Here is a 114813-nt window from a genome sequence, read left to right as displayed (position 1 = left end):
CAACGCTCCGCTTCATCTGCCGCTCGGCCCGATCGCGCATTCGATCGCTGAGCGAAAGCTGGCTTCCTTCCGCCGCGATATCGATGCCTGGCGCGGCATCACGATCGCGACCGATTTCGACCAGCCCTGAGCGCTGGCCGCAAGCTCTGTTCGAATGTCAACCTCGATTGGAAAGTGATCATGATCGCAACTTTGAAGGGGTTTACCCAGCAGCTGATGCCGGTGAATGGCATCAAGATCAACGCCGTCACCGGGGGCTCAGGCCCGCCGATCCTTCTGCTTCACGGCTGGCCGGAAACGTGGTGGGAATGGCACCATGTGATGCCGCTGCTGGCCGAGCATTTCAGCGTCGTGGCCATGGATCTGCGCGGCGCGGGCTTTTCCGACTGCCCGCTTGACGGCTATGACAAGGCGACGATGGCGCGCGACGCACACGAGGTCATGGTTGCACTTGGGCATGAACACTACGCCGTGTGCGGCCATGACATTGGCGGAATGGTGGCGTTGCCGCTGGCCGCCATCTATCGGGAGGCTGTTACCCACCTGGCCGTCCTCGACGTTCCGCTTCCAGGCTGGACGCAATGGGAGGCGACGACTGCAAGGATCTGGCACTTCGGCTTTCATATGAACCGGGATCTACCCGAACGCCTGATCCATGGCCGTGAATATGACTATGTTTCGAGCTTCATGGCGGAGCGGTTCTACGATCACAGCACCTTCGATCCGGCGGACATCGAGATCTACGCGAAAGCGATGGCCCTTCCTGGCCGCACGCGCGGCGGCATGGAATGGTATCGCACTCTCGCCGCCGACCATGCGGCTGCGCTCGAGTACAAAAGGCAACCACTCGAGATACCGGTGTTAGGTCTCGGCGGGGAGCAGCGCTTCGGTGCGCATATGGTCCCGATGCTCAAGGAGTTCGCCAGCAATGTGACGGGCGGCTCGATTGCGCGGTGCAGCCACTATGTCGCGGACGAGCGGCCGGATGAAGTGGCGGCCGCTCTGCTCGATTTCCTCAAGACCAGTTGAAACTCTGCGACCACCCCGTCGTGGGCCGGATCGCGACATTGCGGGCGAGTTGCGCCCGATCGCGTTCGATCGATCAAATAAGAAAGGAAAACTGTCATGACCGCACCTGTCATTCGCGGAGTCAATCATATCGGCATCACGGTGCCTGACATCGAAGCAGCAAAATCGTTCCTGGTGGAAGCTTTCGGCGGCCAGGTGATCTATCAGTCATTCGGACCGCAGGATCCGCCGCGGCAGGGACCCGAATTCGAGCGGGCCACTGGCGCTTCCCCTGGAACGGTCGTGCGTGCGCAGGCGATGGTCAAGATCGGAAACGGACCGGACATCGAACTCTTCGAAATGCACGGTCCCGAACAAGCCCAGCCGGTTCGAGCGAGCGACTTCGGCATTACACACTTCGGTGTCTACACCGACGACATCGACGGATCGGTTGAGCGCTTTGAAAAGGCTGGAGGCACGCCCCTTACTGCGCCACGCGCTATTCCCTACGCAACCGAAAAGGGTCCTGGAAACAAGGTCTGCTACTGCCGCATGCCATGGGGCACGACTGTGGAATTCATCACCACGCCCGACCGCATGGCCTATCATGGCCAGACGGATCTGCGCAGGTGGCAGGACGATGACTGAGGCGGGCGAAAAGGCAGTCTTGAAGTCGCGGCGATGCTGACGTTGTCGGACGGTTCGACCAGTCCGCAGCCGCGACGGCTGTCGTGCCAGATCGAATGGGCCGCCGTCACCCATCCGAGTGAGCGTGACTTTCGTCAGGGCGTGTCTCATGTCGCGATGCGAGCAGCGATGTTCGTACGACGTTAGGTGCGCGTGCGCCATCGAGAGTACCGGGGCGGGCAACGAGAACGATGATGCCCGCCGCGTCATGTCTGAGTTGACGAGCCTGCATGCACGAATGCCCCCGGCCGCACGCAGCAGGCGAATGAAATGCTATCTAAGAGCGATGAGATTCGCTGCTATATTCCTTTTCATGTTTGCGCACGTGCCTGCCGCGCTTGGCGGGCAATCCGGCGGGCATGGCCCGGACGGGTCTGTCGATGTCATTGGCAAACGATTTACCAGGCAAGGCAAAGCTTCTCCGCAAGTCCGGATCGACAGAAACAGCTGTCGGGCATTCGACGGCTGTGCATGCCGATGCCGTCCTGGGGTGGATGTCTCTTGCGGTGGATCCCAGCAAAAATCGACAGGCAGAGCAATAACCCCTCGTTGACAGATTTGTCATGATCGCGTTAAGGGTGCGATATAATATGAGTTATAGAATCAAGTTTTGACACGCTCTTAGTCAAATACGAAACGAACGCTGGGTGAAACAATGAAATTCCATCTGCTGCCCCCGCATAAGTTGATTCCCACCGAGGAGACAGATGCAGGCAGGGTCGATGAAGTTCATGGCCTTATCTCCACGATCGGCCGCTGGACAGTGCCGATCATGGTGGAGAAGGACGCGCTCTTCGTGATGGACGGCCATCACCGTCTGGAAGTGGCGTTCCGGCTTGGGCTGGCCGCCGTGCCAACCTTTCTCCTCGACTACCGGAGCGTACGCGTCGAAGCCTGGCGGGCCGGTGAGACGATCACGCCAGCCGATATTTATGACATGGCCTGCAGCCGGCAAAAATTTCCGATCAAGACCACACGCCACATTTTCCTGGATGATCTGCCAGCGTGCGACGTGAAGCTCGAGGATCTTCGACAGTGGTATGAGCCCCTCGACAATTCGGAGAGGCTTGCCGGATGACGTCCCACATCGACCCGATCACGTGGCCCGAGCTGTCTCCAATTCTCTCTCCTCTTGCTGCCGACATTCTGACCTCGAGCGCGTCCCTGCACAAATGGACCGAAGAATACGGGTCTCCGCTTCACCTCGTGCTTCCGTCGGAACTCAACGCAAACGTCGAAGGCCTGCGCCGCGTTTTCGATGAACGGGGCGTCGGACACGCGATCTACTATGGTGCGAAAGTCAATAAATCCTCGGGCCTGATGCGGGCCGCACTCGAAGCAGGCGCAGGTATCGATGTGTCGAGCGTTTACGAGCTTCGTGATGCCGTAAAGCTCGGAGCTTGGGGCAGTGGCATTGTGGCGACCGGCCCTGCGAAAACCGCGCAATTTCATGACGAACTCGTGCGCATCGGGGCTCTCATCTGCGTGGATAGTCCGGAGGAACTGACCGACGTATCGAAGCGCCTGCCAACCGATGGGGTCGAGCAGCCCGTCCTTTTGCGACTGCAGCCGAAAGGCCACGAGAAAAGCCGTTTTGGCATGGCTGGCGAGACGGTGCGAGCCTGCCTGTCGCGCATCGCCGCCGATGATCGTTTCCGCTTCGACGGCATACATTTCCATCTCAGCGGATATCGCTGGCAAGATCGTGCGGTAGCGTTTGAAGAGGCTGCCAAGCTGATGGAGGAAGCACGCGCAATCGGGCTTTCTCCCAAAATGATCGATATCGGCGGCGGATTGCCGATCCAATATGTGTCTGAGGTGGCATGGGAAGAGCATCTGCTGCGCCAGCGCGCCGATGATTACCGTACGGGGAAGGTTCCGGCTTCCTTTTATCCCTATGGCGGTCCGCAATCTGCGGCGGCGTGGCTTTCCTGCTTCCTGGATGCGCAACTGTCGTCGGGCCTGACGATCGAGGACTATCTCAAGCAGCGCGAACTGACGCTCGCGATGGAGCCGGGGCGGTCCCTTGTCGACCAGGCGGCAATTTCAGCTTTCCGTATTACACGCGTGAAGGATCTCGGCGGTGGAGATGGTGTCATCTTCGTCGAAGGCAGCAGTTTCAGTGCCTGCGAGACCTGGTTTGCGTCTGAATTCATGGTGGATCCGGTCCTGCTGCGTCAGAACGACCGGGCTCGGGCGGATGAGCCATTCCGGGGCTACATAGCGGGACATAGCTGCCTCGATGAAGACGTCCTGAGCAACCGCTGGCTCGGCTTTTCCCAGATTCCGGAGGCCGGAGACCTTCTCGTCTGGGCCAATACCGGCGGCTATCAGATGGATCTCCTCGAAAACGAGTTTCATCGCCACCCGATGCCCAAGCGGTTGTGCGTAACAAAGAGCGCAGCCGGTCAACTGTCGATCTATCCCGATAACTAGGAGAGGACACCATGCTTCCTACGAATGTGACGCAATTGATCGGGCGCACCCCGGTCATGTCAATCGAGATACCGAGCCGAGATACCATCCTCGTGTTGAAGATAGAAAAGAACAATCCCGGCGGTTCCATGAAGGATCGTATGGCGCGCAGCATGGTCGTGGCCGCCTTACAGGACGGCCGGCTTGCTCCGGGAGGAACAATCGTCGAATCCTCCTCGGGAAATACCGGTATCGGCCTGGCGCTGGCGGCGGTCGAGTTCGGGTTGAATTTCATTGCCGTCGTGGACCATCATGCCGCGCCTGATAAAATCCGCATGATGCGGGCGATCGGCGCCGAAATCCGTTATGTCGAAGGGGACTTCAGGGAAGATGAAGTCGCCGTCGTCGCCCGGCAGAGACTGGCAGCGCAGCTCGGCGCGCAATTGCCAGGCGCCATGTTCATGAACCAGTCCGACAATCCTGCCAATCCTGAGGGTTATGCCGAGTATGTTGATGAACTGATGGAGCAGCTTCCCGACGGCATCGATGCATTTGTGGGATGCGTCGGCACCGGCGGGTCGATGACGGGAATTTCGCAGCGGCTGAAGCAGCGCTTGCCCACGATCCGCACGATCGCGGTGGAACCCGCGGGCTCCATCGTGTTCGGACAACCCGGACATCCTTATTATCAGTCCGGAACGGGCACGCCGGCCGGCGACGAAGTCGGCAAGGTCCTCGACTACAGCTGCATTGACGAGGGCGTACAGGTTACCGATCAGCAGGCATTCGAAACGGCCCGTTATATCGCACGCCGTAAGGCACTGCTGGTCGGAGGGTCGACAGGCGGGGCGATCTACAAGGCTCTCGAATTCATCGCTTCCGGCAAGTTGCGGGGGACCGTCGTGACGACCGTAGCCGACGGAGGGGAGAAATATCTCGGTTCGGTCTTCGACGACGAATGGATGGCAAAACGCGGCCTGTTCGACCCGTCGATTGCCGCTGAGCTCGATGCGTGGCTTTCCGGGCAGGCACGCGCGGCATGAAGGTCACGATATGCGGGGCCGGGCGAACCGGCCATCTGAATGCCGTCCTGTTCAAACAGCGCGACGGCGTGGACGTATCCGTTCTGACGTCGTCGGCCGAGCTTGCCGACAAATGGTCGGGCGGAGAACAGGTCTGGCGGGTGAATTTGCCCGAGGGCGGTGCTCTGAAGGGACGGATCGACCATGTTGGCACCGATCCGCGGACGGCACTCGCCGATGCGGATCTGGTCGTCGTGACGCAGCCTGCGCAGGCGCGTCCGGCGCTCCTGCAGCAGATCGCGCCCCATCTGCCTGACAGTAAGCGGGTCTTCGTCGGAGCCATTCCGGGATTTTGCGGGTTCGACTGGCTGGCCGAGACTGCGTTCGGCGAACGCGAGAATATCGTGATCTGGGGGATGAAGGACGTTCCCCATACCGCCTATAATCTCGTTGCGGGCAGCGAAGTGCGCATGGGTGGCGCAAAGGCGCAGCTATATGCGGCGCTTCATCGTCGCGAGGCGGCGGACGCGAAGGAAGAGTTGTCGGATCTGCTCGCCCGGCTCTATGAAGCGCCGGTCGGCATCCTCGACGACTATCTCGAGATCACGCTGACCCCAGGCAATGCATTGATGCATCCGGCTGTCCTTTACGGGCTTGTCGGTCCTGGCGCTCCATGGGAGGCGCTTCCCTTCGAAGAGCCGATCTGCTGGTGGAGCGATTGCCCGCGCACCGGCGCAGAAATGCTGGAAGCGTGCGATGCCGAAAATCAGGCGCTCAAACATGCCGCCGAAAGGCGGCTCAAGGTTGACCTGGGAAGCATAAAGCCGCTTCGTCAGGAGCTGATCGAGGCCTATGGCGACCAGATCGGCGATGACAGCACAATGTATTCCCTGCTGAGAACCAACAGCGCCTACGCAGGAATCCGCGCGCCGCTCGTTGCCAATCCGGATGGACCGGGCCTGGTGATCGATCGGGAAAGTCGCGCCTTTCATGAAGACATTGCCTTCGGTCAGGCGCTCCTCCTGGAAATAGCCAAGCGGCTGGATGTGCCGGTGCCCGCGATCGAAACGACCTACCATTGGGCGCGCGCCTATCACGGCAATCTGCCGCAACCTCCTCTGAATTTTGTTCCCGTGACGTGGGCGGAGGCAATCGGATGAATGAAACTATCGTCCCGTCCTATGCGAGAGATGCGATCGACCCGCAATTCCGCCAACAGGCAAGACATAATGCCCTGGCACGGCTGGTGCGATGCCTGCTCGCCGAGCGCATCCTCAATCCCGACGCCTTGCTTTGGTCCGAAGACGGCAAACAGGCATGGCTTCCGCTATGGTCTGCGAGAAAAGTTCTCCATTTCGAAGACCTGCGGCGGCTGCCGGCGAATACGATGCTGACCCGTGGTGCCATCGAAATCATCGATGACAGCGGCAGGCGACGGCGGCTGGAAGAACCAGCCGACCTGATTGCCGAAGTCTCATCGGACTGGTCGGTCGCACCTGCCGCGGACGGGATTGCGCGCCTGCTCGCCGACATCGACAACAGCATCGAGAACGATGCGCTGATCCGTCGTCACCGGCAGGACTGGATTGGCTCGCTCAGCCGGGAAATAGCGGCCGGTGGCGACACTGGTCTCATTGCCTACCTGCGCCATACGCGTCCCGTGCATCAGGCCGCCATGATGCTCGACCAGTGGGGATCCCTGGAGGGACATCCCTTTTACCCGACCTGGAAATCGAAGCCCGGCCTTTCGGCGCAGGAGGTCGAGGCGCTGTCGCCGGAGTTCGGCGCGCGCGTCAATCTGCGTATCGCCGCCCTGCGGCAGGATTGGGCCTATGTAGAGACGATGCCCCATGTCGACAGCTATAACGGCTGGTTCCGCCACAATTTCCCGGAGCCATGGGATGCCTGGGTCAAGGCGTTAACGGAACGGGGGCAAACGCCTGAGGACTGGCTGCCCCTGCCGATCCATGCCTGGCACCTCGATCACTTTGTCCGCCGGGAATTTGCTGACGAGATCGCTTCCGGCGTGCTTGTGATCGATGGACCGGAGATTGTCACAATCCCCTCCATGTCCTTTCGCACGATGCTGCCGGACCTGGAAGAAGCAAGGCCGTTTGTCAAACTGCCGGTTGCGATCTGGATGACGAGCGAGATGCGGACCCTGCAGGCGAAGTCCATTCACATGGGTCCGAGGCTCAGCACCTTGATGTCCGACATTCTCGCTGCCGATGAAGCCATTGGAGGCGAACTGGAGTTCTTCCGCGAGGAGCTGGGGGCTATCCTCCACCATCCCGAAACGGGCGACGAACATCCGGGCCGTTTCCTCTCCGTCGTCTATCGCGAGGCCGAGGGCATCGCGCGAAAAGACGATCTGATGCCCGTCACCGTGGCCGCGCTACTTGCCGCAAGTCCCGTCGATGGCCGGCCGCTAATCTGCGAACTGATCGCACGCATGGGCGATGATGGTCGAGCGGCCGCTGAGTTCTTCCGCATCTATGCCGGGGTCGTTCTCAGGCCGACGATCGCCATGTACCTGTCGTATGGCATCGCCTTCGAAGCTCACCAGCAGAATAGTACCGTCCTCTTCGATCCATCCGGACGCCCGCGGCGCCTGCTCATTCGCGACTTCGGCGATGGCCGCAGTTTCGCCCCGCTGTTCGAGGCGCGGGGATATTCGCTGAAGCCGTTCAGCCGACCCGGCATCCTGCCGACTACCTTCAACGATGACATCTCCCTTGTTCGCTCGTTCGTTATCGATGCCTGCTTCGTCTGCCATCTTCATGAAGTGGCGCTTTGCCTGGACGAACATTTCGGGCTCAGCGAAGCATGGGCGATCCTGAGGCAGAAGACGGAAGAAGCGTTTGACCGGGTACGACCCCGCATGCTGTCGGAAGAATTCTGGCTGGAAGAGCGGGACGCGTTTCTCGATCGCCCCTGGCCGACCCGTTCCGTCTTGCGCATGCATCTCGAGCGATATCGCGACTATCGTCTGGAGCATCAACTGCCGAACCCGCTCACGAAGACGCCATGACGGGGACTTTTGCGGTTATACGAGGCTTCGGGCCGGTCTTTGCTATTCTCTTCGGCCTGCAGTTCATCTCCATGGGAGCCATGGAGATGAGCGGTCCGTTCTGGCCACTGCGCATCGAGGAACTATCATCGTCAGGGGGAATCTTCGCGCTGGCTGGAATCGGCGTCTATGTGTGCCCGATGATCGGCGTCTCTCTGACAAGCGCGCTATGGGGAAGGATGGGTGATCGGTACGGCAACCGCCTGATGATGGTCAGAGCGCTTGTCGGGCTTGCGATCACCCAGATCCTCGTTTCCTTCGCCCAGGACGTCTGGCTGATCCTGTTCCTGCGGTTTCTGCAGGGATGTTGCGCCGGCTATATCGCGCCGGCCCAGGCCTATGGCATCCAGATTACCGGCGGCCGCAATCGCGGCGTGCTTTTGACCTGGCTTCAGGTGGCGACCAATGTGGGGTCGCTGGGTGGCGCCTTTCTCGGCGGTCTCATCCTCGACGTATCCTCCTTCACGACGATCAACCTGACGGCCGGTCTCATCTGCGGTATCTGTGCCGCCGCCGCCTATGTGATCTTGCCGCGACCCGTGGCAGAGGCGAGCAGAGCCGATCGAGCCCAAGCCCGCCAGAATCAAGCATTCACGGGGCAAGCTACCGCACCCGTCCGGGGCCTTATGGCGCTGACGGGAATGATGCTCGCCAGCCGAATGGTTTTGCAGGTGCCCTTTGCGCTGTACATGGCTGAGGTCTTTCAAGCCCCTCACTGGGTCACGGGTTTCAGCTACGGCCTTCTGGCGCTCGGGTTTGTCGTGGCGGCGCCGCTTTGGGCGCAATTTTTCAACGACCGTCCGGCAAGCTTCATCCTTGGCTGGATAGTCCTGATTGCCGGCGGATGCGCATTGCTGACCGGTCTAGCCGGCCTCACGCGCTCGGTTGAATATTTTGCCCTGATCTATCTGTTCTGGGGCGGACTGCTCGGCGGAACGACCCCCGTCCTCGTGGCCCTCATGTCTGCAGCCACGGCCGATGGACGTCAGGGTTCGGTATTGGGCGCTGCCCAGTCCTGGCAGCAGATCGCATCCGTGGCGGGGATAGCCGTCGGAACGGGCACTGCCCAGATATTCGGGCTTACAAGCGTTTACCCTCTCGTGTCGCTGCTTTATGCGGCATCCCTCCTTACTGCCCTCGGCCTGTGGCTGTCGGCACGCTCGCGCTCACCTGTTGGAGATACCCTGTGACCTGCCTTCGCCTCTACGCGTTTGCGATAATCCTGTTATTGACGCCGCTTACGGCTCTTTCTGCCCGCGCCGAAAATGGCGCGGCCGCGCAAACGACCGTGACTGTCAAGGATATCGCCGGGCGGGACGTGCAGGTTAAGGTGCCCGTCTCCCGGATGCTGCTCGGGGAGGGCAGGCAACTCTATCTGATCGCATCGCTTGACCGAGAGAATCCGCTGGAGCGCATCGTCGCGTGGCGCAACGATCTGATCGAAGCCGATCCCGCGACCTACAACCAGTATCTCGAAAAATTCCCCGAGCTTGCGAAATTGCCGACCTTCAAGGGAAATGAAGGAAGCCTGATCGATATCGAATCGGCGATCGTGAAGAAGCCCGACGTGGTTCTTCTCAACCTCGAAGCCAAACAGGCCAATGAAGACGCTCAATATATCGGGAAACTTGCATCGCTCGACATACCGGTCCTGTACATCGATTTCAGGCACTATCCGCTTCAGAATACCGATCCGACTATCCGGCTGCTCGGCAAGATCATGGGACGCGAGGCGCAGGCAGAAGAGGTGATCGCATTCCGCAGGGAGGCGATGGCTCGGGTCGAGGATGTGCTTGCCAGGGCGAAGCCGGAGCGCCCGAAGGTTTTCATCGAGCGCATCGGCGGATATACGGAAGACTGCTGCCTGTCATTCGGCGCGGAGAATTTCGGCAAATATGTCGATCTGGCCGGCGGACACAATATCGGCAGTGACTTTCTGCCCTCGACATTCGGGCAGCTGAGCCCCGAGCAGGTGGTCGTCTCCAATCCCGATCATGTGATTGTCACCAGCGCCGACTGGCAGGCTTACGTGCCCGGTGGCCGCTGGATTCCTGTCGGCCCGAATGCAGATCTGAATGCCTCGAGGAAGAAGCTGGAATGGTTCACGATGCGGGATGCTTATGCCGGGACGACGGCACAGACAAAACGCAATTTCCACGCCATCTGGCATCAATTCTACAACAGCCCCTATGAATTCATCGCCGTCCAATGGATCGCAAAATGGCTCCATCCCGATCTCTTCGCCGATCTAGACCCGGATAAGACGTTCGCCGAATATCATAGGCGCTTTCTGCCGATCGTCTATCAGCCCGGCTATGCCGTCAGCCTCGATACTCAAGCACAGTGACCGAAACCATGACAACCGTCAGCCACATCAATGCGGTCGGCCGCTATCGCCTCGCGAGCCTCAGAAAATATGTCGTGCTTTGTCTGCTGCTTGCCGCAGCGATCCTCGTGCTTCTCGCCGATATTGCCACCGGTCCGGCCTGGTATGGACTGGATGATATGCTGAAGACCGTACTTATGCCCGCGGATGCGCAGCCCCAGATGCGCGTCGTCATCTGGTCCATCCGGATGCCGTCAGCCCTCATGGCTGTGGTCGTCGGAATGGCGCTTGCAACCGCCGGTGTCCAGATGCAGACGGTGCTCAATAATCCGCTCGCAAGCCCGTTCACGCTTGGCATTTCATCGGCAGCAAGCTTCGGCGCGGCGCTCGCTCTTGCTTTCGGCCTGTCCTTCATACCGGTCGCTGGCGACTATATCGTTGCCGTCAACGCCTTCATCATGGCGCTCGGATCCGCCCTCGTCATCCATTCCGTGGGATTGCGGCGGGGAAGCTCGGTCCAGACGATCGTGCTGCTTGGTATCGCGCTGGTGTTCAGTTTCAATACCGCATTGGCGATCGTCCAGTATTTTGCAAATGACCAGGCGGTCGCCGCTATCGTCTTCTGGACGATGGGCAGCCTGACCAAGGCAACCTGGCCAAAGCTCGCCGTAACGGTCGCCGTCCTGGTTCTCACCATTCCCATCTTTGTTTATCGGCGCTGGCAATTGACGGCTCTTCGTCTTGGAGAGGCGCGAGCGGCATCCTTCGGAATCCCGGTTCGTCGCCTTCGGCTGGAAACGCTCGTTCTGATATCGCTTCTGTCGGCCATGCCGGTGGCTTTCGTCGGAACGATCGGCTTTGTCGGACTTGTTGCGCCACATATTGCGCGGATGCTCGTCGGCGAGGATCAGCGGCATTTGCTGCCTGCCAGCGCCATGATCGGAGCCCTGATCATGTCATCAAGTTCCACAGCCGCGAAAATTCTCGTGCCGGGCGCGGTCTTGCCGATCGGGGTCATTACCGCCGTCATCGGCCTGCCGGTCTTCTTTTATCTTATCCTGAAGGGAGGCCGCGAAACGTGGTAGTCCTCAGCACTGAAGCGCTCGGAGCGGTCTACGGCGCGCGAACCGTCCTCAGCGACGTATCGTTGCCTCCATGCCATGGAGGAGAAATCATCGCGCTGATCGGATCTAATGCAGCAGGCAAATCAACACTTCTGCGCCGTATAGCCGGCATCCTTCCGGGTGCTGGAGAATGTCGCCTGACAGGTGTTGTCGATCGCGAAACAGCGATCGCCTACATGCCGCAGGATCAGGTGAGCGGAGCGGCGCTGACCGTCTTCGAAGCCGTGCTGTTGGCACGCAAGCAGACGAGTGGCTGGAAGCTTGCCGATGCAGATCTCCATGAGGTCGAGCAGGCACTCGCTGCCCTGCAAATCGCCGATCTTGGGTCCGAATATGTTTCGGAACTGAGCGGCGGTCAGCGCCAGCTCGTAGCACTTGCACAATGCGTCATCCGCGCTCCGACCGTCCTGCTTCTCGACGAGCCGACGAGTGCCCTTGACCTCCATCGTCAGTTCGATGTCATGAGGCATGTCAGGTCGCTTGCAAAGGAAAAGGGCCTGCTCGTCATCATCGCGGTCCATGACCTGAACCTGGCGATGAAGTTCGCCGACAAGATCGCCATCCTTGCGCATGGAACGCTGCATGCATTCGGCTCCGTTGCCCAAGTGCTGACGCCCGCGAATCTCGAGACGGCATTTCGGGTGAAAAGCCGTCTCGAGAGATGTTCTCAAGGCAAGCTTCACCTGATCGTAGATGATGCAGTGTGAAGCCTGCCTTGGCTGCTGTCGGCCGCCTCAGAAGTCCGTGGTCATCGATACCTTGAAGGTGCGTGGCGCACCCTGGGCGATCGTGCTGAAGCTTGCGACACCGGACCAGTAGTCCTTATCGAACACGTTTTCGACGGAGGCCCGGAATGTGACGGGCCTCGTTTCGATTTCCGTCTTGTAGCGCGCGCCGAGGTCAAGCCGCGTCCAGGAAGGGATCTTCAGCGTGTTCGTCGTGTTGATATATTGTTCGCCGGTTTGAATGACATTGGCCGTCAGCGTCAGGCCTTCCAGGAAAGACGCGTCCCATTCGGCTCCGATATTGGCCTGGATCTTGGGTACGCCGACCGGGCGCTTGTCACGGGTCGAAGCGCTCGACGTATTCGTCAGTTCGCCATCCATCAGCACCAGACCGCCAAGCAAGCGCAGATCATCCGTCACCTCGCCAAAGACGTTGAATTCAACGCCGCGGTTGCGCTGTTCCCCACCAGCGGTGAAGACCTGGCCGCCGCCGCCTGGTTCCAACTGGCCGAAGGGCTTCTCGATCTGGAATGCGCTTACGGTCATGGCGATCTGTCCGAAGTCGATCTTGGTGCCGATCTCGTATTGGGTCGTCTTGTATGGAGCGAGCGTTTCGCCCGCATTGATGGCCGTGGTGGGAGCCGTATCGCCTATGCTCAGGCCCTGAGCGTAATTGGCATAGAAGGAAACCTTTTCCCAGGGGCGGACAACAAGGCCAACGAGCGGCGTGACGGCGTCTTCATCCGAGGACGACGACACGGCACCTGTTGCTGCATTGAAATTCTTCGAGTCGATCTGCTGGAAGCGGCCACCAAGCGTGAGCTGTACACGCTCGTCCAGCATCGACAACGTATCCGAAAGGCCGATGCCGGACAGTCTGGCCTCCGAAACCTTCGGCACGGAACGTGGATCGGCTACGAATTGTTCTATGCGACGCACAGGGTCGTACATATTGCTCAGCTGAGCAGTGCCTGAAACGATCGCACGATTAAGGCTCTGGTGGAGATAGCTCGCTTGCAGGGTCATCGTGTGGGAGATCGGCCCTGTGTCGAACTTGGTGCGAATACCCGTTTCTGCCGTCAGTCTGTCGACGTCGAAAATCGCATTCTGTGGCGTGATGCTGACGTCGCCCGCCGAGTTCAGGATGGTGGGCAGGCCAAAAAGGCGATGCACGTGAGAATTGCCGCCGCCTAAAGCGCCAAACCAGGTGATATCGTCGGTCAGGTCATATTCGACCCTGCCCAGGACCGAGCGGTCCGCACTCTTCGACCACTCCCACGGTTCCTGGACATTGAGCGATCCGTCGGGTGCGTCGGGCACGACCAGTCCTGTCGTTTGAAGGAAGGGACGCTGAGGTGCGTCGAGAGTTTCGCGCTGTCCGATCACGTCGAGCGTGGCTCGGAGATTTTCCCCCTGATAATCGAGAGCCAAGGCTCCGATGTAAAAGTCCCGTGTCTGATCATCGATCGGCGTGTCACCCCCATGGACGCTGCCGTTCAAACGAATACCGAATTGCCGTTCATCGCCGAACCGGCGCGACACGTCGACATGGGTACCGCCCTGAAAATCGGAAGCGTAGTCTGTCGTCAGCCGCGTCAAATCCTTATCGAGCGCTCGCTTCGGAACGATATTGATCGTGCCGCCGACAGCGCTGTTGGGAGAAATGCCGTACAGGAAAGCTGTCGGACCCTTCAGCACCTCGACCCGCTCGGCATAGTCGGTGAAAACACGGTAGGTGGGAGCGATACCGTAAATCCCGTCAAATGCGATTTCGCCGGCGTTGCCTTCGCCGACCGGAAAGCCCCGGATGTAGAACGAATCCAACAGGCCGCCAGAGGAGTGCGTGTTTCTGACAGACGGATCGTTGTCCATTAACTCGCCCACGGTCTGGGCACCCTTGTCTTCGATTAACTCGGATGTATAGCCAGTCACGTTAAAGGGGGTTTCCATGAAATCCCGGTTTCCCAGCGCCCCCAATCGTGCCCCCTTCGCGACCTGACCGCCTGCATACTCTTCCGGCAGAGTTCCGATCGTGGACGTGGCGTTTTTTGTCCCGGTAATCACTATTGGCGCCAATTGCGTGGCATCCTGCCCATATGCGGCACCGCTTGCCACAGCGCTCATAGCGACTGTGCAGCCTAACATAAACTTCATGTAAAAATCCCCTAATCAGTCGGCGCCTGATCCCACGAACTGCGGCCATCGGCACAACTACCGCTAAGTAACATGATAAAAAATGTCAAGATTTATAAAGCCACATATGTGTGCTTGAACGGGCGTTCCCTTGATGATCGATGCGTCTACATCTGTCTCCTGGAATCGGACACAGTTTCGCGAAAACGAGCCGCAAAGCATCGCGCTCCGCGCACGAACGGCGTGCCGTCACCGAGATCGACGCCAAGCAGAGCAAAGGGGCCGTGGCAAACGGTGGTCACGAGCTTTCCGGTCGTCCAGGCCCGCACGATCGCCTGCTGGACCTCCGCATTGCGCTGGATGTCGACCGTAGGTCCGAGGCCGCCGGGCACTAGAATGGCATCGTAGTCGCCGGCATCCACCTCGGAGAGTTTGCGGCTACGATTGAACCGGCGAAAGGCCTTGCTCTCGAAGAACGCCTTCTTGGCAGGGTCGTTATCGTCAAACGCGCCGTAGGGGCCATCGGTCGGCGGGCGAGGCGAGTTCAATCGCGAAGCCGGCGTCATCCAGCACGTCGAAAGGATGGGCGATCTCTGCAAAGAAGAAGCCGGTCTTGCGACTTTGGGGATCGATTAGCTGCGTTGGTAACGATGAACAGGACATGCTGGGTCATGATCATCTCCCAAACATGTGGCTCGACTTTATTGTCGCGATCCATGCTGTCAGAATGTGACGACCGCCCGACCGACGATCTTATTGTCCCGCATGAGATCGATATATTCGTTGATATCGTTGAAGGAGATCATCTTGATCGTGTGCTGGATCTTGCCCTCTGCCGCGAGTGCCATGACCTCGATGAGATCAGCATTGTTTCCCCAGAAAGAGCCGTGAAAAGTCTGCTCCCCGTGGACGCGTGGGAACAACGGAATGTTGATCCGGTCGCCGATGAAGCCGACATCGACATAATGCCCGCCGATCGCGAGACGTGAGAAGGCGAGCTGCATCATTTCCGTAGCACCCGCGCAGTCGATGATCGCGTCGAACTTGTCCTGGCCGGTCGCCTTCTTAAGCTCCTTTCCCACATCGTCGGAGGACTTGCCTTCGAGCGCGATGATGTGGTCGGCGCCATATTTCTTCGCGACCTGGAGTTTCTCCTCGTTCCTCGCGACGGCGACGACAGGGCCGCCTGCGCCCAGCAGCTTGGCATATTGGACGGCATAAGCGCCAAGGCCACCGATGCCGAATACGCCGATCACCCGGTCGGGTCCGAGCCCGCCGGCATCGCGGATCTTCTTAAGCCCGCGGTACGGAGTTAGCCCGGCGTCCGTCAGTGGTGCAAGCTGCTCGAACTTGAGATGCTTGGCGACCTTGATCGCATAACGCGCCGGTACGGGGATATACTCGGCAAAGCCGCCATAAGGACCAAAGCCTGGCCAGCGGACATTCGGGCAGATGTGCGTGTTGCCGACTTGGCAATGCTTGCAGACGCCATCGCCCCAGCCGGGGGACACAACCACATGGTCGCCTTCCTCAAGCCCTGCGGCCTTGGCCACGACGCCGCCGATCTTATCGACCGTGCCGGTAATCTCATGGCCAGGAATAACGGGGGGCGGAATATCGCCATAGCCCTGAAAAAAGCCATCGATCAGCAGCACGTCCGAACGGCACATGCCGCAGGCGGCGACCTTCACGAGAATCTCGTCGGGCTGAATGTCCGGAACCTTGATGTCCCCGAGGACGAGGGGCCTCTTGTATTCTAGAATGCGCGCAGCTTTCATCACTGGTCCTTCACGATGTTGGATTCGTAGTGATCGCAGCGACCGCCGCTTCGGCGACCGCGATGTCCTGCTCGATCGAACCGGCGCTGGTCCCGACGGCACCGACGATCTGGTCGTCGATCGTGACGGGCAAACCGCCGCCGAAAATCACGACATGACCGCCATTGCTCTGCTCTATCCCGAACAGCGGCCCTCCGGGCTGTGCCAGTTCAGCGAGAAATTCAGTCGTCTTGTTGAACATTCGTGCCGTCTTCGCCTTACCGATGGCAAGATCGATGCTCCCTTCGAGCGCGCCGTCCTGACGCGCGAATGCGATCAGCGCGCCACCTGCATCGACCACGGCGATGTTGTAGGGAATGCCAAGGTTGGCCGCCTTTGCCTCACCCGCCTCAAGCATCTGCTTGGCGTCCGATAATGTCAGTGTGCTGAGCGTGCGGGGCATGCCCTATGTTCCTCGATTAATCCGGATCCAGGCACAAACAATCATGGCCAACAATGACCACCGGAAGCTCAAACCTGCTGAATAAAGTCGGACCTGCGCAAACCCCGCGGGATTTCCTTCACCTGATCGGCCCGCCACCTTGATATCATCGCGGCACCGACATGGTCGGTTAAAAAAGGTGAATTTGCTGGTATAAGGCTATTAGGCTCGGAATAGCCCGAAATTCATTCGGCGGCCTGTCGTCGTCAGAGCGCGCATCTGCGACGCATTGCGCCCTCGCAATTGCCGCCGCGAAGGGGGGATAGTGGAAGGGGCTGATGCGATCGATGCCACGACCTATTGCTTCGGCAACTGCCGTTTCACGCCCGCTCGGCAATCGCTGCTTTGCGGCGATATTCCGATCCGCCTCGGATCGCGCGCCATGGATTTGCTTCACGCGCTTGTGCGCCGGCCAGGCCAGGTCGTCAACAAGAACGAACTCCTTAACGCGGCGTGGCCCAACCTGTTCGTCGAGGAAAGCAACCTCAAGGTCAACATTGCTGCTCTGCGCCGCGCGCTGCAGGCCAACGGCATTGATGTTCCCTGCATAGCGACCGTCCCGGGGCGGGGGTATCGCTTCATTGCGCCACTGACGGTGCTGGGTCCACGGGAGGCAACGCTTCCCGCGTCGATCAAGGAGATTGACGGGGCGCTTCCGCCGTCAAAGCCGCTGGTCGGACGCGCCGATGCGCTGGCGGGAATTGTCGAGGCGCTGCGCCAAACCCGGCTGCTGACGATCGTCGGCCCTGCCGGCGTCGGCAAGACCAGCATCGCTATCGCAGCCGCAAGAAACATCGGTGACACCGAGGCGCAAGCCGTGTGCTTCGTTGACCTGGCTGCGATCGAGAATGGACAGCTTGTCGTCCTGGCCATCAGCCGCGCGCTCGGCATCGAAAGCCAGCCGATCGATGCGCTGGAAGGTCTCGTTGACGCGTTGCGCGACCAGAACCAGCTTCTGGTCCTCGATAATTGCGAGCACGTCTTAGCGACCGTAGCCGGCATAACCGATCATCTGAACCACGCATTGCACAGGCTGAATATCATCGCGACAAGCCGCGAGCCATTACGATGCAGGTTCGAGACGGTCCATCGGCTTCCCCCTCTGCAGTGTCCGCCCGAGGACGCGTTTCTGGATGCCGGGTCGGCAATGGCCTTTTCGGCGATCGAATTGCTGGTTCGGCGTGCAGAGGCGCATGGCTATCGACTGAAGGACGCGGATGTCCCGGCGCTCGCGAGTTTGAGCCGGCGTCTCGACGGTATTGCGCTGGCGATCGAACTGGCGGCTCCGCAACTCAAGGAAAGCGGTCCCGCAGGGCTGCTGCAAATGCTTGAGCGTGACTTCGAAGCGTTGGCATCACGCGGAAATGGCATGTCCCGACACAAGACGCTGACGGCGACGCTCAGCTGGAGTTACCGGCTGCTTTCGGAGAGCGAGGCGCGGCTACTCCGTCATCTTTCGCTTTTTGGCGGCACCTTTGCGCTCGATGATGCCATCGACGCCTTCGGATATCTGGCGGATGAGCAGGATGTCACCGCGTGGCTGGAAGCCCTCGCGGCCAAATCCATGGTGTCGGTCAACTACACGGGGAGGCGTCGCCGATACCGGTTGCTCGACAGTACACGAGCTTTCGCCAACGAACGGCTGATTGCGCAGGGCGAGCAACAGGTCGCGATGATCGCATATGGCCGCTTCATTCTCGCGTTGTTCGAAAGAGCAGAAAAAGAATGGACGTGGCGGCCGCGCGAAGACTGGATGGCGCTCTATGGCGGCTGGAGCGCGGACCTCCGTCGCATGATCGATTGGGCTTATCGCTCGGAAGGACAGGCCGAACTTGGGGTGCGGCTAACCGTTGCCGCTTTGCCGTTCTGGGTAGAATTCTCGACGATGGTGGAAAGCGGGTCACGGGTCGAAAGCGCGCTGTCCGTGCTGGACGACCTGCCCGGTGATCACCTTCTGCTCCGCATGAAGCTGGTCGCGGCCTATGGTTGGAATCTTTGTTATCGCTATCCTTTCGGTGATGAACTCGAGGTAACTTGGACGAGGGGTTTCAAGCTCGCTTTGGAAGCCGGAAGCGTGGAACACTGTCTTCGAACCAAGATGGGCCTGGCAATGGTGCAGACCGCCATGGGCTTTCATCAAAGGGCGTTTGAGACGATTGCCGATCTCCGCCGCTTCATGGCGTCCGTAGGCGATTATTCCGCGGCTCCCAATGCCGATCGGGAGTTGTTTACGTGCGAATTCTATCAAGGGAACATCAGATCCGGGCATGCGGGTCTCGAGCGTCTGGCTCGTGAGCATGCGACTTTCGGCAATGGCGGTCAGACCTCGAGATTCCAGATCGACAGGTTCGTCAATTTCCGAAATCATCTTTCGTTGTCCACTTGGGTGGTCGGCCAGCATCGGCGTGCACTTGAGATTGCGGAGGAAGCATTGAACGCCGCGCTGACTTTGAACCACGACTTGTCTTGCGCGCATTCGCTTGCAGTCGCGGCCACGCCAATAGCCTTGCTGTGCGGGCGAATTGATTTAGCGCAGGAACGAGCATCGCTGCTGGCCGAGCGCCTGAAGTCCCGCCAGATCGACACCTGGCCGCCATTCGCCCGCTTTCATCAGGCGGCGATTGATGCCGCACGCGGAGACGCGGAGGCGGTTCAACGGTTGAGGGATGCAATAGCCGCCATTCGCGAGTGCAATTTTCTCATCCATTTACCCCTACGGTACGTGATGCTCGCTCACGCGGCGCTTTCGCACGATCAAGTCACGGTTGCTCGCCAGAGTATCGATGAGGGCGTGAACTACAGTCGGCAGCGCGGAGACCGATGGTGCGACGCCGAATTACTGCACCTTCAGGGTCTGGTATGCTGGCGGGATGGAGATGCAAACGGCGCGATGCGGCACCTTCGAGATGCGATAGACCTGGGTCGTGAGAGTGGCGCAATCGGATTTGCTCTGCGCGCGGCAACGAGCCGCGTCAAGCTTGCGAAGGAGATCGGCGATCCTGTATTGGCCCTGGCGGAGCTGAAGGACATCTGCGACCGCTGCGACAGCAGCGGCAGCGCGGATATTGCCGCCGCGCATGATGCGCTCGCGTCAACTCATGCTCAAACGACATGAACAATCCGACCACCGGAGACCTTCAACTTTCTGCCGCGGACGCCACCGAAACCGTCGAAACCGGCCGCACGATCAAGAGCAAAGCTGGCACCACGGAGATAATCCCGACCTCAATGATTGCAAATTGGAGTGCGTTGCCCGCGCCAGACATCGTCACAGAATGAAGTTGCTGCGGTTATAGAGATGCACGAATCCCATTTTTGCCAGGTTGGCGTTCGAAATGTTGGCCTTTTCAGGCGAGGGGACCTCGGTTTCGACCACGAAAGTCGACACGCCACGGACCGTGCCTTCTTGTAAGCGAGCGTGAATCAAGGCTTTCTGCGCACCCCGGTTTCGAAAGCTCGGAACCGTCGTTCCCCCGCCGAGCCAGGCAAAAGATCCTGAAACAAACATTGTTCCAGTTCCAACGGGTGTTTCTCCGTCCAACGCGAAGAAGCACGACCATCCGTCTCTTCCAACGATTGCGGCCCATAGCGCGGTGAGGCTTTCGGGAAAACCAAACCCGGCGCACATCATAGCGCCGAATGCCTCGGCTTCATCGCGCAAAACTTTGCGTGTTTTTACAGGTCCTGCCGGTGGAAGAGACATAGCGTGTGCGTTTCGCCCCAGTTTTGCCCACCCAGGACCATGCGGGACCAATCCTTTCGACTGGATCCAATGTCTCAACTCGTCGGACGCAGTGTCGATGTTGACCTGCAAAAATCGATTCCCCTCCTTTTTGCGCATCCAAGTGTATGCTTCGTCGAGGTTTTCCGGCGCCGTGAGACCGAGGATGCGATTGAGGCCGAGGGCAGGCGCGCGTGGAAGTGAGATCGTGCATCCGCCATTGATGGAAACGCACTCGAATCGTTCCTCATCCGGCAATCGCCCATGGGAGGCCTGATGCAGATCAATGAACGCCTTGGCCTCAATGGCATCTTCCATCGTAGGGCAGGGGTGATCAGAAGAACAAGGATTCAAGAGAGTGCTCCTAAGCCAGAAACCTCGCTGGGGCGGGATAAGGGGATCATTCGCTTCAGGACGGGAAATAGCAGCTGCAATTTTCTGCACATGGGTCTCAATCGTCAAATGGCAAGTGTTGAGCAATTGCACCCTATGCCATCGGCAGGTCTCTCTTATATCTGATTTGAAAGAGCCATAAATCTCGTTGCGACCCGCATTGCGCGAGTTTGCGACGATCTCTCCGTACGGCTTGCAAATAGGCTAGTGCGGTGTAAAGTCTAGCTTTTTACGGGTATGTGAGGTCGTAGTGACGAATGACGGCAGTGCTTTGCCGAAGCAAAGCGCCTATCAGTTCGGCGATTTCCGGTTGCTGCCCGAGGCCCAAGCCCTCCTGCACAAGGGGAAGCCTGTCCCCCTCGGCGGGCGAGGTTTCGATATACTGACGCTGCTCGTAGCGCGGGCTGGCGAGGTGGTCAGCAAAGCCGATCTGTTCGCGCATGTTTGGCCTGACTACTTTGTTCACGACCATAACTTGAAGGTCAATGTCGGCAATCTCCGACGTTCGCTGGCTGAACTCGATCCTGTCACGGAGTACATCACAACCATCACAGGGCGGGGATACAAGTTCGTCGCCGCCTTGGAAATCGACCGCCCGGCGCCAGCACGGCAAGTCGTTTCAAGCACAAGTCACCATATCGCTGCTCCTCGAGCGCGGCAGCTTCTCGGCCGCGAAGACGCGATCCGACAAATCTCCGAGAAGCTCGATCAACCGGGTTATGTCACCATTGTTGGGCCGGGCGGAGCCGGAAAAACGTCTCTTGCGGTCGCGGTTGCTCAGCAATCCGGTGGGGCAGGCGAGGCCGTTGCCTTTGCGGACCTCTCTACACTCAGCGATCCGCGATTTGTGGTGCCGGCGATCGCGTCCGCTTTCGGTGTCTCCCTCGGATTTGACGATCCTATTGCAGGCGTGATCGAAGTCCTTCGCAGTAACAAGTTAATTCTAGTTGTAGACAATTGTGAGCACGTCATTGCGATGGCGGCAACAGTTGTCGAGCGGATATCAGCGGAACTTCCTGCTGCCCGTATCATTGCAACCAGCCGCGAGCCACTACGGACGCGGCACGAGCAGATCCATTTCCTCACCGGACTCGCTTATCCGGACCAGACGACGGCGCTTTCCACCGGCGACGCGCTGCAGTTTCCCGCGATCCAGCTGTTCATTTCAAAGGCGTGCGGTTCAGGCAACCTCGAGCCTTCCGACGATTATGTCCGAAGCGTCGTTTCGATCTGCACACGCCTGGACGGGTTGGCACTAGCCATCGAACTGGCCGCCGGCACCGCCAGTGCCCTTGCACCCTCGGCGCTCGATGACCTCTTCAAGGATGGCTTCGATACCATGAATCGGGGAGCGAGGGATGCACCCTTGCGCCACCAATCTCTGGAGGCGACCCTCGACTGGAGCTATCGGCTTCTTCCTGACCGCGAGGCTGTATTGCTCGGTCTGCTTTCGGTGTTTTCAGGTCGGTTTAGCACTGAGGACGTGGAGGCCATGTATTCTGCCGGCGCGCTCGAGCCTATGACCGGGCGGGATGCACTGTCACAGCTTGTGGCCAAATCGCTTGTTTCGGCGGAGTATGATGGTTCCACTATGTACTATAGGCTTGCCGAAAGCACTGGCACCTATGCCGCGCGGCGTCTGTTAGGTTCACCCCACACGGGGAAGGCAAGACGCCAATTCGCCGTTCGAACAAGGGACAAGCTGCAGATTGCCGAACGGGAATGGTCATCGCAGACGTCTCGTGAATGGCTCGGGAAGTATCGGAGGCAGATCGATGACGTGCGTTCTGCGATCGGCTGGGCGTTCGATCCTGCAGGCGACGCCGCATTGGGTGCCGAACTGGTGGTCGCTGCATTGCCGCTTTGGCAAGAGCTTTCCGCTTTCAGAGAGATGCTGGAGGCCATCGATCTTGCAAGCTCGAACAGCACTGCCCTGGTAGGGCTTGCATCGTCGGGGCGAACAAAGCTGTCGACCGCACGGGCCTGGGCCATGACACTTGCGCGCCATATGCACCCGCAAACCGACGACGCTTGGCGCGAGAGCATTTTTCATGCGAACGGGTCGCGCGATGCCGAGTTTCAGGTACGCGCGGTCTGCGGACAGGCCGTCTTTCTGGCCTATTCTGGCCGGCCGCGTACGGCGCTACGCAGCATGAACGATTTTGCAGCGGCAAAGGGTTTGGACTGGGCGACCGCGCCTGACGGGAAGCGACTGTTGGCGCATATCCAGATCTACGCAGGTGAACTGGATTCGGCATCAGCCCATCTGGAGGCGCTGATGAATGATTGGGGACACGTGAAAGAAGGTTATGGGCTATCCAGGTTCCAGGTCGACTTGCCGGCCGGCATACGCCTATCTCTGGCGCTCGTGTCCTGGTTACGGGGTGATTCTGATCGCGCCTCCGATCTAGCCAGTCTGGCGATCGAACGTGCTGTCGATCTTGACCACATGATTTCCCTTGGCAATGCGATCTCTCTGGCGGGGTTGCCGATTGCTTTCGTGGACGGCAATCTCGAAACCGCTTCGCAGCTTCAGCTGCAGCTGGCCGACGTCAGCCGCCGTGAGAGCGTCGGCATTTACGAGGGGACAGCCACGTTTTTCGCCGGCGCCATCCAGTCGGCTCGGGGTGACAAAGCAGGTTTCACCTTGATGCAGGACAGCATTACTGGATTGCTGCGGGGAAGCTGGCGTGCTCGCGTCCCATTCTACCGCAGCCTGTTGGCGGAGGCCTATATAGCCGCCGGCGAGATGCAACTTGCCGAAAACAGCCTGCGCGCCGTACTTGGCGAAATCGGGATACGTGAGGAACGATGGTGGCATCCTGATCTCTGGCGCGTTGCGGGAATGATTGAAGCCGGAAACGCCCGCCCACACCATGCAACGCGCTATTTCCAGAAGTCCTTGGATAGTGCCGTTGCCATGGGGGCAGGCGCCGCGACCAGACGCACCCGCCTTGCCATGGCCGCAATGGATGTGCGCTGATCTTGGCGCCTCAATCTTTTGTGCGCACGTCAACGCGCTCGCGAAGCGACGCATTTTCCTGCTCGAGCTGGGTAACCTTGTCGATCAGATGTTGTGAGGCCGCGAGAAATTCGGCTTCCGTATATCGTGGCTCGATGTGCTGCGGACAATTCCAGTCGAACGCCTCAAGCTTGAGCTTGAAAATTCGTTCGGCCTTGGCTCGGTAATCACCGTCGGTGATGCTCGCCGTGAACACTGGATCCGCGTCGAGCGCCAGCTTTTCGGTGCGGGCATAAATCTTCAGGCGCGTGCGGGCGGGATAGTCCATCAGGAACAGGCATGTCCGGTCATTTTCCGCGAGATTACCGGTGCTGATATACTGGCGATTGCCACGGTAATCGAGGAAGGCAAGCGTGCGGTCGTCAAGCACTTTGAGAAAGCCTTTAGGCCCGCCGCGGTGCTGGACATAGGGCCAGCCCGTCTCGGAAACCGTGGCCATGTAGAAGCTGTCGCGCTGTGCGATGAATGCGGTTTCCCTTACGGAAAATCGGTCGAATTCGCGGTGTCCCGTGAAGTCGGACCACAGACGATCCGCTCCCATTTCCGCCTGCGCCCTGCGAACTGAAGGAGTGATTGCGATATCCATAAAACCATACGTCATATCAGTGAATCCTCATCGTGTTGTCGGCTCGAAGGGCGTCGGAAGCATACGGTGCTAGATTGCCCCTCTCGCGGCCTGCTGCGCACGTGCAAAGCTTTCGGCCACAGCAGCATAGTTGGGAGCGACGAGTCCATAGAGCTTGCCGAGTTCGGCAGCTTCCGGTCGCGCCCAGGTCCGGTGAAGCTCGGATACCAATGCGTTGGTCGATGTCGGCTTGACACCGCCTTGAACGAAACGGCCAAGGGAAATACGCGATGCCATTTCGCTCGGATCACCCGACGCATCGAGCACCGCATAGACGTCATAGCCAGCGGCGCGCGCGTCGAGCGCCGGGAACATCACGCAGACGCTGGTCCAGACGCCTGCCATGATGAGAGTGTTTCGGCCGGCCGCGCGGACCGTTGCGACGAAATCGTCATTGTCCCATGCGTTCACTTCCCCCTTGCGTGGCACATAGACCGCATGCGGAGCCAGTTCGTGAATTTCGGGTATCAGCGGACCATTGATGCCCGCAGGTTCCGACGCCGTGGTGATGACAGGGATGCTCAGGAGCGTGGCGAGCCTAGAGATCACCTCTACATTCCGGCGCAGGTCGGAGACGCATATGTCCTTGACTGTCTGAAAAAGTCCCAATTGCTGATCGAGCAGCAGGATCAGGGTGTCGGAGGGATCGATCAGGGCCGCGCCGCCACCCGTCGGAAGCACGCTTGGCTTGGATTTGCTATTATACATGATCATTATCCTTCTTTGGGATTGAGCTGCTGGGTCAGGTTTCGGGCGCGATCTCGCGATGCTGATAAAAATCCCGGAAGAGCGGATCATCGTTGAGCGCCTGGAAGCGGCTGACTAATACGGCAGAAACTGCGCCGACGACGTGACGGCGGATGCCGCGGGGGCCGGTGGCCCCGCGCTATGAATTAGCTAGGGATCAGTTGCAAACCTTGCGGTCCAGGAAGTCGCGGATGAGTGGCGCCATCACGTCGAGTTTGTCCTCAAGAGCGAAATGGCCGCTGTCGAGTATGTGCATCTCGGCGTTCGGAAGATCGCGAAGATAGGGATGCGCGCCGGACTCGGGGAAGATCTTGTCGTTCTTGCCCCACACGATCAGCGTCGGCGGCTGATGATCGCGGAAGAAGGCCTGGAACTGGGGATAAAGCGGTACGTTGCTGCCGTAATCGCCCAGGAGATCGAGTTGGATATCCTTGTTGCCAGGTCGATCGAGCAGGGCCTGATCGATGACCCAGTTGTCGGGGCTGATATGTGCCACATCGCCCATACCGTCGGTATACTGGAACTTTGTCGTTTCGAGCGTAACCAGGCCGGCGAGTGCTTCCCGACGTTCCGGCGTCTTTTCGGCCCAGTAGGCCTTGATCGGGTCCCAGAATGCGGCGAGGCCTTCGGTATAGGCATTGCCGTTCTGCACGATCAGGGTTTCGACCCGCTCCGGATGTTTCAGCGCCAGGCGGTATCCGATCGGTGCGCCGTAATCCATGACGTACATGCTGTATCGATCGGCTCCGACCTTTTCGGTCAGCTTGTCGACGATGTTGGTCAGGTTCGCGAATGTGTAGGAAAACTTGGTGTGATCGGGTGCGTCACTCTGGCCATAACCGGGATAGTCCGGTGCGATCACGTGGTAGCGGTCCGCGAGCAGTGGAATGAGATTGCGGAACATATGTGACGAGGTGGGAAATCCGTGCAGGAGAAGGAGGACCGGTGCGTCCTTCGGGCCGGCTTCACGGTAGAAGACCTTCACACCGTCGATGATCGTGTTTTTGTACTGAATGAGGGGAACAGCCTTTGCGGCGATGACAGCGTTGTTCGGCACGCAGCGCGCTTCGGCAGCTACGGGAGAGATGGCCATAAGAAGTGCGACAGTAATGAGAAGATGTTTTTTCATGATGCTTTCCCTCTTCAAGAATGAGGGCCGATCCACATCAGCGCCTCTGGAAAAGGACTAGCATTGCCGGTCGTCGGACCTGGGATAAAAAAAGGTAAAAAGTTGGACGGTGCGCCATGGCTGACCCGTGTCAAAGCGCTGGAAGCGATTGCTCGTCTATCCTTCGTCTTGAGGGCGGATTGCGTGCATCGAGGCCGGTGACCGATGGTTTGAGGAGGAGATCCCGGAAGGGTTTCTGCCGATCGCGGTTTTTGCGCATCGTCCGAGATCGCCTTGCGTTTTGTTCAGCCCCCGCACGGACGATGAGTTCGTTACACTCTCTGAGGATGAGAACGAGGCCTTACCATCGAAGGAAAACCACCATGGCTGAATTCGCGTTGAACCCGGCCGCGTTCGGATCCTCACGCGGGGAGGGCGCGATTGGACCGATCGGTTTCCGATGATCGGCAAGAAGGCTGCGAACGTCGGCAGATCGCCATTTCGTTGCTGCCCGCTCGTAGGCTTCATCAATCTCGGAGCTTATATTAGACGCCGAGTTGTCTGTTGGGAACATTTGGGGAGCTTCGGAGTAATTTATTCAAGCGAGACATCTTTTAATCCGGACAAACGCTGAAACAGAACGATTCTGCCCAGCGCGGAATTGGAACCATTGAAAACTGTCCCTCAATTTGACGGAGAGTGCCGTGGCAAAGACTGCAAGAATTCCTGACGTCGTTCCCCATGATGATCATGTCCTCACGGCAAAAGAAGCGCTTGAGATTTCATTTCTCAAACTGGAGCAGGAGGTAGAAGTCCGCCTCGTCGCCGCGGCTCTACGTGCGGGATGGTCGGCAGACGAGGCGTTGGATGCCATCGATCAGCTGCGGGCCGAAGAAAGCGGACATTGAAACCGACGAATGAGGGAAGCGGACGAACGAGGCGCGGCCGTCGCGATCGACGTTTAAATCACGTCACCGTGTGACGAAAAATGGGAGCTATTATCGCCGCGCACCATTCTCGTTCTGCTCGGTGCAGCGAATGTGTCCGGCGCGCTTGGATATTTCTCGCGTATGGAAATCTCGGTTCGAAGGGGAGCTTCCCCATACGGAAGCTCCCTTCCAGTGTCTAATCGCGATGCTCGGGCATTGCCTTCAGCTGGTCCTTGGTCCAGGAAGTCACGCCATGGATCTCGCCGCTTTCGTCGCGCATGAAATCGAGATCGGTCCCTCGAACGGACACCGGCTTTGCACCGATACCAAGGAAACCGCCAACGTCGATCACGACGCTGCTGCCGACGCCGGCACCATGCACGTGGTCAACCGTACCAACCTTGTGGTCATCGGCATCATAGATCGATGCGCCTTCCAGATTGGCTTGTGTGAGTTCTTCTTCGGTCAGTCGTATGTGGTTGCTATGATCCATGACCTACTCCTCCATTGATTTCGGGCGTAATGTCGAGCGATGTGATTGGCGTTTGCGTTCCTGTGTGTCGGTGGACTTGGATTAATCGCCACCGGGCTTGGCCTTTCCTCTTTCGCTCATCACAAGAACGAACGGCCATGCGAAAGCTTTGTTCCGGGCCGCAATTTCGGGGGATCAATCCCCCACGCGCTGAAGGGCTACAATGAGCAGGTCGTCAGACAATATATCCGTAATCAGGAAAAGGCCGACAAAGCTTCCGACTTTGCCGACCTCTTCAATCGGAGCTACTAAGCGCTAGCAATACCGCTTCTAGCGGTTCAAGCGCAGCGTTTCAAATCTCCACCTCTGGTGGAGGTCATGACTAGGTTCAGCGGCGTGGTAAGGCCTGTTCAGCCTGCCCGTCGCATCTGATGGCCTATTCTATGTAGTTCGCTTGCAGAGCTATTGGTGCGGAAGCCTCGGATAAGATCCAGCAGGTCGCCAGTATCGTTGGCGAGAACTTCTGCCGAAGCGGTGGTTTCTTCCGCCATGGCGGCGTTCTGCTGGGTGGCGGTGTCGAGCTGGTTGAGCGCAGAGGAAATCGAGCGCAGGGTCGAATCCTGCTCCTGAGCGCTGTGCGCGATTTTCGAGACGATATCGTCGGCAGCGGTGATCTGGCTGGAAATCCGCTTTAGTGCCTCGCCGGTCTTACCGACCATTTGCACGCCCTGTTCAACCTGGCCGGTGGAGCGGGCGATCTGCTCCTTAATTTCCTTGGCGGCGGCGGCAGAGCGTTGAGCAAGTTCGCGCACCTCCTGGGCGACGACCGCAAAGCCCTTGCCGCTGTCGCCGGCGCGCGCCGCTTCCACGCCCGCATTGAGGGCCAGCAGGTTGGTCTGGAAGGCGATCTCGTCGATGACGCCAATGATCTTGGTGATCTCGGTGGCCGATTGCTCGATACCGCTCATGGCGGCGATCGCCTGCTCGACAATACCGTCACTCTGGCGCGCTTCCTGACTGACGGATGCGACGCGGCTTGCAGCTTCCCTGGCACCTTCCGCCGTCTGGCGAACCGCCACCGTCAGCTCATCGAGAGCTGCCGAGGTCTCCTCCAGATTGGCGGCCTGACGCTCGGTGCGTTGCGCAAGCTCGTTGGAAGCGCGACGGATCTCTTCCTTGGAAACACTGATGTCGGCGCCTTTCAGGTTGACGCGGCTCATGGCCTGTTCGAGGCGGGAAAGGGCGTCGTTGAAGTTGTGGCGCAGGCCCTCGTACTTTGGACCCAGATCGGCGCAGCGAACCGTGAGGTCGCCGACAGAGAGCTGCTCGAGCGAGGCGCCGATGGTGGCGACCACATGCGCTTGCTCTTCGGCTTCCTTGCGCTGAGCATCGAGATTGCGCTGGCGCTCGGCGTCCAGTTCGCGCTGCTGCTCTTCCTGCCGTGCCAGCATGGTATGGCGCTCGCGCACTTTCTCCTGCAGGGCCTTGGTCGCACGCGCCATCTTGCCCACTTCATTGCCCATGTCGGTGTGGGGAATGTCGAGGGTGACGTCTTCATCGGCCACGGCATTCAGCGCATCGTGGATGGCATTGAGCGGACGCGAAATACCTCGGATGATGAAATAGGCTGCGGCAATCGCCAGCAGGAACGCAAGTGCGGAGCCACCGACTATCTTGATGGTCGAATTGCGAATATCTTCTTTCAGATCGTCCGTATAAAGCCCGGTAATGATGACGATCTGCCAAGGTTCGAAGACTTTGGCATAACTTGCTTTGGAGTAGCTGCGGTCATTCGGGTCCTTGCCCGGCTTCGGCCCGATGAACTCGACATAGCCGCCGCCGGCCCGGCCCAGCCGAACGAGTTCGTCACGATAGGCAAAGCCGTTGGCGTCCTTCACGCCTTTGTTGCTTTGGCCGACACTCGGCGAGGTCGGATGAAAGACCAGCACGACATTGTAGTCGTATCCGTAGAAATATCCGTCCGGTTCGAAGGTCATCTTGTTGAGCTGGCCATAAGCCTGCTTCTTGGCTTCATCAAGCGACAATTGGCCTTTCTCGACCCGGCTTTGATAGTCCTTCAATACGGAGATAGCCGTTTCCACTTGCGTGCGCAGCATTTCATAGCGCTCATGGTAGATGGCCGTCGTTGAGGACCGAATCTGGAGAAATGTCAGGCCTGCGAAAGTCGTTATCATGGCTCCAACCAGCAAAAACAGCTGGAGCGAGATTTTCATGTTCTTCATCGATACCCACCGCGCTGAGTTGCTGTCGTGTCCGTCGCGAAGACTGGCGTCACATCGGCAACAATTCCTGCGCTTCCTGCGCATCACCGAACGCTACATGCATCCCAGATGCTAAGATTAGATTCTAAATTTAAACAAAAAAATAACTTGCTGAGATGAACTCACGGTAGAAAAAACGGGGTTTTCGTTTTTGAACGGTTGATGGGTAGATTGAGCCGGCCGGCTGAACGGCGGCGGATTTCGTGGCAAAGGCACGTCCGAATTTCTCAACCCATGACCGGATCGTCTGATGCGAAACGATGATCCCGCGTGCCGCCATCATGCCCTCAACCATCCGCAGGCTCAGAGGGAATCGGAAAGAGAGCCAGACGGCGTGGACGATAATTTCGGCGGGAAAGCAGTGGCTACGATAGAGCAGAGTACGGTTCGTTATGACCCGTCAGCGCATATCGATGTCCGAGTTTCGTTAAGTTGATGTGGTGGATGGCGCCCTCCGACGGCATCAAGAGAGGAGCCACCCACCATGGACGATATTACGACAATCGGGCTTGATATCGAGTGTTAAATCCGGCTTGTATCGGCTCCAACGAAAATTTCCAATTTGCGTGCTTCCGAAGAGGCGGCGATGGCTATGGTGAGAGGACCATCCACCCGCTCGGAAGGGATTGCGATGCGATCGATATATATGCCCATGACGTCATCTGCATCGAGCCCAGGAAAGATAAGGACACCGCCTGGGTCAACCGGCGAAATCGTCATACGAACGTGACCCGGCGCGATCGATAGGCCGGAAAGTCGAAGGGGGAGGCTGGTCTCGAGAAAAAGCTTGCCGTTTATCGAGAGCAATAGGCGGCCGTCTGCAATCCGAACGCTCATCGGTCCCGCCGGAGAGACGATCGTGCCCAAGTTTGCATCTCGCTGTCGGTTGCTGATCGTCCAACCATCCCAAGGGTCGACATCGACGACATCGGACATCGCCATGAGCGGCAACAGGCCTGCCCAGATATAGAAGGGATCGGTATCCCCCTGATCCATCGCCTCGCCGGTCCGCGAATTGTAATTCTCGGCCGCGATCCGCTTCCCTTCCCAGGACTTGAGGAAAAGTTCCTGTGATTGTGCTCTTAGCCTCTGCGCTTGCGGTTCAAGGCCGTAGCGCTTCAGGCCAAGCCAGACGAGATAGTTGACATTCGGCCAGATGCGGCCGCGCCAATAGACATTTTCTGCGTAAGCCGGATCGTTGCGGGTGGCGTTCGGAAGACCGAACTCACCGGCAAAGAGGCTGTTGTCCTGAAGATGAACCATCAGGTGGCGGGCCTGTTCGTCGCTCGCGGCACCACAGAGCAGCGGATAGAAGCTGGTGGGCGAGAGCGACTTGACGAAGGCGCCGGATCGCTGGCGGTTGGCGAAGATCCTGCGCTTGTCGTCCCAGAGTTCTTCACTGATCCGCTGGCGCAGCCCGGCGGCGATAGCCTCGAACTCTTCGACTTCGACAGTCTTGCCGAGAAAGGCGGCGAGCTTGGCGAGCATTTCGGCATCGAGTGCGACGACGCAGTTCAGGCCGAGATCAAAGGTTGAGAGGGAGCGCGTATTCGGGTCGTAGACCGCTTCGTCATGGGTGGCCGAATTGTCCATGCCGGTTTCGTTGCGGGCTCCGAAGGCGGTGCCCTTGTAGAGCGACTCACCGACATCGGATGTGCCGCAGGAAATCATGCCGCGGCGATCCGGATCACGGTTATCCCACCACCAACGATGAGCGCGGGCGACGACGTCGTAGCTCGCCTCGACGATCGAGCGCTCGCCGCTGCGTTGATAGAGATCCCAGAGAACGAGCGAGCCCAGCGGCGGCTGCGTGCGGTCGACCCATGCGTCATTCGATGTGACGATGCAGGCGACGTTGCCCTGCGGCGTCACGCCGGCAAAGGCGGCCGCGAGGTTTTCGCGGGCGATGTCCATGTCGAACAGGCCGGAGAGAAGCGCGGCATAGGTCTGGTCATTGTACCAGACGGCGAACTTGCCGAGGTTCCAGATGCGGGTGACGGCGGTGTAGGGCCGGTTGTTGGTCTCGTCCCAGATCGTGTTCCAGCCGACGATATCGCGAACCGCAGCGAGGAAGGTGTCTGTCTGATCGGCCACGGGCGCTGCCTTCCTGGCAAGGGCCGCCCGTGCCTTCTCGATGGCAAGATCGGCGCGGTCGGCGACGGCCGCCGCATAGCTGCCGTCGCGCATCATTTCGAGGTTGAAACGCAGTCCGATGACGGGCGCCGCATTGCTGCGGCTGGCGAGATAGAAATAGCCGTTCGCCTCGAAATCCTGCCTTAGATCGGCAATGCTGTCATGGCCGGTCACCTGCACCGGACTTTCGGCGCTGACGACGGCCACGAAGCGCTGGCCGATCTTGATGAGGGCGGCGCCCGCTGCCTCGTCGTAGGTGACCGTGGCACCGTCGGCGGAGATCGCCAGCGTCACCCAGAAGCGGAGCCCCCACTCAGCGGAGGCCTGTGCCCTCCAGCCGCCGGTAACCACGAAGGGATCAGGCTTGCTCCAGTGAAAGGAGAGGGTGGTGCCGGTATGCTCGGTCTCAAGCGAGACTTCCGAACCATCGAGCTCGTGCCGCCCGAGGCGAACCGTGTCGTGACGGGGCTCGATCGCGGAGGTCGTCCGGCTACGGCTTGAATAGAGCACCGGCGTCAGGCGCACGCCGAGCGGCAGGAAGACCATCTCGGCCGGCCGGTCGCTCCAGGTATTCCAGGCGCGATTGAGGGGAATGGTCGTGTGCTGAGGCATGTCTTACAGTCCTGAAAAGAAAAGGATGGGAGGCGCGCCGAGCCCTGCGGGATCGTCCTTGCCGCCCTTGAACGGCGTACTGGCATAATAGGCATTTGCCGCCGTGGAGGAGACCGAAATTTCCAGACGATGATCGCCCGGCTCAAGTAGCCCCAGATCGAAGCGGTAGGGGCGCCAGCCGCGTCTTCCCGCCGGGCGGCCATCGATGCTGACGCTGGCGGCGGTATGGACGATGGGCAGCTGCAGCTGGTAGCGCCCGGCATCGCCTGTGGTAATCGTCCGCGCATAGATTGCCGTGCCTGACACTGCGTCAAACCCCTGCGCATCCCAGCCGCGATCGACGCGGATATCGATCGGTTCGGAGTTTCCCTCGAAGCGCAGCCTCCACTGCTCGACAAGGGCAACGCCGACCCACTCCGTGCGATTGGGTGCCGAGGGTGAGAGTGCTAGCTTGCTTGCGGGCTCCTGGCTCGGGACAAGCCGCAAGCAGAGTAGTTCATGGGGTTCAAGGCTGATCGACAGATCAGATGATGTGCCGTGACGTGTTTCCGTGGCGGTGGCGCAATCCCATGATGCGATGTCAAAGCACGTATTCAGCGCGAAGTCTTCCGTTGTGGGCTCGGCGCTGTCGTTGAACAGCGCCAGTCGCCAGCCCGCCGCATCCTCGCCGATCCAGCGCCAGAACGTCGGCGCGGGATCCGTCAGCAAGATCGGTCCTCGCCGGGCGAAGGCCGACAGGAGCGCCTCGACGTCCTCGCTGGTGGGCAGTTGGGCGAGGCTCCTCGACGAAGGATTGTCGATTGAACATTCGCCGTCAAGCGGCACGAAATGGTCGCTGCCACCGGATGACCAAACGATACCTCCCGCAACGGTGAAACGTTCGAGAACGTGGATGGCTTTCAGGCCGCCGATCGTCGTGACGGCAGGCAAGATGACGGCATCGAAGGTCTGGCCGCTGATCGTGATCAGCGAACCGTCGATCGCGGCCTTACCAATAGCTTCCTCGGAAACGAAGAGGAAATCGATGCGCTTTTCCAGAAGCGCTCTGCACCAGGCGCCGACATGATCCGCATGCTCATGTCTTGGACCTTCCGCCAGCGCAGTGTGGAGCGGATAGAAAATAGCAACGCGCGTCAGCGGGCGCGCGGGCTCGATGAAGGCTGAGAGCCTTGCGGTCTCGTCGGCGAGCAGGTCGTGGAACGACCACCAAGGCTCAAAATTGATGCCGGGCGCAAAGTCGAAACGCGGATTGACGAAAGGGCAGGGCTCGGCGGTTCCGGCCGACAAGTAGAGCCCGTGCCAGATCGACTGGCGCATGCCCATGAAATGCATGCGGATCAGGTGCGCACGCAGGGTTTCGAGCGTCAGCTCCCATTGCCCGGCGGCTCGAAACGTGGTGCGTTCGGCGGTCGCGTAGGTCTCCAACATGCAGCGGCCGCGCCCGTTGGCGCGCGCAACCGAATCCGCGAGTTTCGGCGAAAGCTGCGGTATGAAATTGTTGGCGTCCGCCGCCGTCAGATGGCGGTAAGCGTCGATGCCGAAAAAATCGACGGCTGGCGCGATGCGCGGGTCGATGCCCTTGAAGGTGCCGTTGAGATCGAAACTGCCGACATGCGGCAGGATTTCGTGGCCGGTCAGCAGCAGATGCTTTTTCTCCGCCCAGACGCGCAACGTGCCGAAGAAGGCTTGGTTCATCTGCTGCGACAGGGCCGCATAGGACTTGGCGCGGATGACCGCCGTCTCCGGGCCGATATCGCCCACCAGCGAAAGCAGTGAAATGGCAAGCGGCCGGCCGGTATGATTGGCGAGCGAGCTGGCAAAGGCAGCCGAAAATGGCAGGCTGTTTTCCAGATTTCCGCTCTTCTGTTTCCAGCTGTAAAAGCCAGCAGCCGGTTGGTCGTAGAAAATCTGATCGACGGGATCGGGCAGGAGACCGTCGAGCGCCGATATCAATGGTTCCACACCATGGGTGATGAAGGCCTCGGCGGCCTCGGGCAGCAGATAATTGATGATGCGCGAGGTGCGGCTGCGGGCGCTGACGAAGACCGTAACCTTGAAACCGGCTGGGACGTCACCTGAGATCCGGAATGCGCAATCGTCGTCACTGGTGCCGGTAATCTCAACGGAACCGGAAAATACCAAGGCTTCGCCCGTGGATGCGACAGCCTCCGAGGGGTGGAGGGCAACAGCCTCGATCTGCCAGTCACACCAGGCGGGACGCCCCTCGTCATATTGCCAATCGAGAATGTCCTGGCCCATTCCCGCTGTCCAGGACGTGACGATGCCGCTGATCTCACCGGTCGCACCTGGCGTCTCGCACCAGAACAGATGCCGTTCGCGAAGCTCGTCACGGCCTTGCACGGTGCGTCCGGCCGCCTGGCCGCTGATCCAGTTATAGTCGTCATAGATGCCGACGCGCAGACCAAGTTCGCTTGCTACCTCCACCGCATCTCGGTAAGCGGCGACGAACGCTCTGGAGAGGTAATCCTCCCTCGGCATTGCCAGCCTGGCCTGAATGTAGATCCGGCCGAAACCCTTGGCGACGAAGTCCGCAAGCTGTTCCCGTGTCACCGCGCCGGAGGGGATCGAATGCCAAAACCAGTAGGCGGCCGGGCGGAATTCCGGGCCGGGCGACTGGAAGCTCTGATCGGTCGATATGTCCTGGCGTGGCGGCATCGGTATTCTCAATGTCCGGAAGCGCGTGCTCTGGCAAGGCTGCCGGTGATATCGGTCCATGCGGGCTCGTCGGGCGCGAAGCGGGCACGCAGGTAGGTGATGAGATCTTCCATGGAGCCGTCGCTCAGCGTCTCCTTGAAGGCAGGCATCGACATCGTTTCCGGCGAATTCCGTGCCTTCATCTCCGCCGGCGCTTCCGCGCCACCGAGGATGGCCTGGATGATGTTATCGGGAGTCCCTGCGTATAGATTTGAGTTCAGCGCAAGCGAGGTCAGCGCGGTACTGCTGCTGTGGCAGGCGGCACAGGCCCCTTCGAAGATCCGCTGGCCGCGGGGAGATGCGGCGAAGGCCGTCTGTTCGGCAGCGGTGGCTTTGGCGATTGCTTCGGCGGCAGCAGCTGCCGGATCGGCCGGAGTTTCCCGCTTGTTCAGGCTGGCGAGATAAGTTGCCATCGCCCGGATATCCTCATCAGGCAGCGGCTCCAGCGCCTTGACGACATCGCCCATCGGCCCGAGGGCGCTGCCATGGTGGGCGGCATTGCCCTTGCGGAGGTAGTCGTAGAGCGAGGCCTCGGTCCATTGCACCGGCGACTTACCGGAACCATCGAGCGCCGGTGCATGCCAGCCGTCGGCATAACCGCCCGCAAGGTGGAACCTGCCCGACATTTCGGCGCCAAGCGCGTTGCGTGGCGAGTGGCAGGCCGAACAGTGGCCCAGTGTTTCTACGAGATAGGCTCCTCTGTTCCAGACAGCATCCTTGTCCGGCTGAAACTGCGTCCCGCTGCGCTGATGGAAGAGCGCATTCCAGCCCGCCATCAATGGGCGGATGTTGAAGGGGAAGGAGAGTTTTGTCTCCGGTGCCTTCGTCTCCACCGGCGGCTGGCTCATGAGATAGGCATAGAGGGCCTGCAGGTCCGCGTCCTCGGCGCCTGCGAAGGATGTGTAGGGATGCGCCGGATAGAGGCGGTGGCCGTCGCGGCTCACCCCGTTGCGCATTGCTCTTTCGAAGGCCGGATAGGACCAGGCGCCGATGCCCGCAGTGACATCGGGGCTGATATTGCTGGCATAGATCGTACCGAACGGCGTTTCCAGCGCCCGGCCGCCGCCAAAGGCGCGACCGTCGTTCGAGACGTGGCAGACATTGCAGGCCCCGATCGCCGCGGCAAGCTTCCCGCGCTCGATGGTCGAGGCGGAGAAGACGCCAGCATCCGGACGACTGATCTCAGCGATGCTGGGCTGCCACGGCGACAGCAACTGGAGAAGCCCGCCGGCAACGGCAGCAATGCCTGCCGTGCCGAGCGAGAATTGCCACCATTTGCGGGCCTGCTTGGGAGGATCGGCCTGCTTGGGGGTGACATTGCCCAGTCCTGCGAGGACAGCTTCCGGTGTCAGCGGCAATTCGCGGAAGCGGACGCCCGTGGCGTCATAGACGGCATTGGCAATTGCCGCCGCACTCGGGACCGATGCCGACTCGCCGACGCCGAGCGGTGGATCGTGCGGCCGGTCGAGCATCAGCACATCGATGTCGGGCACCTCGGGGAAGGTGATGATCGGGTAGCCGCCCCATTCCTTGGAGAGCACGGCCGTATCGGAGAACTCGACCCTTTCCTTGAGGACGCGGCTTGTCGACTGGATGACATTGCCATGGATCTGGTGGCGCACGCCATCCGGATTGATCATCAGGCCGGCATCCTGCCCGCAGGTGACCTTGGTAACGGCGATCTCGCCGGTCTTCCTGTTGACCGCCACATCGGCGACCCAGGCGGCCCATGCGGCAGCCGTACCCGGGAATTTCCCGTGGACATAGACGGCATAGGCGAAGCCGCGGCCATAAAGGAGATCGCCTTCGCCCCCTAAGGTGCCCCAGGTCGTGTGCGGTTGCCATTTCGCCCGTTCGGCGACGGCGCGAACGAGTTCGCTGGCGCGCTGATCCGGCAGGTAACGAAGACGGTATTCGATCGGATCGACCTCAGCGGCGGCGGCCAGTTCGTCGATATAGCATTCATGCGCGAAGGTGTTCGGCATCGCCGAGACACCGCGGAACCATGAGGCACGCGCAATCGGCGGCATGTCGTGAACCGTTACCCGGAGGTTGCCATAGGCATAGGGCGGGATTGCGGTTCGATCGCCCATCTGCACGACATCTGCCACCGGAGCGACCTTGCCGGTCAGGATCAGGGCAAGTGTCGGTGAGAGATTGGACGGGTAGCGCGTCTCGAAATCATAGGCTGCCGGTCCGCCTTCGGTATCGAGGCCGCCGCGAACGTCCATGACCTGTGCTGCTCCCTTCGGCTCCCAGGCATGTTCCTGGTCGCGGGTCAGCTGTACGCGAACGGGTGCGCCGACTGCGCGCGAGAGAAGAGCGGCATCCGCCGTCACGTCGTCGGCGCAGTTTCTGCCGTAGCAACCTGCGGCCTCGAGACGCTCGATAATGATCTGTTCTTCCGGGATTTCCATCAGCATCGCGAGATCGCGCCGCATCGGATAGGGGTTCTGCGTTCCCGACCAGACTGTCAGGTGATCGTCCTCGAAATGCGCGACGGCGCATGACGGGCCGATCGAGCCATGCATCTGGTAGGGCCAGACATAGGTGCGATTCATCGCGGAAGGCATGCCTTCCAGCGCCAGATCGACATTGCCGCGGTCGATCAGCTGGCGGGGCGTGGAGGGGTTGGCGCGCAGCGCGATCTCCGGCCGGTTGAGGTCCGGCCGTCGTTCGGGCACGAGCCATTCGACCTTCAGCGCGTTCATCGCGGCAATCGCGTTTTCTTCCCGGGTTGCAACGACGCCGACGAAATCGCCAACGACGACAACGGCGACGAGACCGTCGATATGGGCGACCGAGGTTTCGTCCACGGAGACGAGGCTCGAACCGACTTGGACGCCATGGTCATAGCCGGCATAGGGCGGCCGGATGACGCGGCCATGCAGCATGCCGGCGACACGGACGTCGTGCACGAAAGTCCAGGCGCCGACCGCTTTCAGCGGGATATCGACGCGGGAACGCGATTTGCCGACCAGCCGGTACTCGGCGATGCTCTTCAGAGCGGCATCGGGATCATGTGTCAGATGCTCGTCGAGGCCGTCGACGAGTTCGGCATAGCTGATCGAGGCGTTCCGTTCGCCGTCACAGGAGATGACGCCGTCCTCGATCGTCAGGTTCTCATCCTCGAGACCGAGAACGGTGCGCGCCCGCGCCAGCAGGAAGCGCCGGGCTGTCGCCGCTGCCTGACGCAGTGGAATGGCGGTGACCTGGATGGTTTCGCTGGCAATCGTAGCGCCCTGATCCAGTCCGCCGACGGTGCTGCCGAGCACCATCTCGACACGCTCGAATGCCACATCCAGTTCTTCGGCAACAATCTGCGCCAGCGAGGTGCGGATCCCGGTGCCGAGGTCGACATGGCCATTGAAGGCAACGACATGGCCATCGTCCTGGACGACCAGAAACAGGGGGCCGGTCTGCGTCTTGAAATGAACGCTAAGCATTCGGCTCTCCTTGATCTGCTTTTCTGTCTGCCGGCTGTTCGCTCTGGCTATCCGGCGAATGTGCGGCTTTCGAGAGCATCAGGGCGCGTTTGGCGGCGGCAAGGATTTCACGGTGCGTGCCGCAGCGGCAGAGGTTGTGTTCAAGCGCATGCTTGATCTCGTCGTCGTTGGCATGTGGCTCGCGCAGTGCGAGCGCGGCAACCGTGATGATCATTCCGTTCAGGCAATAGCCGCATTGGGCAGCATTCTCGTCGATAAAAGCCTGCTGCACCGGATGCGGTGCGTCGCCGTTCCCCAGACCTTCGAGCGTCACGACGCTGCGGCTCTGGACGGCGGCGACCGGCACGACGCAGGAACGGACGGCGCGACCGTCGATCAGCACGGCGCAGGCGCCGCATTCGCCAAGCCCGCAACCGAATTTCGGGCCGTTCAGGGCAAGGTCGTTGCGCAAAACATACAGTAATGGGGTCTTCGGATCACAACAGACAATTTGTTGCGTGTTGTTCACTCGGATCGATATCGACGATGCGCTCACGTGAGGATCACTCCCGCGGCATGCCAATCGGTACACCGGTCGGGGAGGGCGATGGTGGCAAAAACGACTGCCAGATCTGGCATCCCAGTCTCCATAGCGAGCTTTCGCCCGCATGATATTCGCAGCCTTTGCATCGGGATCAACCGATATCGCAAAGGAGCGCGTTCCCTTTTTATTTAATAGCGTATACACTGATTTAAGATGGGTCGGCTGTCAACGGGTCGTCCGCCTTAGTTTCTACGTGTTACGCTGCGCACGTTGATAGCGAAGAACATCGGGTCGCCGAAATCTCGCTTGCAATAAATAGTGTATACGCTTAATCTGCCTGAAACTGATGGCGATGCGATATCAGCCAGAAAAAGGGGACTGCTGCTTATGGGAAAACAGAAGATTGCCATTATCGGTGCCGGCCTTGGCGGCGCTGTCGCAGGGTCCCTGCTCCAGCATTCAGGCTTTGATGTCGATGTCTACGAACAGGCGCCAACCTTCTCGCGTCTCGGTGCTGGGATTCATATGGGCCCGAACGTGCTCAAGATCTTCGAGCGCATCGGCGTTGCCGAAAAGGTCGTGTCGATCAGCAGCGCGCCGAAATTCTGGCTGAGCCGCGACGGCATCTCCGGCGAGTATCTCTCCCGTATCCCGCTGGAAGGTTATGGCCACACCTATTGCACCGTCCACCGCGGTGACCTGCAGGCGCTGCAGTGCGACACGCTGAAGGAAGGCACCCTTCACTTCGGCAAGAAGCTGGCGACGATCGAAGACACCGGCAGCGACGTCTATATGACGTTCGAGGATGGGACTTCGGCGCGCGCCGATATCGTCATCGGTGCGGATGGCATCAATTCGAAGGTTCGCGAGACGTTGCTCGGCTTCGAAAGGCCCAATTATAGCGGATGGGTCGGACACCGTGCGCTGATCAACGCCGAGCGCCTCAAGAAGTACGATCTTGAATTCGAGGACTGCGTGAAGTGGTGGGGGCCGGACCGTCACATGATGGTCTATTTCACCACCGGCCGGAAGGACGAGTATTACTACGTGACCGGCGTTCCCCACGAGGCTTGGGAATTTGAAACGGCATTCGTCGACAGCAGCCGCGAGGAAATGCATGCGGCGTTCCCCGGCTATCACCCCGTCATCGAGGCGCTGATCGACAGCACTGAGACAGTGACCAAGTGGCCGCTTTTCAACCGCAATCCGTTGCCGATCTGGAGCCAGGGCCGGCTTGTTATGCTCGGCGATGCGTGCCATCCGATGAAGCCGCACATGGCGCAGGGTGCGGCGATGGCGATCGAAGATGCCGCGATGCTCACCCGTTGCCTGTTGGAAACAGGGATCTCGGATTACGCGACTGCCTTCAAGCTCTATGAAGTCAACCGGCGCGACCGGGCGACGCGGGTGCAGTCGGTCTCCAACGCCAACACGTTTCTGCTGACGCAGGAGGATCCATCCTGGGTCTATGGTTATGACGTCTACGCCGAACCGCTGCGTACGGAGAATGCAGCATGAGCAGCCGGTTCCTCTATGGCGCGAACGTCTTCGCCAATGGCGTCCGCCAGCACTATCTGCGCTACGGCGGCAAAGGGCCGATGGTCGTGCTGGTTCCCGGCATCACGTCGCCGGCGATCACCTGGGGCTTCGTTGCCGAAATCCTGGCGCTGCGCCACGACGTTTACGTCCTCGACGTTCGCGGCCGTGGTCTCTCCTCGACCGGTCCCGATCTTGATTATGGCCTCGACGCAATGGCTGATGATGTGATCGCTTTCGCCAGCGAGCTTCGACTGACGCAGCCCGCCATCCTCGGTCATTCGATGGGCGCGCGCATCGCGATGCGGGCTTCCAACCGCGCGCCAGGTGCCTTCAGCCGTCTCGCGTTGATCGATCCGCCGGTTTCCGGTCCCGGGCGCCGCCCGTATCCGAGCAAGCTGCCCTGGTATACGGATTCGATCGCAATGGCCGAGAAGGGCATGGATGCCGAGGCGATGAAGGCGTTTTGCCCGACTTGGACGGAAGAGCAGCTGCAGCTGCGCGCCGAATGGCTCCACACCTGCTATGCGCCCGGGATCATCAAGGCGTTCAACGATTTCCACGATATCGACATCCTGCCCGATTTCGCCAGCCTGGCAGTTCCGGCGATGCTGATGATCGCTGGCCGCGGCGGCGTGATCCAGGCTGCCGACGAAGAAGAGATCAAGGGGCTTAATCCCTCGCTGCAGATCACCCGTGTCGAGAATGCCGGCCACATGATTCCCTGGGATGACTTTGAAGGCTTCTTCGCCGCGCTCGGCGACTTCCTGATTCAGTGACATTTCCATGACGCGGGCAGCCGCGTCATCGCTCTCTTGAACGCATTGCAAAAGGACAAGCCGTGCAAAAGGTCTATCGTATTGGTCAAATCGTGCCGAGCTCCAACACGACGATGGAGACGGAAATTCCTGCGATGCTGCTCGCAAGGCAGTCGATCCGTCCGGAGCGTTTCACCTTCCACTCCAGCCGCATGCGGATGAAGACGGTCAAGAAGGACGAGCTGGCGGCGATGGACGCAGAATCCGATCGCTGCGCCATCGAGCTGTCCGATGCGCAGGTCGATGTTCTTGGTTACGCCTGCCTGGTCGCGATCATGGCGATGGGGCACGGATATCACCGCGAATCCGAGACGCGTCTTCGGGGACGCACGGTCGAGAACGGCGCCAACACGCCTGTCGTTACCAGCGCCGGTGCTCTCGTCGAAGCGCTGAAGGTGATGAAGGCGAAGCGGATCGCCGTGGTGGCGCCCTACATGAAGCCGCTTACCGAACTGGTCGTCGACTACATCCGAAACGAAGGTTTCGAAGTCGGCGATTGGCGCGCACTCGAAATTCCGGACAATCTGGCCGTCGGCCGCCACGATCCGCAGAACCTGCCTGAAATCGTTGCCGGTCTTGATCTGACCGATGTCGACGTGATCGTGCTTTCGGCCTGCGTGCAGATGCCGTCGCTGGCGGCGATCGCCAAGGTCGAAGCGATGACGGGCAAGCCTGTCGTCACGGCTGCTGTTGCCACCACCTACTTCATGCTGAAGTCGCTGGGACTTGAACCCGTCGTGCCCGGTGCGGGCGCGCTTCTGTCTGGCGCGTACTAGGGAGCTCTGCGATGGAGACGGCCGAAGCGAATTACCAAGGGGTGTGGGGTAACAGGATCGGCTTCGGCCGTTCTCCCGCGCTGCTCGTCATCGACTTTCTGAAAGCCTACACGATCGAGGGCGCACCTCTCTATGCGCCCGGCGTCGTCGATGCCGTGGCGCAGACGCCGGAACTCATCGAAGCCGCCCGCAAGGCCGGCATTCCGGTCATCCACACCCGCATCCTCTATCTCGCGGACAATTGCGCCGATGGCGGCATGTGGGTGAAGAAGTCCCCGGTCATGAAGGCCATGGTTGAAGGCAATGTGCTTGCGGAGTTCTGCGACGAGGTTGAGCCCGCCAAGAACGAGCTGGTGATCGTCAAGCAATATGCCAGCGCCTTCTTTGGAACCAGCCTGGCCTCGCATCTCCATGCGCAGGGGATCGACACCGTCATCATGGCGGGCTGCTCGACCAGCGGATGCATTCGCGCCAGTGCAGTGGATGCGGTTCAGCACGGTTTCCGAGCCATCGTCGTTCGCGACTGCGTCGGCGACCGCCATCCCGATCCTCACAATGCGAACCTTTTCGATATCGACAGCAAATATGGCGATGTCGTCGCGAAGGCGGAGGCGATTGCCGAAATCGCCAAGGCCAAAGTCTGACTTCCGTAACGATACGGGGCATAGCAGTCCTCAAGCACTATAAGGGAACAAGCATGGATCAGTTCAGCTTCACGGAAATCTGCCTGCATCAGTTGAAGATGTCGGGCGTTCACGAGGGCGAAAAGCTTATCGTCCTGACCCAGGGTAACGAGCGCCTCGATTATGCCGATGCCTTCATGGCGGCGGGCATGCGTCTCGGCGCAAAGATGTACCACATGCGTTTGCCGCCGGTCCCGCCGGCAGGTGCCTGGGCCGTCGGCCAGACCGGACTGGCAGCGATGCCGGATGCTGTGGAAGCGCTCAAGGCCGCAGACATGGTCATCGATTGCATCTTCCTGCTCTTCAGCCCGGAACAGATGGCGATCCAGGCATCCGGCACGCGCATCCTGACGGCGGTCGAGCCGCCGGAAGTTCTCGCCCGTATGCTGCCGACGAAGGAGCTGCGCGAGCGTGTCGAATTCGCCGGCGAGCTTCTGTCCAAGGCCAAGGTGATGCGCATCACTTCCGAGCATGGCACCGACGTCACCTACAAGCTCAACACCTATCCCGCGATCACCGAGTATGCCTGCACCGATGAACCGGGCCGCTGGGACCACTGGCCGTCGGGCTTCGTCTTCACCGGCGGTGACGATGACGGCGTCGATGGTACGATCGTCGTTGCTCCCGGCGATATCCTGCTGCCGCAGAACATGTATGTCCGCGATCCGATCATCTACACAATCGAAAATGGCTGGATCACCGACATTCGCGGCGGTCTCGATGCTGAGCTTGTCAAGTCCTACATGGCCGGTTTCAACGATCCGCGCGGCATGGGCATGAGCCATGTCGGCTGGGGCCTCAACCAGAACGCCAAGTGGCATCGCATGGCGCCGGGCGAATTCCCTGGCGGCATGGGCATGGAAGCGCGCTCCTTCTATGGCAACGTGATGTTCTCCACTGGGCCTAATAACGAGCTCGGCGGCCCGAACGACACCGCCTGCCATCTGGATATTCCCATGCGCAATTGCTCGCTCTTCCTCGACGACGAACCAATGGTTCTCAAGGGCGACATCGCGGTCAAGGAAATGCAGGCCAAATTCGGCTGATCGAAGTCGCCGTTTTCGGCAATCCAAATCGTTCTTTGCATTCCGGTCGCCTATATCGCAACCGGAATGACTGAGCGCGTGCGCCTCGATCCGCGGCCTCAAGGTGGCGAAGATCACCGTTTTCGATGCAAATCCAATAAAAATCAACGAATGAGGGGTTAAAATGCAAACTTCAATCACAGTGGAAGAAGGCATCCGCGCGGCTGGCGTCGGGCGTTTTCAGAAGCGACTTTTCACTATTTTCGGCCTCGTCTGGGCGGCCGACGCCATGCAGGTGTTGGCCATCGGCTTCACCGCACCATCCATCGCAGGAAGCTTCGGCATCACCGTTCCACAGGCATTGCAGACCGGAACGCTCTTCTTTCTGGGCATGCTCGTTGGCGCGTTTGTCTTCGGGCGTCTTGCGGACCGGATCGGCCGCCGGCCCGTGCTGTTCATCGCAATCGTTCTCGATGCGATTTGCGGCGTGGCATCCGCCTTTGCGCCGGATTTGCAATGGCTGCTCGTCGCGCGCTTCCTGACAGGCCTCGGAGTCGGTGGAACTCTCCCGGTGGATTACGCCATGATGGCTGAATTCCTTCCCTCCGACCGCCGCGGCCGTTGGCTGGTGCTGCTCGAAGGTTTCTGGGCCGTTGGTACAGTCGCTCTGGCGCTTCTTGCGCTTGTTGCCGGTTCGCAGGGTGGCGAAGCCTGGCGTACGATCTTCTTCGTGACCGGCCTGCCGGCACTGATCGGTGTCATCCTTCGCTTCTATGTGCCGGAATCTCCGCTCTATCTCAATCAGCAGGGGCGTTCGGAAGAGGCTCGCAAGGTGCTCAAGCGCGTCGCGATCTCGAATGGAAACACGGTAGAGATCCCGCCCCTGAAGCCGCAGAAGTCACAGCACAAGTCGATTGCTGCCCTTCTGTCACCTGAGCTTCGCCGCCGAACCGTTTTCCTCATGCTGGCATGGATGCTGATCTCGGTGTCCTACTACGGTGTCTTCGTATATCTGCCCGTTCGACTGGCCGCTGGGGGCATGGGCTTCATGCGCGGACAGCTGTTTCTGGTCGTTCTCGCAATCGCCCAGCTTCCGGGTTATGCGCTGGCGGCCTACGGCGTCGAGAAATGGGGACGCAAGCCGACCCTCGTCGGCTTCCTGATCCTGAGCGCCGTCGGCACTCTCGGATACGCACTTGGCCAGTCGGTCGAGATCGTCGTGACCGCGACGCTCTTGCTCAGCTTTGCGCTGCTGGGTACTTGGGGGGCTATCTACGCCTTCACGCCGGAAATTTATCCGACCACGCTGCGCGCCAGCGGCATGGGCCTTTCAGGATCGGTCGCGCGTTTCGGCGGACTTTTGGCGCCATCCATCGTGGCTCCGATCATGACCTCGAACTTCGGCCTCGCACTCGGCGTCATCTCGGCTCTGCTGTTGCTTGCCGCTGTCTGCGTGGCGTGCATCAATGCAGAATCCAGGAACATGGTTCTGGAATAGGAAAACAACCAACTGCGGCGGGCATCATGCCCGCCGCAATGCATTGCGCGGCAAGAATCGCCTGTCTGCCTCCATTATATTACAATCCGCGCGGCTTGCGGTTGGCTGCATTTTGAAGGATTAGAAGCATCAATAGAAGCGAGCGCCAAGAGCATGGCAGACAATAACGACATCACGAAAACAGACACACAGGCTGGCTATCAGGTAACCGAGCAGGTGGGGCATCTGCTGCGCAAGGCCTATCAGCGCCACTTGGCGATCTTCCAGGACAACGCCGTCGACCCTTCGCTGACCTCAGTCCAGTTTGTGACGCTCTGCGCGCTCCGCGACAATGGCCCGATTTCGCAGGGCGAACTCGTCAAGGCGACCGCCGTCGACCAGGCGACGATTCGTGGCATCATCGACCGCCTCAAATCGAAGAACATGATCGAGATCTCGCGGGATGCCCATGATGGGCGAAAGGTGATCGTTTCTCTCACGCAGGCGGGCGAGGCGATCCTCGAGCAAATGTATCCGCGCGCCCGTTCCATTACCGAGAAGACCATGGGGCCGCTCAATCCGGCCGAGCAGGTTGCTTTGCTCTATCTGTTGCGAAAGATCGCCGATGTCGATCCGGAGACGGGCGAGGCTGCCGATCTCGGCTGAGCTGCCCGCGCTTGAAGCGCATTGTGCTAGGCCCGCTATTCCACGTCGCAATCAAACGAGCTACCCGGCGCCTGACGGTACCGGGTAGCTTCTTGCATTAGCTGGCGTAGAACGCCTTCACTTCCTGCCACAGATTGTTGAAACTTTCGCGGCGGTCGTCCGGGAGGGCGGACTGGATCGCCATGGTCTTCAGGTATTCGGGTTTGTGGATCTGGCGGTTCAGATCGTCGGTCGGCAGCTTTTCCATGGCGGCGCCATTGGCGGAGGCGGGAGCGCCGATCTTGGTTGCCCATTCTACATAGAAGTCCGGGTCGATCATGTAGTTGATGAAGGTTGCCGCGGCTTGCGGATCCGGAGCCGAAGCCGGGATGGAGAGGCTGTCGAGCCAGCCGATGCCGCCTTCCTTCGGAACAACGAAATCGACGGGGAGGTGGCTGTTGCGCTTCGAGCGGACCGTTGCACCGGACCAGTAGACAGACAGGTCGAATTCCTTCGCAGCGAAGGACTTGTTCCACTGGTCTTCGCTCGACCAGAGAAGCTTGACGTTCTGCTTGAAGGCCTTGAGCTTTTCGCCCACGGCTGCGAGATCGGTCGGGTTGTTGATGTCCTGGCCGGAGAGCAACGCGCCGATGGCGACGGCCGTCACGGCGTCATCGAACAGAGCCACCTTACCCTTATGCTCGGGCGCGCCGAGTGCGGCATAGCTGTCCGGTTTCGGCGAGCCGTCGGCGATCGCGAGTGAGGTGATGCCCCAGACCCAGGCGACGCCGTTGGTCTTGCCGTCGAGCTGCAGGTTGGCATGGTTCTTCAGTTCCGGAGAAAGGCCGGCAGAATTCGGGATCTTCGAAAAATCGATCGGCGTCAGCAGGCCTTCGCCTGCAGCCTGCTGCGAGCGGGCGCTGTTGATCAGCACCACGTCGTATGCGCCCGGATTGGTGCGCAGCTTCGTCAGCATTTCCGGCTCGGAGCTGAAGTAGTCGTGAACGACTTCAATCCCGGTCTTTTCCTTGAACGCCTTCAGCGCCCAGGCTTCGTCCGTGCCGTAGCCCTGCCAGTTGAGAACGGTGATCTTGCCGGCGGCGTGCGCCGCGCGCGGCGAAAGTGACAGTCCGGTTGTGGCGGCAACCGCTGCAGTGCCCATCAGGCCGAGGGTTTGTCTGCGGGTGAAGTTCATTTCTGTTACCCCTTGTCGATAGTTTTTTGGATTTTTTATCTGCGGCTGCGCAAGCGACTGCGGCGATGCCTCCCCGCATCCTTCGAACATCCGCAACGAAATATATTCACGATATTTCCGCCGCAGCGGTCCTGGGGGCCTCTGCGAAAAATGTTCGTGTACAAATAACGTGTTCCTAGTTTTGTTTCTTGTCAAGCGCCGCTTTCCGGCGCCTTCCCCGCTTTTTGCGTCGGTATACCGACATCTGCGCATATTCAGCGTATTCAGCGGCGCGATGCTTGCCGCTTTCACCGTGCCAGCTTTGGCTATTTGGCAGGAAAAACAGTGTGTAAGCGCCACGCGAAAAAGTGCGCTTGACAACAAGCGGGACTGCTGAAATCATTTGTACACAAAACAAGAAAGAATAACTCGAGGGTGAACATATGAAGCAAGCTGGGACAATCATGCGAGCAGCCGCTTAGCGGGTAATGCGTGCCTGTATTGGCGCGAAAGGCCTGTGCTGCGGCATCACGCGGCCGGCAAATGACCTTCAATTTGGATTTGACCGCTGCAGCGACGTAAAGGCCGCTGTGGATCGCGGAGGGACGGCTGGATGGCCACACTTAACGCTCAAGAACCCTCAGCGGCTGCGCTGAACACAACGCAATCTCGACGGCTTCCGTCGTGGGTGACGACAGGTGCGCTGCTTTTGCCGACCTATGGCTGGCTGACGCTGGCGGTATTCATTCCGCTGCTGGCGATGTTCACCTTCTCCTTCATGACGGCGACGCCGCTCGGCAACAAGCCGATCATCTTTACGCTGAAGCAGTATCGTGCCTTCATCGATCAGCCCTATCTGGTCGGCGTCGGGATCAGCTCGCTACTGATCGGATTCTGGACGACGTTCTTTTGCGCCGTGCTCGGCTTCTTTGCTGCTCTCGCACTTGCCCGCGCAACGATCGGCAGGACGAAGGAGGTGCTGTTGATCCTCATCCTTCTGCCGTTCTGGACGAACGGTCTGGTGCGCGTCTTTTCCTGGACCATGGTGCTGCGCGAAGGGGGGTTCCTCGACTACATCTTGCACATGATCGCGCCGGAGGCCGGCTCGATCGGCTTCCTCTACACGCGCCCGGCGATCGTGGTCGGTCTGGTGCACGGCTATCTGCCCTATATGATCCTGACCTGTTACATTGCGCTCTCGACCATCGATGACGCGATCATCGAGGCAGCCTTCAGTCTCGGCGCCCGCTGGTGGGTCGTGCTCTACAAGATCCTTCTTCCGATGGCTGCGCCCGGCTTGATCTCCGGTGCCGTCCTCACTTTCGTTCCCGTCATCGGCTCGTTCATGGAGCCCCGCATTCTCGGCGGCCGTGTCGGGGTGACGATGGGAACGGTCATCGAGGACCAGTTCACGCAGGCATTCAACTGGCCGCTCGGAGCCTCACTTTCCTTCACGCTTCTGGCCGTAGTTCTGGCGATCTTCGCCACGTTCTCCGGCGTGTTGAAGCGTGGATCGGTCGCATAGGTGCTGGAATGAAAACACTCGGACGTTTCTATCTCTTTGCGATCCTGGCGTTTCTCTACACGCCGATCATCGTGATGATGGCGATGGGCTTCAATGAATCGCCGCTCTACCAGCTGCCCTTCAGCTTCTCGACCCGCTGGTACGTGGCCCTGATGGGCAATACCGGCCTGCTGACCTCGGGCATGAACAGCATCATTATAGCCGTGATCACCGCGGTGGTCGCAACCACGCTCGGAACCGTGGCCTCGGTGGCCCTATCGCGCCGCACCTTCCGCGGACGCAGCCTGCTGCAGCTGCTGCTCCTGCCGCCGATCGCCATTCCGTGGCTGATCACCGGGACGGCAATGCTCATCTTCTTCTACTGGAGTGGCATTGGCCGCGGCATGCATGCGCTGATTATCGGCCATGTGGCGCTCGCCATCCCCTATGTGGTGATCGTGGTCGGGACCGGCTTCAAGACCATCCGCGCAGATTTGGAAGAGGCGGCGATGAGCCTTGGATCGACGCCGATCCACGCCTTCTACTCGGTGACGCTGCCGCTGCTCTTCCCGAGCATTCTGGGCGCTGCGCTCTTCGCCTTTGCCGTCTCGCTCGATCAGTTCGTGATTTCGTACTTCCTGGCGACGCCGGGTTACACGACGCTGCCAGTGCAGATCTATTCGGCGATCCGCAAGGGCTTCACCCCGGAGATCAACGCGATCTCAACCATCCTGCTGCTCGGCTCCATGGCCGCAATCCTCATCTTCGCACGCTTCGCAAAACCCGGAGAAAATCGTGACCCACGTTAATGTAAAGTCGGTTGCCAAGAGCTATGGTGCGACGCCTGTCCTGTCCGATATTTCGACGGAATTCGCCGAAGGCTCCTTCACCAGTCTGCTCGGCCCCTCGGGCTCCGGCAAGACGACGCTGCTGCGCATTATCGCCGGCTTCATCACCGCCGATCAGGGCAGTGTGGTGATTGGCGATCGGGATGTCACCAACGTTCCGGTCTGGCACCGCAATATCGGCATGATGTTCCAGTCCTACGCGCTCTTCCCGCATATGACGATCGCGCAGAACGTCTCCTTCGGTCTGGAGCGCCGCGGCATCCGTGGCGAGGTCGCCCGCAAGGAAGTCGAGCGTGCGCTTGAAATGGTGCGTCTGCCGGGCTTCGGCGACCGCTATCCGAAGCAACTGTCCGGCGGGCAGCAGCAGCGCGTCGCGCTTGCTCGCGCCATCGTCATCAAGCCGAGCGTGCTTCTGCTGGACGAGCCGCTCTCGGCGCTCGACCGCAGGCTGCGCCAGGAAATGCAGGTCGAGCTCTTGCGCATCCAGCGCGAAAGCGGGCTGACGACGATCTTCGTTACGCATGATCAGGAAGAGGCGCTGACGCTCTCGGACAAGGTGGCGATCCTGGACAAAGGCAAGATCGTTCAGATCGGCGAACCCGCGACCGTCTACGAGCGGCCGCGCACACGGTTTGCGGCTGAGTTCCTTGGTGACTCGAACTTCCTCCCCGGCATCGTCGAAAATGGCGGCGTCCGCCTCGAAGACGGCGGCATGGTCGAGGTCGCCGGCACACTGCCCTCCGCCGGAAAGAAAGTGACGCTCGCGGTGCGTCCCGAAAAGATGTCGCCGTCGGGCGATGGCAAGAACCAGATCTCGGCGCAGATCAAGACGGTGATCTATGCCGGTCCGGTCCTCTCCTATCATTTGGTGACCAATCAGGGCCGAGAACTGAAGCTGTTCTCGCAGAATCGTGACGGCAACCTTCTGCGCGAGGGCGAGAACGTCACGCTGTCCTGGGCACCCGAACACACCGTCGCGCTGGTCGAATAGGATGGAGATCGAGACGATCCTGGATGGCTTCTGTCATGTGGTCATCGACATGCAGCGGCTCTTCGCCGAAACAACCGTGTGGCACGCGCCTGCGATGCAGGACATTCTTGGGAATGTCGTCGCACTCTGCCGGCGCATGTCGTCCGAGACGCTTTATGCCCGCTTCATCGTGCCGGCTTCGGCGGACGAGGCGCCGGGATGCTGGAAGCCTTATTACGAGCGCTGGTCTGTTCTGACGGGCGATCATCACGATCCGGCCCTGCATGAGCTGATGGAACCGCTGAAGGCGATTGCTCCGGCAACACAAGTCTTCGACAAGCCCGGCTATTCGATCTTCTCGAACGAGACGATTCATGCGCGGCTGCAGAGCAAGGGTGTTCGCACGCTGATCTTCTCTGGCGCAGAAACCGATGTCTGCGTCTATTCCAGCGTTCTGCATGCCATAGATCTCAATTATCGCGTCGTGATCGTCACCGATGCTGTGGGAAGCAGCGACAATGCCGCGCATCGTGCCGTGATCGAGCAGCTCGCTCCGCGCATGCCCGAGCAGATATTGTTGTTGTCGACCGAGGCGATCTTGAGTGCCATGGATAGCGCCGCGGCGCGCGGCGCTCTCACCAAAGGATAGTTTGATGCAGAACGGAGATCAGAAGCTGCCGGGTCAGCCGGAGCGCCAGGCGAGCAAAGCTGCTGAAGCGACCTATAAGCTCGCCGAGCAGATCGGCTATCTTCTGCGGCAGGCGAACCAGCGGCACGTGGCGATCTTTACCAGCCGGATGAATGAGAAGCTGACCACCACGCAGTGGGCGGCGCTGGTGAAGCTGCGCGATTTGCAGCCCTGCTCGCAGGTCAATCTCGGGCGTGAGACAGCGATGGATGTGGCGACCATCAAGGGCGTTGTCGATCGGTTGGCGAAGCGCAACCTGATCCGCACAGCGCCGGATACGACCGACGCCAGACGCCTTGTCCTGACGCTGACGGAGGAAGGCGAGGCGGCCGTCGCCCGCAATCTTCCCGTTGCGCACGATATTTCGGAAGAGACGCTCTCGACGCTGTCGCCAGCCGAACGCGCCATGCTGGCCGAGCTGCTGCGCAAGATTTCCTGAAGCGGGTTAATATCGCCGACGACATCGCCCGCCTTCTTTCCTCAAGAGAGGGCAGGAGCGAAGTTCATCAGAAGAACCATCAAAAGTCCCACGACTGAAACGATCGATTGGATGACTGAGATGGTCCACGTTGCTTCGCTCATGGACATGCCAAAGGACTCCTTGACGAGCCAGAACCCTGCATGATTGGCATAATTGAAGAACAGCGATCCGCATCCGATCGATAACGCAAGTAATGGAACGTTCAGGTTTCCGGCTCCTGCAAGCGGTGCCAAAAGACCGGACGCGCCGACAATCCCAACGGTTGCCGAGCCGGTCGAGACTGACAACAGCATTGAAATTATCCAACCGAGAACCAAGGGTGACAGCGAAAATTGCTGACTAAGGTGCATGATCGCATCGCCAACCTTAGCGTCGGTCAGCACGTGCTGAAATGCTCCACCACCAGCGATGATTAGCAGCACGTTCGCGATGGGTTTTACGCTTGCGGACATCGCGTTTCGAAGTTTTTCGGTGTCGCCGCCGCGGGCAAAAATCAAAACGCCGGTGGCGAACAGGACGCCGATCAGCATGGCGATTGCTGGATCGCCAACGAATCCCGTGATCACCTCGAGCGTGGATCCCTTGGGGAAAATGAGCTCTGCGATGGCGTGCAGAAGCATCAGAATGGCGGGAAGCAACGCGGTCGACAGGCTGATCCCGATGCTCGGAGGATCATCATGGGAGGTTGTCTGGCCTTCCGTTGTGGCCGCAAATTGGTCTATTAACGCTTCGTCGGGGTGAACTTTCAGCTTCGACGTGATGAACGCGCCATAGACCGGGCCGCCAAGCACGATAGCGGGAATCGCCGCGATAAAGCCATAAAGCATTGTCGCACCGACATTGGTATGCAGCGCAGCTATGGCGGTGAGTGGACCGGGGTGTGGCGGCACCATACCATGCATGGCCGCGAGCGCGGCAATGACTGGCACGCCTATATAGACGTAAGGCGACCCCACGATGCTCTTCGAGCCGTCAAGTTTCCGGGCAACGCTGAAAATCAAAGGAAGCAAGATCACGAGGCCGACTTCGAAGAACATGGGTATGCCGATAACGAACGCGGCACCCGCCATCGCCCAAGGAAGATATTTGGTCGAGGTCCGGTTTATAATTATTTCGGCAATGCTGTTCGTGATCCCTGAATCAGCGAGAATTTTCCCGAGCATCGCGCCGAGGGCAACGACTATACCTACTGCTCCCAAAGTGTTACCCGCGCCGGTTTCTATCGATTTGACTACCTTTTCGCCTGGCATCCCGGTTATCAGGCCCACCGCAATCGACGTTATCATAAGTGCTAGCAGCGGATGAAAACGCAGTTTCGAAACAATAAGGACGACAAGAAAGATGACGCCTCCGATTGCGGTAAGAAGTAACTGGATGTCGGCGGAACTCATGCTCGGCTCTCAATTTGGTTGTTTTGACGCAAACGATGGTCCGAATCGATCGGGTGCCATCACCCGTGGCATTGACTCTTCTTTCAGAGCCGTCGCCCCCGTCAAGAGATCGGGCTGAAAGATTGACGCGACCGGAAGTGAGGCAGGGATGTCGCGCACCGCCTTTGTGGTGACCTTCAAGGAAAGGGTTGGCCTGTCGCCGATGGACTATCTGACTCGCTGGCGCATAATCCAGGCGGCAGACAGGCTGACCTCGACGCGTCAGTCGCTTGCCGAGATCGGGTTGGCGCTCGGTTATGAGTCCGAAAAGTCCTTTGGCACGGCCTTCAAGCGGGCGATGAATTGTTCGCCCAGCGAATATGGGCGCAGGCAAGGCGAGAAACGGATTTCGGCGCTTCGCACCGCTTCCGGCCGTGGCCGTCATTCTCTTCGCCCCCTTCAGGTGAAGTGCCGGATCAGTTCGCCGCAGTTCGCGGCTTTATTCGGCGGCCGGACGGGCCGCTGGAACGCCTTCGGGAGCAGGAACGAGTTGCTGCAGTGCATGGCGCCCGCGCCAGTCCGACATGGCGGGTGCACGGTGAACGCGCTCGTTCTCGCCATCCGGTGCCGGAAGCTGCTGCTGCTCATCCAGCGCTGTTCGAACGACTGGATTTTTGATCGTCTTAAAATCCATCTCTCTTGCTCCGGCTCATCTTGATGAGGGGCGGCCGCCTGGATGCGGCTATGGATGCAAAACGCCGCGCCGGCGGCAATGATGCTTAAGATCGCCATGATCTTCAAAGGGGAAGGGTGTCTTGATGTCATCGCAGATGCCGCTCACGAAACGGCGTCGCCGCCCGGCTCTGTTTTAGGAAGAGCCGGGCGACCTTTAGTTCAGGCGCGGACAATGATCTTGCCGCGGGCGCGGCCCGATGCCTGCCGGGCGAAACCCGCCGATGCATCGTTCAGATCGATCATCCGGTCGGTCAGAACCTGCACACCGCCGGCGACCTTATCGATCACGGTGGCAAGGCGGCCAGCATCCGAGGAATGGAAGACGAAGGCTGCCGACACGCCGTGCGCCTTGGCCAGCGCCTCGTCGGGCGGCGAAACAGTGGTGGCGAGGAACCCGCCCGGGCGCAGCACGTCGAACGAACGCGCCTGGGTGTCGCCGCCGATCGTGTCGATCACCACGTCGACGTCGGAAACATGGCGGGTGAAATCCTCGGTCGTGTAGTCGATCACCTGGTCGGCGCCCAGCCGCTCGGCGATGGCGACGCCGTCACCCGAGGCGGTGGTGATAACCCGCGCCCCAGCGGCCCGGGCGAACTGGATGGCGAAGCTGCCAACGCCGCCGGCGCCGGCATGGATCAGCACGGTCTGGCCAGACTTGAGTTTGGCGACTTCGAACAGCGCCTGCCAGGCGGTGCCCGCCGCGGTGGGAACGCCGGCCGCGTCCTCGAACGACACGCCCGCGGGAATGCGGACGAGCTGATCGACTGGCACGATCGCATATTCGGCGATCGCGCCACCGGCAGTCGGCGCCGTGCGGGCCACGACCCGCTCACCGATTGTGAAACCGCCATTGCCTTCACCGAAGCTCTCCACCGTGCCGGCGAGGTCGGTGCCGATCGTGTAGGAGAAGCTCAGCGGGAAGAACGCGTCCATATAGCCCTGCTGGAGCTTGTTATCGAGCGGGTTGATGCTCGCCGCCGCCACCTTGACCAGCGCTTCGCCGGCCTTAGGCTTGGGGGTGTCGACTGGCTCGAAAGCGGGGTCGGCACCGTAGCTGTTGATCCGAAACGCTTTCATCGACCTTACTCCTGTCCGGCGCCTATTGCGCCCATTTGATGCAGCCAGCCGAACCAGTCTTCCATGTGCCAGGTCTTGGTGATACGGCCGTTCTCGACATGATGGAATTCGTGGATCGGCAGCACGAACGCCTTGCCGGTTGGCTTGACGCCAAACCACTCGCCCTTGTGCGTGCCAGTGATCTCGGCACGAACCGCGGCCTTGCCGGCAACGCCGATGAGCTCGTGAATGGTGATACGGGCATCGGGGAAGGCAGCATTGAAGGCGCGGATCATTGGCTTCATCGCCTCACGGCCCGGGTCCTGGCCGGGAGCCAGCGGGATGTCCTGCCAATCCTCGGCAACAGCGTTGTCGAGTGCGTCGGGGTTGTTGGAAAAAGCGCTGTAGAGCGTTTCGATCGCCTTGCGATCCTGCTCCGACAGCGTGCCTTGGGTGGCTGCTTGTTGGGTCATGGATAAACTCCGTCTCGTTGACGTGAATTCATCTAGCCGGTCTGGCTCCATCATTGAAATCGATAATCTGTATGTGGTAGTATCCGTTCTATGGATTTGAATGGCACAGACCTGAATTTGCTCGTAGCCTTCGACGCGTTGATGGCCGAGCGCAGCGTGACGCGCGCTGGCAAGCGGATCGGTCGAACTCAGCCGGCCATGAGCGCGGCTCTCGCGCGCCTGCGGGCGCTGTTTCAGGACGACCTCTTCGTCCGAAGCCCGGCGGGACTGCAGCCAACCCAGCGTGCAACCGAACTGGCGGAGCCACTCTCGCGCGCCTTGGCGGAGATCGGACGGGCGCTCGACTATACGCAGACCTTCGATCCCGTCAGCTCATCGCAATCCTTCACCCTCGCACTATCGGATCACCCGGCTTTTGTTCTGCTGCCCCAGCTTGTCGATGTGCTGCGAGAGCGTGCGCCGGGGATTACGCTTCGCATCAATGCCTTTACGCACCGCGACGATGCCATCTCCCTGCTTGACGCAGGCGAAGCTGATCTGACGATCGGCGTGCCGCCCCGTCAGACGCCAGGGGGCCGTATCATCAGTTGTCCTCTGTTCGAGGAACGCTTTGTCTGCGTTCTACGACGCTCGCACCCCATGGCAAGTCGCCCTCTCGACCTACGGACTTTTCTGAGCCTGTCCCATCTGCTGATCTCACCAGAAGGCGAGCGATTTGGACAGGTCGACGCGGCGCTGGCGGCAAGCGGGCAGCGTCGCCGCATCGCCGTGTCTCTCCCGCAAATGTACGCCGCACCGTTGATGGTCGCCCGGTCGGACCTGATCGCGACCATTATGGAAGGCGTGGTCACCCGCTCCGGCTTCAGGAACGAGCTTATGCTGCTGCCTCCGCCATTATCGTTGCCTCCGGTCTCGTTCGTCATGTCTTGGCACCGTCGGAATGAGGTTCACCCGGTGCAGCGATGGATGCGCGATCTGCTCGTGCAGCTCGCTTCCTCCATTCACCAATCAGATGTATTGATATAACAAGTATCGATTGGGAATATATCGACGGATCCCCTAACTCTGCTTTCAAGCAAGGAAGTGGAGTTCATCATGCAAGTTGCTATTGTAACTGGCGGCTCACGCGGCATCGGCCGCGCGGCGTCCGTCGCCCTGGCGCGCCGCGGTTTCGCGGTTGTCGTCAACTATGCCGGTTCGGCCGATGATGCGGCAGTGGTCGTATCACAGATTGAGACGATCGGCGGCGAGGCCATCGCCATCAAGGCGGATGTGGCATCAGCCGAGCAGGTCAAGGCGCTGTTCGACGGCGCGCAGCAGCAGTTTGGCGGGATCGACGTCCTGGTCGCCTGCGCGGGCGTGATGACGCCTTCGCCCTTGGCGAAGGTGACGGATGAAGATTTCGATCGTCATTTCACCGTCAATGTGCGTGGGACCTTCAACGCCTTTCGCGAGGCCGCCAATCGGGTACGCGATAATGGCCGCCTGATCGGTTTCTCCAGCACGACGCTGGCGCTCAACGCGCCGGGCTACAGTATTTACAATGCCACCAAAGGCGCGGTGGAAGGCATGGTGCGCGTCGTCGCCAAAGAACTGGGCGGGCGGGGCATCACCGTCAACGCCGCTGCGCCGGGTCCTGTCGAGACGGAACTGTTCCTACGCGACAAGCCGCAGGAACTGGTCGACCGCATGGCGTCGATGGCTCCCCTGAACCGGCTCGGTCAGCCCGACGACATCGCGGAAGTGGTCGCTTTCCTCGCGTCGAGGGAAGCGGGATGGGTCAACGGCCAGGTGCTTCGCGCCAATGGCGGCATCGCGTAAGAGAGTGAAATCATGGATAGGCAGATCATTCTTGTCACGGGAGCCGGTTCGGGTATCGGCAACGCCATCGTCGTGGTCCTCGCGCGCGCCGGCCATTGTGTCTATGCGAGCCTGCGGCTCGCGCGTCCTGAAGGCGAGCAGCGCGCCGCTACCATCCGGGAACTTGCAAAGCGAGACGGCCTGGACCTTCATGTGGTCGATCTCGACGTGCTGTCGGAGGCAAGTTGCCGGGCGGCGGTTGACCTGGTGCTGGTCGAACAGGGCCGCATCGACGTGGTCGTCAACAACGCCGGGATGTTGATGACGGGCATAACCGAAGCGTTCGATCCCGATCAGTTGCAGCGGATTTTCGATACTTGCGCCACGTCTTGGTTGCGCATGAACCGTGCCGCCCTTCCTGTCATGCGCCGTCAGGGATACGGCACGCTGGCCTACACCGGCAGCACGACGGCCCATCTCGCCGAACCCTTCCTCGGTCCCTATGCCGCCGCCAAGGCAGCCGGTGAGGCGATCGCCGAAGTGATGGGAATGGAAGCGCGTCCGTTCGGGATCGACACCATCATCCTCGTGCCCGGGGCCTTCACCACCGGGACCGAGCATTTCGCCCATGCCAACCAGCCCGCTTATCCGTCGATCCAGGCTCAATACGGTGATCTGCCGGCACGCGCCACAGCGCTCGGTGCCAAGCTGGAGGCGATCGATGCGAAGCATGGCGGATCGCTCGATGTTTCCGCGGTCGGCGAAGCATTGCGCGACGCCCTGGCGATGCCGCGCAACGAACGGCCCTATCGCGTCTATGTCGATGGCCAGCATAAGGGCGTCGAGCAGGTGCTGGCCGGGCAGGAGCGGCGTCAAGCCGATCTTCTCGACCAGTTCGGCTTGTCCGACCTCATGCCCAAGATCCTGACGGCAGGGTAAGCAAGCCATTCGCGCGGGCGCGCTCAATCGATATTGATGCGGGCCTGCGGATGGACGATCAAGCTCGAGCGCATCGCGGTGTAGCTCGGCGGGGTCCGCCGGCGCGCGTCTCGCTCCCCAGCAATAGAGCGGGAAGCGAGTTCTACAATGACTCTCATCTGATTTTTTTATCGTAGCTGATGCATTCTATTTCCTAGCTCTAAGAAGAGAACTGAAAGCCATCATCGCGAACTGCGTGCTGCGACCATGAGCCTATGGACGCAAATCGCTCGGGCATAATCGTGAAGGCGACTGCGGCCTGCGGATGTCTCGCGACCGTTGAGTTTATGACGCATCGAAAGCACAGTCGGCTCGCGTGCGCTCCATTTCGGCGGTGGCTCTTATAATGATGAGGTCGCAGATCGATCGGTCGGTTCTTCGTCATGCCGAAGATTGCCATCTCAACCTCAAGGCGACGATATCCGGCCAATATCTGGTCGAAAACGGCGACTGAGGGTGGATTGGTGCCAACAAGAATTGAGGCACTACCCGGCACCTGGCACGAGAATTGCGTGATCTCACCTGCGAAACAATTGCAAAGGTTACGACATGACCGGCCAGGCCCACGGCAGTCTTGATATTCGCCTCATGCGCACGTTGCTTATACTCCTGACCGAATGCAGCGTTTCGCGAACGGCTGAACTTCTCGGCCAGGCGCAGCCCACGGTCAGCCTCAACTTGAAACGCCTGCGTGAGATCCTCGATGATCCACTGCTCGTGCGCTCTGGCAGCACGCTCGTGCCCACGGAACGGGGCCTGGCGTTGCGCGAGACCATGCGAGAAATACTTAGCAAGATCGACACTCATCTGGCCCCACATCCAACCTTTGACCCGAAGAAGTCCACCCGCCATTTTCGCATCGTTTCCACCAATTGCCTCGGCACGGTCTTTCTACCGCCACTTATTGGCGCAATCGCGCGTGTCGCCCCGGGCGTCAGCGTGGATGTTTCGCCCATGCCAAATGGCGAGGATCTGCTAAGCGGCATGTCCGAGGGCGCCATAGATGCAGTGATCGGCAATTGGCCACATCCTCCCGAGCATTTGCGCATCGCACCCATTTTAACCACCGACATCGTTTGTCTCGTGCGGCCGAACCATCGCTTTGCCAAGCAACAGGACCGAATCACGCTCGAGGAATATCTCAAGGAAAGCCATCTCTCGCCCACGTCCGATCGCGATGCGCATATCAGCCCCATCGATGGCCGGTTGATCGAACTCGGGCTTAAGCGTCGGATTCGGGCGACGGTGCCGGAATATGCGATCGCACCTTACGTTCTGGCGCAGTCGGATTTGGTTTTCACCACAGGATACCACTTCGCTGAGCAGGTCGCGCAAACCTTCCCCTTCGCGGTGCTGGATGCACCCCCCGAGCTCGGCGAAATGCATTTCTACATGCTCTGGCACGACTGCAAACATCATTCGCCAGATCAGGTGTGGCTGCGCCGTATGATCAAGTCGGTGGCGGCAAGCATGCGCGCACTGAACGGTGCGGCGCTGCCGCCGCTGCCACCCATGCGGTGGGGACAGGCGGCCGGCTGAGCCACCCTGCATGTCTCAGAAGCAATATAGTCTATTGCAGTGCCGTTATAGGCATTTCGAATGAAATCCGCACAATGAGGTCAATCGCACAAACACAACAAGGGGACCTCATGATGCACGCAGACCTAACACGACGTGAAGTGCTGGCAGGACTGGCCGCCGGTGCGGCAGCAGGTGTTTTCAGCTCGGCACGCGCAGCACGCGCTGCCGTTTCGGAGCTGGTTTGGGCAACCTGGGACTCCAACGGCCACCCCGAATATGTCCAGACCTTCGAAAAGGAGACGGGTGTCAAGATCAAGCTGTCTTACCTGTCGAGCGAGGATGCCCAGTTCGCAGCGCTCAAGACCGGTTCGGCATCCGACTGGGATATGATCAACCCGTCGCTCAATGGCAGTTGGCGATATATCAAGGCAGGTCTCCTGAAGCCGCTCGACCTTTCGAAAGTCCCGAACGCCTCGATGATGTACGATGTGTTCAAGACGACGCCGAAGGTTCTCGACGAGAGCGGCAAGCCGTTTGCCGTCCCCTATCTCTGGGGCCTGAACCCGATCGTCTATCGCACCGATAAGCTCGATAAGGAGCCAGACTACGCCACGCTGTTCGATGCGAAATATTCCGGCCAGCTCGCCATGCGCGATTATGCATTGGAATCGATCGCAATCGCGGGCTTGGTGGCCGGCGTTCCGCGCAACAAGGTTTTCACCATGGATGCCAAGGAACTTGCCGAGGCCAAGAAGCTGCTGATTGCTCAGAAGCCGCTATTGCGTACTTATTGGCAGACCATCGGCGATCTCACCAATCTCTTTGCGACCGGCGAGGTCTCCTGCGCCTTCTCCTGGCGGGTGCCGTTCGATGAACTCAAGGGGAAGATGGCGATGGGCATGGCCAAGCCGAAGGCAGGCGTCATGGGTTGGTGCGACTGCTTCGCCATGCCGGCCGACCTGCCGGAAGACAAGACCGAGCTCGCCTACAAGTTCATCGACTACCTGCTCGGCCCAACCTATGCGACCGAAATTGCTCGGATCGGCAATTATGCCACCACGAGCTCCGTCATCCGCGACAAGCTCTCGAAAGACGAGCAGGCGGCGATTTTCATCGACGACATGGACGTGATGAAATCATTCATGTGGCCGGTGGCGCCGGATAATTATTCGGACTGGCTGAAGATCTGGAACGAAGTCAAGGCGAGCTGATTGATGACCGGCATTGCGCCCGAGCCATCCCGTGCCGCGCCGTCGCTTCTCCTGTCGGCCCGGGGCCTGGTCAAGACCTACGGCCGGTCTCGCGCCGTCGACGGGGTCGATCTCGACATTCCGGAACGGGCCTTCACGACCTTCCTCGGCCCTTCAGGCTGCGGCAAGACGACGATCCTGCGCATGATCGCCGGATTCGAGAACCCGGATGCGGGTTCGCTGGTGCTGGATGGCAGGCCTCTCGCGGGGGTGCCGCCAGAGCGGCGCCCCGTCAACACCGTTTTCCAGAATTATGCGCTCTTTCCGCATCTGACAGTCTTCGAGAATGTCGCCTTCTCTCTGACACTTCGCCGAGGTTCCCTCGATCCGACGGCGCGAGTGAAGCGGGCGCTGGAGGCTGTCCATATGGAAGCCTTCAGAGAACGATATCCACATCAGCTGTCGGGCGGCCAGCAGCAGCGCGTGGCGGTTGCCCGCGCCATTGTGGCTGAACCGCATCTCCTGCTCTTGGACGAACCGCTGTCCGCACTCGATCGCAAGATGCGTGGCCACCTGCAGATCGAACTCAAGGATCTCCAACGCCGGTTGGGCATCGCCTTCCTCTACGTAACGCACGATCAGGAGGAGGCTTTCGCGCTGTCCGACATCGTGATCGTCATGAACAAGGGCCGCATCGTGCAAAAAGCCGATCCGGTGACGCTTTACGCTCGCCCCGCCAACGCCTTTGTCGCGGATTTCATCGGCTCGGCTTCACTCGTCCCCGCCTTGGTCCGCGGCGTCGATGCGAATGCCGGTACGGTGACGATCGATACACCGCTCGGCATCATAGAAGCGCCAGCGGTGGAGGGGTTGATCGCGGGCGACCGGGCTATCCTCGTCGTACGGCCCGAGCATCTGCGCCTGAGGAGCGAAGTGCCGACCACAGCCGGCGCAGGCCTGCTTTCGGCGACGGTACAGCACGCCGTCTTCCTGGGCGACCGGCATCTGATCGAGGCCGATGTTTCCGGCATCACCTTGCGGTTTTCCGCCGGGCGGCCGTTGGCGCCGGGCGATAAGGCACAGATCGCCTTCAACCAGGCGGCAAGCTTCATCACGAGGGTGGAAGAATGAACATCGGCTTGCATCGCGCCCATCTCGCGCTGCCCGTGGCCCTTGTGCTCATTCTCGGCTGCGTGCTGCCGATCGGGCTGCTGTTCGTGTTCAGTTTTTTCGTCGTCGACATGGATACATTCGCCATGGTGCCGTCCATTTCTGGACAAAGCTGGGCGCAGGTCGCCACAAAACCGGTCTTTGCCTTTCTGATCGGCAAGGCGGTGCTATCCGGTCTCGTGACCGCCGCTCTGGCCACCGTAGCTGGCTATCCCGTTGCGCTCGCCATCTCCCGCCTGCCGACGGTGTGGAAGGGAATCGCCAATGTCGTGCTGCTGACGCCGCTCTATACCGGTGAGATCGTGCGCATCTATGCCTGGCGTATCGTGCTGGGGTCCGAGGGGCTGGTGAATTCGGTTCTGCAGGGAGTGGGCATGATCGACGAGCCGCTCAAATTTCTGCTCTTCTCGCCATTTACGATCCATCTGGTGCTGCTCTTCAACACGCTGCCTTTCATGGTGTTGCCGATCTGGATTTCCGCCGAGCTGATTGATCGACGCCTGATCGAGGCAGCCCGCGATCTGGGCGCGCGTCCGCCAGAGGCCTTCGTCAAGGTGATCTTGCCCTTGACGACGCCAGGGCTTGCCGTCGGACTTTTCGCCGTCTTTGCGCTTGCGGCCGGCGACATGCTGACACCGAGCCTGCTTGGCGGCACATCGGGTGCCACGTCCATGGCGATGATCGACAATCTTTTCGGTACCGCCTTCGACTGGCCGCTTGCCTCGGCGCTGGCGCTCAGCCTTCTCGGCGTGCTCTTCGGTTGCGCAAGCGCAATCGCCTGGATGCTGCTGCGGCTCAACGGCGCCCGCGCCGTTTTTCGGGGAGGGCTGCGATGAGCCGCTTCGTTTTCGTGACGCTTTTACTTGCAGTCGCCTTCTTCTACCTGCCGATCGCCGTGCTGGTGATCTTTTCCTTCAATGATTCCAGTCTCATGGCTTTTCCGCTCAGCGGCTTCACGCTCGGCTGGTATGAAGAACTTGCCAGCAATGCCGCCTTTCTCCACGGTTTCCTGACGAGCTTTCTCATTTCCCAGCCGGTCGGTATCCTGTCGGCGCTGATCGGCCTAGCGGCAGCCCTGGCGCTCGCCTCGCCGAACCTTCGATGGCGCCCGGCCTTCATCATGCTGGTCGTCTTGCCGTTCCTGATACCCAAGACGGTTCTTTCCATCGCGCAGGCCATGCTGATGAGCTGGGTCGGTCTCGGCCGCGGCGCGGGAGCCCTGATCGCGGCTCAGACGCTAATCGCCATACCGTTCACAACCACCATCATCGCGGCCGTGTTGATCCGCCTCGACCCGCGGTTGGAGGAAGCCGCGCGTGACCTCGGGGCCACCGCCTGGTTGGGATTTTACCGGGTGACGCTGCCGCAATTGAAGGGAGCAATAGGCGCCGCCTATTCGATCGGCGTGATCCTGTCGCTCGCCGATCTGGTCATCGGCATGTTCCTCGCCGGCCGCACACAGCCTCTCTCGCTGATCGTTGCCTCCGAGTTCCGCCGCGAGCTGAAGCCGGACCTCAATGCGATGCAGGTGATAGTCCTCGTGCTGACGGCCGTGATCGTCACGCTGAGCGAACTTTATCGCCGCCGACGCGCGCTGGGCAAACTCTCTTTGCAGGAGGAGTCTTCGAATGTTTGACACCCTTTCCGATGCGATGCCGGCGCTGACCGCCCTGAAGCGGGCCGCTCGTGCCGATCTTTCCCTTCTCGGCTATCCCGGGGCGACATGGCTCTCTCCTGCCAAAACTGCTGATGGCACATTGGTAGACGACGTCGCGATCGTCGGGGGCGGGCAGTCCGGCATCATCATCGCCGCTGCCCTGCTATGGGATGGCATTTCCCGTGTTTCCATCTTCGATAGCGCGCCGGCCGGCTCTGAAGGTCCATGGACGACCTTCGCTCGCATGGAGGAACTGCGCACACCGAAGACCCTGGTGGGCAGCGAGTTCAATGTCGCCAACCTCTCCATTCGCCGCTGGTTCGAGACGCGCTACGGAAAGGCCGCCTGGGAGGCGCTGCCGCGCATCCCGCGCACGGACTGGAAAGCCTATCTGGACTGGTATGCGGAGGTGTTCGGGATTGCCATCACCAGCCAAACGCAGATCGTCGACATTGCCCCTGACGGCGATCTCATCGCGCTCACCGCGCTTTCCGGCGGCAGCACGTCACGCCACTTCGCTCGCGCCGTGATACTTGCTACCGGCTTCGACGGCGCCGGCGGTTGGCGCGTACCCGCCTTCGTCTCCGGGAACCTGCCACCCTCGCGCTACGACCACACCAACGGCCCTGTTGATTTCGCTCGGCTGAATGGTCGGCGCGTCGGCATTCTGGGTCACGGAGCTTCCGCCTTCGACAATGCCATCAAGGCGCTGCAGGCCGGAGCTGCGTCCGTGGATCTTTGCTTCCGTCGCAACAAGCTGCCGCGCAGCAATCCCCACCGCGCGCTGGAAACGCCAGCGATGATGACGAATTTCGCCGAACTCTCGGATGTCACCCGTTGGCGGATCGCCCGCTTCTTCCGACAGGCAGACCAGCCGCCGCCGGTCCGCAGCTTCGAAACAGCATTGTCGATGCCCGGCTTTCGTTTGCGTCCCGGTACCCCTTGGCTGTCGGTGGAGGAGCGCAACGGGGCGGTTGCCGTGCGGACGCCTGACGGCACCCTTGAATTCGACCATCTCTTGCTGGCCACTGGTCTCCATGTCGACCTTGCCGCCCGGCCGGAACTTTCGACCCTTGCCGGCCGTGTGGCCCTCTGGGGCGACCGCTTCACACCGCCGGAGGGAGAAGAGGACGTCAGGCTCTCCCGGCTTCCCTATCTGGACCAACATTTCGCTTTCGAGCCGAAGGACCCGGCCGATGATGCTTGGGTGCGACGCGTCTTCGCCTTCAATAGCGCCAGCGCGGTCAGCCACGGGCCACATTCCACTTCGATCAGCGGCCATCGCCACGCGCTACCGCGTCTCGTGCGCGGCGTGGAGCGGCGGCTGCTTCTCGACCAGGAAGCGACGATCCTGCCGGCCCTTGCCGCCTATGCCCCTCAGGATCTCCCCGTTCCCGACGATTTCGAGGCGCAACTTGTCAACGGATCTGAAGTGCGCCATGCGGTTGCCGGGAGGGTCTTTTGATCGCCTCGCCCTACTGGGCCGACCACTCCACCGCTGCTTTTGCCGCACGTGATCTGAGCCGGACCGTCGCCCTACTGCCGGTCGCAGCCGTTGAACAGCATGGCCCGCATCTGCCCGTCAGTGTGGACGCGGACATCAACCGCGCCATTGTCGAACGTACGGTGGCGAAGCTTTCGCCGGAAGCGGACGTGCTATTTCTTCCGGCCTTGGGAGTAGGCAAGTCGGATGAGCATCTCGCTTTCCCTGGCACGCTCGCCATCAGCGGCGAGACGCTTCGGCGCGTCTGGCTCGATATCGCACGTAGCGTCCGCAGGGCCGGTGTGCGCCGGCTCATCCTCTTCAATTCGCATGGTGGGCAGATGGCGTTGATGGACATCGTTTGCCGCGATATCCGCATAGAACTCGGCATGCTGGCGGTCGCCTGCTCCTGGTTTCGCATCGCGCCGGTCGAGGATCTGTTTGCCGAAGCCGAGATTCGCCACGGTATCCATGGTGGCGATATCGAGACGAGCATGATGCTGGCGATCGCACCCGAGCGGGTGGCGATGGACAGGGCCGAGAACTTCGTTCCGCTCACCGTCGTCATCGAGGAGTCTGGAAGCCCGCTGACGGCCGAAGGCGCGGTGGGTTTCGGCTGGCAGGCCCAGGATCTCAATCCCGCCGGTGTTTGCGGCAACGCTTCTGCCGCCACCGCCGGGAAAGGGGCGATCGTGCTTGACCGGGCGGCGGAGGGGCTGGTGCGGCTGATCGAAGCGACGCAGGCCTTCGATCTTGCAAGGCTCACGCGGAATACGCGTTTTTCCAGTGAGGCTTGAATCCATGCTGCCCGTTCGCGAGCCGGAAACGATCCATATGGCGATGGTCGATGGGGTGGAACTCGTCGCCGATCTCTATCGCCCGGCCGTGGCCGGGACATTTCCGGTACTCGTGCTGCGGTTGCCTTACGGGCGAAAGGTCGCTTCGGCCGTCGTGCTTGCCCATCCCGCCTGGTATGCAGCACAGGGCTATCTCGTCCTCGTGCAGGACGTGCGCGGGCGCGGCGATTCCCAGGGCAGCTTCCGTGTCCTGGAAGACGAGCCGGAAGATGGAGCCCGGACAATGGCACTTGCTGCCGACTTGGCTGGAGGTAACGGACAGGTCGCGAGTTACGGTTTCAGTTATCACGGCATGAACCAATTCATGGCCCTAGCCGGGGCAATCCGCGCCGGCACCCGAAGGCCCGATGCGATGGCTGTCATCATGGCAGCCTGGGACGTGCGTAACCACTGGGCCTATGAGGGCGACGCGTTCCGCCTTGCTGGAGGGCAGGACTGGGCACGCCAGATGGCGGTCGAGAACGCCGGTCGTGCCGGCGATGGTGAGATGGAAGAAGCACTGCTCGCCGCCGGAACGCTGCACGGCGAAGCCAACGCTGTCTGGCCCTCTGTCCTGAGGCGCGCGTCTCCTTACAGCCATTATGCCGACTGGCTGACCGATGATCCAGCCTATTGGCGGCGGGTTTCTCCGCATGCGGCGCTGGACGGGATTATTCCGGACGTGCCCGTGCTTCACGTCGGCGGCTGGCACGATATCATGCTGGCAGGCACCCTTGCCGCCCACAGAGCTTTCAGTGAAAAGGCCAGCCGCCAGAGGCTCCTCGTAGGCCCGTGGACGCATATCCCTTGGGGCCGGCGCTCAGGGGTACTGGATTGCGGACCGGACGCCGGGCATGGCGTCGATACCGAGATTGTCGCCTTCTTCGATGAAGTACTGAAAGGACGGGAGAACCGATCCGCAATCGTGCAACTCTATGATGCCGGCATCAAAGGCTGGCGTGATTTCCATGCGCTGCCGCAGCCGGAACCGGCGCCGCTTTTCCTGGCCTCGTCGGGTCGAGCCGCACCGACGACCGGCGACGGACGCCTCTGGATGGCGCCGGGTGAGCCGGCCCGCGATCATCTGCTGCATGACCCCTGGCGGCCGGCGCCGAGCCACGGCCTTCATCTCGACGTGCCACCCGGCTTTGCCGAGCGAAGTCTCATCGACGATCGGGGAGATGTCGCTGTCTATACCTCGCCGCCGCTTGGGCAACCGGTAACGCTTTGCGGCGCGGCAGTGCTGGAGCTCTTTCTTAGCAGCGATCGGCCGAGCTGCGATCTGCATGCCGTGCTCGGGATGGTCACGCCGGAAGGTATGGCCATCGCAATCACGTCGGGTTATCTTCACCTTCCGAACGGTCCACCTTCTGGTACGACGCGGCTCCAGTTGCGCCCGACGATGATGACCGTACCTGCCGGACACAGGCTGAGGCTTTCCGTTCAGGCGGCTGCGTTCCCGGCTTTTCCAATCAATCCCGGCACGGGGGTGCGCCCTCAGGACGCAAGGATTGCAGATGCGCTCGTCACGACACTGGTGCTGTCGTTGGGCAGGGACCTGCCCTCGCGGCTGGACCTGCCGCTCATTACCGGCTCGGCGCTCGCTTTCCAGGAGACGCCATGATGCCGGCCGTCTTGCTATTTTCCGGCAGTGGCCAGTGCGGTTGTCTGCCGGCTGAAATGCCATTCACGCAACCGCCTTTATGGAGGTAGAATATGGTGACGTACCGGGACGAGGCGCTGTTACGCCGGACATTCGAGATCGCCGGCCGAGCGCGCAGCCACGGCAACATGCCCTTCGGCGCGCTTCTGGCCGGTCCGGACGGCACAGTCCTGCTGGAGATGGAGAACGGCTATTTTCCGGACCTCGATGCCACCGCTCACGCCGAAAGGCTGCTGGCAACGGAGGCCTCGAAGCGTTATCGAGAGCCGTTCCTGGCCGAATGCACGCTTTATTCTTCTGCCGAGCCCTGCGCCATGTGTGCAGGCGCTATCTACTGGACAGGGATCGGACGCATCGTCTACGGGCTGTCAGAACATGTGCTGAGGGCCATGACCGGAGACCATCCGGACAATCCCACCATGGATTTGCCGTGCCGCACCGTCTTTGCCGCCGGCCAGAAGACCATCGAGGTGAAAGGCCCGCTTCTTGCTGAGGAGGCCGCTGCTGTGCATCGCGACGCCTGGACGAAGGAGGAGCCGTGATGGCTGCGACCAACCGTTCCGCCGAAGCCGAAGCACTGCTTGCCGAAATGCCGCTATGGGGGTCGGAATTTGCCCGCACCTTCGCCAACCACGCCCCTATGGTACTGTGTGCACTGGCCGAGATTGGCGGCTCACCCGCCCAGATGCGCCGCTTCTTCGATTTTTACCGCGGCTACAAGCAACTGTCGCCCGCTCCGGCACCTGTTGGTCCTCTCGGCGAGGACGACTGGCGTGCCATGATCGGGGTGCGCGAAAGGGAGCCGGACCTACGGGTCTTTTTTGCGGGCGAAGTGGCCCGATTGGGTATCGATGGAGCGCTTCGCCGCTATCTGCCGATGCTGGCCCCGGGCGTGGCGGCCAGCGCCTTCCACGCGCTGATGCGTACTGCCTACGGCGTCTTGCGCGGCAACGATCAAGACATTGCCATTGCGCTCGCCTACTGGGCTGCCACATATCTGCCACTCCCCCCCGCCACGGGTGCAGATCCGATGACCGACGATCCCGCCGAGGTGTTGCGCCGAACCGCCGAAATCGAACCGTTGCGCGATCTCAAGCTCCACGATCTGCTCTGGCAGAATATCCGCGACGCCGCGGCTGTACCTGGCTTTGCACCAGTGGTCGACTGGCTGGCGATCGGGCCGGATACGATGGCGCGGATGGCCGCTGCGGCGATCCGGCTCTTTGCCGCCACGCAACATTTCGCGGCACTGCATGTCGTCACCGGACTGCATTGGATCCGACTCATCTCGCCGCATTGCGATTTCGCCACACATGAAAAGCTCCTGCGCGTGTTCTGGCAGGCGATCGCGGCGCTGATGCGCGAGATGGACTTTCCGCAAATGCCGGCCGAGGAGACGGTGAAGGGCTGGCGCGAGCTTGCCGCGCCCGACTGGTCCGAAATCCACGCAGCGGCCGCCGAAAGCTACGATGAGCACGACATCAGTCTTGCCTTTTCGGCAAGCGAGGAAATGAAACATTACCGCGACCCGCTCTACCGCGTAGCTGCAGCACGGCGGCTCGGCCTCATCGGAGATTACACGGCATGACGGAAATGCAAGCGAGGGAGGGAGCGGACTGCATCGTTGAAGCGGGAACCGTGCTCTGCGGACTAGCGCCCGACGGCACGATGCGCATGCGCCATGATGTCGGCATCCGCGTTGAAAAGGGCATGATCGCGCAGATCGGCCCGATGCAGGCCGTCGCTTATGGCAACGACCACCTGCCGCGTTTCGGGTCGCAGGCAATGGTAGCAATGCCGGGGTTCGTCAATAGTCATCATCACTTCGGGCTGACACCTCTGATGATGGGCGTTCCCTTCGCGCCTTTGGAACTGTGGCTTCCGCGATTCCGCATGATGCGCTCGATCGGTCCGCGCCTGGATACGCTCTATTCGGCGATTGAGATGCTGGAAAGCGGAACGACGACGGTTCATCATATCGCCAGCGGTCTTACCGGCACGCCCGAGGAATGGGATGTGGCGACCGATGCCGTCCTGCACGCATATGAAGACATTGGCATGCGGGTCGGCTATTCCTTCATGATGCGAGACCGCAATGTCCTGACCTATCGCGCCGATGCAGAGGTGCTTGCCGGCCTTCCTGCCGAGCTGCGGAACTGGCTGAAGGCGGCGCTTTCGGCTGCGCAGGTTCCGACCGCCGATTACCTGGCCTTCTTCAAGGCAAGCCGGGCCAAGTGGCAACAGCGCAATCCCTTTCGCGTGCGACACCATCTGGCGCCAGCCAATCTCCACTGGTGCTCTGACGACAGCCTGCAGACGATTTTCGCGGCCGCGCGCGAGGCCGGTTGCAACGTCCATATGCATCTTCTGGAAACTGAAAGGCAGGCGGCCTTCGCCCGAGAGCAGTTTGGCCATTCGGCCGTTGAGCATCTCCATGAGCTCGGTTGCCTGGGGCCGGAGCTGACGATCGGTCACGGAAACTGGGCAACAGCCCGTGACCTTGATCTGATCGCCGAATCCGGCTGCTGCATGTGCCACAACGCCAGTTCCGGCCTCAGGCTCGGAAGCGGCATCGCTCCGGTTAACGAAATGCGCAAGCGCGGTATCCCGGTGGCTCTCGGTATTGATCAGTCCAACATCGCCGACGACCGCGACATGATGCTCGAAATGAAACTGGTCTGGGCGCTTCACCGAGAGACAGGACTTTGGAACGATCGGCCGGACGCTGGCGCCATTCTTCAGATGGCGACCGAAGCTGGCGCAAGAACCGCGGGTTTCGGTTCTGTTGTCGGCCGCCTTGAACCAGGGAAGCGGGCAGATATCATCCTCCTGTCGCGGGATCAAATTGGCCGTCCCTATCTCCATCCGAACACTCCTATGACAGAGGCGGTCCTTCACCGCGCGATGAGAGGGGCCATCGACAAGGTCTTTGTCGACGGGCACCTGGTGGTCGATAGCGGCAAGGTCGTCAGCATCGACCGTCAAGCCGCCCTTTGCGAAATAGCCGCTCGGCTCGCAGCGCCCGAAAATGCCGGCGAGATCACCGCTCGACGAATGGTAGAAGAATTGATGCCGCATCTCGAAACATTCCACAAAAACCACTCGGTGCCGGACAGATACCGATCCTATCGCTACAACGCGATTGGCGATGGTGATCCATGAGATGCTCGGATCTCGAGAAGTGGTGCTTGTGGATCAAAACAGCCAACGAAGTAAGTCATTGTTTATCAGGATGTTATACATGCCTGCAGATAAACTGGGGTATGGGTTTGGTGTCTGAAACAGATGACATTCCGTGACCATCCCGCCGTATTCCGCCCGATCCTTCCAGCTTCCGGAAACGCATGCAGGAGCACGAGTTACTGTGGCAACTACGGTTACGGGGGAATGCAGATCGCGGCAAGTGCCTCGCTGAAAGCGATGTTCGCAGCCGTTTACTTCAGTAGGCATGAACCCCTCGACCACGGGACGAGGCTCATGCCGACGCTCAGATCACGCTGGTCTCAGCGTCAGTAGTATCAAAAAGGAGGATCGCGTGCGTTGGCATGGGACGAGGTTTGAACGATCCCAACGATCTAGCTCGTTGACTGGGTACAGAACGGATTTGCCGATTTTATTGAACGATGGACCGATCCTCTTTGATCGCCAGTTGCGCAACGTGCCCTCGCTAACTTGATTTCGATAGCGTTCGACAACTACTTCCAGAGTTAAATAAACAGAAATAGCCAAGGAGGAGGCTTGGGAACGAAAAAGGGATCGTGCGGCACGGCGTAACTCTTGGGATGACCTATTCTCCGACATGCCTCGCTTTCCGGAATGGGACCACCATCCGACCGGCCAGCTCTCGTTTGAGTTCGAGCAGGTGTATGTTTTCCGGGGGGGCGTGCCGCGCCGCAGTTTCCGCGATGCCAAGGTTCAGCGGCTGGAGAACATGGCCAGCGACATAGCTGTAGGCCTTGCAGTGCTTGCTGCGGCGAAAACTGAAGAACGGCTCAGGCAGGAGGTAGAGCAACGGAGGATTGAGGAGGAGCGTCGTCGCCGCGAACTCGCTGCGCGCGTCAAACATATTCAGGATCGCCGCACCAACGGACTGAGCACGCTTCTCTCTGAACTTGATGAACTGGACCGACTACGTCGTCTCATCGCCATGCTCACTGAAGAAGTTTCGGCCGAACCGAGCCCCAGATTGTCGGCGTTTCTGGCTTGGACCACAGAGCACCTGGCGCAGCGCGAGGCTCGCCTATCCCCGCGGGCGATCGAGAATCGCTTCGAGGCGGAGCGCCTATTTGGTGACGATGACGATCACGGCTTCACGCCCTCGCGGTGGTAGGCTGGCGAGAGTGAGGAAGTCTCGATAGAGGTTATTTATGGCGCGGCAGGCGAGGGCCGATGCTTTTGGCCGCAGGCTGGTCGTCTGGCCCTTTGTCGCGCTGAGGGAACGGCAGAGTTCGACGCAAAGCGTAATATCGCCTCTCGATTTCTTCCTGCTGGGCCGGTGGAAGAACGGCCATGACTTCGTCGATCGTGCGAGGCATGCGGGTTGCTTTCGTTGAAGTGCCGGGAGGTGGATACGAATTAGCCCGGCGATTTCTTGGGATCGGCAGCACGCGGATAAGTCCGCTCTTCTTGAAATTGACCGTCGACCTTCTGGATCTTGACCGATCCTCCGTCCTTGCCGACAGCCTTCTCGAGGGTGCCGCCTTTGGTCGCATCGGATTTGGTGCCGAAGCTCGCCGTAGGACGACTCGCGCCGTCTTTGGTCAAATCCCAGCGATCTTTCTTCTCGTTATGCGTAAGCGTGAATTTCGGCAGCTTGGCCATTTCCTCCTCCAGAAGCGTTCCATCTCCACGGTTTGAATATTGCGCTTTTATGCCTACCATTGATGGGTCGAAAATGCGAAATCCCGAACTTGTCCTTCGGTTTAGACTCATGCTATTTTCGCCCATTAATGGTAGGTCAAAAGAACGAAAAGATAAACCAACTTCATCGCCTGCTCCCCGAGGGGCTGGTGGTTGACACCGCTTGGCTGGAAAAACACGGCTATCGTCGGCAGTGGCGGGAAAAATACGTGGCGCAGGGCTGGCTCGAAGGTGTCGTTCGTGGCGTCTATCAGCGACCGACCGGCAACGTTGATCAGGCAATAGCCTGGCAGCGCGTGATCATCTCACTCCAGCGACTTCTGAACAAATCCGTGCACGTCGGTGGCCGCAGTGCCCTCGAGCTACAAGGCCTGACGCACTACCTCCGCTTTTCGGGCAAGCCAGAAATCCATCTCTATGCCTATGGCAGCTTGCCTGGCTGGGTCGAGCGGATACCGACCGACGCTCAGTTCGTCGAACACAAGGCAGACAAGCTCTTCGATGCCGACACACCTGGAAGGACACGCATCGTATGGGGACATTGGGGATGGCAGCTCGATGTCTCCGCGCCCGAGCGCGCTCTTTGCGAACTTCTTGACCTGCTCCCGTCCCGGGAGACGTTCCATCAGGCGGACGTCCTAATGGAGTCGGTTCGCACTCTAAGCCCGAAGCGGGTTCAGGCCGTGCTGGAAGCGTGCCGCAGCGTGAAGGTGAAGCGGCTGTTCCTCTGGTTCGCCGAGCGGCACGCCCATCCATGGTTCGGCCGGCTCGATCTCAAACGTATCGACCTCGGTCATGGCAAGCGCCAGATCGTGGTCGGCGGTCGGCTGGACAGCAAGTATCAGATCACTGTGCCGGAGACACTCGATGCCGGCGTCTGAAGCCTATCGCGCGCAAGTCAGCCTCCTCGTTCGAGTTCTCCCGCTCGTTGCAGAGGAGAACGTCTTTGCATTGAAGGGTGGCACGGCCATCAATCTTTTCGTTAGAGACCTTCCACGCCTGTCGGTCGATATCGATCTGACCTATCTGCCGGTCGAAGATCGCGCGACGTCCCTCGCCAATATCGATGCCGCCATACGACGGATTGCTGCCCGAATAGCCGAGAATGTACCGCGCAGCCGCACCCAGGCCGTGCCGCTGCACAGCGAAGGCGCTGCAACAAAGGTGCTCGTTACCTCCGACGGTGTGCAGATCAAGATCGAGGTGACGCCTGTCATTCGTGGCTGCGTCTACTCTCCCGAGGCACGGGCGGTTTGCGACCGGGTCGAAGAGCTCTTCGGATATGCCGAGGTGCCCGTTGTGTCCTTCCCAGACCTCTACGCCGGCAAGATCGTCGCCGCCTTGGATCGGCAGCATCCGCGAGATTTGTTCGATGTCAGGGATCTGCTCGCGAATGAGGGAATATCCGATGAGCTGCGGCGTGCCTTCATCGTCTACATCCTGAGCCACAACAGGCCGATGGGCGAGGTCTTGGCGCCGACGCGCAAGGAACTTGCGCCACGAGTTTGACGCGGGGTTTGCCGGCATGACGGAGGAGCCCGTGACCCTCGAGGCGTTGTACGATGCTCGTGAAGCTTTAATCGCCGAGGTCGTTGGCAAGATGTCTGCCGAGCACCGGCGCTTTCTTCTCTCCTTTAAGGCCGGCGAGCCAGAGTGGGACTTGCTAGGCGTGCCTGGAGCCGCGGACTTGCCGGCGGTGCGCTGGAAGGTCGACAACTTGGCCAAACTTTCGGAGGGCCGGCGCGAAAAGCTGTTGTCTGATCTCGGGCGGGTGCTCGCGACATGAGGCACGGTGGACGCATGGGGAACGCCGAAGTGAAAAGGAACAAGACGACGACGATCTGTAAGCTATGGTCCGCAGTAGTTGGCTCTCGGGCTGCGGCACTGACAACGTGGATTGCCAGAACGTCGGCGCTTCAAAACTCAGCCGAGCTGAGAGGCTAGACCATGGTCCGTCTCTTCGTCGGCGTTACGGACAAGGCCTGGTTCGATCAGTTGAGCGCCTCTGTTCCGCATGACGAAGTCAATTTCTGGCAACCCAGCGGAACGACGCAGTTTCGCGCGCTTCAGCCCGGCGAACTATTCCTCTTCAAGCTGCATGCACCAAACAACTTCATCGTTGGCGGCGGCATTTTCGGTCACGCGTCAATCGCGCCGCTGTCTCTGGCCTGGGAAGCCTTTGGCCTTAAGAACGGTGTTTCCAGTCGCACTGAAATGCGGGCGCGAATTGCGAGCTATCGCCGGGATCCAATTGCTCTGGACGATAAACAGGATCCGGTCATTGGTTGTCGAATACTGACCCAGCCGTTCTTTTGGCCGAGGGAGCTCTGGCTGCCCGTTCCGGAGAGCTGGTCGCCGAACATCGTGACCGGCAAGGGATTCAGCGCGGAGGAAGGGGATGGGCAATATCTATGGTCCGCAGTCACAGAGCGATTGAACTCGGTTCCTGAGATTCAAAATACAAAGCCGGTCATCGCTGAGCGCTTCGGCAAGCCGACGCTGATCAAGCCGAGATTAGGGCAGGGCGCGTTTCGCCTGACGATCACCGATAGTTATGAACGCCGTTGCGCTGTCTCGGGTGAAAAGACCCTGCCGATTTTGGACGCCGCCCACATCCGTGCTTTCGAGGCCGGCGGAGAGCATGCAGCTTCGAACGGTTTGCTCCTTCGCACTGACATCCATCGGCTTTTCGACCTCGGATATGTGACTGTCTCACCGGATGGCCGGTTCGAGGTCAGTGGTCGTCTGAAAGCTGATTTCGATAACGGTCGGCACTACTATGATCTTCACGGAACGCCCATTCGCCCTCCCAAGAACCGACATGCTGCGCCGTCAGCCGACGCCCTGTCGTGGCATCGAGAGCACAGGTATTTAGGATGAACGCTTCTCTCATAACCGGGCTTTTTCTACCGACTGGATGACGCCATGAGTGAAGCTCCGATAGATGCGCGCATTCGATTGGCAGCCGTCGAGCACATCCAACGTGCGAGCGCTGCAATTGAAGATCGACGATGCCGCTCTCGGCAATACTCTGCCGTTCTCGACCTGCCTGCCGCAGGGCTGCCTCGTGCCGCTGACCTTCGAAGCAGACACGATTGCGAAGCTCAGGACCGGCAAGGCCCTCAACGTTACCGTTTCCGCTGCCAGCCCGGCCGAACCACTGACCCTGGCTGTCTCCCTGAAGGGCCTTGCGGGCGCGCTCAATCGTATTGCCGACCTTACCAAATAGCGCTCTCACCCTCCGATGGCTGCAAATTCTCCTCCGCCCGTACGGCGTCAAGCATTTCGCCCACCGCAAATTCCACCACCACAGAAAGTGAGGAAGACCTCAAAATGGTGAGATATTGTGTGGCCTGGCGAGAAATCTCGACGTGGTTCAGTGCACCACCTCACATGTTGTCGATGCGGCGAGAGCTAACCTGCGCCGTCCCGACAAAGGCCATAGATGTCGCATGGCTGTTTGCCGATATATCACATTCTCTTTCAGCTCATCCGACGGTGGGTGGTTTCCTTTTTTCCCACGATCGAAGCGAGCGCCAGAGCACCGTATTGTCTGCATAGCCCAGCAAACGGGCGATCTCGGAGATCGGTGCTGCCCGCTGATCACCGAGATAATGGGCGGCAAGTGTCTGGCGATGCTGCCGGAGAAGATCGCGGAGGGACGTTCCTTCCTCCGACAGCCGGCGCTGAAGGCTGCGTGGCGACATCTTCAGCTCTGCGGCGAGCGCCGTGACCGTGATCGGCTTGTGGCCGAGATAGATACCGATCAGCGCCTGGACCTTTTGCGCGATGGCATCCCCGTTTGCGGAATGGTCGACCAGATCGGCGATATGCCGCTCCAGAATTTCGACCAGGCTTTTGTCCTCGGTTCGAAGGACGCGATCAGCCTCCGCCCTGTTCATGACGATGCGGTTGCCGGATTGGCCGAACAGGATGGAGGAGCCAAAAATTCGCTCCAGGGATCTGGTATCGCGCGGTGCCTGATGTTCGAGATGGATCTCGATCGGGCGCCAGCCGCGCCGGAAGCAGGAGCGAACGAGTTGGCAGGAGGCAGCAAGCGTGAATTCGCTGTCTTGCCGGCGCGGCCACATGCTGGAATCGACGATCCGGTAGCTCCACACCAAATCGCCCTTCTCCTCGAATACGCCAGAACTGGTCGCGCCTTGAACCGCGTTGACATATTTCGACAGCCGCTCGAAGGCATTGCGAATGGTCGATGACAGCGAAAACAGCATACCGATCGGACCTATATCCGCGGGTTTGAAGCCGGTTCCCATGCGAGCCCCCAATGCCGGTTCGCCGGTGATCGTCGCGGCATCCTCGAACAGCGCGACATAACGCGCCATCGGCAGGACAGCGTAGGGATCTTCGAGTTGTGAGCGCAAAAGGCCGTGCGAGGCCAGCAGAAGATCGGTTTTCCCGGATCGTTTGTCAATTTGTTGCACGAGCGGGATGAGGACGGAGGCGCGAATTGAAGCAAGTGCTGGCATGCGGCTGATTAAATGCGGTGCAACTGCCATTTTCAGCGTCTCCGGCGAGCTTCGTGGCGCGAATTATCGATTCATTGGCACAAACTGCAATTTCGGGGCCAGATCGTTCCGCTTACCTTCTTGGCAATAGACAAAAGCAAAGAGGGGTTCTCCATGACACTGGAAGCAAACATTCCCGCATCATCATCGCCGGAGCGCCGTCTGGCCAAGGACTCGGTGGGCCTGGCTCATATCGTGTTCTTCGTCGTTGCTGCGGCCGCGCCGCTCACGGCTGTCGTCGGCGCTTCGCCGGCTGCCTTTGCTTTCGGCAATGGCGCAGGTGTTCCCGGCGCGTTCGTGCTCGCTGGCCTGCTCTACCTGCTCTTTTCGGTCGGCTTCACCGCCATGAGCCGGCATGTAGGCGGGGCAGGGGCCTTCTACACCTATATCACCCACGGTATCGGCAAGCCGGCCGGCGTGGGTGGCGCCTTCATGGCCCTGGTCACCTATAGCGCGGTTCAGATTGCCATCTATGGCCTGTTCGGTTTCTTCATGGTGAATGCGATAGCACCGCTGGGATTGGTGCTGCCCTGGTGGGCCTGGGCCTTCGCAGCCCTCGTCGTGGTTCTGGTGTGCGGTCAGCGTAATATCGCCTTTTCAGGCGCGATCCTTGGCGTCTGCATGATCGCCGAAATCGCCATATTGCTGCTGCTCGACCTTGGCATCGCCTTTTCAGGCGGCGGACCGGAAGGCATTACCTTCGTTTCGTTCACGCCGTCCTCGGTCTTTGCGCCCGGCCTTGGTGTGGCGCTGGTCTTCGTCATCGGTTCCTTCATCGGCTTCGAGGCCACGGCGATCTTCGGGGAGGAGGCCGAAAATCCGGAAAAAACCATTCCCCGTGCCACCTATGTCGCCGTGCTGCTCATCACCCTTTTCTACGCCTTCTCCACCTGGGCGATCGCGCAATTCTATGGTCCGAGCAAGGTGCAGGCCGCTGCGGCAGCGAGCCTCGACGGCTTCTACCTCAACGCCGCCAATTCCGTGCTGGGGGCATGGTCGAGCCAGGTGATGAACGCACTGCTGATCACCAGCCTGTTTGCCTGCATCCTGTCCTTCCACAATACGCTCAACCGCTATTTCTTCGCCCTTGGCCGCGAAGGCATGGCCGCCAAGGTGCTCGGCAGCGTTCACGCCAAGCATGGCTCACCCTATGCCGCGGGTCTTCTGCAAAGCCTGATCGCAGCCGTCATCCTCGCCCTGTTCGTGATCTGCGGCGCCGATCCCTATACGGTCGTCTTCTCTTGGATGGCGGCGCTTGCTGGTATCGGCATCCTGTTGGTGCAGGTGCTGGTCTGCGTCGCCATCGTCATGTTCTTCCGCAAGACGCCGAACAGTTACAGCGCCTGGACCACGACGATCGCTCCGGTGCTGGCATTGCTGGGCCTCATGGGATCGCTCATGCTCGTCGGTTCCAATCTTTCGCTCCTGTCCGGCAGTGACAGCCTGATCGTCAAGGCCTTCCCCTATGCCATGGTGCTGGTTGGCATTCTCGGCGCGCTTTTTGCAGTTCGGGTCAAGAAGTCCAAGCCCGATCTCTATGCTTCCCTGGGAAAGGTCTTCGAATGAGCGCCATCACCGAACTTGAACCCGTCGATCGGCTTCTTGCTCTCATCGTCGCGATCCTCACCGTCGCAACATTGCAGGTTGCCGTCGAGACACACGCCTTCTGTTCCATATTCTGCATTCATCGAGGTTCGATGACGGTCGAGACGCAGATCTGCTCCAGCCGATCTTGATCGCTATTGCTTGCGACGCGTGATGGCGCGTCACCCTCCCGAAACAAAAGCCGAAGTCAAAGAGGTATGTCCATGGACGCCGTCATCACAGTCACTCATCCACTCGATCCTTTGAGCCTTACCGAGATCGCGTCTGCCGTTGCCCTTCTCAGGGAAGGCCGGAAGCTCGCTCCGACGGTCCGTTTTCCGATCGTCCGGCTGGAGGAGCCGACCAAGACGGATCTCGCCGCGCACCGCCTGGGTGGCTCGCTGCCGCGTCTGGCTTTTATTCTGGCGATGGACATCAGCAATGGCGAGACTTTCGAGGGCATCGTCGATCTCACCTCGGGTGAGGTCACCTCTTACATCCGGTTGCCGCTCGATCAGCTTCCTTATGGTCAGCCGCCGGTCATGCTATGCGAATTCGAAACCGTCGAAGGCACTGTAAAATCCGATCCGCGCTGGATCGCCGCGGTCAAGAAACGCGGCATTACCGACGAGGATATTCCGCTCATCCAGATCGATCCGTTCTCCTCCGGCTATTTCGGCCGCGAATTCGAGAAGGGCAAGCGCATCGTGCGCGCAGTCTCCTATTGGCGCGAGGATATCCGGGACAATGGCTACGCGCATCCGATCGAGGGCGTTGTGGCGGTAGTCGACCTGATCGCCAACCGGGTGGTCGATCTCGTCGACGACGAAAAGATCATTCCGGTCCCTAGGAAGAAGCGCAATTATGGCCGCGAGACCTTCCCGGAAACCCGCCCCGATCTCAAGCCCCTGCACATCGTGCAGCCGCAAGGGCCGAGCTTTACCGTCGACGGCTGGAAAGTCGAATGGCAGAACTGGAGCTTTCGCGTTGGATTCACGCCGCGCGAGGGCCTCGTTCTGCACGAACTCGGCATCAAGGACGAGGGCAGGCTGCGGCCGATCGTGTTCCGGGCCAGCGTCACCGAAATGGTCGTGCCCTACGCCGATCCGACCGCGAACCACTATTGGAAAAGCGCCTTCGATGCCGGGGAATATGGCCTGGGCCGATTGGCCAATAGCCTCGAGCTCGGCTGCGACTGCCTTGGCCATATTCACTATTTCGACGTACCGGCGGCAGACGATCTCGGCCAGCCCTTCACCATGAAGAACGCCATCTGCATGCATGAGGAAGATTATGGCATTCTCTGGAAGCACTATGAGTTCCGCAACGGCATTTTTGAAGTGCGCCGGTCGCGTCGTCTAGTCATTTCGTTCTTCGCGACCGTCGGCAATTACGACTACGGCTTCTACTGGTATCTTTACCAGGACGGCACGATCCAGCTCGAGGCCAAGCTCACGGGTATCATCCAGACGGCGGCGGTGGCGACCGGCGAGACCTATCCCTGGGGTGGCATGGTCGATGATAATCTCGGCGGCCCGACCCACCAGCATTTCTTCAATGCGCGCCTGCACATGGATATTGATGGCGGCGGCAATACCGTGACGGAGCATGATTTCGTGCCCCGTCCCTGGGGCGAAGACAATCCGTATGGCAATGTGTTCGACACCAGGACGCGTGTGCTGAAGCGTGAACTGGATTCACCCGCGCTCGCCGATGGTGAGACCGGCCGCTATTGGAAAGTTTCCAACCCCAATATTCAAAACAGCGTCGGCAAGGCACCGGGCTACAAGATTGTCGTCATGCCATCGCCGGTCATGCTTGCGCAGCCAGAGTCCACCGTTGCCCAGCGCGGCGGCTTTGCCAAGAAACACATCTGGGTCACCGCCTTCGATGCCAGGGAGAAATATGCGAGCGGCGATTATCCGAACGTGCATGCCGGCGGCGACGGTCTGCCGAGCTATGTCAAGCAGAACCGCGAAATCGACAATGCGGATGTCGTGCTCTGGCATTCCTTCGGTCATACCCACGTCTGCAAGCCCGAAGATTTTCCGATCATGCCGGTGGAATATGCCGGCTTCACGCTGAAACCGAACGGTTTCTTCGCCTCCAACATAGCCATGGACCTGCCGCCGGAGGCAAACGGGCACAGTGTCGACAATCGGCTGTCGCCCGACAAAATCAAAGACAGTTCCTGCTGCCATACGTGAAGTGTAGCAGCAGACCGTCGGAAGACATGCGGGCCGTTGACTGTGGGATGGCCCGCCCTTCCGAGGTCATCGAATATCATGATCCTTCACTGAAGGAAGAGGAGTCGATCCATCACGATTTCAATTTCGAGCATCGGCATTGGCAGATCCGATTTTTCCAGAAACATGCGGGCCTTGTACACACTGGATACCTCTGCAGTCATGTGGGCACCTAGCAGCCCCAGCGCAACGCAGCGGTTGAAACGGGCGAATCCCACAGAGAAAACTCGTCGTCGCTCAGGAAAGCGAGCGTGACGGAAAGGCCCTGCATGTCGAGCGACGTGGCATAAGTGCCGACAAGCGAGCGCTCGATCCGCAGGCCGTGCTCGACCATGAAGTCGTGAGCAATATTATAGGCGAGATAGAGTTCGGCTGGTGGAGTGCCGCCAAGTCCGTTGACGAGCAACAGTCCTTTGTCCGTGGTTTGTCTGATGTCGTCGACGATTGCCTCGCAAAGACGTCTGACGATGGCGTTGGCCTTGGCAAAGGGCTGCCTTGAATGGCCTGGCTCCCCGTGAATCCCGACGCCCATTTCTATCTCGTTTGATCCGAGCGTGAACGTCTTGCGCTGCGTGTGCGGCACCGTCACACCGGTCAGGGCAACACCCATCGACCGAATGCGCGGCGAGAGGCTGTCGCCGATGGCTTTCAGCTGTGCGAGCGATGCACCCTGCTCAGCCGCAGCACCAAGAAGCCTTTCTGTGATAACCGTGCCGGCAACGCCGCGCCGTCCACGGCCGTCGCCGGCTCTCACCGTTTCGATGTCGTCGCAGGCAAGAACCATTTCGATACCGTGCCGGCCGGCCGCCATCTCTGCCGCCATCTCAAAGTTCATCACGTCGCCGTCATAGTTTTTCACGACCAGCAGGCAACCGGCGCCAGTGTCCGTTTCCTCGATCGCGCTGATGATCTGGCTCGGCGTCGGAGATGTGAAAACATGCCCGACACAGGCGGCATCGAGCATTCCGCGACCGACAAAGCCGATGTGCATTGGCTCGTGGCCCGCCCCGCCGCCGGAGATGATTGCGACCTTGCCGGGAACCAAGCGGCGACGGCGTATGAATTTGCGGTCGGCGCCAAACGCAACGAATTCTTCATGGGCACGCACGAAGCCTTCGATGCTTTCAGCGACCATGGTCTCCGCCGTGTTCATGAATTTCTTCATCGAGCCCCTCCCAAGGCGATGATCATCTCAGTCTCTTTGCCCCATGCGCAATCCCCTGTTCACTCGGGCGGTCCGGAAAGCGCGGCGATCTTCAGCACCAGGTCTGCGATTGCCTCCTCCAGCAGCCGATTGCGTCGCTCGTCACCGAAATCAGGGACCATCAGCGAAAGATGCCGCAGCTTTTCCGAGGCGCTAAGCTCCGGCAGTTTGCCAGGATGGGCGGCCTGGTAAGCGTGCAGAAAACGCTCCTGTTCGGCGCCGCTGAAATGGCATACCCGGAAGATCGTCGCGAGATGTCGGGCAGGAAGTGGTGTCGCGTAGGCCGGACTTGTGATCTGCGTGACGAAGCTTCGATGTTTTCCCAGTTCCGTGGCCAGCCGCTGGCGTGTTCCGGATGGTCGGTTGTCGATGATTTGCGCCAGAATGGACTTGTAGGCGATAATGGCGTCTTCGGTATCTTCGCGCGCCATCTTATTCTCCGGCTGCCTTTGTCCCATCGGCATTCAGACCGACGATTGCCGATCTTATCGCGGGAAGTCGAGTGGGCGCCACGGAAAAATGATATATGCCTGCGGCAAGAAGATCTGCAGTCCGGGATGGATCGCCGGCCATGTCGCCGCAGATGCTGACTGGTTTGGCCCTGGCAAGCTTCACGGCCTGCGACAGCAGGCGCAGCACCGCCGGCACGGCGCGGTCTTGATAAACAGCGAAGTCGGCATCCTCGCGTGCCGAAGCGACAAGGTATTGCGCAAGGTCGTTCGTACCGAACGAAAAGAAGTCCGCGCTTTCGAACCGGTCGAGCATGAGCGCCGCAGCCGGAACCTCCACCATCATCCCGATCGGCGGGATCCTGTGCGGCACGCCCCTGCGCGCGAGCTCAGTGGATTCTTCGCGAAAGATTTGTCTGATATTGTCGACATCGGACGGAAAAGTCACCATCGGCAGCATGACGCGTAAATTGCCGAAGACGGCTGCGCGCAGGAGCGCGCGGGCTTGAACGCTCGCAATTTCCGGCCGGGCAAGGAGAAGGCGGACGCCTCGCAACGAAGACGCTTCGGTGAGGCCGGAGAGCGGCTTGTCGCCGCCGATATCCAACATGCGGATCGTTACCGCTCGGCCATCCGCCCAATCGAGGAGCCGGCGGTAGATCGCGAATTGTTTTTCTTCGTTTGCAGCGTCACCAAGTGACGTCACTGTGAATTCCGAGCGCATCAACCCGATGCCGGCAGTTGTAGCGGCAAGGATCGAATCGACTTCATCGGGAGCGTTGACGTTGACGGACAACAGTACCTGCGAACCGTCTGCCGTGCGCAGACTGCCATTGTCGGTTGGCGATGGCGTGCTCGTCACGGGATGGTTGACCTGAGCCGGCGTTGCGTTTTCCTGAGCTGCCTGAAGCACGACGACACCTGAATCACCATCAACCCCGATATGCTGTCCCCCTTCCGTCGTGAATTGGCCGGCGCCGATTACCATCGGGATTGACCGGGATCTGGCAAGCAGGGCGACGTGGCCGACGGCGCTGCCGGCATAAAGAGCGATACCTCCACCTGCCGACCAGTCGTGGGCGAGAAAGCGGCTGGGTTCCATGTCCCTTCCGACATAGATGGATCCGGCTGGAAAGTCGTCGAGTTGCGTTCCCGTGAGGACTGCCAGGACGCGATTCTTGATGTCGACGATGTCGACGGCGCGCGCCCGCATTTGGTCCTCTTCCGAGCATTCCAGTTCACGGATGTATCCCTGGAGTGTCCCGACCCATGCGAATGCGACGTTCTCGCCTGCATCGATCCGCGCGCCAGCCATCTCCGTCAACGTCGGATCCTGGAGGACTTCGATCTGAAACTCGATGATATCGCTGCTCTGGGGATCTGTTCCGGCAGCAAGGTTCTGCAGCTCGCGGATAGCCGTCTTGATCGCATCGCCGAGTTCAGCATGTCCGGAAAGGCTTGACGGCGGCGACGGGGCGGCGGCCAGCGGCTCAGCGATATAGGCTGGCCCGGTGGCAACGCCTGGCGAAGCGCTGGTGGCTTTCAATCTAAACGGTGCGGCCATGCCTCTTTTCCTCATCGAAGTTGCGCTCGACGAGCTCCTTCAATGCACGGATCGCTTCTTCAGCGAGGATTCCATCGGCGCGGATCTTGAGGAGCGAACCCTTGCGGATCCTTGCACCCATGATCTTGATGATGCTCTTGCCGTTCAGCCAGATGTCGCTGCCATTGACCGCGACTTCGATCGAGCAAGGGAACGATTTTGCCAGGCGCGTGAACGTGACTGAAGGCCGAGCGTGCAATCCCACACCATGCTTCACCTCGACCTCAGTCTGACAACTGGTCTGCACCTGCCCGGCCTCCCGGCTTCCTATGCGCAATCCGCCACTCATCAAGCCGAAAGCTCCTCTGCCGTTGCAACCACCCTGCTGAGCGGTGCGCCACCAGAGGCCTCGGCCGCTGCGATGACGGCCCCCTCCACAACGGGGGCGTTGCAGATCGATACCTTTTCCGATCGTGGCAGACCGAGCATCTCGATAGCCATCTCGCTGTTCGTCTCGGCCCCACCCAGGTCGACGAAGACGGCGACGCCCGCTTCCGACCAGGCTTCCTCGATGGCCTTGAGAATGCCGCCGGCATCCGTGCCGAGCTCGCCATCACGGTTGCCGCCGGACCAGGCAAGCGGCACGCTATCGCCGACCATCTGCCGCACCATGTCGGCGGTCCCGCGCGCGACAAGCGGCGAGTGGGAAACGATCACAATCCCAACGTTAGGTGTCTTCCCATTCATGCCAGGCGGTACTCCTCAAGGTAACGGCAGATCGCGACGGTCAGAAGCGCACAACTCGAAGCACCCGGATCGACATGGCCGATTGACCTGTCTCCAAGATAGGAGGCGCGCCCGCGCATGGCCTTCATTGCAGCAGTCAGTTCGGCGGAAAGTGCGGCCTGCCGCGCAATATCCGTCAAAGGCACGCGGCGTGCGAGTGCATCCTGGACCGGATACAGGACATCGAGAAGGGTCTTGTCCCCAGCATGCGAGCGCCCGCGACGCGCGACTGCGTCAATCGCCTGCTTCAGTACCGAGGGGAAATCCTGTTTGTCGTCGAGTGCGCGGAGCTCGCGGCCTATCTCCATCAGCAGCGTTCCGTAAAGAGGACCTGCCGCTCCTCCTATGTTCATTACGAGCGTCAGGCCAATTTTTTCAAGCGCGTCCGGCAACGGAAGGAGCGATACGGAGGCTTCCTCCGCGCTCACCGCCTCGCAGCCGCGCCGCATGTTCGTCCCGTGATCGCCATCACCGATCGCACGATCGAGCCCGCAGAGATGGTCGCTGTTCGCCGCGATCGTCGCGCGGCAAGTTTCGATCAATCCCATGAGAAGAGCCGGTTCTGCCTGCACCCAATATCCTCCCTGCGCGCGCTCATGCCAGCGATGCCACCATTTCGAATACACCTGCCACCGCCACGGCACCTGGATCAGGCACTCCCTCCAGATCCTTCTCGCCGACATAGGAAGCCCGTCCGGCTTTTGCCTTCCGCATCGCCTTTGTCGCCTCCGCACCTGCTGCGGCTGCCCTTGCCGCGGCCGCGAGATCTCCCGATGTCAGAGCGGCCAAAGCCGGAGCCAGCGCGTCGACCATTGTGCGATCGCCGACGCCAGCTCCTCCATAGAACGTCATCCGATTTAGTCCCGCAAGCAGGGCAGCAGCGATATCTTTCTTTTCGGCCATGGCCTTGGATGCGGCGGTGAAGAAGATCGATAGCAGCACGCCGCTGGAGCCGCCCATGCTCGTGCTCAGAATCTCGCCGATCGAGGCCATCGTGGCGGCGGGATCCTTCAGCGGCAGCTTGTCCACGCGGGAAAGAATGCTGCGGGCACCCTGCGCCACCGTAGAGCCGGTATCACCGTCACCGACGCGGCCATCCAGGCGATTGAGCTCTTCCTCGAGGGAAATCAGATGTTCGCAAAGCGTCGTCAGGAGAAGACGGCTTTGCCTATCATCGCTGGCCACCCTCGCTTCGTTCTGCGCAAGCGCCCTTTGAGGGGCAGGAATGATAGCGATCTCATGCCGTTCGGTCGCGGGCGGCCAGGCGTGCGGAGCGACGGCGGCCTTCAGGGCGGCTTCACGGGTAGCGTCCAGCCGGATCAGCGACAGCGAAAAGCCATTCATGTTGAGCGCGGTCATCATTGGCGCGGGCCCGATGATAAGCCGCACGCAGCGCCTTAGGGGAGACGACAATACGGCATTGGCTATCACGCCCATCTCAAGCGGCGGCACGGCGCCGAGGTTGTTGACCAGCAATGCATGATTCTGCGAACTGTCCAGCTTGGCGGCCAGCCGCTCGGCCATCGTGGCGACAAGGTCGGCAACCGGCTGCAGGGCGATGCGCTCGACCCCTGGCTCGCCGTGGATTCCGAGGCCGAGTTCTCCCTCGTTAGCGCCAAGCCGGTCCTCATGCGTCTGACCCGGTGCACTGCAGGTCGACAGGGACATGCCAAGCGAGACGATGTCGCCCGCTGCGGCGGTTGCCTGCTCCGCCACCGTTTTGAGATCAGCGCCCGCCTCGGCGTGGTAGCCTGCGATCTTGTGCACGAACAGCGTACCGGCAACGCCACGCGGCTGGTTGATGCCAGGGATTGCAATATCGTCGGCGACAATCACCATCTCGACGTCGAAGCCTTCGGCACGCGCCTTCTCGGCGGCAAGGCCGAAGTTCAGGCGGTCACCTGTGTAGTTTTTGACGATGAGCAGCGCACCCTTTGGACCCGTTACGGCACGGATTGCAGTCAGCACCGCATCGACACTCGGCGAGGCAAAGATTTCGCCCGATACCGCTGCTGTGAGCATGCCCCTGCCGACGAAGCCTGCATGCGAGGGCTCGTGCCCGGCGCCGCCGCCGGAGATGATAGCAACCCCGGATCTATCCCAGTCCGCGCGGAGAATCACCTTGATCTCGGGAAAGGTGTCCAGACGGGCCAGACGGGCAGGGTCGCTCGTCAAGAGCAAGCCATCCAGGGCTTCGGTGACGATGGTTTCCCGGCGATTGAAGAAATGTTTCATGGAGTGAGATCCGTCGTTTATGCCACTATGTCAGTTTCGTTCTGCTGTCCATCCAAGCCGCTGGCCGCTGGCATCGAAATAGAGCGGATCGCGCAGCGACAGGCTAATTCGATCACCCGGCCGGATCGCAAGATATGGATCGGCAAGCGTGACGAGCTTGTGGTCGCCCACCCTGATATGCAGGTGGTTCTGATCGCCCAGATGCTCGATCCAGTCTATTTCGGCATTGGCGTTCTGATCGGGGATGATATCGAGATGCTCGGTTCGCGCGCCGATCGTCTTGGTTCCAGGCGGAGGATTGGCGCCACCGAGAAGACCAGGTGGCAAGAGGTTGATGTGCGGTTGGCCGAGACGTGCCGCGACATGAAGACTGGCCGGATTGCCATAAATTTCACGCGGCGTTCCGACCTGCAGCAGCCGTCCTTGTGCAACGATGCCGATCCGATCCGCCATCGTCATGGCTTCGACCTGGTCATGGGTTACATAGAGGAGGGTCGAGCCAAGCTCTTTCTGGATGCGCTTCAGTTCCAGACGAAGCTCCGCACGCAGCTTTGCGTCGAGCGAAGAAAGCGGCTCGTCCATGAGATAGATCGCGGGACGACGCACCAGCGCCCTTCCGATCGCAACACGCTGCATTTCGCCACCCGACAGACGGGTCGCACGATTCTCGAGCTTGTGGTCGATCCTGACCATGCGCGCAATTTCCCGGACCCGGCGGTCGACCTCTTCGCTTGAAAGCTTGCGCGCCGGCGCTCGCAGCGGAAAGGCGAGATTGTCGTAGACCGTCATGTGCGGATAGAGCGAATATTGCTGGAAGACGAACGCGACGTCCCTGTCGGCGGGAGCTTCGCCCGCGACGTTGCGGCCGCCGATTTCGATGCGTCCGCTGTCAGGGCGCTCCAGGCCGGCAATAAGGCGCAGCGTGGTCGTCTTCCCGGCGCCCGTTGGCCCAAGCAGAACGACGAATTCACCGTCACGGATCGAGAGGTCCAAATCAACCAGAGCCTGTGTATCGCCGAAACGCTTGTTAAGATCCTTGAGAACAACGTCAGCCATGTTCAACCTCCGAGTAGAGTGCCGAAGCAACTGCGCGGCCCGATTTGCAGTCGAACAGCGCGAGCTTGGCCGGGTTGAACTCAAGACCAACCGTCTCGCCGATGCGAAAGTTGCGGTTCGCAGGAACGCGCGCTTTGATGACGCCGCTCGATGTCTCGATTGCCACGACCTGATTGGTTCCGAGATATTCGCTGCCGTAGACCGCTCCGCGCAAAGGAGAGGCATCGCTGAAGCGGATATGTTCCGGCCTGACGCCCAGCGCCAATTCGGCTTCGGCCAAGTCCTGGTACACTTCGGGAATGCTGACATCGACGCCGTTAACCGAGACCGATCTCGCCCCGCTATGAAGGCCGGAGGTGAAGCGCATAAAATTCATCGGCGGCGATCCGATGAAGTCAGCGACATACATCGTGGCTGGCTTGCTGTAGATTTCCTGGGGCGTGCCGAATTGCTCGATGACACCATGGTTCATGACCGCGATCTTGTCGGCCATTGCCATGGCTTCGTGCTGATCATGCGTTACGTAGACCGTCGTTGCATGGATGCGGTTATGGAGTTCACGCAGCTCATGGACCATCACTTCGCGGAATTCCGCGTCGAGCGTGCCAAGCGGTTCATCCATCAGGAAGCACTTCGAACGGCGTACGATCGCACGACCGAGAGCCACGCGCTGCCGATCGCCGCCGGCAAGTCCGGAGACGGAGCGGTTCAGGATATGATCGATCTGCAGCAGCCGCGCGGTTTCCTCGACGCGCTTTCGGATCTCGGCCTTCGGCATGCCCTGCGAAAGCAGCGGAAAGCCGATATTCTTGCGCACGTTCATATGCGGATAGAGCGCAAAAAGCTGGAAGACGAAGGCAATATCGCGGGCGCTGGCACGATTGAAAGTGACGTCCTCGCCATCAAGGTAGATCTTGCCGCTGGTCGGCAGTTCAAGTCCGGCGATCATGCGAAGCGTCGTCGTCTTGCCACAGCCGGACGGGCCGAGCAGTGCCAGGAATTCTCCGTCGTGGATGGTGAAGCTTGAATCCTGGACCGCGACGAAGCCGCCGAATTGCTTACGCAGATTTTCTATTCTGATCTCTGCCATGGCTCACTCCGGAAACTTCGAGACGATGATGAACATGGCCGTGCCGGCAAGCAGGGTCACCAGCGAGTAACTGTAAAGTACCAGCAGGAATGGCTGGAATAGCATGAGGAAGCCGATCGCGATCAGCGTGGTCGCGATGTTCTCCATCGGGCCGCGGCGCAGAAAGAGGGGACGCTTCCGCCTGGATGGCGGCGGTGTTTCGATGAGATGCGTCATTTGCGGACCGCTCCAAAGGTGATGCCACGCAAGAGCTGCTTGCGCAGGAGAATCGTGAAGAGGAGGATCGGGATCAGGAAGATCGTCGTTCCTGCCGCGACAGCAGGCCAGTCCTGGCCACCTTCGCCGATGATGGTCGGAATGAATGGCGGTGCCGTCTGGGCCTCGCCCGAGGTCAACAATGCCGCGAAGGCATATTCATTCCAGGCAAAGATCAGGCAGAAGATCGCCGTGGCGGCAATGCCTGTGGTTGCCTGCGGCAAGACGACTTTCCAGAAGGCCTGCAGGCGAGTGTAGCCGTCGATCATTGCGGCTTCCTCATATTCCCGTGGGATCTCGTCGATGAAACCCTTGAGCAGCCAGACCGCGAGCGAGACGTTGACCGCGGTATAAAGCAGGATCATGCCGACTGCCGTGTCGGAAAGACCGAGCTCGCGGTACATCAGATAAATTGGAATTGCGACCGCGATAGGCGGCATCATGCGCGTTGACAGGATGAAGAACAGAAGGTCGTCGGCAAGCGGAACCCTGAAGCGCGAGAAGCCGTAGGCGGCCAACGTTCCCAGCGAAACGGCGAGGAACGTCGAGCCGAAGGCAATCACCAGCGAATTGCCAAAGCGCGGCAGAAAATTCGAGGGCCCTGCAATCACCATGTTCCGCTTGCGGGTGACCTCGTCGCAGGTGCCGGTTGGTGCGGGCAGCGCGGAGATATATTCCGGCGTTTGGCGCGTTCTCGTCGTCAGGAGGTTGCAATAACCCTCCAGCGTCGGAGAGAAGACGATCTTTGGCGGATAGCTGATGGAATCAGGCGGTGATTTGATGCTGGTCAGAAAGATCCAGACCAGGGGTATCATGGTGATCAGGGCATAGAGGATCACGATGGCGCCGGCGATGCGCTTACTGGTCGGGCTCGGCTCGACGACCGAATGGGCTGAGGTGACAGAACTCATCGCTGCTTCACCTTGTTCAGTGCCTTGACGTAAATGTTGGCGAGGCCGAAAACGGCGACGAAGAGGACGATGGCGAAGGCCGATGCCCTTCCCGTCGCCCAGCTCTCGAAGGCGGCGCGTTTCAATGTGATGGAGGCAACCTCCGTCGTCGAACCCGGACCGCCTCCCGTCAACAGCGTGACCATGTCGAACATCTTGAAATTTTCGATGCCGCGGAAAAGCACGGCAAGCATGATGAAGGGCAGCGCCATCGGCACGGTGATCGACCAGAATTGCCGCCACGCGGAGGCGCGGTCGACCTCGGCAGCCTCGTAGATATAGTCGGGGATGGAACGCAGGCCTGCCAAGCAGATCAGCATGACGTAAGGCGTCCACATCCAGGTATCGACGATGACGATTGCCCAGGGAGCAAGCGAGACGCTGCCGAGCATCTGGATATTGGCCGTCGGGATGCCGGTGACGAGGGAAACGGCGTAGGCGAAGAGACCGATCTGCGGTTCATAGAGGAAGCGCCAGAAATTGCCGACGACGGCCGGAGACAGCATCATCGGGATCAGGATCAGCGTCGTCCAGAACGCGTGGCCACGAAACTTGCGGTCGATGAGATAGGCGAGCGTAAAGCCGATCACCGTCTGCAGTAGGATCGTCCAGAACACGAAGTGCGCTGTCGTCTGCATAGCCTGCCAGATATCAGGATCGGTCAGGACGCGCTCGTAATTGCTCAACCCGACATTCTGGACCGGCGCATTTGGACGGTTGGCGCGATAATTCGTGAATGAGAGATAGATTGCCCAGATGAGCGGGAAGATGTTGATGGCAAGAAGAAGGATGATGGTTGGGGCGATAAACACCCAGGCAATCGCTCGATCGGATAGGCCGCGGACGCGATGGGCGACCGATATGGGCGTCGCCCTTGCCGTTGCGTCCGCTGCCTTTTCGACCATGGAGGAAGAGGAAATATTCAAGGTATCACCTGGTCCTTGCGTAAGTGAGACACGTGACGGCCCGGCAGTCTTGGCGATCCGGGCCGCCATTCGGGTAAGGATGCTGTGCGTCCAGGTGGACACTAGATCTTGCCGTCGTCCTTGAAGACCTCGCTCCAGTCCTTCACGAGGCCATCGAGCGCCTCTTTAGCGGTGCCGTTGCCGGCCACGACATAGTTATGGACACGCTTCTGCATGTCTTGGAGAAGGGTTGCGTAGCTCGGCTCGGCCCAGAAATCCTTCACGATTGCCATCGAGTCGAGGAATGCCTGGGCATAGGGCTGGCTGGAGGCAAAGTCCGGGGCGTTCACGACCGATTTCAGGCAGGAGTAGCCGCCGAGTTTCCACCATTTGGCCTGGACGTCAGGCTGGGCGAACCACTTGATGTATTGCAGAGCGGCGTCCCTCTTGTTGGAATAGGAGACAACCGAGATGCCCTGTCCGCCAAGCTGTGCGAAATGCTTCTTTTCAGCTGGATTGGGGAAGAAACCGATCCTGTCGCCACCGACCTTTTCGTCCTTGTAGAGACCCGGCCAGGTGAAGGCGAAGTTCATCTGCATCGCGACTTGGCCGGATTTGAAGGCATCGGCGGACTCCACCATGTAAACGTTGGAGCTGCCGGGCGGCGTGCAGCAATCATAGAGCGACTTGTAAAATTCCAGGCCTTTTACCGCATCCGGAGAATTCACGAAGCCATTCATTTCATAGGGTTTGTCCGGGTTGTCGTATTGGAAGCCCCAGTCATAGAGCACGTTGGTTACGCCCATCGTGATGCCTTCAGAGCCGCGCTCGGTGTAGATCGAAGCGCCGTAGACGGTCTTGCCGTCGATCTGACGCTTTTGGAAGAATTCGGCGATCTGCTTCAGCTCATCGTAAGTCTTCGGGGCTGCGAGATCCCGACCATACTTCTCCTTGAATTCCTTCTGCAGTTCCGGCCGCTCGAACCAGTCTTTGCGGTAAGTCCAGCCAACCACGTCCCCCATGGCAGGCAACGCCCAGTAGTTCGGGGTGTTCTTCGGCCATTCCGAGTAACCGACGACCGTCGCCGGCACGAAGTCATCCATCTTGATGCCTTCCTTGTCGAAGAAGTCGTTGAGTTTGACGTAGTGGCCGTTTTCCGCCGATCCGCCGATCCACTGGCTGTCGCCGATGATCAGATCGCAGAGCTTTCCATGCGAATTCAATTCGTTGAGGAAACGATCCGCATAGCTCGTCCATGGGACAAACTCGAATTTCATTTCCGTTCCGGTCTTGGCGGTGAAGTCTTTCGACAGCTCGACGAGTGCGTTTGCAGGATCCCAGGCGGCCCAGCACAGCGTCAATTGATCGGCTTTTGCAATATTGGGCAGCGCCAGCGACATGGCAAACGCCGAGCCCAGCCCGAGAAGGGCTTTCAATGTCTTCTGCATGAGTTCCTCCCAGAACCAAAGGCCGGCTCCCCGCCGACCACGCAAGTCCACCAATGTCAGAGAATGCCTACATGAATTCCTCAATCCTCATGTTTAGCAATATGTTTAGTGAAATACATTTTTATAAACATTGCAAGTGGCAATCGTTGCTATGTCGCACATATGGAAAGGACAGTTCGCGAAGTTACGGCAACTAACGATTTCGGTGGCCGGGGAGGGGCATTTCTGCAGGGCAGCAACGGCAAGTGCTGAGGAGGACCTGTCCGACAGCGTAGCGCCCAAACAGGATAACTCGAAGAGCCGGTTCGCCACTCCCAAATCCAATCGGTATTTTTGGACGGTGTGGGGGAATCTCGCGACGGGATTCAACGCCCAAGCAGGATTGCGCCGGCAGCAACAATGATGCAGGCGAGAGTACGCCGAGCGGTCAGGGCTTCACCGAGAAACATCCAGCCAAGCAGAACAGCAAATACAACACTCGTTTCCCGCAGCGCCGTGATTGGGCCGGCCGGCCCGAGGCCAAAGGCCGCAACCACGACGCCATAGGCGACCATCGCGACCAGCCCGCCCCAAGCGCCTTCCATGTGTCGGCTGCACGAAAATCGACCACGAGCCGCCGACGCAGGAAGATAAACGCCATCGGCAGAAATGCTCCATAGAGGACAAGCACCCAAGCCGTGTAGGCCCCGCTTCGTCCGGTTTGCCGCACTCCGATGGAATCGACGGTCGCATAGGCGGCGATGATCGCACCCGTCGCCAGCGCGAATAAAATGGACGAGGTGGAGGCTCGCCCTTTCCCTAGCGCCAGGCTCATAATTCCCACGGCCACAAGGACGACGCCGGCAATCTGGTAGAGATTGAGCTCGTCGCCAGTGATGATGAAGCCGCCTGATGTCACCAGCAATGGCACGGTTCCTCGCACGATCGGATAGACCTGTCCCAACTCGCCGTTACGATAGGCCGCAACGAGGAAAACGCTGTATCCAACCTGAAGAACCGCCGAAAGAACGATGTAAAGCCAGGCGCCCAGCACCGGCATAGGGTAGATGAATAGGAACGGAAGCGCGAAAACCGTGCTTGCGAAGCTCATGACTGTCACGGTCCACAGCCGATCGCCCCCGTTGCGCAAGAAGGCGTTCCATGCCGCGTGCAGGATCGCGGCGAACAGGGCAAGGCCGATGACAACCGCGCTCATTGAGCCAGTCCCGCTGACGCTAGAACATCGGCCGCAGCCCTTCGGGCGCTGACGATCGCGGCTTTGCCTTGCCCCATATGGGCGAGCACCGTTGCGCCTTCGATCAGCATGAACAGCGTTGTTGCAACGTGCTCGGCGCGATCAGGCGGTAGAGATTGCGCCAGAATGTCTCGGAGCCGCTGTCGCAGATCGTGCTTTTGTCGCGTGACCGCTTCGAACACGGCATGGGCTGGCTCCCCGAACTCGGCAAGGGCGTGCTGGAACAGACAACCGTGAAAATTGGAACTATCGAACCAGCGTTCGTGCCAGTCAAAAACCGCTGTGATCTTTTCGTGCGGCGTCATCGCCGCTTCCGACAGCCGGTCGAGCTGCCGCTTGAACCGTTCCGCGCGCCAGTCCAGAACCTCGACGATCAGCCCGTCCTTGCTCGGAAAGTGCCGATACATGGTCATCTTGGCGACCTCGGCCTCGGCGATGATCTTGTCTATGCCGGTGGCATGGAAGCCGTCGCGTTTGAAAAGGCGGTAGGCGGTTTCAACGATGTGTTGGCGCTTTTCGGCAGCGTCGGCGCGGAGCGGCATGATGAAGCTCTATATGATACAGACCTGTCTCACTCATATACGGCTTGCCGGGTTTGGTCAACTGAGATTGCAAGCGCAAATATCGCGGAAGTTCTGACATCCGCTACGTCACGTTGACGGAATGAGTTTTGCCAGATTGGGGGATCCGCATCGAAATTAACGCTCGGACTTAGCGGCGCCCCTTGGTTGGCTGACTCGCTGCCGGCTGATCTGCAACATCGCGATGCTTGCCAGCACGAAGTCTAATCCATCCCCATTGATAGAGCTGCTAAAGAGCTGGGCGCACGTCAGTCCGCACGAAATCCTCGCCAACATAAAGCAGCGGACAATCATGCTCTTTTGCGACTTCATAGGAAAAGCAATCGCCATGGTTCAGCGTAGCTGGATGAAAGCCTTTGCCCCATCGACCATAAGCGTCGGCGACCCGGCGAGCGGAGGCTGCTGTCACAGATACGATCTCGAAGCCGAGACCTGAAATCAGCGCGCCGACTTCTTCTCCGACATTGCGCTGCGATGCCACGATACTGCGGCCGCGATGCCGTCAGCGCTTGCCGAATGCGCGCAGGAAGGTCTTCGTTGCCTCCCTTGCCATACGGTCGACTTCTTCCTCTGGCGTCGGGCGGCCGATCTGCTGGTTGATCCGCAGATCTGTTGCGAGCAGCGCCATATACTGACGCGCGGCAAGTGCCGGATCCTCTATGTCCAGATGACCTGCCAGTGCGAGCTGCGCCAGGCGAGCCGCGATGGCGGGATATTTCTTGCCGGGTCCGTATTCCTTCCAGGTCTCAAACAGTTCGGGAAATCTGCTGCCCTCGGTTTCGACGAGCTTGCGCAGCCAGCGGCCATTCGGATCGCAAACCGCTTTGCGCAGGAGAAGCGCTGAAAATTCAGTCAGTTCCTTTTCGAGATCGACAGGTGCGACGGGAAATGTGTCCAACACCCGAAAGAAACCTGCGCTCGATTTCTCGGTGATCTCCGCAACCACAACCTTGAACAGATTATCCTTGTCGCCGAGTTGATTGTACACCGTCTGACGCGACACGCCGGCTCTTGCCGCGATGGCATCGATGCTCGCGGCCGCAAACCCGTCCTCGGCAAAAACGTCGGCGGCCGCGTTGAGGATTGCCTGACGTTTGCTGGTGGCGGGCGGACTCTCTGTCTCGGAAGAAGCCACTGCGGGCGAAGTTTTCATGACACCACCATATAGGACTTGACCAATTGGACAATACTGTCCAAAATATTTTACAGGAATGACGAGCTATGCGTTGGAACCATCTCCGTCTTTCCGCCGTCCCATCTATAATCGCCCACTCAATCCCCGTCACATGCTTTTTGTATGAGACTTTGCTTCGTCCGGGGAATGGTGTGCGGGAAAGGTTTTTTCCGTGCAAAGCAAGGATTCCGTTTCATCCCCTGGAGCCGGCGGCTCCCACCATGCCATCGTCCTTGGCCTTCTTTCAGCCGTGGGTCTCTTTGCCCTCGACATGTATCTACCCGCGTTGCCGACGATCAGTCTGGATCTTCACGCTGACAGCCATGCAGTTCAGGCGAGCCTGATTTCCTTCTTCGCCGCCATGGCCGTGTCGCAGATTGTCTATGGGCCACTGTCGGACATGTTTGGCCGCAAGCGCCCTCTGTATGTCGGCCTGGCGCTCTACATCCTCGGCGCGATCGGCTGCGCGCTCTCCAGCGATATCAGCTGGCTGGTCGCCTTCCGTTTCATTCAGGGCACCGGCGCCTGTGCCGGCGTCGTGATTGCCCGTGCCATCGTGCGCGACCTGCATACGGGGGCCGCCGCCGCGCAACTGATGTCGCGGCTTATGCTGGTCTTCAGTATCTCCCCCATCCTGGCGCCGCTCGCGGGCAGCATCGTGACAGTGTTCGGGAACTGGCGGCTGATCTTTTGGGTCATGGTCTTCGCCGGCGCTGTCGGCTTCGTCGCGGGTCGCTTTTTTCTTGAGGAGACCCGTCCGGTTGCGGCGCGCAGTGAAAGCAGCCTCGGCGGAGCATTGAAAGCCTATGGAACACTCCTTAGGGACCCGTATTATCTCGGTCTGGTGCTGATGGCCTCCTTCGGCATGTCGAGCTACATGATCTATGTCGCCAACTCCTCCTTCGTACTCATCGGCCATTACGGGCTCTCTCCGAGCTTTTACAGCGTGGTCTTTTCGGTGAATGCCATTGGCTTCATCGGCATGTCGCAGATGAATGGCTGGCTTGCCCGCCGGATTGGTTTGCGCAAGGTAATCCGCGGCGCGGTTTCTGGTTATGCGCTGACGATGGTGGCGCTGGCTGTCCTGATGGCCGGTGGAGTCGATCACCTCGACATCATGGCGGCCTTCCTGTTTGCGGGCTACGCTTTCCTTGGAATGATCGTGCCGAATGCGGCGGTACTGGCGCTTGAACACCATGGTCGCATCGCTGGCACGGCCTCGGCGATGATGGGGACCGTCCAGTTCATGACATCGGCGCTGGTGGTCGGCGTCAGTGGCATGTTCATGGACGGTACGGCGAGACCGATGGTGGTCGTCATCGCTATCTGCGCGGCCATCGTCTTCCTCCTTTCGGTGGCAGTGCTGAAGAGCAGGCACGTGGTGGCGGCTGAATAGATCTTTGCTGCCACCGATCGCAGCACCTTGTGCAGGCCGCTCGCACTGAGGCCTCTTCAGCGCGAGCGACGTGCGCCTTTCGGAGCGGCTCCGAAATCTTCTGACAGCGGAGCCGCGGACCTACATCTCCTGTTCCCAGAAGCCGCGCGTATTCACGTTAGCGGCGTCAGCAAGGGTTTCCAGTTCTGCAATGTCGTCGCCGGTGAGGGTAATGCCGCTGGCTCGGACCAGGCCATCGACATGATGGGGTTTGGTGACGCCGATGATCGGCGTCGTGCCCTTGGCGATGGCCCATGCCGTCGCGATATCGGGCGCTGCCGCACCCTGCTTCTCTCCGATCGAGGCGAGCTTGTCCGTCAGGGGCTTCAGCTGAGCCAGCATGCCGTTGTAGATCTTCGCGCGGCTACTGCCTTCCGGCAGCGGGTTCTCCAGGCTGTACTTGCCGGTCAGGGCGCCCTGTTCGAGCACCATATAGGCGAAGAACGGGATGCCTTGGTCGCGGCAGTAGTCCAGGATGCCAGCATGCTCACAGCTGCGGTAGAGGAGGCTATAGTGGTTCTGGATGGCTTCGACCCGGAATCCGGCTTCGCCCAGGATCTGGTCGGCGAGCTTGATTTCGCGCAGATTGTGATTCGAGACGCCGACATGTTTGACTTTCCCGCTTTTCAGCAATGGAATCAGATGCGGAGTCCACCGCGGCACATCGGCTGGATTGTGAATCCATTAGAGGTCGATGTAGTCGGTGCCGAGGTTGGCCAGGCTTCGCTCCAGCATGTCCGCTACGGGATTGTCGCCGGTTGCCGCGATCCGCGGGTTGAATTTCGTGGAGAGCTGGTAGCCGCTGCGGGCGTAGCGCTTCAGTACCTCCCCGAGCACGGTTTCTGAACGGCCCATGCCGTACACGATGGCGGTGTCCCATAGGGTGAACCCGGCCGCATGTGCCCTGTCCGCGACCTCTTCCAGGCCAGCCTGGGTGAGGCTGCTGCCGAAGTAGCCGTTGCCGGTCTCGCCGCTGTCGCCCCAGGCCCAGGTGCCGAGTGCGACCGTTGGGGTCTTCAGATTATCGATTGTCATGTTTGCTCCATACTTGTTCCGCGGCCAGGTATGCTGTGACCCAGACACCCTGACATTGTGATGCGCGGTGGCGCTGAAACGTTAGCCTGATGCCCCGGAATTACTGCCCAATCCTCCAGAAGCCGCGGTTCGCATTGCCGTCCTGCTGCGCGCGTGCGATGGTCCCATCCATGGAAATACTGACCGAAATCTCGACTATAATTGCCCGACACATCTCGAGGGATGGCTTTCACGCTACCCCCATCGAACGCGTGACGCTTGTTCGATCCTCCACGGTGACGATGCCGATGCCGAATGTTTACCGGCCGCAACTGTGCCTCGTCGCGCAGGGACACAAGGAGGTCACGCTGGGCGACCACGTGTTCCGATATGCACCGGGACGCTATGGAATCGTGACCTACGACCTGCCGGTGATAGGGCATGTGGTCGAGGCGACGCCCGACAACCCCTATCTCTGCCTGTATCTCGATTTCGATCCGGTCATGCTGGGCGAGTTGGCGTCGCGCGTACCGCCGCCGCCGGGAGTGCCATCCCCGCCTATGGGCAAGACGGTGTCCGAAGCTGGCACCGATCTGCTCGACGCGGTCCTACGCCTGCTGCGCCTGCTCGATGATCCGGCCGCGCTGCCTGTGCTCGCGCCGCTTGCCGAGCAGGAAATTCTCTATCGTCTGCTCGCCGGCCCGGACGGCGCCAGGATGCGCAACATCACCTCCAGCCAAGGTCGGGTGGCCCAGGTCGGCCGCGCTATTGCCTGGATCGGGCAGAACTTCCGGGAACGGTTCAGCATCGAGCGGCTTGCCACGGAAGTAGGCATGAGCCCGTCGAGCCTGCACGAGCATTTTCGCGCCGTGACGGCGATGACGCCGCTGCAATTCCAGAAGCAGCTCAGGCTGCAGGACGCGCGCAGCCTGATGCTGGTCCAGGACATCGACGCCACGACCGCCGCCTTCCGCGTAGGTTACGAAAGTCCGTCGCAGTTCACTCGCGAATATCGCCGCCACTTTGGAGAGCCGCCGGCGCGCGACATAGCCCGCTTGCGCGCTTCCCCGGGCTTGGCAGTGGTCGCTTGAGTTCAGCTTATCGGCGAGCGTCGAGGTGCAAGGCACTTCTCCCTTTTTCACCGGCGTCGACGAAACCCGCTGCTTTCAGGCAAGTATGGCCGCCAGAAATGTCTTCAATGAAAAGATCACGTTTCCGGCGGTGACAGCCGATCGAGCGCTCTCACATCATCTCCCGGGTGAGAATCGACCTGGGCGATGCCCCGTTCATCATCGGAGGCAGTCAGTCCGTAGATGGAAGGCGGGACGTAGCAAAAGAACGGAGCCACAATGCAGGCGTGCATATAGGCTTCAAGCGGATCTGCACACGAAACTGCGGCAGCGGCCGGTGACGAGCGGCAAAGTAACTCGCGGACATTCACAAGGAAGGCGTTCATGGCCTTTCGCACACTGGCGATGCGGCCGGATCCGACACGCGCACATTGTCGAGGCAAGATGGAAGGCCTGCCATGGCGCTTCCAAAGCCGTCGAATTCCACTCGATAAAACATCAAGCCACCAGTGAGGGTCGCGCTCTTGAACTGCCATCGTCATTCTCCGAACTCTTTCGGATGACTCTATCGACAAAGCCGTTCGATGAATTTAGATATACTCTCAAATGATCGCTAAATCCCACCAGGCGCGGTTATCCCTTTCTGAAGCCCTCGCCGACCAGGATCTCGAGAAGTCGACCGCGCGAGCGCACGCCGTGAGGATCGACGTGTCGCAGAACGAACGCGAGGCACCCGAGCATCACCATCGAAAGGGGCAGCTCGTCATGGCGTCGCGGGGAGGAGTGACATGTCGTGTTCCGAGCGGGATGTGGATGGTGCCGCCGCATTGCGGCGTCTGGGTTCCGGCAGGGATGCTGCACAGCAACGTGGCGACCGCCAATGCGCGTCTGTTCTTTCTGTTCATCGAGCCAGGCGCCGCCGATCTGCCGGACCGATGCTGCACGCTTTCGCTTTCTCCGCTTGTCAGAGAGCTCATCATCGAGATGGCTGACGGATCCCCAATCGCGACGGCTAATGCCGATACAATCACGACGCTGCTCCTATCGGCTTTATCACAGATGCCGGTGGAACATCTGCACTTACCACTGACAGATGAACCTCGCCTCGACCGCATCGCATCGGCATTGGTCGATAGCCCGTCTGACCGAAGTACGATGGCACAATGGGCAAAGCGAGTGGCAATGAGCGAGAATTCCCTCGCTCGTCTTGTTCAGCGGGAGACTGGCTTGACCTTCGGCCGGTGGCGACAGCAGTTGCAATTGATCATCGCAATCCGAAGCCTTGCAGCCGGGGCGACGGTGCAGCGGGTTTCGGGTGACCTCGGGTATGAATCCGTGTCTGCGTTCATTACTATGTTCAAGAAAGCGCGCGGCGCATCGCCGGCCCAATATTTGAAGAACTTCGAGCGTTAAACGTCAGGGAATGTCCTTACAAAAAATCCCCACAGGAGATGAAGCATGTTCACGCACGTCATGATCGGCAGCAACGACTTGGAGCGCGCCAGACGTTTCTACGACGCCACCTTCGTTGCATTGGGGGGCAAGCCCGGTGAAATGGACACGAGAGGCCGGCTGATCTACGAGCACGAGGGGGGCCGGCTGATGATCACGACACCGATCGACGGTAAGCCGGCGACCGCTGCCAACGGCGGGACGATCGGGATAGCCGCCGCGACCCCCGACCATGTTCGCGCGTGGCATGCCGCCGGTACTGAGCATGGCGGCACGGCGATCGAGAGCCCGCCTACGGAGCGTCCGAACGGAGCATTCGTTGCGTATCTTCGCGACCCTGACGGAAACAAGCTGACGGCACGAACTCCCCCGACGAAATGAGATAGGCGTGCGTACTGCCATGGGCCTCGTGCCATGATAGCGACGGATAATGCGTCTCCGGAGGTGGAGAAAGAACATTGGGCCTATTCGTTTGCCTTACCGCTAGTTTGACTATTTCCTCCGCGGTAACGGCAGAGTCATGGAGAGAGTCTTGAACATTAATCTCGAGGTCAGGCGTTATCATGGTCGCGGCTGCCATTATCACGACCACGTGCAAGTCCTCGTCCCTCTGCAGGGGGTGATGAAGGTCGCAATGGAGGGGGCATCGGGCATCGTCACAGGGCGGACAGTCGCCGTCATCCCTAAGGGATATTCCCACGACTTCGTACCAAGCGGTGATTGCAACCTGTTAGTCGCTGATGTCGAACTTCGGGAAGACGAAGGGCAAGACGCGCCGGCTCTGCTGAGAGGAGATGGCCCCTTCGTCTCACACGTGCAGCCCTGGCTTTGGCGCATCTTCCGTCAGATCGGCGCTAAAATCGATGCGGATGGGCGTTGTGCGCACGATGCCGCAATGTTGGCATTAAGCGGCTTGCATCTTATCCGTCCGACGCCGGTTCCGAAACCGCAATCGAAGGCGTCGAGCAGGATCGAGTGCATTGCGGCCAATCTCGGTACTCGCAACGATAAGGCAGTCGTCGGTGCCATGGCGCGCGAGGCAGGCCTTAGCCAGAGCCATTTTCATGCGCTGTTCAAGGCGGCGACCGGTCGTTCTCCCAGACAGTATGAAATAGACCAACGGCTTGATGCAGCGGTGGAGCGCCTGATCTTCACACGCGATAGCATCTCTGAAATTGCCTATGCCGCCGGTTATGAGAATGTCTCAGCGTTCAGCCGTCTATTCAAAGGACGTTTTGGTATGTCGCCAGGCGCATTCCGCGTCGCCAGCAGTGCGGAGCGTTCCTGATGTGAAAATCAGAGTTTTGGCGTGATCTTCCAGAATCCCGGCACATCTCTTCTCCGGCATCCATCGCTATCGTAGCGCTACGAAGACCCGCGCGAGAGGATGAACAATATGGATTTGACCCGTTTTAAGGCCCTGTCCTTCGATGTCTATGGAACGCTGATTGACTGGGAGACAGGCATCTGGAACGCCCTGCAGCCATTGTTGAGCACCGGAGGCCGTGAAATCGGGCGCAAGGAGGCACTGGAAACTTATGGGGAGATTGAGACGGCACAGGAAGCCGAGACACCATCCCTAAACTACGCCACGCTCTTGGCGGTGGTTCATGCAAGGCTCGCTCGGCACTGGGGTTTAACTGCGCACTCCGATCTGCACGAACGATTCGGCGCCTCGGTGCCAGATTGGCCGGCGTTCCCAGATTCAGCGAAAGCACTCGCCTATCTAAAACAACACTACTATCTGATTGTGCTTTCCAATGTGGATCTCCAAAGCTTCAGCGCCTCGAGACGTAAGCTCGGTGTTTCCTTTGACGCCGTCTACACGGCCGAAGATATTGGCAGTTACAAGCCGGATCCGAAGAACTTCCGGTTTCTTTTCTCGCGGCTGCAGCAAGATCTAGGTGTTGAAAAAGCCGAGCTCCTGCATGTAGCGCAAAGTTTATACCACGACCATGTACCGGCCACGCAAATGGGCCTGACCAGCGTGTGGATTGATCGGCGATTTGGGATGGAAGGCCAAGGAGCGACTAAGCAGCCTGATAATCCTCCGAAAGTTGCCGGTCACTTCCGTTCGCTGTCGGAGTTCGCTGCAGCGCATCGAGCCGCGATGGATAGCGCAGAGGCTCCTGCCCCTCCGACATAATGGCGCCTGATGAAAGGTGGCGGGTCTCTTCCGAAGGCTCAGTCTCCGGATGAGACGGCCGGCAAGTCGCCGACGACGATCTCTTTCAGGCTGTGCCGGAGCGTTGCAACCTTGGTGGTACCATTTAGTCGCTCGAATTCTCGCTGCGCATCCTGCCAAAGAGGAGCCGCTCTCTCATGCAAGCGTCGGCCTTCGTCCGTGAGTTCAATGATACGAACTCGACCGTCCGCGGGTGATGGCTTGATCATGACGAAACCGTCGCGCTCCAGGAAGCCAACCATCTTCCCCATCGCCGTCCGCTCGATATCGAGCCGTTCCGCGAGCGCGTTGACAGCGGCACCGCCAGCTTCGTCGAGAGCCGCCAGGATCAGGAATTGCGTGATGCGCAGCCCTACGGGCTCAAGATGGGCATCGTAGAGCCGTGTGATCTGTCGGCTCGCCTTTCTCATTGCGGAGCAATTGCATTGATCGATTCCAAGCGGTTGGTTCGCCGACAACATGTCGCTTTCCTTTCGAATCCTAACTGTCGTCCGCAGGCCGTATGATGTAAAGTCGGAGGTCTTCACATCACATAGCTCGCGGCTTGGCGTTTCTCCACCATCTTAGCGCTTAGAACAATCCTGGCGGCGGCATGATATAGCCGGGTACCTCGGCAGCGAGTGTGCTCTTCAGCAGTACTGTTCCCTGGTCAGCCATGACCTCGCTCTTGCCGGCGGCGAGCGCTTCATAGGTTTGGTGCACCACATCCCCCAGGCTCGCTTTTGGCACATCGATGCCATTGGTCAGGTCGGTATCCACGAAACCCACATGCAGACCGAGAACCTGGATGCTACGATCTTGAAGGTGAAAGCGAAGCTGGTTCGTGAAGCTCCATGCCGCCGCCTTTGATGCAGCATAGGGTGTCAAAACGGGCCGCGGGAGCCACACGATGTCGGATAGCACGTTGATGATGGCAGCCCGCGGCTTGGCCGACAGGATCGGCTCGAAAGCCTGCGTGACGCGGACGACGCCATAATAGTTGGTATCGAATAGACGCTGCGACTGCTCTTCGATATCGTTTGCCAGAGGCCCGTCGATAAGGGTAGCGATGCCGGCGTTATTGATCAGCAGATCGGTATCCGTCGCCAGTTCCGCTGCTGCAGCGATCGATGCCTTATCCGTGACATCGATCCGGACGGGGATGATGCCCGGTTCGCCGAAGCCGTTCGTATTGCGCATGCCGGCATAGACCTTCTTTGCTCCGCGACGACGGGCTTCGCGTGCGAAGGCGAGGCCCAGGCCACGATTAGCTCCGGTGATGAAGACGGTGGCGTTGGTGACATCCATGATAAATTACCTCTCTAAAGCCACAGATCAGGGCATCCGGTATCGATACCCACCTGCGGGCGTCTGGTTTAAAGAAAAAGATCTTCCGGCAACTGGCCGGACAGTGCCTCGCGAAGATTGGCGGCAAGAGACAACACGGCACCAAGCGGGCTCATTCGCACACTGACGCGTGGCACCGAACCATCCCAGTTGCGATCGACGACGACGGTGGCGTTCAGCCTCTCCCCGCTTGTCAGAACCGCCTCGTATTCAAGAAAAAGGCGCGCACCGACGGTCTCGAGAAACGTGGGGTCCTGCGAAGCGTAGAAGGTCCCGACCGTGTTGACGGCCAGCTTGATCTCGTCGCGTCCGATGACGGGACCTCGCAGCACGGAACTGGTCAGCTCCGCGTCCGCGGTTAGGTCGTCCAGAAACGGATGACGCTCGCCTTGAATATTCGACATTGTTCAAACTCCTTACCTCGACGGTGCTCACGCAAAGGCGGCACGATTGTTGGCGATGAATTGCTGGACCGACAGTGCTGGCGTTCCGGTGATTTTCTCGACGGCATCGTTCGTGCCCGCAAAGATGCCATCGCGATAGTTTTGGGCGACTTCGACCAGGTGCTGCACGAGGAAAGGCGGGAACTTGTAGAGATTTTCCATCTTGTCCTTGAACACGTCGATCGAAGTCGGCGCATAGTCGATCTTTGCGCCAAGCACTTCGCTCATGGCGGCGGCAATATCGGTATGGTTCATCTCGATGGGTCCATGGAGGGGATAAACCTTGCCTTCATGCCCCTGCGGATTTGCCAAAAGATGCGCGATCACCCGCCCCTGATCATCGGTCGTGATCGGTGCGTGACGCCCATCGGCAAACGGAAACTCGATCTTTTTCGTGCCCCATATCTCCTTGGCAAAATGCGGATAGACGAGCCAGTCGGCAAAGAAGGTCGGGCGGAGATGCGTTGTCGGAACACCGGACCAGTCGAAGACCCGCTCGGAAATCCAATGGTCCTGCGCCGCATGGCTCGTCGATTCACGACGCGCCGAAATCTGCGACATGTTGACGATTCCAGTCACGCCGGCCTCTTTTGCTGCTTGTGCAAAGTAGGCGGCAGCGTCAAGGATGCCCGGTGAGATGGGATGAAGGAAATAGGCTGATCGGACGCCTTCCATGGCGGCACGGATGTTGTCTATATGAGTGAAGTCGCCGATGGCGATATCAACCCCCCGCTGCCTAAGGGCCGTCGCCCGCTTATCGTCCGAACGCACATAGGCGCGCACCGACTTACCCATTTTAAGCAATTCATTGATCGCGGCACCGCCGGTCCGTCCGGTTGCTCCGCTTACAAGTACCTCAGCCTCACTCATAATCTCGCTCCTTTGCTCATGAGAGCATATGCTCTTATACGAATGGAAATAGGAGCATATACTCCTATCGTCAATAGGGAGTGTTTGCACTTTTGAGGGAGATCGTTTTTGGAGCGACCGCGAACCGTCACTGAAGGCGTCGAATGACCCGGTGGTCCCGGGTTCCATTCCGGTCAAGGCCACCGCTTACAGGACAATTCGGCCCGGGAACGGGTATCGTGAATTCGCACAGCCTTCCGCCATGCCAAGGCAAGCCGCCGTCTCCGGAAGCTCTCCCAGCAATGTCCATCCCAGTGCGACGCCGACGAGCGGATTTACATAGGCGAAGGTGAAGAAAATTCAGAAGACAGGGCTGGCGGCGCGATGACGAAACCCAGCAGGGATGGCAACGAGCGTATCGGGCGGCTCGTTGTCACACCGTATCTTTGCATAATGGGGTTCTGCGTAAGCCACTGGTCTATCTTGGTCTTTATCTGAAAAATGGATTTGCAGAAAAAGATCGTGCATGCGCTGAACCCGCTTGATCGATTTTGGTTGTGATCCGCTCACGGTAAAGATTTCTTTAGATGCGCAGTGGCGCACTATCAGCGCTTCTTCGATGCCTTACACCGTCGCAGCGGCGTAAGTGCGCCATCCGCCATAATGCGTGATATCTGTCGCGTCGGCGACGGCGGCGGCTTCGACCAGAAATCCCTTGGTCGATGTGCCATCCGATAAAAGAAGGGTGCCGATGCTGAGGGGCGAGGGGATGGCCGCAACGAATTGGCCGAACGCGGCCGGCGTCATTTGCCAGATCTCGACATCGATTTGACCACCTGTCGCCTGCGGAACACGAATAAGCCCCGGCTTCGCCGGCATCTGCCCCGGCAAGACATAAAGCCGATAGCAATCCGATGTTCGTGCTTTCCGCAGAAAGCGGCTGTCGAGAGCAAGGAGTTGTGCGTTCAGCGGCATGCCGGAGAGATGGGCACCGACGACCGCGATGTCGATCAGCCCGGCTTCGTCAACGCTGATCGTATCGTTCGGCTTCGGCTGCAGCCATCCGGTTGCGCCGAGCGTCAAGCCGCTGCTTGCGTGAATGTCACGGGCAAGCGAAGCCGTGAGGCCGTCGCGTCCTGAAGTTGTCAGCAGGGTCACGCTAGCTGGACGACCATCGCTGCTTATGCCCGCCGGCACGGCGATGCCGCACATGTCGAGCAGATTGACGAAGTTGGTGTAAGTGCCGAGACGCGAATTTTCGCGGATCGGTTCGGCCTCGAGGTCGGCACGTGTGTAATGTGTCGGCGCGGTCGGTACGCAGAAGAGATCAACCGATGCGATCAGTGGAGCAACCTTCTGTTTCAGGGCCTGCAGCGCATAGAGGCCCTTGAAGGCATCCGCGGCCGAAAGCTGTTTGGCGCCGCCATAAATCCCGCGCGTGACGGGATGGAAACTTACCTCCCTGGCGTCGAAGAAATCCTTGACCGCCGCATAGCGCTCCGCCACCCAGGCGCCTTCATAAAGCAGGTTTGCCACCTTGTAGAAATCGCCAAACGGTACTTCCACCAGGCGATGCCCCAGTTTCGTCAACATGCGCAAGGCATCGTCATAGGCCGCTTCCATGACGGCGTCACCGAAGAACAGCCGGTCGCCCTTGGCAGGCACGCCGATGGTCAGGACCGGCGGCGCTTGCCCAAACCCATTGGCCGGAATGGTTTTCGAATAGGCATCCTTGGCATCGTGACATGCGGCAACCTCGAACACCCGCCAGGCGTCGCCGACCGTCAGCGCGAAGATTGAAACGCAATCCAGCGTGCGGCAGGCGGGAATGACACCGCTTGTTGACAATGCGCCGAGGCTGGGTTTCATGCCGACGATATTGTTGAGGCCGGCTGGAATACGACCCGATCCGGCAGTATCGGTGCCGAGCGCGAAGCTGACGATGCCCTGCGCCGTTGCCACGGCTGAACCGGAGCTCGATCCGCCTGGCACCAAATCGGCATCCATGGCATTGCGCGGAACCGGATACGGAGTACGGACACCGACGAGCCCAGTTGCGAATTGATCGAGATTGGTCTTGCCGATCACCAGAGCGCCGGCCTCTTTCAATAGGCGCACAACGGTGGCATCGGTATCAGGCATATAGGCGTAGTCGGGGCACGAAGCGGTCGTCGGCATGCCGGCCACGTCGATATTGTCCTTTACGGCAAAGGGAATGCCCCAGAGCGGTTTTGTCGTGGGGTCAAAAGTTCCGAGAGCCGCCGCTTGTTCAAACAGGCTCTTTCTGTCGGCAAGGTGCAGGAAGATGCCGGGATCGTCGATGTCGACAATGCGAGCAAAAACGGCCTCTATGATCGCAGCAATGGTGCCGCCGCCTGCGTAGAAGGCATGTAGGGACGAAATGTCGAAGGCGGGACTGATCACGCAGTTTCCTCTTCCAATATTCTGACCGGCCGGTCCCATTGGATGAGCACGACGCAACCGGTGTCACTCCAGACTGAATGTTCGGTGCCGGCAGCATTCACCACATAGCTGCCCCTGCCGTAGTCGCCGGCCTCGTCGGATTGGGTGCCCTCGAGCACCAGGATGGTTTCGAGCCCTTCGTGGCGATGGCGCGGCACCGAGGCTCCGGGCTCGTATTTCAGCAGTGCCACGCCTGGCTGGTCGCCTTCGAAGGGACGGATCCAGTGGATCGTCACGTCGGGTCGGAAGGGGCCGAATTCCAGTTCTTTCCAGCCATCGGCCGTCAACAGTTCGCGCGTCGTTTCAGGCATGGTTGATGGCCTCCAGAATGTCATCGATATGCGCCGTCCAGCCGACGATAGCGCCCTGCGCTCGGATCATTGCGATGGCCGCGGCTTTGAACTCGGGGAAATAGCTTTCGGTTGCTTCTTCGGCGAGGAGGCATTCATAGCCGCGGTCGTTGGCCTCGCGCATGGTGGTCTGGACGCAGACCTCCGTGGTGACGCCGGCGAAGACGAGCTGCTTGATGCCCTTACCCTTCAGGATGTCGCCGAGTCCGGTAGCGTAAAAGGCGCCCTTGCCCGGTTTTTCGATGATGATCTCGCCATCGATGGGTGCGAGCTCGGGAAGGATCGCGGTACCAGGCTCGCCGGCAATCAGGATGCGGCCCATCGGTCCGAGATCGCCGATCCTGAGCGAGGGATTGCCGCGGTCGCGCTTGGCGGGCGGCAGGTCGGAAAGGTCAGGTCTGTGGCATTCCATCGTATGGATCACTGGCAGGCCGGCTAAGCGGAAGCCCGCAATCAGCCGTTTCACGTCGGGAATGATCTTCGTGATGCGGCTGACATCATTGCCGAGGCTGGCGCCGAAGCCGCCGGGCTCGGCAAAATCGCGCTGCATGTCGATGACGATCAATGCCACGGCCTCGCGTTGCAGCGGAAAGGGGAACGGTTGAGCCTTGATGTCGGTCATCCGTGATGTCCTGCCATATGAGCGCCAATCACCGAGATATCGGCGGTCTGCGCCGGTGTTTCGTAGACGAGCCTGCCTTCGGAGATCACCATGATGCGATCCGACATTTCCAGAAGTTCGTCGAGATCCTCCGACAAAAGCAGCACAGCCGCTCCGGCGTTGCGGGCACGCATGATACGGGCGCGGATTTCGGCGACGGCGGAAAAATCGAGGCCGAAGCAGGGATTGGAGACGATCAACAGATCAACGTCGCCCGTCAGCTCCCGCGCCAGCACGGCACGCTGAACATTGCCGCCGGAAAGGGCCGCGATCGGCGAGGACGATGATGCCGTCTTCACCTTGAAGTCGGAAATCAGCGATGTCGCGCGCTTCTTCATCCGGCCTTTGTTTAGCCAGATCGCCTCAGTGCCGGTCTCCGTCAGGTCGAAGGTGCGGAAGGCGAGATTTTCGCTGACGGTCATGCGTGGCGCACAGGCATTCTGCAGCGGCTCTTCCGGAATGAAGCGGACGTTGTTCTTTCGTGTCTCGGGCCGCGTCGCACCATAGATCTCGCCGTTGACGCTGATCGCTCCAGCCTCGGTAGGCCGCTGCCCGGCGAGAATTTCCGTGAGTTCTTTCTGGCCATTGCCGGAAATGCCCGCGATGCCGACAATCTCACCGGAACGCACCGTCAGCTTGTCGATCTCGATCGTTTTCAGGCCGGAGCGGTCGGGCGCCCTGACCTGGTCCACCTGCAATACCGGCTTGGCCGTATCAGTGACAGGAACGCGCGTGTCGAGTTCGGCAAGCTTGATGTCGCCGATCATCATCGCCGCCATATCCGCCGTTGAGAGTTCGCCGACCTTGCCGCCACCGACAAGCTTGCCACGTCGCAGGATCGAGACCGCATCAGCGAATTTCGTCACCTCATGGAATTTGTGGCTGATCATCAAAACGGTCAGCTCGCCGCGCTCGGTCATGCCCCTCACCAGGCCGAGCATCTCATCTGCCTCCGCCGGCGTCAGCACGGAGGTTGGTTCGTCAAGCACGAGAAAGCTGCGGCCGAGATAAAGCTGCTTGACGATTTCGAGCTTCTGCTTTTCGCCGGCGGCAAGCTCGCTGACCCGCCGGTCGAGCGGGATCTTGAAGGGCATCCGCTCCATGAAGGCGGCAAGCGCCTTGCGCTCTTTGGCCCAGTTGACGACAGCGGGTACTTCAGCACGGCTGATGACGAGATTTTCCGCACCTGTCAGCGACGGCACCAACGTGAAATGCTGGTAAACCATGCCGAGGCCGTAGGTGGCGGCATCCTTCGGGGAGGCGACCGTCACCTCGCGGCCGTCCACAGACAGGGAACCTGAGGTCTGGTGATAGAAGCCCATGATGCATTTGACGAGCGTCGATTTCCCCGCGCCGTTTTCGCCGAGCAGCGCGTGGAAGCTACCTGCAGGAATACTCACTGATACTTGGTCGAGCGCTGTGAAGCTCCCGAAACGCATGGTCATGTCGAGCGTTTCGATGCCGACTGCCTTGCCGGCTTGGGGAAGAGGGGTATCGCGAATTATGCTCACCTCAATGCTCCTTTTCGACAATGATGGCGACGGGACCACCGCCGGGAGGCCCTTGATGTTCGGCGCCGCCGGAGACGTAGAGATCCGTGATGCCGAAGAGGCCGGCGAGCACGCCGCCAACGAAGGCGCGCGCATGGCGCGTGCCTGAGATATCGGAATCGTCCAGCATCGTGTGGCGCTTGCCACGAATCTTTCCGGTGGGATCCGGTTCGGCCTTGGCGAGAACGGCAGCGAGGCGGCTGTTGGCCGGCAGGCGCTCGTATGCCTCGCGCACGGCCGCTACATCGACGGCATCACGCATCACCGCGTGGTCGATCGCCAGCGGCCCCGACCATCGATCGCTCATGCCGAGCACGATGATTTCGTGATCCGTCAATTCAACGCCGGCCGAGGCGGAGGCGCGGCGCGAGAAAAGTTCATGGCTGTGACAGATGTCGGTGTCGCGGAGCGCTCCTTCGTCAACCTCGCCGAGCGCGACCGCCACGCCGAGCGCCGATGCGCCGCGCGACAGGCCCATCGATTTCAATGTATCGCGGGTGGCGAGTGTCTTTCCCTCGGCTTCAGCCGCGCTGATGCGGCTGAGCGTGAGGAGCGGGCATTTGATCTGGACGAAATGGACGTCGCTTGGGTCGTCGATGCCGGCGTCACGCATCGCTGCGCGCACAGCTTCGGCCACAAGCAGAACCTGTTCGCGCCGCCCGAGATGTTGGGATGGCAGCGAAGGCGTGCGCGCAACCCCGATCGCCAGTGCGCGTTCGGCCGGCGCATCGACCACTTGTCGCGCGAACACCGTCCAGTGCGGCGAGAGCGCCCCCTCCGTCCCCCCGGACATGACGAACGAGACGTCATCGGCACCGTGCTGTCGAAAGAGTGTTTCGAAGCTGCGCGTAGCATAGCCGCGGCTGAAATCGTTAACGCAGCCATTGCCCTCGGTCTTGCCGAGTATAGCCACGACATTCTTGGCCGCCAGGCCGTCGGCAAGAAGCGCTTCGACCCCGGAGGTATCGTCCGGGCCTTGCGCGGCGACGCGATAGACATGGGCGCGTAGTGAAGGCATCAGGGCAATGCCTCGATCAAGGCCTTGGAATTGGAGACAGAGCCGAAGACGCCGCCCTGCATCTTCACCATCTTGATGGCCGCGAGGTGATTGCCGTAATCGGTCGCGCCGCAGCAATCCTCGAGCAACAGGCATTCGAAGCCCCGGTCATTCGCCTCGCGCATGGTGGTGGAGACGCAGACGTCGGTCGTAATCCCGGTCAGGATGATGTTTTCGATGCGCTTCTGGTTAAGAATCAGCTCAAGGTCGGTCGCGCAGAAAGAGCCTTTGCCCGGCTTGTCGATGATTGCCTCGCCTTCGATCGGATAAAGCTCGGGAATGATGTCCCAGCCGGCTTCTCCACGCACGAGGATGCGGCCGCAGGGGCCGCTGTCGCCGATGCCGGCGCCGATGCGTTGCGAGCGCCATCGCTTGTTAGCCGGCAAGTCGGCGAGGTCAGGTCGATGACCCTCCCGCGTGTGGATGATGTGATAGCCCTTTGTACGCATGGCAGACAGGACGGCCTTGATCGGCTCGATCGGCGCCTGGACCAGCGAAAGGTCGTAGCCCATGTGATCGACATAGCCGCCGGGCCCGCAGAAATCCGTCTGCATGTCGATAATGATGAGCGCCGTATTGTCCCGTCTAAGGGCGCCATTATAGGGCCAGGGATAGGGATCGGCGTCGATATAAGTCAGTTTCTGCCCGATGGCTGCGGCTGCGAGACTGTTCATGGCTGATCTTCCTATTTGGTAAGCGAAAGCGCGCCGGGAGCGCCGCTAAGCGCACGGGTGGGCGAGGAGGTGATGATCATGATGACGAGCGTCAGCACGTACGGAGCGGCGTAGAAAAGATAATATCCCTGCGTCACGCCGACGGATTGCAAAGCTGGGCCAAGCGCGCCGGCGCCGCCGAAGAGAAGTGCGGCGACAAAGCAGCCGATCGGGTTCCAGCGCGCAAAGATCACCAATGCCACGGCCATCAGGCCCTGTCCGGAGGAGATGCGCTCGTTCCAGGAGCCCGGATAGTAGAGCGATAGATAGGCGCCGCCGATCGCAGCCAGCGAACCGCCGACAGCGGTTGCCAGCAGCCGGACACGATCGGGGTCGATGCCCATGGCCCGCGCCGCGTCCGTGCTGTCACCCACGACGCGCAGCATGAGGCCGATCCTGGTGTTCCTGAATGCCCACCAAAGGACGAGGGCGAGAGCTGCACCGAGAATGAAAAGGATATTGATGTTCAAGGCTGCCTGTACCGGCTGCAGGTTCGACCAGAAGCCGAAGGGGATCGCCGGAAGGTGCGGCGCGACAGGCTGGATAAAGGACTTGCCGAGAAAGAAAGCGAGGCCGAGGCCGAATTGCATCATGGCGATGCCGATGGCGATGTCGTTGACCTTCGGCCATTTGCAGATCCAGCCGTGTACAGCGCCGAAGAGAGCCCCGCTCGCCATCGCAGCGAGCACGCCGAGCCAGGCCGAACCGCTCATCACGGCGACCGCATAGGCCGTCATGGCGCCGAAAACGAGCGTGCCTTCAAGGCCGAGATTGATGCGGCCGGAACGTTCAGTAATCGTCTCGCCGAGGCTGACGAAGATGAAGGGTGTCGAGACGCGGATCGCGCCGGCCAGAATGGCAAGGGGCACGCCCCAGAGACCGATTGCGGTATCGTCCATCATGCGCTCCTTTTCCAGAGGTCGGGATTGAAGATCTTGAAGCGGCCATAGAAGGTTTCGCCAAAGAGGATGACGATGAAGAGCGTACCCTGCAGCACGAGGACGGTTGCGTCGGGCAGGCCCATGCGGCGCTGGATCAGGCCGCCGGACGCATCGATGCCGCCGAGAAGGATGGCGACCGGGATGATCGCAAGCGGATTGTGACGCGCCAGAAAAGCGACAAGGATGCCGGTATAACCATAGCCGGCGGCTAGCGAAGCATTGGCACTGCCCTGGACCGCGGCGACCTCGATCATGCCGGCAAGGCCGGCGAAGCTGCCGGCAATTGCCGTGAAACCGGCAATCAGCCGCCCCACGGGCAGGCCCTGGATCTGTGCGGCGCGAACATTGCCGCCAGCGATGCGAGCGGCGAAACCGTAGCTGGTCATCTCGAGCAATATCCACGAGACAACACAGGCGATAATGCCGATGACGAGGCCCCAATGCACGTCCATGCCTGGAATATTGCCGAGCATATAGTCGTGTGGCAGTGGCTTGGTGGAGGGCTTGTTGAGGCTTGCCGGATCGCGCAGCGGTCCTTCGACGAACTGGTTCATCAAGGCGATGGCAATATAGGCGAGCAGCAGTGAGGAGATGGTTTCGTTGACGCCGCGATAGTGGCGAAGAAAGCCGGCAAGACCGATCCAGATGCCGCCGATTGTCATGGCGGCAAGCGCCATGAGGACAAGAACGATGATAGGCGACAACATGCCGACGATCGGCAGTGCGATCGCCGCCGCCGCCACGCCGCCGAGAACGACGGCGCCTTCGCCACCGATGATGACGAGGCCAAGCCTTGCCGGCAGTGCAACGCAAAGCGCCGTGAGTAGCAGGGGGGAGGCGCGGCTCAAGCTGTTCTGGATAGAAAACCAGCTGCCGAAGCCGCCGGCATACATGAAGCGAAAGAGGTCGGCCGGCGATTTGCCAACCGCCAGGATGAAGAGGGAGAACAGTGCGAGGCCGGCCAGGATTGCGCCAAGCGTGATCACAATAGGCTCGGCTCGTCGCGCCAGCCATTCGAGGGCCGGGCGCAGCTGCGCCCGCCTCTGCTGAGCGATGGACAATGCGGGCTCGTTGACTTCAACCGTCATGACGGTTCTCCCTCGATAATCAGGCCGTGGAGC

The 114813-nt window shown here is 60.1% G+C and carries 107 protein-coding genes and 8 pseudogenes (2 of these 115 only partly in view); 60 read left to right on the top strand and 55 right to left on the bottom strand.

Annotated elements, in window-relative coordinates; genetic code table 11:
- From DQ393_RS12585 to DQ393_RS12525, 12 genes are all read left to right on the top strand, one after another.
- Positions 1-130, top strand: partial view of an oxidoreductase gene (locus DQ393_RS12585; RefSeq protein WP_112342104.1) — the 3' portion only. Its footprint begins 695 nt before the window's first position; the window shows 130 of its 825 coding nt (coding positions 696-825); the start codon falls outside the window, past its left edge; the stop codon is at positions 128-130.
- Positions 131-180: 50 nt separating this feature from the next.
- Positions 181-1029 (top strand): alpha/beta fold hydrolase, encoded by an 849-nt coding sequence (locus tag DQ393_RS12580; protein ID WP_112342103.1) that lies wholly within the window; start codon positions 181-183, stop codon positions 1027-1029.
- Positions 1030-1125: 96 nt separating this feature from the next.
- Complete coding sequence (locus tag DQ393_RS12575; protein WP_112342102.1) at positions 1126-1656, top strand: VOC family protein; 531 nt, start codon at positions 1126-1128, stop codon at positions 1654-1656.
- Positions 1657-2350: 694 nt separating this feature from the next.
- On the top strand, positions 2351-2773 hold the full coding sequence (locus DQ393_RS12565; protein WP_112342100.1) for a ParB N-terminal domain-containing protein: 423 nt from the start codon (positions 2351-2353) through the stop codon (positions 2771-2773).
- On the top strand, positions 2770-4131 hold the full coding sequence (locus DQ393_RS12560) for a Y4yA family PLP-dependent enzyme (RefSeq protein WP_112342099.1): 1362 nt from the start codon (positions 2770-2772) through the stop codon (positions 4129-4131). Before DQ393_RS12565 ends, DQ393_RS12560 begins: the two co-directional genes overlap by 4 nt.
- An 11-nt stretch (positions 4132-4142) precedes the next feature.
- Positions 4143-5153 carry a cysteine synthase family protein gene (locus tag DQ393_RS12555; protein WP_112342098.1) on the top strand — a complete coding sequence of 337 codons (1011 nt, stop codon included), beginning with the start codon at positions 4143-4145 and terminating at the stop codon, positions 5151-5153.
- Positions 5150-6292 (top strand): NAD/NADP octopine/nopaline dehydrogenase family protein, encoded by a 1143-nt coding sequence (locus DQ393_RS12550; RefSeq protein WP_112342125.1) that lies wholly within the window; start codon positions 5150-5152, stop codon positions 6290-6292. The genes DQ393_RS12555 and DQ393_RS12550 overlap by 4 nt, the downstream gene beginning before the upstream one ends.
- Positions 6289-8163, top strand: coding sequence for an IucA/IucC family protein (locus tag DQ393_RS12545; RefSeq protein ID WP_112342097.1), 1875 nt, complete (start codon positions 6289-6291; stop codon positions 8161-8163). The genes DQ393_RS12550 and DQ393_RS12545 overlap by 4 nt, the downstream gene beginning before the upstream one ends.
- The gene (locus DQ393_RS12540) at positions 8160-9392 is read left to right on the top strand and encodes an MFS transporter (protein ID WP_112342096.1); all 1233 of its coding nucleotides are present in this window, start codon (positions 8160-8162) and stop codon (positions 9390-9392) included. Before DQ393_RS12545 ends, DQ393_RS12540 begins: the two co-directional genes overlap by 4 nt.
- Entirely contained in the window at positions 9389-10549 is a 1161-nt protein-coding gene (locus tag DQ393_RS12535; RefSeq protein WP_112342095.1) for an ABC transporter substrate-binding protein, read from the top strand. Before DQ393_RS12540 ends, DQ393_RS12535 begins: the two co-directional genes overlap by 4 nt.
- Before the next feature lie 8 nt (positions 10550-10557).
- Positions 10558-11613: a FecCD family ABC transporter permease gene (locus DQ393_RS12530; protein WP_112342124.1), complete on the top strand. Its 1056-nt coding sequence runs from the start codon at positions 10558-10560 to the stop codon at positions 11611-11613.
- Complete coding sequence (locus DQ393_RS12525; RefSeq protein ID WP_112342094.1) at positions 11607-12359, top strand: ABC transporter ATP-binding protein; 753 nt, start codon at positions 11607-11609, stop codon at positions 12357-12359. Before DQ393_RS12530 ends, DQ393_RS12525 begins: the two co-directional genes overlap by 7 nt.
- A gap of 27 nt (positions 12360-12386) precedes the next feature.
- Here the strand turns inward: DQ393_RS12525 and DQ393_RS12520 are convergent, their stop codons facing one another.
- The 4 genes and pseudogenes from DQ393_RS12520 to DQ393_RS12505 all read right to left on the bottom strand — a co-directional run bounded on the left by DQ393_RS12520 (position 12387) and on the right by DQ393_RS12505 (position 16730).
- Positions 12387-14531, bottom strand: a complete 2145-nt coding sequence (locus DQ393_RS12520) for a TonB-dependent receptor (protein ID WP_112342093.1) — start codon at positions 14529-14531, stop codon at positions 12387-12389.
- A 200-nt stretch (positions 14532-14731) separates the two neighbouring features.
- Positions 14732-15183: pseudogene (locus tag DQ393_RS12515) on the bottom strand (DJ-1/PfpI family protein); the annotation flags it as partial.
- A gap of 49 nt (positions 15184-15232) precedes the next feature.
- On the bottom strand, positions 15233-16288 hold the full coding sequence (locus DQ393_RS12510; protein ID WP_112342092.1) for an NAD(P)-dependent alcohol dehydrogenase: 1056 nt from the start codon (positions 16286-16288) through the stop codon (positions 15233-15235).
- A gap of 10 nt (positions 16289-16298) precedes the next feature.
- Positions 16299-16730, bottom strand: a complete 432-nt coding sequence (locus DQ393_RS12505) for a GlcG/HbpS family heme-binding protein (RefSeq protein WP_112342091.1) — start codon at positions 16728-16730, stop codon at positions 16299-16301.
- Positions 16731-17034: 304 nt separating this feature from the next.
- On the opposite strand from DQ393_RS12505, the pseudogene DQ393_RS34110 reads away from it, so the two are divergent.
- Positions 17035-17337 (top strand): annotated as a pseudogene (locus tag DQ393_RS34110) (winged helix-turn-helix domain-containing protein); the annotation flags it as partial.
- 93 nt (positions 17338-17430) lie between these two features.
- Here the strand turns inward: DQ393_RS34110 and DQ393_RS33815 are convergent.
- The gene (locus tag DQ393_RS33815; protein ID WP_245430333.1) at positions 17431-17748 is read right to left on the bottom strand and encodes a hypothetical protein; all 318 of its coding nucleotides are present in this window, start codon (positions 17746-17748) and stop codon (positions 17431-17433) included.
- Between the two features lie 168 nt (positions 17749-17916).
- Here DQ393_RS33815 and DQ393_RS12500 point away from each other — a divergent pair, with 168 nt between their 5' ends.
- Both DQ393_RS12500 and DQ393_RS33405 read left to right on the top strand, forming a co-directional pair.
- Positions 17917-19884, top strand: coding sequence for an ATP-binding protein (locus DQ393_RS12500; RefSeq protein WP_245430332.1), 1968 nt, complete (start codon positions 17917-17919; stop codon positions 19882-19884).
- On the top strand, positions 19881-20048 hold the full coding sequence (locus DQ393_RS33405) for a hypothetical protein (RefSeq protein WP_181592334.1): 168 nt from the start codon (positions 19881-19883) through the stop codon (positions 20046-20048). Before DQ393_RS12500 ends, DQ393_RS33405 begins: the two co-directional genes overlap by 4 nt.
- Here the strand turns inward: DQ393_RS33405 and DQ393_RS12495 are convergent.
- Positions 20038-20844: a GNAT family N-acetyltransferase gene (locus tag DQ393_RS12495; RefSeq protein WP_112342089.1), complete on the bottom strand. Its 807-nt coding sequence runs from the start codon at positions 20842-20844 to the stop codon at positions 20038-20040. The two genes, DQ393_RS33405 and DQ393_RS12495, sit on opposite strands and share 11 nt — an antisense overlap.
- Positions 20845-21133: 289 nt before the next feature.
- On the opposite strand from DQ393_RS12495, the gene DQ393_RS12490 reads away from it, so the two are divergent.
- Positions 21134-23866, top strand: coding sequence for an ATP-binding protein (locus tag DQ393_RS12490; protein ID WP_112342088.1), 2733 nt, complete (start codon positions 21134-21136; stop codon positions 23864-23866).
- 10 nt (positions 23867-23876) lie between these two features.
- Here DQ393_RS12490 and DQ393_RS12485 read toward each other — a convergent pair whose 3' ends face one another.
- From DQ393_RS12485 to DQ393_RS12475, 3 genes are all read right to left on the bottom strand, one after another.
- Positions 23877-24506 (bottom strand): pyridoxamine 5'-phosphate oxidase family protein, encoded by a 630-nt coding sequence (locus DQ393_RS12485; protein ID WP_112342087.1) that lies wholly within the window; start codon positions 24504-24506, stop codon positions 23877-23879.
- Between the two features lie 54 nt (positions 24507-24560).
- Positions 24561-25238 (bottom strand): isochorismatase family protein, encoded by a 678-nt coding sequence (locus DQ393_RS12480; RefSeq protein ID WP_112342086.1) that lies wholly within the window; start codon positions 25236-25238, stop codon positions 24561-24563.
- 196 nt (positions 25239-25434) lie between these two features.
- A complete protein-coding gene (locus DQ393_RS12475) occupies positions 25435-26406 on the bottom strand; it encodes an alpha/beta fold hydrolase (RefSeq protein WP_112342085.1) in 972 nt (323 codons plus the stop codon).
- A gap of 683 nt (positions 26407-27089) precedes the next feature.
- Here DQ393_RS12475 and DQ393_RS12465 point away from each other — a divergent pair.
- Positions 27090-27293 carry a hypothetical protein gene (locus tag DQ393_RS12465; protein WP_112342084.1) on the top strand — a complete coding sequence of 68 codons (204 nt, stop codon included), beginning with the start codon at positions 27090-27092 and terminating at the stop codon, positions 27291-27293.
- A gap of 217 nt (positions 27294-27510) precedes the next feature.
- On the opposite strand, the gene DQ393_RS12460 is transcribed toward DQ393_RS12465, so the two are convergent.
- Positions 27511-27807: a PRC-barrel domain-containing protein gene (locus DQ393_RS12460; protein ID WP_112342083.1), complete on the bottom strand. Its 297-nt coding sequence runs from the start codon at positions 27805-27807 to the stop codon at positions 27511-27513.
- A gap of 195 nt (positions 27808-28002) precedes the next feature.
- Between DQ393_RS12460 and DQ393_RS34305 the strand changes: the two are divergent.
- Positions 28003-28098, top strand: a pseudogene (locus DQ393_RS34305) (IS200/IS605 family transposase); the annotation flags it as partial.
- A 98-nt stretch (positions 28099-28196) separates the two neighbouring features.
- On the opposite strand, the gene DQ393_RS12450 reads toward DQ393_RS34305, so the two are convergent.
- The 6 genes and pseudogenes from DQ393_RS12450 to DQ393_RS12425 form a co-directional block, all read right to left on the bottom strand.
- Positions 28197-30029, bottom strand: a complete 1833-nt coding sequence (locus DQ393_RS12450) for a methyl-accepting chemotaxis protein (RefSeq protein ID WP_112342082.1) — start codon at positions 30027-30029, stop codon at positions 28197-28199.
- A 218-nt stretch (positions 30030-30247) separates the two neighbouring features.
- Positions 30248-30462, bottom strand: a pseudogene (locus DQ393_RS12445) (IS6 family transposase); the annotation flags it as partial.
- 128 nt (positions 30463-30590) lie between these two features.
- The gene (locus DQ393_RS12440) at positions 30591-32813 is read right to left on the bottom strand and encodes an MGH1-like glycoside hydrolase domain-containing protein (protein WP_112342081.1); all 2223 of its coding nucleotides are present in this window, start codon (positions 32811-32813) and stop codon (positions 30591-30593) included.
- Positions 32814-32816: 3 nt separating this feature from the next.
- Positions 32817-35489, bottom strand: coding sequence for a carbohydrate-binding protein (locus DQ393_RS12435; RefSeq protein WP_112342080.1), 2673 nt, complete (start codon positions 35487-35489; stop codon positions 32817-32819).
- Positions 35490-35497: 8 nt separating this feature from the next.
- Entirely contained in the window at positions 35498-38974 is a 3477-nt protein-coding gene (locus DQ393_RS12430; RefSeq protein WP_112342079.1) for a molybdopterin cofactor-binding domain-containing protein, read from the bottom strand.
- Positions 38967-39509, bottom strand: a complete 543-nt coding sequence (locus DQ393_RS12425) for a (2Fe-2S)-binding protein (protein WP_432422002.1) — start codon at positions 39507-39509, stop codon at positions 38967-38969. Before DQ393_RS12425 ends, DQ393_RS12430 begins: the two co-directional genes overlap by 8 nt.
- A gap of 375 nt (positions 39510-39884) precedes the next feature.
- Here DQ393_RS12425 and DQ393_RS12420 point away from each other — a divergent pair, with 375 nt between their 5' ends.
- The 7 genes from DQ393_RS12420 to DQ393_RS12390 all read left to right on the top strand — a co-directional run bounded on the left by DQ393_RS12420 (position 39885) and on the right by DQ393_RS12390 (position 46478).
- Entirely contained in the window at positions 39885-41015 is a 1131-nt protein-coding gene (locus tag DQ393_RS12420) for an FAD-dependent monooxygenase (RefSeq protein ID WP_181592333.1), read from the top strand.
- The gene (locus tag DQ393_RS12415; protein WP_112342078.1) at positions 41012-41812 is read left to right on the top strand and encodes an alpha/beta fold hydrolase; all 801 of its coding nucleotides are present in this window, start codon (positions 41012-41014) and stop codon (positions 41810-41812) included. Before DQ393_RS12420 ends, DQ393_RS12415 begins: the two co-directional genes overlap by 4 nt.
- Positions 41813-41874: 62 nt before the next feature.
- On the top strand, positions 41875-42627 hold the full coding sequence (locus DQ393_RS12410; protein WP_112342077.1) for a maleate cis-trans isomerase family protein: 753 nt from the start codon (positions 41875-41877) through the stop codon (positions 42625-42627).
- An 11-nt stretch (positions 42628-42638) separates the two neighbouring features.
- The gene (locus tag DQ393_RS12405) at positions 42639-43271 is read left to right on the top strand and encodes an N-carbamoylsarcosine amidohydrolase (RefSeq protein WP_112342076.1); all 633 of its coding nucleotides are present in this window, start codon (positions 42639-42641) and stop codon (positions 43269-43271) included.
- Between the two features lie 53 nt (positions 43272-43324).
- Positions 43325-44356: a leucyl aminopeptidase gene (locus DQ393_RS12400; RefSeq protein ID WP_112342075.1), complete on the top strand. Its 1032-nt coding sequence runs from the start codon at positions 43325-43327 to the stop codon at positions 44354-44356.
- A 163-nt stretch (positions 44357-44519) separates the two neighbouring features.
- Positions 44520-45833 (top strand): MFS transporter, encoded by a 1314-nt coding sequence (locus DQ393_RS12395; RefSeq protein ID WP_069610581.1) that lies wholly within the window; start codon positions 44520-44522, stop codon positions 45831-45833.
- 153 nt (positions 45834-45986) lie between these two features.
- Positions 45987-46478 carry a MarR family winged helix-turn-helix transcriptional regulator gene (locus DQ393_RS12390; RefSeq protein ID WP_112342074.1) on the top strand — a complete coding sequence of 164 codons (492 nt, stop codon included), beginning with the start codon at positions 45987-45989 and terminating at the stop codon, positions 46476-46478.
- Between the two features lie 97 nt (positions 46479-46575).
- Here the strand turns inward: DQ393_RS12390 and DQ393_RS12385 are convergent, their stop codons facing one another.
- The gene (locus tag DQ393_RS12385) at positions 46576-47652 is read right to left on the bottom strand and encodes an ABC transporter substrate-binding protein (RefSeq protein WP_169645296.1); all 1077 of its coding nucleotides are present in this window, start codon (positions 47650-47652) and stop codon (positions 46576-46578) included.
- A 592-nt stretch (positions 47653-48244) separates the two neighbouring features.
- On the opposite strand from DQ393_RS12385, the gene DQ393_RS12380 reads away from it, so the two are divergent.
- Genes DQ393_RS12380 through DQ393_RS12360 form a run of 5 tightly spaced genes read left to right on the top strand, consistent with a single transcriptional unit; the run spans position 48245 to position 52080 of the window.
- Positions 48245-49156 (top strand): ABC transporter permease, encoded by a 912-nt coding sequence (locus DQ393_RS12380; RefSeq protein ID WP_112342072.1) that lies wholly within the window; start codon positions 48245-48247, stop codon positions 49154-49156.
- A gap of 8 nt (positions 49157-49164) precedes the next feature.
- Entirely contained in the window at positions 49165-49944 is a 780-nt protein-coding gene (locus tag DQ393_RS12375; protein WP_112342071.1) for an ABC transporter permease, read from the top strand.
- The gene (locus DQ393_RS12370; RefSeq protein WP_112342070.1) at positions 49931-50974 is read left to right on the top strand and encodes an ABC transporter ATP-binding protein; all 1044 of its coding nucleotides are present in this window, start codon (positions 49931-49933) and stop codon (positions 50972-50974) included. Before DQ393_RS12375 ends, DQ393_RS12370 begins: the two co-directional genes overlap by 14 nt.
- Position 50975: 1 nt before the next feature.
- Entirely contained in the window at positions 50976-51602 is a 627-nt protein-coding gene (locus tag DQ393_RS12365; RefSeq protein ID WP_112342069.1) for a cysteine hydrolase family protein, read from the top strand.
- A 4-nt stretch (positions 51603-51606) separates the two neighbouring features.
- On the top strand, positions 51607-52080 hold the full coding sequence (locus DQ393_RS12360) for a MarR family winged helix-turn-helix transcriptional regulator (protein WP_112342068.1): 474 nt from the start codon (positions 51607-51609) through the stop codon (positions 52078-52080).
- Between the two features lie 41 nt (positions 52081-52121).
- Here DQ393_RS12360 and DQ393_RS12355 read toward each other — a convergent pair whose 3' ends face one another.
- Positions 52122-53513, bottom strand: a complete 1392-nt coding sequence (locus tag DQ393_RS12355; protein ID WP_112342067.1) for a GntP family permease — start codon at positions 53511-53513, stop codon at positions 52122-52124.
- Between the two features lie 148 nt (positions 53514-53661).
- On the opposite strand from DQ393_RS12355, the pseudogene DQ393_RS33810 reads away from it, so the two are divergent.
- A pseudogene (locus DQ393_RS33810) lies at positions 53662-53871 on the top strand (helix-turn-helix domain-containing protein); the annotation flags it as partial.
- 120 nt (positions 53872-53991) lie between these two features.
- Here the strand turns inward: DQ393_RS33810 and DQ393_RS33805 are convergent.
- From DQ393_RS33805 to DQ393_RS12340, 3 genes are all read right to left on the bottom strand, one after another.
- Positions 53992-54186: a hypothetical protein gene (locus tag DQ393_RS33805; protein WP_245430331.1), complete on the bottom strand. Its 195-nt coding sequence runs from the start codon at positions 54184-54186 to the stop codon at positions 53992-53994.
- A 200-nt stretch (positions 54187-54386) separates the two neighbouring features.
- A complete protein-coding gene (locus tag DQ393_RS12345) occupies positions 54387-55304 on the bottom strand; it encodes an NADP-dependent oxidoreductase (RefSeq protein ID WP_112342065.1) in 918 nt (305 codons plus the stop codon).
- Between the two features lie 5 nt (positions 55305-55309).
- Positions 55310-55756 carry an ester cyclase gene (locus tag DQ393_RS12340; RefSeq protein ID WP_112342064.1) on the bottom strand — a complete coding sequence of 149 codons (447 nt, stop codon included), beginning with the start codon at positions 55754-55756 and terminating at the stop codon, positions 55310-55312.
- A 90-nt stretch (positions 55757-55846) separates the two neighbouring features.
- On the opposite strand from DQ393_RS12340, the gene DQ393_RS12335 reads away from it, so the two are divergent.
- The 14 genes from DQ393_RS12335 (at position 55847) to DQ393_RS12270 (ending at position 71216) form a co-directional block, all read left to right on the top strand.
- Positions 55847-56782 carry a LysR family transcriptional regulator gene (locus DQ393_RS12335; RefSeq protein WP_112342063.1) on the top strand — a complete coding sequence of 312 codons (936 nt, stop codon included), beginning with the start codon at positions 55847-55849 and terminating at the stop codon, positions 56780-56782.
- Positions 56783-56851: 69 nt separating this feature from the next.
- Entirely contained in the window at positions 56852-57577 is a 726-nt protein-coding gene (locus tag DQ393_RS12330; RefSeq protein WP_112342062.1) for an SDR family oxidoreductase, read from the top strand.
- A 12-nt stretch (positions 57578-57589) separates the two neighbouring features.
- A complete protein-coding gene (locus DQ393_RS12325; protein ID WP_112342061.1) occupies positions 57590-58495 on the top strand; it encodes an SDR family NAD(P)-dependent oxidoreductase in 906 nt (301 codons plus the stop codon).
- 588 nt (positions 58496-59083) lie between these two features.
- The gene (locus tag DQ393_RS12320; protein WP_112342060.1) at positions 59084-60073 is read left to right on the top strand and encodes a LysR family transcriptional regulator; all 990 of its coding nucleotides are present in this window, start codon (positions 59084-59086) and stop codon (positions 60071-60073) included.
- A 110-nt stretch (positions 60074-60183) separates the two neighbouring features.
- Entirely contained in the window at positions 60184-61266 is a 1083-nt protein-coding gene (locus DQ393_RS12315; RefSeq protein ID WP_245430328.1) for an ABC transporter substrate-binding protein, read from the top strand.
- 3 nt (positions 61267-61269) lie between these two features.
- Complete coding sequence (locus DQ393_RS12310) at positions 61270-62376, top strand: ABC transporter ATP-binding protein (protein ID WP_112342121.1); 1107 nt, start codon at positions 61270-61272, stop codon at positions 62374-62376.
- Positions 62373-63251, top strand: coding sequence for an ABC transporter permease (locus DQ393_RS12305; protein ID WP_112342058.1), 879 nt, complete (start codon positions 62373-62375; stop codon positions 63249-63251). The genes DQ393_RS12310 and DQ393_RS12305 overlap by 4 nt, the downstream gene beginning before the upstream one ends.
- Complete coding sequence (locus DQ393_RS12300; RefSeq protein ID WP_112342057.1) at positions 63248-64051, top strand: ABC transporter permease; 804 nt, start codon at positions 63248-63250, stop codon at positions 64049-64051. Before DQ393_RS12305 ends, DQ393_RS12300 begins: the two co-directional genes overlap by 4 nt.
- Positions 64044-65537, top strand: coding sequence for an FAD/NAD(P)-binding protein (locus DQ393_RS12295; RefSeq protein ID WP_112342056.1), 1494 nt, complete (start codon positions 64044-64046; stop codon positions 65535-65537). Before DQ393_RS12300 ends, DQ393_RS12295 begins: the two co-directional genes overlap by 8 nt.
- Positions 65534-66352 (top strand): creatininase family protein, encoded by an 819-nt coding sequence (locus DQ393_RS12290; RefSeq protein WP_112342055.1) that lies wholly within the window; start codon positions 65534-65536, stop codon positions 66350-66352. Before DQ393_RS12295 ends, DQ393_RS12290 begins: the two co-directional genes overlap by 4 nt.
- A 4-nt stretch (positions 66353-66356) precedes the next feature.
- Positions 66357-68015, top strand: coding sequence for a CocE/NonD family hydrolase (locus DQ393_RS12285; protein WP_112342054.1), 1659 nt, complete (start codon positions 66357-66359; stop codon positions 68013-68015).
- Between the two features lie 92 nt (positions 68016-68107).
- On the top strand, positions 68108-68596 hold the full coding sequence (locus DQ393_RS12280; protein WP_169645294.1) for a nucleoside deaminase: 489 nt from the start codon (positions 68108-68110) through the stop codon (positions 68594-68596).
- On the top strand, positions 68596-69642 hold the full coding sequence (locus tag DQ393_RS12275; RefSeq protein ID WP_245430327.1) for a questin oxidase family protein: 1047 nt from the start codon (positions 68596-68598) through the stop codon (positions 69640-69642). Before DQ393_RS12280 ends, DQ393_RS12275 begins: the two co-directional genes overlap by 1 nt.
- Entirely contained in the window at positions 69639-71216 is a 1578-nt protein-coding gene (locus tag DQ393_RS12270) for an amidohydrolase family protein (protein WP_245430326.1), read from the top strand. The genes DQ393_RS12275 and DQ393_RS12270 overlap by 4 nt, the downstream gene beginning before the upstream one ends.
- 330 nt (positions 71217-71546) lie before the next feature.
- On the opposite strand, the gene DQ393_RS33800 is transcribed toward DQ393_RS12270, so the two are convergent.
- The gene (locus DQ393_RS33800; protein WP_112342117.1) at positions 71547-71783 is read right to left on the bottom strand and encodes a helix-turn-helix domain-containing protein; all 237 of its coding nucleotides are present in this window, start codon (positions 71781-71783) and stop codon (positions 71547-71549) included.
- A 70-nt stretch (positions 71784-71853) separates the two neighbouring features.
- Between DQ393_RS33800 and DQ393_RS12260 the strand changes: the two genes are divergently transcribed.
- Positions 71854-72384, top strand: a complete 531-nt coding sequence (locus DQ393_RS12260; RefSeq protein ID WP_181592332.1) for a hypothetical protein — start codon at positions 71854-71856, stop codon at positions 72382-72384.
- Positions 72385-72629: 245 nt separating this feature from the next.
- Here the strand turns inward: DQ393_RS12260 and DQ393_RS12250 are convergent, their stop codons facing one another.
- Entirely contained in the window at positions 72630-72875 is a 246-nt protein-coding gene (locus tag DQ393_RS12250) for a DUF2188 domain-containing protein (RefSeq protein WP_112342052.1), read from the bottom strand.
- 128 nt (positions 72876-73003) lie between these two features.
- Here DQ393_RS12250 and DQ393_RS12245 point away from each other — a divergent pair, with 128 nt between their 5' ends.
- From DQ393_RS12245 to DQ393_RS12230, 5 genes are all read left to right on the top strand, one after another.
- Positions 73004-73795, top strand: coding sequence for a type IV toxin-antitoxin system AbiEi family antitoxin (locus tag DQ393_RS12245; RefSeq protein ID WP_112342051.1), 792 nt, complete (start codon positions 73004-73006; stop codon positions 73793-73795).
- Positions 73782-74423 carry a nucleotidyl transferase AbiEii/AbiGii toxin family protein gene (locus DQ393_RS12240; RefSeq protein WP_348628016.1) on the top strand — a complete coding sequence of 214 codons (642 nt, stop codon included), beginning with the start codon at positions 73782-73784 and terminating at the stop codon, positions 74421-74423. The genes DQ393_RS12245 and DQ393_RS12240 overlap by 14 nt, the downstream gene beginning before the upstream one ends.
- A 31-nt stretch (positions 74424-74454) precedes the next feature.
- Complete coding sequence (locus DQ393_RS34205; protein WP_348628015.1) at positions 74455-74700, top strand: hypothetical protein; 246 nt, start codon at positions 74455-74457, stop codon at positions 74698-74700.
- A gap of 161 nt (positions 74701-74861) precedes the next feature.
- Positions 74862-75794, top strand: coding sequence for an HNH endonuclease (locus DQ393_RS12235; protein WP_112342050.1), 933 nt, complete (start codon positions 74862-74864; stop codon positions 75792-75794).
- A gap of 64 nt (positions 75795-75858) precedes the next feature.
- A complete protein-coding gene (locus DQ393_RS12230) occupies positions 75859-76143 on the top strand; it encodes an invasion associated locus B family protein (RefSeq protein ID WP_245430325.1) in 285 nt (94 codons plus the stop codon).
- Positions 76144-76402: 259 nt separating this feature from the next.
- Here the strand turns inward: DQ393_RS12230 and DQ393_RS12225 are convergent, their stop codons facing one another.
- Positions 76403-77434, bottom strand: a complete 1032-nt coding sequence (locus DQ393_RS12225) for an AraC family transcriptional regulator (RefSeq protein WP_112342049.1) — start codon at positions 77432-77434, stop codon at positions 76403-76405.
- A 123-nt stretch (positions 77435-77557) separates the two neighbouring features.
- Here DQ393_RS12225 and DQ393_RS12220 point away from each other — a divergent pair, with 123 nt between their 5' ends.
- The 3 genes from DQ393_RS12220 (at position 77558) to DQ393_RS12215 (ending at position 81234) form a co-directional block, all read left to right on the top strand.
- A complete protein-coding gene (locus DQ393_RS12220; protein WP_112342048.1) occupies positions 77558-79009 on the top strand; it encodes an APC family permease in 1452 nt (483 codons plus the stop codon).
- A complete protein-coding gene (locus DQ393_RS33400) occupies positions 79006-79179 on the top strand; it encodes a hypothetical protein (protein WP_181592331.1) in 174 nt (57 codons plus the stop codon). Before DQ393_RS12220 ends, DQ393_RS33400 begins: the two co-directional genes overlap by 4 nt.
- A gap of 72 nt (positions 79180-79251) precedes the next feature.
- Positions 79252-81234 (top strand): primary-amine oxidase, encoded by a 1983-nt coding sequence (locus tag DQ393_RS12215; RefSeq protein ID WP_112342116.1) that lies wholly within the window; start codon positions 79252-79254, stop codon positions 81232-81234.
- A 211-nt stretch (positions 81235-81445) separates the two neighbouring features.
- Here the strand turns inward: DQ393_RS12215 and DQ393_RS12210 are convergent, their stop codons facing one another.
- From DQ393_RS12210 to DQ393_RS12130, 17 genes and pseudogenes are all read right to left on the bottom strand, one after another.
- Positions 81446-82438 carry a dihydroxyacetone kinase subunit DhaK gene (locus DQ393_RS12210; protein WP_112342047.1) on the bottom strand — a complete coding sequence of 331 codons (993 nt, stop codon included), beginning with the start codon at positions 82436-82438 and terminating at the stop codon, positions 81446-81448.
- Between the two features lie 59 nt (positions 82439-82497).
- Positions 82498-82908 (bottom strand): hypothetical protein, encoded by a 411-nt coding sequence (locus DQ393_RS12205; protein ID WP_112342046.1) that lies wholly within the window; start codon positions 82906-82908, stop codon positions 82498-82500.
- A gap of 1 nt (position 82909) precedes the next feature.
- Positions 82910-84490, bottom strand: coding sequence for a putative PEP-binding protein (locus DQ393_RS12200; RefSeq protein WP_112342045.1), 1581 nt, complete (start codon positions 84488-84490; stop codon positions 82910-82912).
- Positions 84474-84818 carry an HPr family phosphocarrier protein gene (locus tag DQ393_RS12195; protein WP_112342044.1) on the bottom strand — a complete coding sequence of 115 codons (345 nt, stop codon included), beginning with the start codon at positions 84816-84818 and terminating at the stop codon, positions 84474-84476. The genes DQ393_RS12200 and DQ393_RS12195 overlap by 17 nt, the downstream gene beginning before the upstream one ends.
- Positions 84818-85216: a dihydroxyacetone kinase phosphoryl donor subunit DhaM gene (gene dhaM, locus DQ393_RS12190; RefSeq protein ID WP_112342043.1), complete on the bottom strand. Its 399-nt coding sequence runs from the start codon at positions 85214-85216 to the stop codon at positions 84818-84820. Before dhaM ends, DQ393_RS12195 begins: the two co-directional genes overlap by 1 nt.
- Entirely contained in the window at positions 85213-85827 is a 615-nt protein-coding gene (gene dhaL / locus DQ393_RS12185; protein WP_112342042.1) for a dihydroxyacetone kinase subunit DhaL, read from the bottom strand. Before dhaL ends, dhaM begins: the two co-directional genes overlap by 4 nt.
- 22 nt (positions 85828-85849) lie before the next feature.
- Positions 85850-87490 carry a dihydroxyacetone kinase subunit DhaK gene (locus DQ393_RS12180; RefSeq protein WP_112342041.1) on the bottom strand — a complete coding sequence of 547 codons (1641 nt, stop codon included), beginning with the start codon at positions 87488-87490 and terminating at the stop codon, positions 85850-85852.
- A 30-nt stretch (positions 87491-87520) separates the two neighbouring features.
- Positions 87521-88546: an ABC transporter ATP-binding protein gene (locus DQ393_RS12175; RefSeq protein WP_112342040.1), complete on the bottom strand. Its 1026-nt coding sequence runs from the start codon at positions 88544-88546 to the stop codon at positions 87521-87523.
- On the bottom strand, positions 88539-89636 hold the full coding sequence (locus DQ393_RS12170) for an ABC transporter ATP-binding protein (protein WP_112342039.1): 1098 nt from the start codon (positions 89634-89636) through the stop codon (positions 88539-88541). The genes DQ393_RS12175 and DQ393_RS12170 overlap by 8 nt, the downstream gene beginning before the upstream one ends.
- A 3-nt stretch (positions 89637-89639) precedes the next feature.
- Entirely contained in the window at positions 89640-89852 is a 213-nt protein-coding gene (locus DQ393_RS12165) for a hypothetical protein (RefSeq protein WP_112342038.1), read from the bottom strand.
- Entirely contained in the window at positions 89849-90802 is a 954-nt protein-coding gene (locus tag DQ393_RS12160) for a carbohydrate ABC transporter permease (protein WP_112342037.1), read from the bottom strand. Before DQ393_RS12160 ends, DQ393_RS12165 begins: the two co-directional genes overlap by 4 nt.
- Positions 90799-91767 carry a carbohydrate ABC transporter permease gene (locus DQ393_RS12155; protein ID WP_181592330.1) on the bottom strand — a complete coding sequence of 323 codons (969 nt, stop codon included), beginning with the start codon at positions 91765-91767 and terminating at the stop codon, positions 90799-90801. The genes DQ393_RS12160 and DQ393_RS12155 overlap by 4 nt, the downstream gene beginning before the upstream one ends.
- Positions 91768-91868: 101 nt before the next feature.
- Entirely contained in the window at positions 91869-93194 is a 1326-nt protein-coding gene (locus tag DQ393_RS12150; protein WP_112342035.1) for an ABC transporter substrate-binding protein, read from the bottom strand.
- A gap of 365 nt (positions 93195-93559) precedes the next feature.
- A pseudogene (locus tag DQ393_RS12145) lies at positions 93560-94389 on the bottom strand (EamA family transporter).
- Positions 94386-94970, bottom strand: a complete 585-nt coding sequence (locus DQ393_RS12140) for a TetR/AcrR family transcriptional regulator (protein ID WP_112342034.1) — start codon at positions 94968-94970, stop codon at positions 94386-94388. The pseudogene DQ393_RS12145 and the gene DQ393_RS12140 overlap by 4 nt, the downstream one beginning before the upstream one ends.
- Positions 94971-95238: 268 nt before the next feature.
- A pseudogene (locus DQ393_RS12135) lies at positions 95239-95493 on the bottom strand (PIN domain-containing protein); the annotation flags it as partial.
- 18 nt (positions 95494-95511) lie between these two features.
- Positions 95512-96162 (bottom strand): TetR/AcrR family transcriptional regulator, encoded by a 651-nt coding sequence (locus DQ393_RS12130; protein WP_112342033.1) that lies wholly within the window; start codon positions 96160-96162, stop codon positions 95512-95514.
- 193 nt (positions 96163-96355) lie between these two features.
- On the opposite strand from DQ393_RS12130, the gene DQ393_RS12125 reads away from it, so the two are divergent.
- Complete coding sequence (locus DQ393_RS12125) at positions 96356-97579, top strand: multidrug effflux MFS transporter (protein ID WP_112342032.1); 1224 nt, start codon at positions 96356-96358, stop codon at positions 97577-97579.
- Between the two features lie 120 nt (positions 97580-97699).
- Here the strand turns inward: DQ393_RS12125 and DQ393_RS12120 are convergent.
- Positions 97700-98653 (bottom strand): annotated as a pseudogene (locus DQ393_RS12120) (aldo/keto reductase).
- A gap of 170 nt (positions 98654-98823) precedes the next feature.
- Here DQ393_RS12120 and DQ393_RS12115 point away from each other — a divergent pair.
- From DQ393_RS12115 to DQ393_RS12090, 5 genes are all read left to right on the top strand, one after another.
- Entirely contained in the window at positions 98824-99723 is a 900-nt protein-coding gene (locus tag DQ393_RS12115; protein ID WP_112342031.1) for an AraC family transcriptional regulator, read from the top strand.
- Positions 99724-100308: 585 nt separating this feature from the next.
- Positions 100309-101115, top strand: a complete 807-nt coding sequence (locus DQ393_RS12105) for an AraC family transcriptional regulator (protein WP_112342029.1) — start codon at positions 100309-100311, stop codon at positions 101113-101115.
- Positions 101116-101160: 45 nt separating this feature from the next.
- Positions 101161-101535 (top strand): VOC family protein, encoded by a 375-nt coding sequence (locus DQ393_RS12100; protein WP_112342028.1) that lies wholly within the window; start codon positions 101161-101163, stop codon positions 101533-101535.
- Positions 101536-101686: 151 nt separating this feature from the next.
- Positions 101687-102442, top strand: coding sequence for a helix-turn-helix transcriptional regulator (locus DQ393_RS12095; protein ID WP_181592329.1), 756 nt, complete (start codon positions 101687-101689; stop codon positions 102440-102442).
- A 108-nt stretch (positions 102443-102550) separates the two neighbouring features.
- Complete coding sequence (locus DQ393_RS12090; protein ID WP_112342026.1) at positions 102551-103300, top strand: haloacid dehalogenase type II; 750 nt, start codon at positions 102551-102553, stop codon at positions 103298-103300.
- A 38-nt stretch (positions 103301-103338) separates the two neighbouring features.
- Here DQ393_RS12090 and DQ393_RS12085 read toward each other — a convergent pair whose 3' ends face one another.
- The 13 genes from DQ393_RS12085 to DQ393_RS12025 all read right to left on the bottom strand — a co-directional run.
- Entirely contained in the window at positions 103339-103800 is a 462-nt protein-coding gene (locus tag DQ393_RS12085; protein ID WP_112342025.1) for a MarR family winged helix-turn-helix transcriptional regulator, read from the bottom strand.
- 109 nt (positions 103801-103909) lie between these two features.
- Complete coding sequence (locus tag DQ393_RS12080; protein ID WP_112342024.1) at positions 103910-104626, bottom strand: SDR family oxidoreductase; 717 nt, start codon at positions 104624-104626, stop codon at positions 103910-103912.
- A 68-nt stretch (positions 104627-104694) separates the two neighbouring features.
- Entirely contained in the window at positions 104695-105069 is a 375-nt protein-coding gene (locus DQ393_RS12075) for a hypothetical protein (RefSeq protein WP_112342023.1), read from the bottom strand.
- A gap of 27 nt (positions 105070-105096) precedes the next feature.
- A complete protein-coding gene (locus DQ393_RS12070) occupies positions 105097-105978 on the bottom strand; it encodes an NmrA family NAD(P)-binding protein (protein WP_112342022.1) in 882 nt (293 codons plus the stop codon).
- A 603-nt stretch (positions 105979-106581) separates the two neighbouring features.
- A complete protein-coding gene (gene atzF, locus DQ393_RS12065; RefSeq protein ID WP_112342021.1) occupies positions 106582-108420 on the bottom strand; it encodes an allophanate hydrolase in 1839 nt (612 codons plus the stop codon).
- The gene (locus DQ393_RS12060) at positions 108378-108731 is read right to left on the bottom strand and encodes a cupin domain-containing protein (protein WP_112342020.1); all 354 of its coding nucleotides are present in this window, start codon (positions 108729-108731) and stop codon (positions 108378-108380) included. The genes atzF and DQ393_RS12060 overlap by 43 nt, the downstream gene beginning before the upstream one ends.
- Positions 108724-109392 (bottom strand): cysteine hydrolase family protein, encoded by a 669-nt coding sequence (locus DQ393_RS12055; protein ID WP_112342019.1) that lies wholly within the window; start codon positions 109390-109392, stop codon positions 108724-108726. The genes DQ393_RS12060 and DQ393_RS12055 overlap by 8 nt, the downstream gene beginning before the upstream one ends.
- Positions 109389-110942 (bottom strand): ABC transporter ATP-binding protein, encoded by a 1554-nt coding sequence (locus DQ393_RS12050; RefSeq protein ID WP_112342018.1) that lies wholly within the window; start codon positions 110940-110942, stop codon positions 109389-109391. Before DQ393_RS12050 ends, DQ393_RS12055 begins: the two co-directional genes overlap by 4 nt.
- A 1-nt stretch (position 110943) precedes the next feature.
- A complete protein-coding gene (locus DQ393_RS12045; protein ID WP_112342017.1) occupies positions 110944-111999 on the bottom strand; it encodes a ring-opening amidohydrolase in 1056 nt (351 codons plus the stop codon).
- Entirely contained in the window at positions 111999-112712 is a 714-nt protein-coding gene (biuH, locus tag DQ393_RS12040) for a biuret amidohydrolase (RefSeq protein ID WP_112342016.1), read from the bottom strand. Before biuH ends, DQ393_RS12045 begins: the two co-directional genes overlap by 1 nt.
- An 11-nt stretch (positions 112713-112723) precedes the next feature.
- On the bottom strand, positions 112724-113650 hold the full coding sequence (locus DQ393_RS12035) for an ABC transporter permease (RefSeq protein ID WP_112342115.1): 927 nt from the start codon (positions 113648-113650) through the stop codon (positions 112724-112726).
- A complete protein-coding gene (locus tag DQ393_RS12030) occupies positions 113650-114780 on the bottom strand; it encodes an ABC transporter permease (protein ID WP_112342015.1) in 1131 nt (376 codons plus the stop codon). The genes DQ393_RS12035 and DQ393_RS12030 overlap by 1 nt, the downstream gene beginning before the upstream one ends.
- Positions 114781-114799: 19 nt before the next feature.
- Positions 114800-114813 carry the end of a BMP family ABC transporter substrate-binding protein gene (locus DQ393_RS12025; protein ID WP_112342014.1) on the bottom strand. Its footprint extends 1114 nt past the window's final position, so 14 of the gene's 1128 nt are visible here — the last part of the coding sequence; its start codon lies off the right edge, out of view — the gene reads right to left on this strand; the stop codon is at positions 114800-114802.

The organism is Martinezella tropici (genome assembly GCF_003287875.1).
GTDB classification, from domain to species: domain Bacteria; phylum Pseudomonadota; class Alphaproteobacteria; order Rhizobiales; family Rhizobiaceae; genus Rhizobium; species Rhizobium tropici_C.
Note: the sequence above shows the minus strand (reverse complement) of the source record. Positions and strands in the feature narration are given on the sequence as shown.

Coding starts and splice junctions, on each gene's coding strand:
- DQ393_RS12580 (WP_112342103.1), top strand. CDS start 181: ATGATCGCAACTTTGAAGGGGTTTACCCAGCAGCTGATGCCGGTGAAT.
- DQ393_RS12575 (WP_112342102.1), top strand. CDS start 1,126: ATGACCGCACCTGTCATTCGCGGAGTCAATCATATCGGCATCACGGTG.
- DQ393_RS12565 (WP_112342100.1), top strand. CDS start 2,351: ATGAAATTCCATCTGCTGCCCCCGCATAAGTTGATTCCCACCGAGGAG.
- DQ393_RS12560 (WP_112342099.1), top strand. CDS start 2,770: ATGACGTCCCACATCGACCCGATCACGTGGCCCGAGCTGTCTCCAATT.
- DQ393_RS12555 (WP_112342098.1), top strand. CDS start 4,143: ATGCTTCCTACGAATGTGACGCAATTGATCGGGCGCACCCCGGTCATG.
- DQ393_RS12550 (WP_112342125.1), top strand. CDS start 5,150: ATGAAGGTCACGATATGCGGGGCCGGGCGAACCGGCCATCTGAATGCC.
- DQ393_RS12545 (WP_112342097.1), top strand. CDS start 6,289: ATGAATGAAACTATCGTCCCGTCCTATGCGAGAGATGCGATCGACCCG.
- DQ393_RS12540 (WP_112342096.1), top strand. CDS start 8,160: ATGACGGGGACTTTTGCGGTTATACGAGGCTTCGGGCCGGTCTTTGCT.
- DQ393_RS12530 (WP_112342124.1), top strand. CDS start 10,558: ATGACAACCGTCAGCCACATCAATGCGGTCGGCCGCTATCGCCTCGCG.
- DQ393_RS12520 (WP_112342093.1), bottom strand. CDS start 14,531: ATGAAGTTTATGTTAGGCTGCACAGTCGCTATGAGCGCTGTGGCAAGC.
- DQ393_RS12510 (WP_112342092.1), bottom strand. CDS start 16,288: ATGAAAGCTGCGCGCATTCTAGAATACAAGAGGCCCCTCGTCCTCGGG.
- DQ393_RS12505 (WP_112342091.1), bottom strand. CDS start 16,730: ATGCCCCGCACGCTCAGCACACTGACATTATCGGACGCCAAGCAGATG.
- DQ393_RS12500 (WP_245430332.1), top strand. CDS start 17,917: ATGGCCTTTTCGGCGATCGAATTGCTGGTTCGGCGTGCAGAGGCGCAT.
- DQ393_RS33405 (WP_181592334.1), top strand. CDS start 19,881: ATGAACAATCCGACCACCGGAGACCTTCAACTTTCTGCCGCGGACGCC.
- DQ393_RS12485 (WP_112342087.1), bottom strand. CDS start 24,506: ATGACGTATGGTTTTATGGATATCGCAATCACTCCTTCAGTTCGCAGG.
- DQ393_RS12480 (WP_112342086.1), bottom strand. CDS start 25,238: ATGTATAATAGCAAATCCAAGCCAAGCGTGCTTCCGACGGGTGGCGGC.
- DQ393_RS12475 (WP_112342085.1), bottom strand. CDS start 26,406: ATGAAAAAACATCTTCTCATTACTGTCGCACTTCTTATGGCCATCTCT.
- DQ393_RS12460 (WP_112342083.1), bottom strand. CDS start 27,807: ATGGATCATAGCAACCACATACGACTGACCGAAGAAGAACTCACACAA.
- DQ393_RS12450 (WP_112342082.1), bottom strand. CDS start 30,029: ATGAAGAACATGAAAATCTCGCTCCAGCTGTTTTTGCTGGTTGGAGCC.
- DQ393_RS12440 (WP_112342081.1), bottom strand. CDS start 32,813: ATGCCTCAGCACACGACCATTCCCCTCAATCGCGCCTGGAATACCTGG.
- DQ393_RS12435 (WP_112342080.1), bottom strand. CDS start 35,489: ATGCCGCCACGCCAGGACATATCGACCGATCAGAGCTTCCAGTCGCCC.
- DQ393_RS12430 (WP_112342079.1), bottom strand. CDS start 38,974: ATGCTTAGCGTTCATTTCAAGACGCAGACCGGCCCCCTGTTTCTGGTC.
- DQ393_RS12420 (WP_181592333.1), top strand. CDS start 39,885: ATGGGAAAACAGAAGATTGCCATTATCGGTGCCGGCCTTGGCGGCGCT.
- DQ393_RS12415 (WP_112342078.1), top strand. CDS start 41,012: ATGAGCAGCCGGTTCCTCTATGGCGCGAACGTCTTCGCCAATGGCGTC.
- DQ393_RS12405 (WP_112342076.1), top strand. CDS start 42,639: ATGGAGACGGCCGAAGCGAATTACCAAGGGGTGTGGGGTAACAGGATC.
- DQ393_RS12400 (WP_112342075.1), top strand. CDS start 43,325: ATGGATCAGTTCAGCTTCACGGAAATCTGCCTGCATCAGTTGAAGATG.
- DQ393_RS12395 (WP_069610581.1), top strand. CDS start 44,520: ATGCAAACTTCAATCACAGTGGAAGAAGGCATCCGCGCGGCTGGCGTC.
- DQ393_RS12390 (WP_112342074.1), top strand. CDS start 45,987: ATGGCAGACAATAACGACATCACGAAAACAGACACACAGGCTGGCTAT.
- DQ393_RS12385 (WP_169645296.1), bottom strand. CDS start 47,652: ATGAACTTCACCCGCAGACAAACCCTCGGCCTGATGGGCACTGCAGCG.
- DQ393_RS12380 (WP_112342072.1), top strand. CDS start 48,245: ATGGCCACACTTAACGCTCAAGAACCCTCAGCGGCTGCGCTGAACACA.
- DQ393_RS12375 (WP_112342071.1), top strand. CDS start 49,165: ATGAAAACACTCGGACGTTTCTATCTCTTTGCGATCCTGGCGTTTCTC.
- DQ393_RS12365 (WP_112342069.1), top strand. CDS start 50,976: ATGGAGATCGAGACGATCCTGGATGGCTTCTGTCATGTGGTCATCGAC.
- DQ393_RS12360 (WP_112342068.1), top strand. CDS start 51,607: ATGCAGAACGGAGATCAGAAGCTGCCGGGTCAGCCGGAGCGCCAGGCG.
- DQ393_RS12355 (WP_112342067.1), bottom strand. CDS start 53,513: ATGAGTTCCGCCGACATCCAGTTACTTCTTACCGCAATCGGAGGCGTC.
- DQ393_RS33805 (WP_245430331.1), bottom strand. CDS start 54,186: ATGGATTTTAAGACGATCAAAAATCCAGTCGTTCGAACAGCGCTGGAT.
- DQ393_RS12345 (WP_112342065.1), bottom strand. CDS start 55,304: ATGAAAGCGTTTCGGATCAACAGCTACGGTGCCGACCCCGCTTTCGAG.
- DQ393_RS12340 (WP_112342064.1), bottom strand. CDS start 55,756: ATGACCCAACAAGCAGCCACCCAAGGCACGCTGTCGGAGCAGGATCGC.
- DQ393_RS12335 (WP_112342063.1), top strand. CDS start 55,847: ATGGATTTGAATGGCACAGACCTGAATTTGCTCGTAGCCTTCGACGCG.
- DQ393_RS12330 (WP_112342062.1), top strand. CDS start 56,852: ATGCAAGTTGCTATTGTAACTGGCGGCTCACGCGGCATCGGCCGCGCG.
- DQ393_RS12325 (WP_112342061.1), top strand. CDS start 57,590: ATGGATAGGCAGATCATTCTTGTCACGGGAGCCGGTTCGGGTATCGGC.
- DQ393_RS12320 (WP_112342060.1), top strand. CDS start 59,084: ATGACCGGCCAGGCCCACGGCAGTCTTGATATTCGCCTCATGCGCACG.
- DQ393_RS12315 (WP_245430328.1), top strand. CDS start 60,184: ATGATGCACGCAGACCTAACACGACGTGAAGTGCTGGCAGGACTGGCC.
- DQ393_RS12310 (WP_112342121.1), top strand. CDS start 61,270: ATGACCGGCATTGCGCCCGAGCCATCCCGTGCCGCGCCGTCGCTTCTC.
- DQ393_RS12305 (WP_112342058.1), top strand. CDS start 62,373: ATGAACATCGGCTTGCATCGCGCCCATCTCGCGCTGCCCGTGGCCCTT.
- DQ393_RS12300 (WP_112342057.1), top strand. CDS start 63,248: ATGAGCCGCTTCGTTTTCGTGACGCTTTTACTTGCAGTCGCCTTCTTC.
- DQ393_RS12295 (WP_112342056.1), top strand. CDS start 64,044: ATGTTTGACACCCTTTCCGATGCGATGCCGGCGCTGACCGCCCTGAAG.
- DQ393_RS12285 (WP_112342054.1), top strand. CDS start 66,357: ATGCTGCCCGTTCGCGAGCCGGAAACGATCCATATGGCGATGGTCGAT.
- DQ393_RS12280 (WP_169645294.1), top strand. CDS start 68,108: ATGGTGACGTACCGGGACGAGGCGCTGTTACGCCGGACATTCGAGATC.
- DQ393_RS12275 (WP_245430327.1), top strand. CDS start 68,596: ATGGCTGCGACCAACCGTTCCGCCGAAGCCGAAGCACTGCTTGCCGAA.
- DQ393_RS12270 (WP_245430326.1), top strand. CDS start 69,639: ATGACGGAAATGCAAGCGAGGGAGGGAGCGGACTGCATCGTTGAAGCG.
- DQ393_RS12260 (WP_181592332.1), top strand. CDS start 71,854: ATGCCTCGCTTTCCGGAATGGGACCACCATCCGACCGGCCAGCTCTCG.
- DQ393_RS12250 (WP_112342052.1), bottom strand. CDS start 72,875: ATGGCCAAGCTGCCGAAATTCACGCTTACGCATAACGAGAAGAAAGAT.
- DQ393_RS12245 (WP_112342051.1), top strand. CDS start 73,004: ATGGTAGGTCAAAAGAACGAAAAGATAAACCAACTTCATCGCCTGCTC.
- DQ393_RS12240 (WP_348628016.1), top strand. CDS start 73,782: ATGCCGGCGTCTGAAGCCTATCGCGCGCAAGTCAGCCTCCTCGTTCGA.
- DQ393_RS12235 (WP_112342050.1), top strand. CDS start 74,862: ATGGTCCGTCTCTTCGTCGGCGTTACGGACAAGGCCTGGTTCGATCAG.
- DQ393_RS12230 (WP_245430325.1), top strand. CDS start 75,859: ATGCGCGCATTCGATTGGCAGCCGTCGAGCACATCCAACGTGCGAGCG.
- DQ393_RS12225 (WP_112342049.1), bottom strand. CDS start 77,434: ATGGCAGTTGCACCGCATTTAATCAGCCGCATGCCAGCACTTGCTTCA.
- DQ393_RS12220 (WP_112342048.1), top strand. CDS start 77,558: ATGACACTGGAAGCAAACATTCCCGCATCATCATCGCCGGAGCGCCGT.
- DQ393_RS33400 (WP_181592331.1), top strand. CDS start 79,006: ATGAGCGCCATCACCGAACTTGAACCCGTCGATCGGCTTCTTGCTCTC.
- DQ393_RS12215 (WP_112342116.1), top strand. CDS start 79,252: ATGGACGCCGTCATCACAGTCACTCATCCACTCGATCCTTTGAGCCTT.
- DQ393_RS12210 (WP_112342047.1), bottom strand. CDS start 82,438: ATGAAGAAATTCATGAACACGGCGGAGACCATGGTCGCTGAAAGCATC.
- DQ393_RS12205 (WP_112342046.1), bottom strand. CDS start 82,908: ATGGCGCGCGAAGATACCGAAGACGCCATTATCGCCTACAAGTCCATT.
- DQ393_RS12200 (WP_112342045.1), bottom strand. CDS start 84,490: ATGGCCGCACCGTTTAGATTGAAAGCCACCAGCGCTTCGCCAGGCGTT.
- DQ393_RS12195 (WP_112342044.1), bottom strand. CDS start 84,818: ATGAGTGGCGGATTGCGCATAGGAAGCCGGGAGGCCGGGCAGGTGCAG.
- dhaM (WP_112342043.1), bottom strand. CDS start 85,216: ATGAATGGGAAGACACCTAACGTTGGGATTGTGATCGTTTCCCACTCG.
- DQ393_RS12180 (WP_112342041.1), bottom strand. CDS start 87,490: ATGAAACATTTCTTCAATCGCCGGGAAACCATCGTCACCGAAGCCCTG.
- DQ393_RS12175 (WP_112342040.1), bottom strand. CDS start 88,546: ATGGCTGACGTTGTTCTCAAGGATCTTAACAAGCGTTTCGGCGATACA.
- DQ393_RS12170 (WP_112342039.1), bottom strand. CDS start 89,636: ATGGCAGAGATCAGAATAGAAAATCTGCGTAAGCAATTCGGCGGCTTC.
- DQ393_RS12165 (WP_112342038.1), bottom strand. CDS start 89,852: ATGACGCATCTCATCGAAACACCGCCGCCATCCAGGCGGAAGCGTCCC.
- DQ393_RS12160 (WP_112342037.1), bottom strand. CDS start 90,802: ATGAGTTCTGTCACCTCAGCCCATTCGGTCGTCGAGCCGAGCCCGACC.
- DQ393_RS12150 (WP_112342035.1), bottom strand. CDS start 93,194: ATGCAGAAGACATTGAAAGCCCTTCTCGGGCTGGGCTCGGCGTTTGCC.
- DQ393_RS12140 (WP_112342034.1), bottom strand. CDS start 94,970: ATGCCGCTCCGCGCCGACGCTGCCGAAAAGCGCCAACACATCGTTGAA.
- DQ393_RS12130 (WP_112342033.1), bottom strand. CDS start 96,162: ATGAAAACTTCGCCCGCAGTGGCTTCTTCCGAGACAGAGAGTCCGCCC.
- DQ393_RS12115 (WP_112342031.1), top strand. CDS start 98,824: ATGGAAATACTGACCGAAATCTCGACTATAATTGCCCGACACATCTCG.
- DQ393_RS12105 (WP_112342029.1), top strand. CDS start 100,309: ATGATCGCTAAATCCCACCAGGCGCGGTTATCCCTTTCTGAAGCCCTC.
- DQ393_RS12100 (WP_112342028.1), top strand. CDS start 101,161: ATGTTCACGCACGTCATGATCGGCAGCAACGACTTGGAGCGCGCCAGA.
- DQ393_RS12090 (WP_112342026.1), top strand. CDS start 102,551: ATGGATTTGACCCGTTTTAAGGCCCTGTCCTTCGATGTCTATGGAACG.
- DQ393_RS12085 (WP_112342025.1), bottom strand. CDS start 103,800: ATGTTGTCGGCGAACCAACCGCTTGGAATCGATCAATGCAATTGCTCC.
- DQ393_RS12080 (WP_112342024.1), bottom strand. CDS start 104,626: ATGGATGTCACCAACGCCACCGTCTTCATCACCGGAGCTAATCGTGGC.
- DQ393_RS12075 (WP_112342023.1), bottom strand. CDS start 105,069: ATGTCGAATATTCAAGGCGAGCGTCATCCGTTTCTGGACGACCTAACC.
- DQ393_RS12070 (WP_112342022.1), bottom strand. CDS start 105,978: ATGAGTGAGGCTGAGGTACTTGTAAGCGGAGCAACCGGACGGACCGGC.
- atzF (WP_112342021.1), bottom strand. CDS start 108,420: ATGGGACCGGCCGGTCAGAATATTGGAAGAGGAAACTGCGTGATCAGT.
- DQ393_RS12060 (WP_112342020.1), bottom strand. CDS start 108,731: ATGCCTGAAACGACGCGCGAACTGTTGACGGCCGATGGCTGGAAAGAA.
- DQ393_RS12055 (WP_112342019.1), bottom strand. CDS start 109,392: ATGACCGACATCAAGGCTCAACCGTTCCCCTTTCCGCTGCAACGCGAG.
- DQ393_RS12045 (WP_112342017.1), bottom strand. CDS start 111,999: ATGCCTTCACTACGCGCCCATGTCTATCGCGTCGCCGCGCAAGGCCCG.
- biuH (WP_112342016.1), bottom strand. CDS start 112,712: ATGAACAGTCTCGCAGCCGCAGCCATCGGGCAGAAACTGACTTATATC.
- DQ393_RS12035 (WP_112342115.1), bottom strand. CDS start 113,650: ATGGACGATACCGCAATCGGTCTCTGGGGCGTGCCCCTTGCCATTCTG.
- DQ393_RS12030 (WP_112342015.1), bottom strand. CDS start 114,780: ATGACGGTTGAAGTCAACGAGCCCGCATTGTCCATCGCTCAGCAGAGG.